Source organism: Achromobacter colocynthidis, assembly GCF_057334535.1.
Genome location: NZ_JBHFIZ010000038.1, coordinates 132,889 through 230,945 on the forward strand (window position 1 = coordinate 132,889; position 98,057 = coordinate 230,945).

Genomic DNA, 98,057 nt, shown 5'->3' on the forward strand with positions numbered 1-98,057 from the left:
CCCCCCCCCCCCCCCCCCCACCCCACCCTGCTTTGGGCGCGCGACGCCGCGCAGGCCGCCAGCATGGCCGCCTCGCACGAGAACGCGCGCTACCTGCCGGGCATTTCCCTGCCCGCTTCCCTGAATTTTTCGTCCGATCTGGACGCCACGCTGCGCAGCCTGCAGGACGAAGCCGACGATGAGAACACCCGTCGTCTGATCGTGCTGGGCGTGCCCGTGGCCGGGCTGGCCGCCATCTGCGGCGAACTGGCCCGTCGGCTGCCCGTACTGGGCCTGCAAGACACCCCCATCGTCTGGACGTGCAAGGGCTTTGAGGCCGACACGGCCAGGCTGCCCCACGAGATCGTGCAAGAGGCCCTGCCCGGCGCGATCGGCGGCGCCTTGTCCGGCCCGTCCTTCGCGCGTGAAGTGGCCCAAGGCCTGCCCGTGGCGCTGACCGTGGCCAGCACCGATACCGGGCTGCGCGATGCCACCACCTCTGCTTTCCACGGGGCGGCGCTGCGCGTCTACGCCAGTTCCGACCTGGTTGGCGTGGAGGTCGGCGGCGCCTTGAAAAACGTCATCGCGGTCGCCTGCGGCATCGGTGACGGGCTGGCGCTGGGCACCAATGCCCGCGCGGCACTGATCACGCGCGGCCTGGCCGAAATGACCCGCTTCGGCGTGGCGCTGGGCGCGCGCGGCGAGACCTTCGCCGGGCTGACCGGCCTGGGCGACCTGGTGCTGACCGCCACGGGCGAACTCTCGCGCAACCGTCGCGTAGGCCTGGAGATCGGCGCCGGCCGCAAGCTGGCCGACATCCTGGCCAGCGGCATCACCGCCGAAGGCGTGCGCTGTGCCCGCGCGGCGCGCGATCGCGCCCGCGCCATCAATGTCGAACTGCCCATTACCGAAGCCGTCTGCGCCGTGCTGTTCGACGGCGTTGCGCCCATGACCGCGGTGTCGGCGCTGCTGGCGCGCGACCCGCGCGATGAAAGTGCCGACGTCAATGCCAACCTCAGTGCCACCAGCAGCGCCAACGGCGCGCTGGACGATACGCTGGGCGGCCATCTTTGACCCCTCTCTAACAACAACACACACGCCCCACCCCGAGGAGACATCCGTCATGACGCAAACCCGCAAATTCCGGGTCGGCCCGCTTCTGCGCGGCCTGTGCCTGAGCCTGGCCGCCGTGCTGCCGGCCGCCGCCCATGCCGATTGGCCCGACCGCCCCATCCATATGGTCGTGCCGTTTCCGCCCGGCTCGTCGCCGGACATCCTGGCGCGCACGATCTCCGAGCCGCTGTCGCAGGCACTGGGCCAGCCCATCGTCATCGACAACAAGCCCGGCGCGGGCGGCAATATCGGCACGCGCGTGGTGTCGCAGGCCAAGCCGGATGGCTATACGTTGCTTTACACGATCAACGGCCCGCTGGTGACCGCGCCCACGCTGTACAAGAAAACGCTGGGCTACGACCCGCTGAAGGATCTGGCGCCGGTCACCCTGGTGGGCACCAGCCCGAACGTGCTGGTGGTGCCCGGCAGCCTGAAGGTCGACAACGTCCAGGACTTCGTCAAGCTGGTCAAGGAACGCGGCAATTCGTTGAACTACGGGTCGGTGGGGCCGGGCAGCTCGGCGCATCTGGCGATGGAGATGTTCAAGGAAAGCGCGGGCGTGGACCTGGCGCATATTCCGTATTCCGGCTTTCCGCAGGTGATTACGGCGATCATCGGCGGCGACGTGCAGGCAGGGTTTATGGTGCCGGCGATTGCAGTGCCACAGGCGCGCGACGGCAAGGTCAAGCTGTTGGCGGTGACCAGCCTGCAACCCAGCGAGGCCTTGCCGGGCGTGCCGACGATGGCGTCGCAAGGGTATCCCGACTTTGAGGCGATTTCCTGGAATGCGGTGCTGGTGCCGGCGGGGACGCCGACGCCAGTGATCGAGCGGTTGAATAGCGAGTTGGCGCGTGTGATCAATAGCGAGGCCGTGCGCAAGCAGTTGGCGTTGCAGTATTTCACCCCGGCGGCGTCGACGCCTGAGGCTTTGACGTCGCGGATCAAGAATGAGAAAGCGCGGTGGGATCAGGTGATTGAGCGGTTGAAGCTGTCGCTGGATTGATGGGTTTGCGTGGTTAAGAGCGGCGGGGGGGATGGCTTTTATTCGCCCCTGCTTTGTGGGGAGAGCGGTGTGGTTTCGCCGCTGCTTGATGGGTTTGCGCGTTGGAAGGCTGCGTTCTTGGGCAGGCTGTGGCGCGCTACACCCATCCTACGATCAACGGAAGGTGGTGGTCTTGGGCGGGCTGTGGCGCGCGGCGCCCATTCACGATCCGCCTTCGAAGCCTTGTTGGCGCCAGGCTTCGAAGACGGTGACGGCGACGGCGTTGGACAGGTTCAGGCTGCGTTGGCCCGCGCGCATCGGCAGGCGCAGGCGCTGCTGGGGCGGGAACATCGCTTGATGCTCGTCGGATAAGCCGGCCGTTTCGCGGCCGAAAACGAAGACGTCGCCGGGCTTGAAGGCGATGTCGGCCACGCTGCGCTGCGCGTGCGTGGTCAGCGCGTAGATGCTGGAGGCGTCGGCCCCCGTGTCATCCAGCGCTTCCTGCAGAGTGTCATGCACCCGCACAGGCTGCCACTCGTGATAGTCCAGCCCGGCGCGCCGCATGCGGGCGTCATCCAATTCGAATCCCAACGGACGCACCAGATGCAACTGGGCGCCCGTGTTGGCGCACAGCCGGATGGCGTTGCCGGTGTTGGGGGGAATCTCGGGGCAGACGAGGATGACGTGGAACATGGCGAATAAGGAAGCAGGACGGAAGACGAGGACGGCTTGCGGCGCCAGGGTGGCGGCGTGGCGGGATTGTCGCCGATTTGTGGCGGAGGCGGGCTGAGGGCCCGGGGCTTCACCCACTTTGTGAGGCCGCCGCGCTGACGGCTAGGAACTTTGCCCGCCTTCTGGGGCAGCCGCACGGACGGCCCGGCGCTCCACCAGCGCGGTAACGAGGCCGGTGCCTGCGCCATTACGGCGTCCGAGCAACTACCAGCACCGTTACTCCAGCCGCCCCCGCCGCCAACAGCGCGACCGCGGCGGCCTGCACGGTGCTGCCGGTGGTCATGACGTCGTCCACCACCGCCACGTGGCGGCCGCGCACCACTGTAGAGGCTTTGAACAGGCCGGCGGCCACCTGGCGCCGCGCGTGGCGGCCCAACGCCGTCTGCCTGGGCGTTTCCCGGCGCCGCCGCAGCGCTTGCCGGATCAGCGGCAGGTTCAGTTCGGCCGCCAGGCGGCGGGCGATCTCCGCCGCCGGGTTCATGCCGCGTGCGCGCAGCGACGCGCGGCTGGCGGGCACGGGCGCCAGCAAGACGCCATCGGGTAGCCTTGGTTCATGGCGGATGGCCTCAGCCAGCAAACGGGCCAGCACCGGCGCCATGCTCAGGCGCAGTTGCGTCTTCAACATCCTGATCAGCGCGTCGGCGGGTGGAACGTAGTCAAAGGCCGCGATCGTCCGCCCATAAGCCCTTGGCGCGCCGAGACAGGCGGGGCAAATTGGCGCCTGAAGTGGGGCTGGGGCCGGGGCCGGAATTGGAGCCGAGGCCGTGCTCGAAGCCATGTCCTCGCTCAACGCCGAGGCCACCACCGAAGCAATAATCGGCAACCGCAGCGCGCAGCGCGGGCATCTCGGACGCCCGCCCGGAGGCGCGGCGGTGATGTCGTCCGCGCAGCCGCCGCACAGGCGCGCACCCGCCACTCGCGCCCCGCACAGCGGGCAATCGCAGCCCACGCGGGACCAAAGCCGCCGCCCCATGGCCTGTAGGGGCAATCGAATTCGTCGGCCGGGATGCGTAATAATGGATGCCATTCCTCATGAAACCATGTTCCGCCCCGCGGCCAAGACGCGGGCGCGACCGAAATGTCCCTGCCAGAATCCGCACCGCTACCCACCCTTCCCATCGTCAGCGCCGACGTACCCCGGCAGTTCGCCCGCCGTGGCGACTTATCCGACGCCCAGTTCCTTTATGGCGAAGTGGCGCGCCGCATGCTGGGCCGCTTGCAATACATCCGCGTGCAGCCGCAAGCCATGCTGGACGCGGGCTGCGGCGCGGGAGACAACCTGCCCCTGCTGCGCGAGCGCTATCCCGACGCGGCATACACCGGCCTGGACAACTGCGAGCCACTGCTGGAACTGGCTAGAAAGCGCCATGCCCCCGCGGGCTTGGGCGCCTGGATCGGCAAGCTGGCCCGGCGCGGGCCCGCCGCACCCAGCTTCGTCAACGCCGACCTGGCGGAAACCGGGCTGGCCCCCGAATCATTGGAGCTGGTGTGGTCCAACCTGGCGATGCATTGGCACCGCGCCCCGCATGCGGTGCTGGCGGAATGGCGCCGCATCCTGAAGGTGGGCGGGCTGGCGATGTTTTCCTGTCTGGGGCCGGCCACCCTGCGCGAATTGCGGCAAGCGCTGGCCGATGCGGGCCTGGCCACCGCCACGCCGTCCTTCGTGGACATGCATGACTTTGGGGACTTGCTGGTGGAAAACGGCTTCGCTGACCCCGTCATGGACCAGGAGATTCTGACGCTGACCTACCGCAGCCCGGAAAAGCTGCTGGCCGACGTGCGAGCGCTGGGCGGCAACCCCGCCGAAGGCCGGCGCGGCGGGCTGGTCGGACGAGACTGGCGTAACCGCCTGTGCGCTGCGCTGGAAGCACAGCGCCGCCCCGACGGTCTGATCGCATTAAGCATCGAAGTGGCTTACGGCCATGCCTGGCGCGCCGCGGCGCATCGCACGGTGGCGGGCGAGACCCGCCTGTCCGTCAGCGCCATCGGCGGCCGGCATCGCGGTAACCCCTGAAACAGGGGCCACCACTACTGCTAACTACGACTGCTACTTAGTGCAAGCGTTCCGGCAACGGCACGCTGACACCGGGTTCCGACGCCGACAAGGGCTGCATCGGTTCGGAATTTGCCCGGATGCGCCGACGCAGCACGGCGGTGGGCTCAGCCGGCGGGGCTGCCACCGTTTCACCACGCCAAGCGTGCGTCATGGCGTCAACCATCAACGGCAGGTCGCGCAGGCGATGGAACTGGCTGCGCAGCCAGCGCGAATCGTTGCCGCTGCGCATGGCCTCGTCGCGCAGCGTGGCGATCATGTCGCCCGTGCCCAACTCTTCGGCCACCGGCATCAGGCGCTGGAACAGCGTGCGCAGGTGGTCCATCAGGCGCAGCCGCTGGCCGTCCGGCGTCACGTAACTGCCCTGCAAGCCAAAACGGCAGGCTTGGAAATGATTGCTGCGGTAGGACAGCCAGGCATTGTCGCTGGGGTCGTCCTCGCGCATCAGCAGCACGGCCAAGGCCTGGGCGAACGCGGCGATCTGGCAGGCGCGTTCCACGGTGAGAGGCGTGTCGCAGACCCGGATCTCGACCGTGCCGAATTCCGGCTTGGGGCGAATGTCCCAATACAGGTCCTTGATGCTCTCGGCCAGCCCGTAGGCGCGCAGTTGCGACAGATGGGCCTCGAACTGATACCAGTCCTTCACCTCGGGCGGCATGTGGCCGGCCAGGGGGAAGCTGTTGACGGCGTTCAGGCGCGAGCACGAGAACAGGGTATCCACGCCCTCGCAGTACGGCGACGAGGCCGACAGCGCGATGAAGTGGGGCACGTAGGGCGACAGGCGGCGCAACAGCTTGATGGAGTCATCGCCACTTTTCACGCCCAGATGGATGTGCTGGCCGAAGACCGTAAATTGACGCGCCAGGTAACCATACATTTCGGCCAGGTACTGGAAGCGCGGGGTGTCCGAAATGGATCGTTCCTGCCAACGCATGAAGGGGTGGGCGCCGCCGCCGGCCACCGACACGCCAACCGCGTCGGCCGCTTCGACCAAGGCATCGCGCATCTCGCGCATTTCGGCCAACAGGCCCATGGGGTGCTCGTGCACCGAGGAATTCAGTTCGATCATGGACCGCGTGATCTCGGGTTTGACGCGGTCGGCAATGGGGTGGTTGGCCATCTGGGCCAGCAATTCGTCAGAGGCGGCGGTAAGGTCAAAACTGCGAGGGTCGATCAGTTGCAACTCTAGTTCGATGCCCAGGGTGTTGGGGGCCGACGAAATGAACGGGATCGGTTCCATTCCGGACTCCTTTGAATGTTTGATATGAGGGGACGCGCCGTTCGACCTTGAAGCCCGGTAACTTCCCGGGGGGCACTAGACGGCGGCTTGTGGAATGCATGATAGCCGCAGGTTTGTGGCAATACGATTGAAAATCGTGACATTTGTGTGCAACATCGCGTAGCACACGGTTTTGCCCTCTGAAGATAAGTGAGCAAGCGCTTACAAGTCAGGAACGACGCGGGTTGCCAAGCGATGGCGGCCGGAATCGCAGCAACCAAGCGGTTTTCGGAGAGGGGTGGGATAACCCTTTATCGGGTTATTCCGGAGAGGCTTTGGGGGTCAGCGCCCCCTTATTTGCGCCAGAACATGGGGGTGAACAGCACCAGCACGGTCAGCAATTCCAGGCGGCCGATCAGCATGGCGAAGGTGCAGACCCAGATCTGGAAATCGGACAGCACCGCGAAGCTGCCCATGGGCCCAACGGGCCCGAGCCCGGGGCCGGTGTTGTTGATGGTGGCAAATATGGCCGAGAACGCCGTGATGGGGTCCAACCCAGACAACAGCAGCAGGCTGGTGAACACGGCGATGGACAGCCCGTAGATCAGCATGAAGGCCAGCACGGACGACATGGTGCGCCCTTCCACCGCCCGGTCGTTGATGCGCACCGGGCTGACGGCATGCGGGTGCAGCATCGTCACCAGTTCATTGCGGGCTTGCTTGACCAGCAAAATGGCGCGAATCATCTTGATACCGCCCCCGGTTGACCCGGCCGACGTGGCAAAGCCCGAGAGCAGCAGCATGGTCAGCGGCGCAAACAGGGGCCACTGGGCGAAGTCGGTATTCGCGTAGCCGGTGGTGGTAGCCATGGAAATGGTGTTGAACATGCCAAAGCGCAGCGCTTCCAGAGGCTCGTCGTAGACGCCCTTGATGTACAGGAACACCGAAATGACCAGGCCTGCTCCCAGCACCACGACCAGGTACGGGATGGCTTGCGGGCACTGCGCGTAGGCGCGCGCGCTGCGCTGGCGAAAGGCGTTGAAATGGGTGGCAAAGTTGATGCCCGCGATCACCATGAACACCATGGCGACCATTTCCACGGCTACCGAATCGAAGTGGGCAAAGCCGTCGTCCCAGGTCGAAAAGCCGCCCAGCCCCATGGTGGTGGCCATGTGGCACCAGGCTTCAAACCAGGACAGGCCCACCGCGCGGTACGCCAGGAAGCACAGGATGGAAAACACGAAGTACACCGCGTACAGCGCCTTGGCGGTACTGGCGATGCGGGGCGTCAGGCGTTCATCCTTCATGGGGCCGGGCGTTTCGGCCCGCACCACTTGGTGGCCGCCCACCCCCAGCAGCGGCAAAATCGCCACCGCCAGCACCAGGATGCCCATGCCGCCAATCCAGACCAGCGTGGCGCGCCACAGGTTGATGGATGCCGGCAAGGCGTCCAGGTTGGTCAGCACCGTGGCGCCCGTCGTGGTCAACCCAGACATGGCCTCGAAATAGGCGCTGGTGAATGACAGCGGCAAGCCGGCCCGGTGAAAGTAGAGCAGCAGCGGGATCGACGCCAGCAACGGCAGGCCGGCCCACACCGCGGACACCAGCACGAAACCATCGCGCGCGCGCAGCTCGCAGCGGCTGCGCCGCGTCAGGGCGGCAAGACCGCCCCCGATGCCCAGCGAAAGCAGGAAGCCGTGCAGGAAGGCGTCGCGCGCCGCGTCGCCGCCCAGGTAGGCGATCGCCAGCGGGATCAGCATGGTGAGGGCGAACATCACCATGGTCAGCCCAAGGATATAGAGGGTTCCGAGAACTCGATTCATGGAGCTTATCCGGCGACACTCGGCCCGCGGCGGAGCATGGGCAAGGTGCGCATCAGAAGAAGGACGCGGAAACTTGGAACAACTTTTCCACGCGCGGCATCTGCCGGCGCGAGGGCACGAAGACGATCACGTGGTCGTTCGTTTCAATAATGGTGTCGGCATCCGGCAGGATGATCTCGTCGTCGCGTACCAGCGCGCCAATGCTGGCGCCCTTGGGCAGGCTGATCTGGCCCACCGCCCGGCCAACCACCTTGGACGTGGAGCGGTCGCCGTGCGCAATGGCTTCCAGCGCCTCGGCCACGCCTTGGCGCAAGCGGTGCACCGCGGCCACGTCACCGCGCCGCACGTGGCGCAGCAATTCGCTCATCGTTGCCTGCGAAGGCGACACGGCGATGTCGATATGGCTGCCCTGCATCAGTTCGCCATAGGCCTGGCGGTTGATCAGCGCGATCACCTTGCGGGCGCCCAGCCGCTTGGCCAGCAGCGAAGACATGATGTTGTCCTCGTCGTCGCTGGTCAGGGCAAGCCAGGTGTCCATGTCTTCGATGTTCTCGCGCTCCAGCAAGGCTTCGTCCGTGCCGCTGCCGTGCAGCACCAGCACGCTATCGGGCAGTTGGGTCGCCAGGTATTCGCAGCGCTTCAGGTCGCGTTCGATGATGCGAACGCTGTATTTTTCTTCGGCCAACTGGCGCGCCAGGCGCAGGCCGATGTTGCCGCCGCCCGCGATCATCACGCGGCGCACGGCCCGTTCGGCATCGCGCAATTGCCGCACGGCGCGGCGCGCGTCGCGCGAATCCACCACCAGCACAACCTCGTCACCCGGCGCGATAACCGTGCCGCTGCCGGCCCGTAGCGGGCGCCCGCCGCGCAGCACGTCGATGACGCGCGCCTTCACATCGGGCCAGACGTCACGCAGCTTGTCGACGGGCGAATGCGCCATCGGGCTGCCATGCCCCACGCGCACGGTCACGACCGACACGCGCCCTTCGGCAAACTCCACCACCTGTAGCGCTTCGGGAAATTCAATCAGGCTATGCAGATAGGTCGTGACGCTGCGTTCGGGGCTGATCAGCGCGTCGATGCAAAAGCCCTCTTCGCTCATGAGTTCCGGGTGTTCCGGGAACTCGGCCGAGCGGATGCGGGCAATGCGACGGGGGATGTTGAACAGTTGGCGGGCGATCTTGCACGCCACCATGTTGGCGGCGTCAGAGGCCGCACAGGCGATGAACAGGTCGGTATCGGCCGCGCCGGCGGCTTCCAGAACCGACACTTGCGAGCCGTCGCCATGGACGACACGCAGGTCGAAGTGTTCTTGCAGGTAGCGAAGCTGCGTGGGGTCGGTATCCACCACGGTGATGTCGTTTTCTTCGGACACCAGGTTTTCGGCCACGCTGGTGCCTACGCGACCAGCGCCCATGATCAGGATTTTCATGTGCTGCGCTTGCGCGCCGACTCAATGCCCAATTGCTTGAGCTTGCGATACAGGTGGGTGCGTTCCAGGCCGGTGCGCTCGGACACGCGCGTCATGCTGTGGCTTTCGCGTACCAGGTGGTATTCGAAATAGATGCGTTCGAACTCGTCGCGCGCTTCGCGCAAGGGCTGGTCCAGCGAAATGGTGCCCAGTTGACCGTTGGACGCCACCGGGACTTCGTTGGCGGGCGCCGCCGTCAAAATGGGAGGATCCAGCTCGTCTTCAAGCGCCACAGCCGTGTTGGCGACCGCCGAATGCACGGCGACAGGCGCCGGTTGCGGTGCACGCCCGCGCGCCAGGCCCGCCGCCACGGTCTTGAGCAAGCGTTGCAGCGTAATGGGCTTTTCCAGGAAATCCATGGCGCCGATGCGCGTGGCTTCAACCGCGGTGTCGATGGTGGCATGGCCGCTCATCATGATCACCGGCATGTCGAGCAGGCCTTGCGAGCCCCATTCTTTCAGCAAACTTACGCCGTCCGTGTCCGGCATCCAGATGTCCAGCAACACCAGATCAGGACGCATGCGAAGGCGTGCCGCGCGCGCTTGCGCCGCGTTCTCGGCCAGTTCGACCGTGTGCCCTTCGTCGTAAAGGATCTCTGACAAAAGCTCGCGTATACCGACTTCGTCGTCAACCACCAGAATTCTGGCCATAAAGCATCCACCTATTGCGTAGCCGCATTATCCTTTTCTTGCGCGGTCGCGTCCATAGTATCTGCCCCGGTCGCCAACCGGGTCAGCAAGATGGAAATCCGCGCGCCCCCTTCCTTGCGGTTCGCAAGGTCGATACGTCCGCCGTGCTCTTCCACAATCTTGCGTACGATTGCCAATCCTAACCCAGTCCCGTGGGACTTTGTGGTTACGTAGGGCTCGAACGCCCGCTGCATCACCTGCGCCGGAAAGCCCGGCCCGGTGTCTGCCACGGTAAATCTCAAGGCTTGCTGGTCGGCCCGGTCGGGCTGCTCGCTGCGCATCAACTGCGTCGTCACGCTGACCCGCCCGTCACCGCCCAGTTCGGCAATCGCGTCGCGCGCGTTGGACAGCAGGTTGTGAATGACCTGGCGCAGTTGGGTCGGGTCGCCCTCGATGTCGGGCAGGCCCGGCGCCAGCGTCACATCCAGATTCATGGCCTTGCCGGTGATGCGGGACGCCCCGCCGTCGGGCTCCCAGCCATACAGCGACAGCACGTCGGCCACCAGCGCGTTGAAGTCGATGCGCTGCATCACGGCAGGCGGCGTGCGGGCGTATTCGCGGAAATCGTCCACCATCTGCTTCAGCGACGCCACCTGGTTGACGATGGTATTGGTGGACCGCTGGACGATCTGCGCCTCCGCCGGTTGCAGCTTGCCTTCCAGTTTCATGGCCAACCGTTCGGCCGACAACTGGATGGGAGTAAGCGGGTTCTTGATTTCATGCGCCAGGCGCCGCGCCACTTCGCCCCAGGCCACGGTGCGGTTGGCGGAAATCACTTCGGTAATGTCGTCGAACACCACCAGATAGCCGTTGCCGCGCCCGTCCACGCGCAAATGGGTGCCGCGCGCCAGCAAGGTGAGCGGCTGCGACGCGGTGGCGGCATCGCCCTGGCCAGGGTTGATTTCGAATTGCTGCTGCCAATGCTGGCGTTCCGATCCGACCGCCGCATGCGTGGAAAACGCCTGTCGAACAATGTTCGCAAATTCAAGCATGCCGTCCACCGTTTCCAGCGGACGGCCGATTACCGAACGCAGGTCCACCCCCAGAATGGTCTGGGCGCCCTGGTTGACAGTGGTAACGCGGAACGACTCGTCGAACACCAGCACCCCGGAGGACAGGTTCGACAGCACGCTTTCCAGATAGACGTTGGACCGCTCCAACTGCTGGCGATTGCTCTCGACCATGCGGCGCGCTTCATCAAGCTGGCGCGTCATGGCATTGAACGAGCGCGTCAACTGGCCCACTTCGTCGCGCTCCGGGGGCTCGGGCAGTGGCCGGTAATCGCCCACGCCCACCGCCTGCGTGCCGCCCGCCAGGCTGAGCAAGGGTCTCACCAGGCGCTTGGACAGCGACAGCGCCACAGCGATGGCGCCGAACGCGGCCAAGAGCAGGGCCAAGGTCAGGGTGATGCCGTAAAGCTTGCGCAAGCCCAGCCGCGACAACGCCAGCTCTTGATAATCCCGAAACCCCTGCTGCACCAGATTGGCGTTGTGCGCGATCTGCTCCGGCACCGGCTGCAGCAATTGCAGCCAGCGCGGCTCGGACGAGCCAAGCAGGTTGTCATAGCGCTCGGGCCCGGTCAGCGGAATCACCACACGCAGGTGCAGCCCGCCTTCGGCTCCCGCCGTAACGGGGTCATCTGCTTCGGCGGCGGAATAGCCGCGTGCCAGCCGAAGCTGGTTCATGACCGTGGACGGGGGCATGGCGGGCATCAACTGGCCGTACTGGCTGGTGGAAAACGCCACCATGCGGCCGCTGCCCGTGAACACCATGGCCTCTTGCACGCCATTGGCCTCGCGCAGCCGGGTCAGCGCCAGCGTCACGCCGCTGTCCGTGTTGCGGTTCAGTTCGACGGCCATGGAGCGCGCGCGGGCGTCCAGATCGGCCAGCAGCGAATCCAGCGCCGCGCGGCCCAGGTTCAGGCCGGCTTCCAGCGCCGTATCCACCCGCACGTTGAACCACGATTCAATGGACCGCGACATGAACTGCACCGACACGGTGTAGATCAGGGCGCCCGGCACCACGCCGATCAGCGCGAACGCCAGGGAAAAGCGCGCGGTCAGCCGCGCACCGAACTGCCGGCGCCGGATCTGGCGCGCCAGCCGCACCGTCAGCGCCACCACCCAGACAAACAGCGCCAGGGCAAAGATGCCGTTCAACACCAGCAGCGTGTCGTAATAGCGCGCAAAGCGCGAGGCGTTGCCCGTGGACCATGCCAGCAAGCCCAGCAACGCCAGGCCGCTTACGGCACCTACCATCAGGGCCAGCCGGAGCAACAGCCTCATGAGGGATCTTTCTCCTTGTCGCTCAGCGTGAACGAGAAGTCCATCCAGGGCGTGCTCTGCGCCCACGAACTGCTATTCAAGGCGTTGACCTGGAACGGCCGGGGCAGCAACGACGTATCCAGGCGCAGCCGGATCTGTCCGCCGTAGAGCACGTCGGCATCAAAGTCAGCGGCATCCGCCACCGACCAATTGCGTATATGCCGGATGACGCTCATCGCATCGTCCAACGAAGCGACCGGAAAGGACAGTTCGCCCACGCCCGCGCGCCATTGCCGCGTCAGCGCGTTATAGATGACGCGCCAGGTGCGCGAGGTGTCCACCAGCGACTCGTCGAACCACCACCAGCGTTCACGCGTCACGGTAAGGTCGGCCGTGAAATACAAGGGGATGCCGCGTTGGGCCGCATCCCGCAACTGCTGATTCAGTTCAAATTCGATATCCGCATCGAATTCAAGCTTGCCATTGCGCACCGCCGGCTCAACCCGCGTCACCTGCGGTTCGGCGGCATGCACCTCGCCGCCCGGCACCGTGGAAAGCAAGGTAGATACCAGCAACAACCCTAGAAATAAACGCGAAATAATGGACATACGACACCGCAACACCGTTATGCCCCTATTCTTGGTGATTCAGGACTGCTTGGCAAACAAGGCATAGAAAAAGCCGTCATGTTGCTCGACGGGTGTTGCATTGAGCGCAACTGGCAGCAACTGCCCCGGCGCGTCCAACCGTTGGGCCTCGGGATGGCGCTGCAAAAACTCAAGCGCCTGGCGCGCCCCTTCAATCGGGAAGACCGAGCACGTCACATACAACAGACGGCCACCGGGCGCGACGGTTTTCCACAGGGAGTCCAGAATCCGGGCCTGCAACGTGGCCGTGCGGCGCACATCGTTTTCCCGGCGCAACCAGCGAATGTCCGGGTGGCGGCGCACGATGCCCGAGGCCGTGCAGGGCACGTCCGCCAGCACTGCGTCAAAGGGCGTGCCGTCCCACCAGGCGTCCAGGTCAGCGGCGTCGGCCGCGTCCAGGTGCACGCGCTTGCTTGCCAGGCCCAGGCGGTCCAGGTTTTGCTCCACCCGTTCCAGCCGTTCGCCGTCGGCGTCCAGCGCCACCAGGTCGATATCGGCCAGTTCCAGCAGATGCGCCGTTTTGCCGCCGGGCGCCGAGCAGGCATCCAGCACCCGCATGCCGTCGGTGGGCGCCAGCAGCTCAGCCGCCAATTGCGCCCCCGCATCCTGCACCGACCACCAACCTTCGGCAAAGCCGGGCAACTGCGTCACGGGCTTGGGGCTGCCCAGCACCACGCCGGCCTGGCCAACCGGCTGCGCTTCCAGGCCTGCGGCTTCGAAGGCGGCCAATACCTGTTCGCGGCTGGCGCGGCGGCGGTTGACGCGCAAAGTCAGGGGTGCCGGCACATTGGCCGATTCCAGAATCCGCTGCCAGTCCTGCGGGTAGGCGATTCCCAATTGCTTGACCCACCAGCCGGGGTGATTCCATTGCGCCTCGGGGCTGTCGGCCACCGCGGCTTCCAGCGCCGCGCGCTCGCGCAGGAAGCGACGCAAGCAGGCATTCAGCATGCCCTTGAACGACGCCAGGCTGCGGGTGTTGGAGGCGGCCGTCACAGCCTGATCCACCACCGTGTGGGCCGCGTAGACCGGCATGCCGGGCAACTGCGCGGCGGCCTCGCCCTCTTCTTTCAGCAGGGTCAAAGACACCAGCAGCAGCGATTCGAACAACACGCTGGGGTAACGCTGCACCAATTCCCGGCCCACGGCGTCGGCCCAACCCAGGTAGCGCATCGCATGAAACGACACCGCCTGGGTGGCCGGGCGCAGGGCAACACTGACGTCTGTCAATGCGTCCGTCAGGGAACGGCCGTCCAGCACGCCCTCGACCACCCCCGCGCTGGAAAGAAGAACGGAGGACAGCGGAGGGGCAAGATGGGGGGAGTCGGAACGCGTGGACATGGTGGGAATTCTGAGGATAAGACCGATATGGTAGCCGGACCTGGACGATTGGCGCTGGCAGCGTCAAACTGGCCGCTGCCTAGGAGCGCTTTATGTCCACCACCACGCTGCTGCTGTTCATCCTGGCTTCGGCCGTCGCCATCATGACGCCCGGCCCCCCCCCCCTGCTTGCCATGAGCAACGGCTCGCGCCACGGCGTGCGGGCCGCTGGCTGGGGCATGGCGGGCGCGGTGCTGGCGGATTTGATCCTGGTCGGCTCGGTCGCGTCCGGCCTGGGCGTGGTGCTGGGCGCCTCTGAAGTCGCCTTTCAGATCATTAAATGGGTGGGCGCGGCGTATCTGGCGTATCTGGGTTGGAAGATGCTGCGGTCGGATTCAGCGTTGGTCTTGCCGACCGCCACTGCGGTTGACGGCCGCCCAGTTGGCTTGGCGCTGGGGGTGCGCAGCTTTCTGGTGGCGCTGACGAATCCCAAGGCGCTGTTATTCATGTCGGCGTTCTTGCCGCAGTTTATCGATCCGCAAGCGCCCCTGCTAATGCAATACGCCATCGTGGCGGGGGTGCTGGCGACGATCAATGTGCTGACGATGCTGGTTTATGCGGCATTGGGCGCGCGGTTGGTGCGGGTGTTTAGAGGGTCGGGGCTACGGTGGCTGAATCGGGTTTGTGGCGGGGTGATGATGGGGCTGGCGGGGATGTTGGCGTTGTATCGACGGGGGGTGGGGTAGGTGGTGGGGAAGGGGCCTGCTTGGGGGCTCATCTAGAGGTGTACCAGTTAGTCCAATCAGTTAAGTACTTCTTCGACACCGTTCCGAGTTGGCTATCCACTTTTCTTTCAAGATCGCTGTCTTTAGAAATCTGTGAGTTTATAGCCTCGAGCAAACCTGTTGCGACAGCGGTATTGAGGACAGCATCGGAAGAATTCATTCCTTGCTCGACCCCATCAAAAATATAAGCCCGCTCGTCAAGCGAAAAACTCTCGAGTTCATCGACGATAGCTCGTCCCAGTTGCGCAAGTAAAACGGTGATTGGGATGCCACTCCCCCACTACTGAACAGCGGCCAGCCTAGCCCGTCGGATAGCGTAAATGCGGGCTAAATTATCCACAAAGAAATGTGTGCACTTTACCGCTGATCTTGCCTCCCTCCAACTGTTGAACGGCCTAGATCTTGAGCTCTCGGCCGTGAGGCTGACGCTTGGCATCGCTCGGCTTGGCTTCGGGTTTGGATTTATCCATGGCACCCCTCCTTCAAGTATTGTCTACTTCTTAGGGGGCCCGGAACACCCGGGTTAGCTCAGTCTGACACGGTATTTTCAACAGATTCAGCTAGATATTCCATTGTGCGTTTATTTCCAGCCCGGTCGAAACTCATACCCCCTTCACTCAATGCACTTTACACACCAGCGGTTAACGCAGGCCAAGCGCATTAACCGCTCGGCAGGTTTTTGAGCGGATGAGGAATCCCGTTTGGCCTAGCGCTAATATTCCACTATCACCTCTATTGCTCTCCCCTTGATTAAGACGCGCCCCCAGTCGCCCGCCAACTCATAACCACCACCACAGCCGACAAAAATATCGATATTCCCATAATCCAATTCACCTGACGCATCTGTGAACGCCATAAACTTCCGATCAATCCACTCTATAGAGTCTACATTGATAAATCTCAGCGAAACTCTAGCGTAACTATAAAACTCTCCAACTCGAGGAGTTTCATAGTTCGGATTATCTTCCGTAAGAACGGCTTCCAATTCAAAAACAAAGACCGCCCTATGTTCGTGAATCGATAGGACATAGCTATCTTCCAAGTAAATGTTTGAAAGCGCAGGAATTTCGTAGTATTTCATTTTCATTCTTACAGATCATAATCAATTGGCATATGATTACCCGGACTTTTTCTAGCGACTGGATTACCGAAGGCGTCTGTTCTTTGACCTATTGCACTTTTAAACTCAACATGTGGATCAGAACTTCCCGGCGCTCGTGAACTGCCTTGTTTGATTGTGACCCGTGCAATGCCATTTTCGTCAACGTATTTAAGAGGCCCCCCGTCCGTCTGAGTGGGCTTCCAACCTTGCGCTTCCGCATATTGCTTCAGCTCGCTCGCTTTTGGTGTCCGACCCGGTTTAAAAATTTCATCGACACCTTTCGCCCCAACTATCTCGGCCTTCCCCCCCACCTTCCCAACATCAAGCGCCTTCTCCGCCATCGCGAACGCATGAACCGATTGGCCACCCTTTTTCAGCATCCCGCCGACCACCGGCACCAATCCGATCGCGGCGAAGTATCGGTTTGCATCGTCGCCTGTCGCAGTTTTGCCCGTCAAAAGCTCGTAAAGCGCACTCGCATTGGACACCCCCGGCGCCAGATCTAACACCGATTGCGCGAGCATGTCCGTCTTTTCTTTGCTCAGCTCTGGGTAGTGGCTTAGTGTCAGTGCAACGTCGTACGCTGCCGCCATCTTGTCTGCCCGAGCGAACTCCGCGGACAAACATGCACCGTCACCGCCGCAAGAGGCAATCGCCGAAGTGGTGATATCCGCCTTCATCCGCGCAACCTTGTCGCGGTTCTGATACTGGCTATTGTTCTCCGCCTCGATGCGCGCCGCGATTTCCGCCGGCACTGCCGCACTCGGATCAATCGACGCAGCAATCCCTGCGACGATGCTGCTAATCAGGTTGACTCGCGCTTGCGCCTCTTCAGGTGACAAATCCTTGGCGTTGGCTCCATCCATGCTCTCCAGCAGCTTGCTCAGCACAACCCCAGAAAACGCGCCCGCACCGCCGGCACCACACGATGCGCCTTGCGCAGCAGCCCCCGCGCAACCCAATACCGCATGCAGCGCTGCGTGCCCGACGGAACCCTCGCCGCCCAGCGCACCACTCAACTCCTTGATCTTCGCTGCGCCCAGGGTCTGCAGGTAATTGACGGCTGCAGCTTGGATGAACTGGCTGCTGCTCCCGGTCACGTTGCCGCTGACCGCGCCCAAAATGATCGTGGCCCATTGGCTAGACGTCCCTTGGCTGCCCCATTTACTTTCTAGATCAGCGTATTCCTGGGCGGCTTTAGCGCGGTCAGCGTACGAAAGGGACTTATCTTCCGAACGCTCCCTAGCGTCTTGAATTTCCTTGCCCCGATTCACCAAAAACTGCCCCACCTGCCGGCCAGCTTCCCCCACGATCTCGAACCCGGCCCGGATCTCCTTCTCGTTAAAAATCGGATCCAGGCTGTTCAACGTATCCTGGGTGTCGCGGTTCAGTCCGGCGATCACCTCGGCCGCCGTTTGTCCTGTCTGCGCCTTCTGCCCCGCCTCGTCGCGAATGACGACCGTGCCGCCGCTGATACCGCTGAGCGTGGTGGAGCTGGACTGGCCGCTGGCGCCCATGACGACGGGCACGCCCATGCTGATACCGTTCGCGCTGGCCAACTTCGAGTTCGGCGTCGCCTTGCTTCCGCCCGCGACGTCCCCCTTGCCGTCGGTGCCGATGTTGCTCTGGTCCTTGCCAGAGTCCTTCCCGCCGCTTTTGGCGCCATCCTTGCCGCCGCCAAAGCTCACGCCTCCGCCCAACTGGATGGACTGCCCTTCGTAGCTGGCGCGGTTTTCGACGTCGCGGCTGGTCAGGGTGCCGGTGGTCAGGACGTTCTTACCATCGGCAACCGCCTTGTCGCTGCTGGCAATGACGCCACCGACTAGGCCGGTGTTCTTCGCCACATCAATCTGGAAGCCGCCGTCGCCCGCCCACAGGCCCGTCTGCTCCGTGACGCTAGCGTACTGGCTGTTGATCTTGCTGTGGCCATAGTTGCCGCTGACCGAGCTGGCGCCGTAGCACAGGGGCGGTATGCACAGGCTTACCTGCACGCCCACGCTGCGGTCGCGCGCGGCGTAGTGGCTGATGTCCTGCAGGCTTTCGACAACAAGGTTGCCACCCACCGTCGCCATAATCCGGTCGGCGCTGGCTTGCGCGCCACGCAAGACCGTGTCGCCGCCGGAGTTCATGGTCAGGTTGCCGCCGGCCTGGACATGGGTGTTGTTCCACGTCGTATCCCGGCCATCACCTTTGTTCTTGCTGCCGCCAGCCGCCAAGTTGATGCTGACGCCGTTCTGGGCTCCACCGATCGAAAAGCCCACTCCGACACTGGCGTTGCTGCTCTTGCCGTCAGTCTTCTGGCTGGCGGTATTCTGCTGGGCGGCAAGCAGGATGTCGCCCTGTGCGTTCAGCAGGATGTTGCGGCCCGCGGCCAGGTCGGAGCCGGCCACGACGATGTTGGATTGATCGGCCTTGCCCGCTGCGATGATCGTCAGGGCGCGGCTGGCCGCGATGGCCGCGCCGCTTGCTGTGCTGCTTTGCCCGCTGCGGGTCTGGCTGGCGCTGCTGGCGCCGACATCGACGTTGATGTTGATGCCGCCGACCTTCGAAGGATCTTTGGCCACGGCATCGTAAGCATTCTTGGCAGCCAGCCCCGCCGCGACCGCAGCGATTGCCTGCAGGCGGCCATTGTTGGTCTCTTGCGCAGCCTCGCGCATGCGGTTGGTGCTTTGCACGGCGCTGACAACAGGATTGCTGGCGCTGACGGTGAGGCCGACCTGGCTGGTCTCCTGAAACTGGCGATACACGCTGGTGTCGAAGCTGCCGTCGATCGTGACCGCCTGCCCGCCCATCAGGACGTCTCGGCCCGCGCGGATGTCGCTACCGCGTACCAGCACATCTTCCTTGGCGACAATAGAAACGTCGCCCAGATGGCTGGTGACGGTGCTGCCGGCCGCGCTTGGCGTGCTGCTGCGCTCATCCAGGCTGCCGCTGCTGCTGCGGACACCAACACTGAAGCCGCTGCCTTCGCGCCCCAGATCGCCCACCGCCTTGTTGCTGTAGCTGCTGCCTTGGTCGCGCGTCGCGTTGCCCGTATCGACGGTGATCGATCCGCGATTGGCCAAGAGGCCCACGTTGTTGATGGCGTCGATAGCCGAGCCGGCGATACGGATATCGCCATCGCGGCTGTTCAGGTGGACGCTGTTGCCAGTGATAAGCGAGGCCGTCTGCCCCGTACCCGAGGACAGCTCATTGGACTTTGCCGACTCGCTGCCGTAGGGGAACATCTTGACCCCGCTGGAGTTCGGACCGCCATCGATTGCCCGTCCGATGTCGCCCAGGCTCATGCCGCCCAACTCGAAGCTGGTGCTCTTGCTCGACTCTTCACCTGTCTTGGTCTGACGATTGTCGGAGCCGACGACGGAGATATTGCGCTGGGCGTCCAACACGACACCGCCCTGGGCGCGCAGGCTGGATCCGGAAATCAGGACGTCGCCATCCCGTGCACGGCCCGAGGCATCGCGCGAGCCGTTGCCGGTGGCACGGATCACGATATCGCCCGCGGCACTAAGTGAAGAGCCACTGCTGACCTGGCTAGACGAATCGAACGAGCCGCTGCTCTTGCTGCCGCTGTACGAGAACGACATACCGGGCATCGTGGCCCCGCTGTGGGCAAGCTCTTGCGCCTTCGCTTTAGTGGTGCCGGCGGTGGCCAGATTTTTGAAGGTATTCATCAGCGTGCCGACAGCGGCCACGCCAAAGCTGCTTTCCTTCAGCGAGTATTCGCTGTGGGTGTTTTCAACGTCGCGGCCTGCCACGATGGCGACGTTCTCTGCCTGGATATCGATGTTGCCCGTGTTGCCGGCGGTATCGCCCGCGGCCTTGCCTGCGACCACATCGCTGCCCGCGACCAGTACGTTTCGTCCCGCCGTCACGATGACGTCGCCGCCCGTGGTACCCAGAAGACTACGTGCGTCGCTCTGCGTCATGCCATCGACGGCCTGCAGCGATCGAGCATCGCTGCTTTTGTACGAGATTCCCAGACCTCCGGCGGAAATGCCGCTTTTCTTCACGCGTTTGTAATGGTTTTCCGCGTAAGTGTTCGTGCCGGCCGTCACCGACAAGTCGCGACCGGCATCGACGATGAGATTTTCGCTGGCAAGGGCCTGCGACGCATTCAGCGACACGTCGCGGCCAGCCTGAAATACGACGTTATCGCCACTGAAAGTGGAACCCTTGGCCTGCTCCCAATCGGTCGAATTAATGATGTGCGTGGTCTTCGACGACAAGAAGCCGCGCTTTTTATAGTGAAGTTCGTCGTACGCCGAACCGGACTCCACCCCGGCCGTCAGATTGATGTCGCGACCAGCGCCCACGGCCAACTTTTTGTCGGCAGTGACATCAGCCGCGCGCGCGTTCACGTCTTGCCCCGCGATCAGCGTCAGGTTGGCGCCCGCGGCAATCGCCGAACCGATTTCCTTGCTGGTGCTCAGGTCGTGACGGTTTTTCTTGTTGATGACGATCGACTCGCCGTGGCGTTCGGTCAGGGTTTCCAGATTGATGTCGCGGCCGGCTTGCAACCCGGCGTTGCGCTCGGCGTTGACTTGCGCGGCAGTCAAGTTGATGTCGCGACCGGCGCGCAGGTTCAGGTCACCGGCATCCACGCGAGCCACGCCCGTGACGTGCGAACCCCAGGTGCTGCCGAAGTTCTCGGACGCCGCCGTCGAGGTCAAGGCGATGTCGCGCCCCGCCTTCAGCGTGACGGCATCGCCCTGGATCCGCGACACCAGGTTGGTCAGGTCAGTGTGCGCGGAAAGATCCACGGTGGCGCCCTGGATCAGGCCGCCGGCCTGGTTGACGATGTTGGACGCGCTCATGACGGTGGCATGGCGCGCGCCGATCGTGCCGCTGTTGTCGATATTGCCGTCCGCGACGAGCTTGACGTCGCGCCCGGCCATCAAGGTGCCGTCGCCCTTCAGGTCGTTCTTGCGGACCAGCAGGTAGACCTTGGGCACCAGCACCGTCTCGGCACTGCCGTCGGGCAGGGTGACCGTCTGCGCCACCAGCCAGACCAGATCGGTCTTGAGCTGGAGTTGTTGCGCTTCGGTCAACGCCACGCCCACCTGCACGTTGTGGTCTCGGGAAAATTGCGCGCCCGCGGCCAGCAAGGCCTTGTACTGGCTTTCGTTGTCGCCAAAGCGCTCCAGGAAGCGCTGGCCGGTGGTGGCCAGGATCTGGTCGGATACGAGCTTTTGCTCGTAGAAGCCGTCACCCAAACGCTTGGGTTGGCCCGATGGCGTCAGGAACCTGGCACCCGCGGGTACCAGGGCGTCCCAACCCGCCAGCCGCGCGCTGGACAGCGTGTTGCCGCCTTGTACATCGTGGCCGGCGATGGGGCTGCTGCTGCCCAGGGCAGCGCCATATACCGAAGACGCCGCTGGGGCGTCCAGCCGTTGCGCGTCCACGCCGGAGCCGGCACCCACAGCGGGGCCGGCCGCAGCTTGCGTCGCGACGGCGCCCGCGCCGATGGCGGCTCGGACCAGGCTGGCGTCGGCGGGCTTGTCGACGCGCGGGCCGGTGAGCCCCCCGCCCGCGCCCGCGCCGCCTGCGATGGTGGCGCCCGGCAGCGCGCCAGGCTGGCGCAGCAGCTCGAACAGATAATCGCTGGACACGGTCGGCCGTTGGCCGATGAAGCGCGGGTCGGTCGCAACGAGGTAAGGCGCATCGGGCCGCTGGTTTACCGCAAAAAGCTGGCTGTCTGGAATGCTGGCCGGATTGGAGACGGTGCGCACGACCGTGCCACCGGGCAGGTCCAGGCTGGCGACCAATACGGGGCCCGGTGTGCCGACGCCAGCGGCGCCCGGCACCGACCCGCCCAGGGCAACGTTGGAGTATCCGCCCGAAGTTCCCACGGGCAGTTCAATGCCCTGAGCCGCCAGCTTGGCGGTGTACGGAACCGAAGTTTCATAGCGGTAACTGGAACGCGGCTGCGAAAGCGTGGCTACGCCCTCGCGCACGACCGTGCGTTGGCCGCCCGCGCCGATGTTGTGGATGGCCGGGCCCGCCACATGCAGCGCGCCGCCGGCGGCGATCTGGCTCTTGTCGTTGGTGACCGTGCCCGCCAGCGTCATCGCACCGCCGGACAGGATCTTGCCCGGGTCCGACGACAGCGTGCGCGTCTCGGTGACTGTTTCGTTGACCTGGTAATAGGTCAGAGAGCCGACCAGGCGGTTGTTGAAGTCTGCGTTGAATTCGCGAATACGCGCGTCCAACTCCATGTGTGGCGCTTTGTACGCGGCATAGGCCGCTTCAAAAGCTTTGCGGCGCGCGGCTTCCGCCTGGCACTCCGGACTGTTGTTAAAGCAGGGCGCTGGCGGGGGAACCCAGACAGGCAAAGAGCCCGAGGGCGGCGTAACGCCGAAGACGGCCCATATGCGGGCGTCCGAGGCATAGAGGAATTTCTCCGGCTCATTCCAGCAAGGGCCGCCCGCATCTCCGCCGGCGCAACCGATGTTGGGCGCCGTATAAGTGAGAGCAATCGGTGAACTGACGCGCGCCTTGCGCTTGCCGCCCGGCGTGTAATCGAACGGCGGGCCATACCGCTCCTGCGGGTATTTGGCGGACGGCAGCAGGAACATGCGTTCGGGGTCGTCGTTTAGCCAAGCCGGGTCCTTGCTGCACATGGGCGTGACTTCGTCGCACAGCCAGTTTGTGTCGGCGTCGTACATGTCCGTACTGCCCGCCGGGGTGAAGTACACCTTCGACCGGGACGACACCTGCACGGTCTGGCTGGCGTAGTTGGCGTTATGGCTATGCAGCGACGCCGCCGACATGCGGGCATTGCCCGCGGCTTCGATGGTGGCGCCTGTGTTCAACAGCGACGCCGCCTGGCCCACGGCGTTGCCGCCGGCATCCAGTGCCCCGCCGATGGCGAGGTCTGCCCCGGCATAGATCAGCGCATGCGCGCGATTCACCAGAGATGCGACCCCCAGGTCCATGGTGCCCCGAGACGCTATGACGGCCCCGCCGCCCGCACCGGCACTGTTCACCAGCGTATTGGCCAGGATCGCGACCTTGTCGCCGTAGATGCGGGCCAGGTTGTCCACACTGCCCGCGTTGATGCGCGTGACTGCGCCATCGATCAGGCCGGCATTGGTCAGGCCGTGCGCGACGGTGATCGTATTGGCGCCGCCCGCCAGAAGCTGACCGGTGGCGTGGTTGGTGAGCGAGTTCGCCTTGATGTTCAGGTCGCGCGCGGCGCTGATGGTTGCGCTGTTGTCCAGCGCGCCGCCCACGGACAGCGTCATGTCGCGGCCACTGGACAGGTCGCCCGGCTGGTTCAGCGCGCCCGCATAGTGGAAGCTCAGGTCGCCCGCGGATTGCAACGTACCCAAGCCATGCAGCACTTGCGCGATGACCGTCAGGCTGTTGCCCCCCAGCAGCTTGCCCTGGCCGTTTTTCAGCGTATCAGCCACGATGTGGGCGTTGCCTTGGGCGGCCACCTCGCCGCCCTGATTGTCGAGTTCGCGGGTGGTCAGGGTCAGGTCTTGACCCGCCTGGATGGAGCCGCCCTGGTTGTTGACGCGGTCCGCCACAATGGTGACGACCTTGCCCAACACGCCCTGGGGTGCCGACTTTGCTGACCCCAGCGTGGCGCTGTTGTCCAGCGTGGCCGCTGTCAGCGTCAAGGCGTTGTCGGCCTGGATCAAGCCACGGTGGTTGTCGAGCGCGCCGCTGGCGTTGATGGCAAGATTGCCGCTCGCCATCGTGCCCGCGCGGTTGCTGACCGTTGCGGCATCGACTCGCATGTCGCCTGCCGCGGCGATCAGCCCTTCGGCGTTGTTGAGTTCGCCGCCTAGCGCCAGACGGGCGTCACCGGTCGAGGTGAGTTTGCCCGCCTGATTGCGCAGGTTGGCGGCCGAGATGTCCAGGCCGCCGCCCTGCACGACGGCATGGCGCGTGTCGAGGTCGCCTGGCGTGCCTAGCGTGATGTTGCCCACGGCCGAGAGCGTGCCGTGCGCCAGGTTCAAGCCACCAGCGGTAAGGCTCAGGTCCTTGCCAGCAAGGCTGGTGCCGGGGTGGACGATGGCGCCGGCCGCAAGCGTCAGACTGCCCGGCTGCTTAAGCGCGCCTTCACCATCCACGCCTGCCACGAGACGGCCGGCGTTGTTCAGCAACCCCGGCGTGGTGACGAGCAGGTCGCCTCCCGCCAGGACCGAACCCGCGTTCAGCAACGTGTTGCCCGCGCTCAAGCGTGCGCCTTCCTGGGCGGAAACGACGCCGGCGTTCGCCAGCGCACCGCCCGCCTGCAATTCCAGGGCTCGGCTTGATTGAAGACGGCCCTCTGCCGTGACGGCCAAGTCACCCGCCGCGCGAGCCGTCAGGTCGCCTGCCAGTGTGGCGGCGATGCCGCCGAGCGTGGCGTCCGTGCCCGCACGCAACGCCATGCCCTGACCCGCCGCCAGCGAACCCTGCGTGCGCAATGCCGCGCCGGCTTCGGCCGTCAGCGCGCCGCTGGCCTGCACGGTCGATGCCGCGCCCAATGCCAGGTCGCCCCGCTGCGAGGTCAACGTCAGGTCGCCGTTCAGCGCGGCAAGCGTGCCGTTCACCGTCAAATCGTTGCCTGCGATCAGCGTTTGCGACTGCCCGGACAACAGGCGACCTGCTGCAAGCAAGGCGCCTTGCGCGGTGGCGGCAAGCGTGCCGCCTGCTTGCGCAAGACCGTTTGCCGCAACCGTCACGTCGCGTGCTGTCAACGTCAAGTTGGCGTCGGATGCGGCGGTGCCGTCTATGCGCAAGTCGTGCGCGGCGGCCAATGCCATATTGGCCACCGAACTCAGCGCGCCCGCGGCGTTCAGGTCGCGACCGGCACGCGCGGTCAGCGCGCCCGCGGCCTGGACCTGTGCGCCTTGCTTGACGGTCAAGTCGTGTTGCGCCGAGATCAGCGCATCGCCTGCCGCGCGCTCGCCCAACGCCGCTACAACGCCGCCCAATCGGGCGTTTTCGCCCGAGGTTAGCGTGAGGCCGCCGCCCGCAGCAATGACGCCGTCGGTATCCAGGTCCGCACCCGCGCTTGCCGCAAGGTTGTCGGATGCTTGCATCCGACCTGCCGCGCCCACTTGCAGATTGGCGCCGGCGTCGGCTTGCAGGCCGCCGCCCAAGGCCGTCGCGATACCGTCGATGTTGATGTCGCGAGCCGCCTTCAAGGCGATGGGTGAGCCGGCGGTGACGATGCCCGTGTCCGTGATGGACAGATCGCGACCGGCCTGCGCGAGTAGCGCGCCGCCCGAGGCGGCACGGGCGCTTCTTACGCCCGGGGTGCCCGCGCCCCGGGTGTCCGCTCCTTCATTGCCCGCGACCGCTGCGGTGCCGGCCGTGCCGGCGATGCGCAGGTCTTGGCCCGCAGCCAACGACAGCTTGCCGCTGCCTTGCGCCAGGGCCTGCTTTGCTACCGTCAGATTCTCGCCGGCATCGATTGCGAGCGCGCCGTTGGCGACTGTCTTGCCAGACAGTTCAGCGTCCTTGCCCGCAGCCAGCACGATGTCCATTTCGCTGGAAACGGTGCCCGCCGCAAGCAGCTTGCCGCCCGCCCGTGCATCCAGTTGTCCGCCGGCTTGCAGCGCGCTTGCGCCGCCCAGCGTCATGTCGCCGCCACTGCTGGCGACAAGTGCGCCCTTGTCGGCCAGCACGGTGCCCTCGACCGCCAGGTCTTTTTGCACCTGCACGTGCGCCGACTGTCCGGCAACAAGCATGCCGGCAAGCGTCGCGGCGTCCGCGTGGACAGCAATCGCGCCGTCGGCCTGCAGGCGCGAGCCCGCCAAGGTGGTCAATACGCCGCCCACGTTTGCGCTGAGTGCTCCCGTCGCCAGCGTCTGCCCGGCCACTGTCATGTTGGAGCCCGCATCCAGGACCATATCGGCAAGGGACGACATGGCGCCCGCCGCCATCAGCGATGCGCCCGCCCGCGCCAGCAAGGCGCCGCCCGCCAAGGCCTGGCTGCCAGACGACAGCGTCAGACCTTGCCCGGCAATCAACTGCAACGGCCCCTTGGCCGATGCTGCCGTGCCCATCATGGCCAGCTCGCCGCCGGCCAGGATGGATGCGCCTTGGTCGCCGCGCACGGCGCCCGCGATCGTTGCGTCGCCCTCCGCCTCGACACGTGCCTTGCCAGTCGATTCCAACTGCGCCGACCCGCCGACACGCACATCGTTCTTCGCAAGCAGATCCAGCGAGCCATCCACGCCAACCTTGCCGTTGACACTGGCATCCCGCTCGGCGCGCAACTGTGCATGGCCCTTGGACACCAGCACGCCATTGCCCGCAAGATCGCGCCCCGACTGGGCGTGGACGCCCTGCCCTTGCAACTGGCTGCCCGCGCCCAGCAGCAGATCATTGCCGCTCTTCAGGTCCAGCGTGCCACCGTCGGCCAGCGCATTGCCCTCCACGCGCAGGTCGCGCGCGGCCGCCAGCGCCATGCCGCGCTGGGACAAGGCCGTGCCTGCAAGGGTCAGATCCCGGCCCGCGTTCAGCGCCATCGCGCCGTCGGACTGCAGATGCGAGCCGCTTGTGGTGCTCAAGGACTGACCCGCTTGCACCTCCAGCGCGCCTGCGGCGTAAAGCTGGTTGCTGATGCTGGCATTGCGCGCGGCCTGCAACGTCAATGCCTTCAATGAGCTGACCGTACCCGCCACGAGCAGGTCGCCATCCGTCTTGGCGCGCAGGGGTCCTGCCGCCGCCATGCGCGCCAAGGCGCCCACGGACAAGTCACCGCCCGCGCTCAGGTCCAGGCCGCCCACGCTGGCGGTCAGTGCCCCGTCCACCGTCAACGCGCCCAACGCGGCCAGCGTCATATCGCCATTGCCGCGCCAAGCGCCGGACAAGCGCATAGCGTTACCGGCTTCTGCCCGCGATGCGCCCTCTGCTTCCCACTGCGCCGCCTTGCCCATGCTGAGATCGCGCGCGGCAACGAGGGACGCGTCGCCGCTTGCCTGCGCGGAGCTGTCCACTTGAATGTCGCGACCCGCGGTCAGTTCGATACCGCCGCGCGACCCCATCGTGCCTGCCGCGTAGAGATCGCTGCCCGCCGTTGCCGATATACCCTCGCCTTGCGTACGGCTGGCCTCACCCAGCCGCAGCGCCTTGCCCGCGTTCAGCGCCAGTGCGCCGTCATAGGCTCGCGCAACGCCATCGATGCGCAGGTCGACGCCGGCATCCAGCGTGATGCTTGCGTTGGCTTGCGCCTCGCCCGCCAAGAGCAAGTCTTGACCGGCTTGTAGTGTCATCGCGGCTTCTGATTGCAGGTGCGCCTCGGCGCTCGCCACGATTTTTCCGAACGCCTTGAGCGACAGTGGGCCACCCGCTAGCAGCTTGCCGTCTACCGTGGCGTCACGCGCGGCCTGCGCCGTCAGCCCCGCCGCCGACGACGCCGTTCCCGCCGCGTTCAGCGCGCCGCCGGCACGCAACGCCAGCGGCCCGGCCGCCTGCACACGGCCGCTGGCGCCGATGGACAGGTCACTGCCCGAGCTCAGGTTCAAGGCCCCCCGCACCGCTTCCGCCGCACCGGTGATGTCCAGCTTGCCGGCCGCGTTCACCTGCGTGCCCAGATTGCTGCGCAAGCTGCCGGCCAGCGTGATATCGCTGTCGCTCGACAAGGCCGCGCTGCCGGTCGCCTCGAAGGTGCCGGTGACGGAGGCCAAGTCCGTGGCCCGCAGGGTCAGATCGCCGTCTGCGCCTAGCGCGCCACCGAGCGTCGCGTGCCTGCCCGCCGTCAATACCGCCGGACCCACGGCCGATATCTCACCGCTGGTGTGGATATCGCGCGCCGCTTCCATGGCAACGCCTACGCCTTGAGTCTGGCTGCTTTTACCCAAGCGCAGATCATTCCCGCTCTTCAGGCCAAGCTTGCCGCCGTATGCCAGCACGGCGCCGTCCGCGTTCAGATCCCGCGCTGCCTCGATCGAAATGGCGCCATCACTCACGGCCGAACCCGCCAGATGGGCGTCCTGCCCTGCGCTCAGCGTCATGTTCTTGGCCGATTGCAGTTGCGCGGCCCCGCTCGTGCCCAAGCCCAGGCCTGCGCGCAAGGACAGCGTGTCGCCGGACAGCAGTTGGCCACTTACGTTGATGTCGCGCGCCGCCGTCAGCGCCTGGGCGCCTTGGCTGGACAGTGCGCCGTCTACCGTCAACGCGCCGCCGCTCTTGCCCTGTAATGCGCCGCCCGCCACTGCCTTGCCCGGCTTGTCGACCGACAGGTCTCCGCCCGCCAGCATCTCCAACCCGCCTTGCGCGACAGAGATTTCGCCGTCCAAGCGCAATGCGCCCTTGGCTTGAATGCGGTTGCCTTCGTTGCTGCGCAGCGCGCCGGCAATCAGGATGTCTTGTCCCGCCTTGATGTCCGCACTGCGTTCCGCGTCCACGCGCGCGCCCTGGGCCACCGTGACGTTGCCCCGGCTTTGCAGATTCAGTTGTCCTGTCGCTTGCGCTTGACCGCCGACAAGGGTGTCGCGTCCTGCCTTCAAGGCCATATCGCCACGCGAAGCCATCGCGCCGTCAGCGATAAGATCGCCGCCTGCCTGCGCGGACACGCCGTCGCCTTGGGTGCGGCTGGACTTGCCCAACTGCAAGGTATTGCCCGCGTTCAACGCCAACGCGCCGGCGTAAGCGTGCGCCGCGCCATCGATGCGCAGGTCGCGCCCGGCATCCAGCGTCAGGCCCGTATTGGTTTGCGCCTCGCCCGCCAGGGACAAGTCGTTGCCGGCAAGCAGCGTCATGGCGCCTTCTGATTGCAGCCGCGCATTCGCGCCTGCTGCCATATCGCCCGCAGCGTCAAGCCGCAGAGATCCACCCGCCAACAACTTGCCGTCGACCTTGGCGTCACGCGCGGCCTGTGCCGTCAGCGCCGCCATGGATGACACCGTGCCGGCCGCGTTCAGCGCGCCTTGCGTGCGCAGCACTACCGGGCCACCCGCCTGCACGCTGCCGCTGGTGCCGATCGACAGGTCGCCGCCAGAAGCCAGCGTCAAAGCGCCTTCCGCAGCATCCGCCGCACCGGCAACACCCAGCGTGCCCGCCGCCCGCACGTCCACGCCTTGATTGCCGTTCAGCGTGCCCGCCAACAGGGCATTGCCGCCTGCCTTCAGGTCGACGCTAGTCTCGGACACCATGTCGCCGCCCGTGCGCACATCGCCCCCGGCATTCAGCACGATGCGCTTGCCCTGCGCCTTGCTGGCCTGGCCTAACCGCAGATCGCTTCCGCTGTTCAGGTCAAGCCCGCCGCCGTAGGCCAGCGCGCTGCCATCCATGCGCAGATGACGCGCCGCATCGATCGACAGCGCCCCGTCCGTCAATGCCACGCCGGCCAGATTGGCGCTACCGCCCGCGCGTATCGTCAAGCCCTGGGCCGCCTGCAGATGCGCGCCAGCGTCGGAAGCCAGGTCCGCGCCCGCCTGCGTCAGCAAATTGCCGGACGTGTATATCTGGCGCGGCAGCACCAGGTCGCGTCCCGCTTCCAGCGTGGCGCCTGCCTTGGCGGAGACAACACCGGGCGACATCGACGCGCCGCCTGCATGGGTTCCGGCAGCCGTGCTTGCTGCCGATGCGCCGGGTCCAGCGCCGCCGGCATTGCCGCTGCTTCCACTGTTTCCGCTGCCGTCTCCCGCGCTGCCGCCATTGCCGGCGACGTTTCCGTTACCAGCCAAGCTCCCGTTGCCCGCACCCGCACCGGGCTGCGTCACCAAAGCCGGCACGCCAGCCACCTTCAGATTGCGGGCGGCAAGCGCATTGATGTTCTGATCAGCCGTCAGCAAATGCCCCGACAGCACCAGGTCCTGGCCGGCCGCAACGCGCAGCGCGTCCGGGGTACGCAAGCTGCCTTGCGCGCCGACGGTCACATCCTTGCCGCCCCGCACGCTTAACGGCCCGCCGGCCCCCACCGCGCCCTGAATGCTGGCATCGCGGCCCGCGATCAATGTCGTTGCGCCCGCGGCCTGCGCCGTGCCCTGCACGGATAGATCCCGACCGCTTGTCATGCGCAGCGCGCCCGCTGCCTGCGCGGTGCCGCTGGGCGTAATGCGCAGGTCTCCCGCGGCGTCAACGTGCAAGTCGCCCGTCAGCGCCACCAGGTTGCCGCCGATGTTCACGCCCACGCCGGCCTCGGTACCGATCAGCCTGATGCTGTTTGCATACATGCCGCCGAGTGCGGCCGTGTCCAGCGCCACGTCGGGCTTGGGGCCTTGCCCGGCTTGGGCGGATACCGCGCCCGTGCCGTAGTCGACGCGCGCGGCGCCGGCCGTGACGTTAAGCCTGTCGGCCCAGACGCCCGCATTGATTTCCAGCGTGCGGGCCAGCAGATCCACCTGGCTCAGGTTGGCGCCGTACAAGCCGTCGCCCTCAATGCGCAGCTTGCCCGACGCAATGTCAAAGCCGATACGGCCATCGGAACCGACTTGCGGCCGGCCGGTCGTCAGCGTGGCGCGGTCGGCGTTCAAGAAGCCGCAGCCATTGCAGGTGATGCCGGCGGGGTTGGCGACGATGATGTTTGCCCGGTTGCCGGCCACCTCCAGGGTGCCCAGCAATTGCGACGGGTTCGGCGCGGTGACCTGGTTGAGGATGGTGGTGGCGCGCTGGTTGCCCAGCATGATGTTGCCCGCGACCTGGCCGGCCAACTGCGTCTGGCTGGCGCCGCCGCTGTTGTTGAGCACTACCCCGGACGGGCCCACGTTGAATTGCGTGTAGCGGTTGTTCGAGACCCCGCCCGCCGAGGGCGGCGCGATGTTGATGACAGGCACCCCGTTGGTGACGCCCACGGCAGGCTTGGCGCCGGCAACGCTCTTGTCCACCGTGATCGGCAAGGTCTGCGCCAGCACCGGCGACCAGACCTGCAAGAAAACAACGGACCAGACAATCATCGAACGAAGCTTGGACATCACGCGTACCCGGTAACGTAAGGGTCGACTGCGGCGCAAGCCGTGGCGCCCGGGGCGAACTCCGAGCCATGTCGACCAGATCTATCAAGAAGGCTGGCGGCGCAAGACCGCCGGGTCAGAACTCGAACATCAGTGCGGCCGCGAAAACGGTGGATGCGGTTTTCAAGGGCTCGGGCTTTTTCAGCGGCCAGCCGGCGGATAGGTCGTAACTGGCATCCACGTAAGGGATGGCGAGCCTGCCGCGCAGTCCGGCCACCGCCCCCACCAAGGTGCGCCCGGTCAGCCATTGCGCCGATTCGCCCCCCACGCGGCCCGCGTCCACGCCCGCATACAGTTGATGGCCCGGCACGCCCAGCATGTTTTCCAGCCCCAGCGACAGGTCATTGCGCAGGGTCCAGCCGTCTTCCGCGGCCAGCGTCATCTGGCCGTCGAAACCACGTACCGCGTAACGATTGCCGATGGTGAAGTAGTCCGATGGCACGACTGCCGTTTTTGCGTGTTGGATCTGCCAGTTCACTTGGTAGGCCCAAGGCTGGTCCGCCAGTTGGAATGGCAGGTAAAGGCCGGCATTGGCCGCCACAATCGTGCTGCGGCCATCCCAATCGGGTTTGCCGTACACGTAGCCAGGCTGGTCGGACATTCCTGTCAGCGTGCCACGCACGCCTGCTCCGATGTCCAGCACGGCGCGCCCCAGGTAATGGCGGTGCCCGAAGCTGAAGTCGTAACCCGTGACGTCGCGCCGCTGGACTTCAATAGGGACGTCGTTCAAGGTGCTGCCGACACGCTTGCGCAGCATCGCCAGGGTTGCCGTGCCCTTGTAGTCGGTGCCGCGATAGGGCACCACCGACACGCCCGCCTGCAACTGCTTGGTGGTGCCGCCATAGACGATGGGCTCGTCAAACCCGGCCACGGCTTGACGATAGGTGGATTTGCTTGCGCCCGCGAACAGCGCCCAGTAGCCGAAGGGAATGCTGTAGTTGATGGATGCCGCCCGCGTGTTCGAGTCCGCGTCGCGCCAGCGCGCATTGCTGTTCCACGACACCGACAACTGGTCGTAAAGGAACAATGGGGAATCCAGCGTCAGCCCGGCGTTGACTTGATATTTGCCGATGGCGTCCAGGCCGCCGTTATCGCCGCCCACATAGCCATGCCAGCGTTTGCCCGTGCCGGGGCGAAGAACGATGTCGGAGTCGCCAAGTTCCGGGCCGGGTCCCACGTCGATGGCCGCGTCAGCCTGGCCGCGAAGCCGCCGAATGTTCTCCAGCGCCTGGTCCAGATCGCGCTGGTTCAACGCACCGCCGGGGCCGGTCGGCAACGCGGTACGCCACCAACCGACCGCACCATCGTCCTGCACGCCGGAGATGCGGCCTGGCAGGTAGCGCAAGGTCAGGATGCCCGCGGCCAGGGACTGCTCGGGTACGACAACGCGCGCGGTCACCTGGCCGCCGCTGATCAGTCGTTCAATCAAGTGATCCTGCAAGACGCGCAGGCCTTGCCCGCCAACGCAATGGCCGATGACGGCGCTGGCTGCGTCCGCCAGTACCGCGGGCGGCGTCGCGCCCTCCCAAGCCAGTTCGCGCATCACGAAGCAAGGCGTTTCGACGGGCAGATCCAGCTTGGTCCTGCCCGACTCCGCGCCAGAAGACATGACGTCGGGGCGCTCAGCCGAACGGGCGCGCTGAACGTCCAGCTCTTGCTCAAGCCTGCGTTCAATTTCGGAGGGAAGCACAGCCGCCTCGGGCAGGCTTTGTGCGACGGATACGGTGGGTAAGGCTCCTGCCACCAACAGGCTTGCGATGACACGCCAGCGCCAAAAGGAATTCATAACGGGTCGGCGCCCGCAGCGTGTGCGCGGAGCGATCTATCTCACAGAACTGAATGAGGCGGCAGTCTGTCGTGAAAGATCGTTAACAACAATACTAATTTGGCATCGGCAAGCAAAATCTGATTTTTACTAATATTTGAACGCTGTTTGGAAGGACTTAACGAAATAAGGCGAGTTTTGCCAAATCAGCCACTCGGTCTGAGTGGCGAAATGGGTCGAGGGTATCGGCCTTTTATGCCGCGTTCGTCTGGCACCGGCACTTCATTCAGAACCGGCCGGCGCAGCCCGTTTGCCCCTAAAATAACGGCCCCCGCTCTGCCGCGCTAAAATTGCGCAGATTTTGATCATTGGCGCCGGCTCGCGCCCACCGAGGTATTCCATGTCTTCCCCCAAAGTCGGCTTCGTCAGCCTGGGCTGTCCTAAAGCCCTGGTCGACTCCGAACGCATCCTGACCCAACTGCGCACCGAAGGGTACGAAGTCACGCCCGAGTACAACGATGCGGACGTCGTCGTCGTCAACACCTGTGGATTCATCGACAGCGCCAAGGCCGAATCGCTTGAAGCCATTGGCGAGGCGTTGGCCGAGAACGGCAAGGTCATCGTCACCGGCTGTATGGGCGTTGAGGAATCGGTGATTCGCAAGGTGCACCCCAGCGTGCTCGCGGTGACCGGTCCCCAGCAGTATGAAGAGGTGGTGCGCGCCGTGCATGACGCCGCGCCGCCCAAGAAGGACCACAACCCCTATCTGGATCTGGTGCCGCCGCAAGGCATCAAGCTGACGCCGCGCCACTACGCCTATCTGAAGATCTCGGAAGGCTGTAATCACCGTTGCAGCTTCTGCATCATCCCGTCGATGCGCGGCGACCTGGTCAGCCGCCCCGTGGGCGATGTGCTGAGCGAGGCCGAACGCCTGGTCAAGGCTGGCGTGAAGGAACTGCTGGTGATCTCGCAGGACACCAGTGCGTATGGCGTGGATGTGAAGTACCGCAGTGGCTTCTGGAACGGTCGCCCGGTCAAGACGCGCATGACGGAGCTCTGTCTGGCCTTGTCCGAAATGGGCGTCTGGACGCGCCTGCACTATGTGTACCCGTACCCGCACGTGGACGAAGTGATTCCGCTGATGGCCGAGGGCAAGATCCTGCCGTACCTGGACATTCCGTTCCAGCACGCCAGCCCGCGCATTCTTAAAGCCATGAAGCGCCCGGCGTTCGAAGACAAGACGCTGGCGCGCATCAAGCGTTGGCGCGAGATCTGCCCCGACCTGACCATCCGCTCCACCTTCATCGTGGGCTTTCCCGGCGAGACCGAGGAAGACTTCCAGTACCTGTTGGACTGGATGCAGGAAGCGCAGCTGGATCGCGTGGGCTGTTTCCAGTATTCGCCGGTGGAAGGCGCGCCCGCGAACCTGCTGGACAACCCCGTGCCCGACGAGGTCAAGCAAGACCGCTGGGAACGCTTCATGGAATTGCAGCAGGGCATTTCGACCGCGCGCCTGGCCCGCAAGGTGGGCCGCGAGATCGACGTGCTGATCGATGAAGTGGACGAAGACGGCGCCATTGGCCGCAGCAGCGCCGACGCGCCTGAGATCGACGGCTGTGTGTACGTCAGTTCGGAAAAAACGCTGAAAGCGGGCGACCTGGTGCGTGTGCGCGTCACCGAATCAGACGAATACGACCTCTGGGGCGAGGCGATCTGAATCTGATAAAGCAGGGGCGCGCCGCCAGCCTTGGCGGTGCGCCCCTCTTGGTTTGATCGCGCCCGCCAGGCAGACGCCATCGCCGCGCGATGCGGCTGCTTGTTTACAGGAAATCCGCCAGATCGTCGGCGTGTTCCTCTTCCACCGCCAGGATCTCTTCCAGCATCCGGCGCGTGGTGGAATCCTGATCACCGATGTATTCGATCATCTGACGATAGCTGTCGATGGCGATACGTTCGGCGATCAAGTTTTCCTTGATCATGTCTTGCAGGCTTTTGCCTTCGACATATTCCGAATGGCTGCGCTCCAGGATGCCCTTGGGCGACAGGTTCGGCTCGCCACCCAACTGCACGATGCGCTCGGCCAGACGGTCGGCGTGTTCCTGTTCCTGCGTGGCGTGTTCGGCGAATTCCGCGGCCACCGGTTCGGCGTTCAAGCCACGGGCCATGAAGTAGTGGCGCTTGTAGCGCAGCACACAGACGATTTCCGTGGCCAACGCTTCGTTCAGCAGTTTCAGCACGGTTTCGCGGTCTGCGCGATAGGTGTCCGTGACGGCGCCGGACTCGATGTCTTGGCGTGCCTTGGCGCGGATCGCCTTCACGTCCATGTCGAATGGGCGGCTGGCCTTCTGGGGGGTTCGGGTTGCTTGTTCCATATCGTTCGCTCCTCTAGTTAGTGAAAGCCCTACGACGCTGGATTTCCAGTCGTACCGAACGACTCAGTCTACCGATCACAGCGGAACTTGCTGTGTCCAAACATTGCTCCTGCCACCAATTTGCACTGGCTGGAGCCCCCCAAACGCGCCCGCTGACCTTCTCGTAAACTATCGACTTCCCGGAACGCCCGTGACGCAATCTGTAACGGGCCCGGCCATCTTGAACCTGTTATGAACCTGAAGAACATCTGCGTGTATTGCGGCTCGAATCCCGGCTCGCGCCCGGACTACATCGAGCAGGCCCGCGTGCTGGCCCGCGAATTGGTCAAGCGCGACCTGGGGCTGGTGTACGGCGGATCTGTCGTCGGCATCATGGGCGTGGTGGCCAACGAGGTGCTCGCCGCCGGCGGCCGCGTCATCGGCGTGATCCCCGAACTGCTGCAGAAAAAGGAACAGGCGCACCGTGGCCTGACCGAATTGCACCTGGTGCAGAACATGCACGAGCGCAAGGCGATGATGATCGAGAAGTCAGACGGCTTCATCGCCCTGCCTGGCGGCGCCGGCACGCTTGAAGAGTTTTTTGAAGTCTGGACCTGGGCGCAATTGAACATGCACCAGAAGCCCTGCGGCCTGTTGAATATCGCGGGGTATTACGATGCGCTGGTGCAGTTCGTGGACCACGCCGTCGAAGAAGCCTTCATCCGCCCCCAGCATCGCGACATGCTGGTCGTGGAAGAAGACCCCGCCCTGCTGCTGGATCGCTACGCCATCTACGAGCCGCCCAACGTCTCGAAGTGGTTCGATCCCATCACGGCCTGATGTCCCACACCCACACACTTGAGACCATGACGGAAGCCCTAGCAATGTCCTCCGATTCGTTGTCCCCCTCCAGCACGGAGTCCGTGTTGCGTGCGTATTTTCACGCCAAGGACGAGAACCGCCCCCACCACATGGCGCGCGCATTCGCCCCCGACGCCGTGCTGAAAATGGCCCTGCGCACGCAGGCCATCGCGTTTCCGCCCGAATCCCACGGCTTGGCGGCAATAGCCGACACGCTGGTCCGCAAGTTCGGGCAAACCTACGAAAACGTCTACACGTTCTACCTGTCGCGACCCGCGGCCGACGCGCGGCTGCCCGACTACCAGTGCGACTGGATCGTCGGCATGACCGAAAAGGCCACAGGCAATGTGCGCGTGGGCTGTGGCCGGTACGACTGGAAGTTTCAGCCGGAGCCCTATCGCGCGACCGACCTCACCATCACCATCGAAACCATGGTCACGCTGCCGGCGGCTGACATGCCCGCCGTGTTCGGCTGGCTGCTGGGCCTGGATTACCCCTGGACCAACGCCGCCCGTGTCGTAGCCAGCGCGCCGCCGCTTGAAGCCCTGGCGCCGGTGGTGCACTATTTGCTTCACCCCAACGGCTTGTAGCGCCGCCGCAAGCCGGCAAACGGATTGATTACTTGAAATACGACATCGCTGCATTCGACTTCGACGGAACCTTGGCGGACACCATGCCTTGGTTCAATTCCATTCTGAACACGGTGGCCGACAAATACGGCTTTCGCAAGATCGACTTGTCCGAACGCGAAAACCTGCGCCATCGCGAAGCCTCTGAAATCCTGAAGTACCTGGGCATTCCGCTGTGGAAGTTGCCGGCCATCATGACGCACGTGCGCACGCTGATGCAGGACATCGACCCCAGCGTGCACCTGTTCGACGGCATCCCCGATATGCTCGCGCAATTGAAGGCCGGTGGGATGCGCCTGGCGGTGATCAGTTCGAACTCCATTGAAAACGTGCAGCGCGTGCTGGGCGCCGACACCGCCGCGCTGTTTGACGACTATGAATGCGGCACCGACCTGTTCGGCAAGGCCGCCAAGATCGACCGCTTGATGCGGCGCCATGAAGTGGCCCCCGAACGCTTCCTGCTGGTGGGCGACGAAATGCGCGACATCGACGCCGCCCGCAAGGCCGGCGTGCGCGTCGGGTCGGTCGCCTGGGGCTATAACCACATGGACGCCCTCCGCGAACGCAAGCCCGACGAACTCTTTACAGCCGTTGCCGACCTGCCCGCCATCCTGGCCTGACCCCGCCCACCGGAACCCGCCATGCACACCGACCCCGCTCATCTCGTCACCGACCCCGCCGCGCTGCAAGCGCTGTACGGGGAGCCTGGCGAGGCTTCGTTGAAGAAGGAAGTGGACCATGTGCATCCGCACTACCGCGCCTTCATCGAAGCGGCGCCTTTCGCGATGCTGGCGACCTGCGGGCCGGATGGCTTGGATGCATCGCCGCGCGGCGACCCCGCCGGCTTCGTGGTGGTTGAAGACGAAAAGACGCTGTTGCTGCCTGACCGCCGTGGCAACAACCGCATGGACAGCCTGCTGAACGTGCTGGCCGATCCCCGCGTGGCGCTGCTGTTCCTGGTGCCGGGCGTGGGCGAAACGTTGCGGGTGAACGGCACGGCGCGCATCAGCGTCGACCCGGCCCTGCTGGAACGCTTTGCCATGGACGGCAAGCTGCCGCGCTCGGTGCTGATCATCGATGTGCAAACCGTGTACTTCCAATGCTCGCGCGCCCTGCTGCGCTCGCGCCTGTGGGACCCGGCCACGCAAGTGCCGCGCAGCGCGCTGCCCAGCACCGGCCGCATCCTGTCGGACCTGACGGCCGGCACCTTCGACGGCGTGGCTTACGACCGCGACCTGCCCGCGCGCGTTGCGGGCACCTTGTACTGATATCGGCCCCGGGGGTCCGCACACATGGCACGCAACGTCGAAATCAAGGCCCGTGTCGATAGCATCGCCGCGCTGGAACCCCTGGCCGCCGCGCTATCAGGGCAAGAGCCCGCGTCCCTGGAACAAGACGACACCTTCTTCACCTGCACCCATGGCCGCCTGAAGCTGCGCGCGTTTGCCGACGGCACGGGCGAACTGATTTTCTACCGCCGTGCCGACGACACCGGCCCCAAAGAAAGCTTCTACTCAATCTCCCCCACGGAATCACCCGACACCCTGCGCGAGACCCTGACGCTGGCCTATGGCGCCATCGGCCGCGTGAAAAAACACCGTGTGGTGTTCATGGCCGGACGCACCCGCATCCATCTGGACCGGGTCGAGGGCCTGGGGGAATTCCTGGAACTGGAAGTGGTGCTGCGCGACGGCGAAAGCACCGACGCCGGCATGGAAGAAGCCCGCACCTTGATGGCCGGGCTGGGGGTAGCGCCCACGCAATTGGTGGCGGGCGCCTACCTGGACTTGCTGGCCGGCAGCCGCCAGCCCTGAGGGTTCAGGCCGGCTGCCAGCCGCGCATGAACACATCCACCGGCTGGCGCTTGCCGCCCGCCTTCTGCAATTCCAGCAAGCGCAGCACGCCCGCGCCGGTGGCGATGTCGATACCGTTCGCGTCAGCGCGCAACACGCTGCCGGGCTCGGCCGTCACGGCCATATCCAGCGCCTGCGCGCGCCACACCTTGACCGGATCGGGCAGGCCGGCCAGGCGGATGCTGGCACCGGGCACGGGGTTGAAGGCGCGCACGCGGCGCGCCAGCAATTCGGCGGGCTGGGTGCAGTCCAGCGCGGCTTCGGCCTTGTCCAGCTTGGCGGCGTAGGTCACGCCGTCTTCGGGTTGCTTGCGCGGGGTCAGGCCGCCTTGAGCCAAGGCGTTCAGCGCATCCACAATGGCTTCGCCCCCTGCCAGCGCTAAGGCGTCGTGCAATTGCGCGGCGTTGGTATCGGCGGAAATGGGCACCACGCGCTCAAGCAGCATGTCGCCGGTATCCAGGCCTTGATCCATCTGCATGATGGTCACGCCCGTTTGTGTGTCGCCTGCTTCAATGGCGCGCTGGAGCGGCGCCGCGCCGCGCCAGCGCGGCAGCAGGCTGGCGTGGATGTTCAGGCAGCCCAGGCGCGGCAGGTCCAGCACCCATTGCGGCAGGATCAGGCCATAGGCGGCCACCACCATCACGTCGGGCGCCACCTGCTCCAGCAGCGCGCGCGCCTCGGCGGCCTCGTCGGGGTAGCGGCCATCCAGGCGCAGGCTGCGCGGCTGGGCAACGGGAATACCGGCATCCAGCGCGGCCTGCTTGACCGGGCTGGGCGTCAGCTTCAGGCCACGCCCGGCGGGACGATCGGGTTGGGTCATCACCAGGGCAATCTCGTGACCCGCGGCCCGCAAGGCGTCGAAAGCGATACGGGCGAATTCCGGCGTGCCGGCAAAAACTAGGCGCATGGGGATGTCAGACCAAAGAGTGGAAAACGGGAATCAGTCGCGCAGCGCTTCGCGCTCGGCCTTCTTCAGCTTGGTCTTGATGCGGTTCTGCTTGAGGTTGGACAGGTATTCAACGAAGACCTTGCCTTCCAGGTGGTCCAGCTCGTGCTGCACGCACACGGCCAGCAGGCCGTCGGCGTCGAACTCGAAGGGTTTGCCGTTGATATCCAGCGCCTTGCAGCGGATACGCGAGGCGCGTTCGACCTCGTCGTAGACGCCCGGCACGGACAGGCAGCCTTCTTCGTAGACCTTGTGGTCATCGCTGCGCCAGGTGATCTCGGGGTTGATCAGCGTGAGCAGTTCATTGCTGTCCTCGGACACGTCGATCACGACCACGCGCTCATGCACGTCGACCTGGGTTGCGGCCAGGCCGACACCCGGCGCGTCGTACATGGTTTCGGCCATGTCGCGCACCAGTTGACGAATGCGGTCGTCGACTTCGGCTACCGGCTTGGCCTTTTTATGCAAGCGCGGGTCCGGGTAGCGAAGGATAGGAAGTAAAGCCATTGAAAGGGGATCGCCAGTAATTGATGCTTGGGCAAGAGTTTAATTCATTAGAGTCTTGATTTCTAATAGTTTTCGGCTAAGTCCGGCATTGCAGGATTGCTGCGTCCCCGCTTGTTGATGAGGCGGGTCCGCCCCCTTTTCAACGGCGATCCAGGATCCTGGCCAGACCCACCACCGTTGCATCACACGGCCCCTGCCTGGACGCTTTCATCCCTGCCCCGCCGACGCGCATCGCGCCTTGCATGCGACACTTGCCCACCCTGGTTGCCCACCTACCTGCCCGCCTCATGCCGCTTACGCATACTGTTGACGAACTGTCCGCCTGGTTGCGGCTGTCCCTGGAGCCCAATGTGGGTTCCGCCACCGCCTGTACGCTGCTGAGCGCGCTCGGCCTGCCCGAGCAGATTTACGCGCAGCGCGCCACCGCCCTGGCCCGGCACTTGCCCGACGCGCTGGCGCGCCAACTGGCCGCGCCCATGCCGGCCGACATGGCGGCCCTGGTGGAAGGGGCGCTGCAATGGGTGCAAGGCCCTGACCGCTACATCCTGACGCTGGCCGACCCGGCTTATCCGCAGAATCTCTTGACCATCGCCGACCCGCCCATCCTGCTGTACGTGGTGGGTAATCCGCAGTTCCTGCAAGGGCCCTCCCTGGCGGTCGTGGGCGCGCGTAACGCCACGCCGGGCGGCCAGGAGAACGCACGCGCATTTGCCCGACATCTGGCCGGACATGGCTGGCGGGTGGTCAGCGGCCTGGCGCTGGGCATCGACGCCGCGGCGCACGAAGGCGCGCTGGACGCGGGGGCCGATGGCGCGGGCACCGTCGCCGTCATGGGTACCGGCATCGACCGCATCTACCCCGCGCGTCACCGTGATCTGGCGCACCGCATCGCCGCACGCGGCGCGCTGGTGTCTGAATTTCCCTTGGGCACGGGCGCCCTGCCGCCGCACTTTCCCAAGCGCAACCGCATCGTGGCGGGCCTGGCGCGCGGCGTGCTGGTGGTGGAAGCCGCCAAGCAAAGCGGGTCGCTCATCACCGCGCGGCTGGCCGGCGAAAGCGGGCGCGAGGTCTTCGCCATTCCCGGCTCGATCCATTCGCCCTTGTCGCGCGGCTGCCATGCTCTGATCCGCCAAGGCGCCAAGCTGGTGGAAACAGCCGCCGACATTACCGACGAACTCGGCGGCGGCCCCCCGCCCCCCGCGCGCCGTGTGACGCCGCCCGCCCCCGCATTGCCCAGCCACCCCGTGCTGGAGGCGCTGGGCTTTGATCCGCTGCACCTGGACGCCATCCAGGTCCGCTCGGGGCTGGCCGTTGGCGACCTGCAGGCGCAATTGGTGGAACTGGAATTGCAGGGCCGCATCGCTCGCCTGGATGATGGGCGGTACCACCGGCTGACCTAGGAGCCGGTGCGCGGGCTCTCAACCCACGTACCTTGCGCGCGGCTCATAGACACATCACCCGCTTGGGCAGCGCGCGTTCCGATGGCGCTAATATTGACGATGGCGCCGCAGCCTTGCGCGCCGCGTCACCCAAATCGAACCAGGAAGAGACATGGCTTTGCCCTCCCGCGTGAAGATCGTCGAAGTGTCGCCCCGCGACGGTCTGCAGAATGAAAAGGAATTCGTGCCGACCGAGATCAAGGTCGAGCTGATCAACCGCCTGTCGGCCGCGGGCTTCCCCAATGTGGAAGCCGCGTCGTTCGTGTCACCCAAGTGGGTGCCGCAGATGGCCGATGGCGCCGACGTCATGGCGCGCATCGAGCGCCGTCCGGGCACCATCTATTCGGTGCTGACGCCCAACATGAAGGGCTTTGAAGGCGCGCTGGCCGCCGGCGCGGACGAAATCGTCATCTTCGGCGCCGCCAGCGAAGCGTTCTCGCAAAAGAACATCAACTGCTCCATCGCCGAATCCATCGCCCGCTTCGAACCCGTGGTGCAAGCCGCGCGCGAAGCCGGCATCCGCGTGCGCGGCAGCATCAGTTGCGCGCTGGGCTGTCCGTATCAGGGCGAGGTCCCGGTCGAGGCCGTGGTGGACGTGGCGCAGCGCTACCTGGCCATGCAGGTCGATGAGATCGACGTGGCCGACACCATCGGCGTGGGCACGCCGCAGCGTGTGCGCGACGTGATGGCGGCAGTCACCCGCGTGGTTGACCCGGCGCGCGTGTCCGGCCATTTCCACGACACCTACGGCCAGGCGCTGGCCAACATTCTGGCGGCGCTGGAAACCGACATTTCCATCTTCCATACGTCGGTCGCAGGCCTGGGCGGCTGCCCCTACGCCAAGGGCGCCACCGGCAACGTCGCCACCGAAGACGTGCTGTACATGCTGCGCGGCCTGAACATCGACACGGGCGTGGACTTCGACGCCGTGGTCGATATCGGCCAATGGATGTCGGCCCACCTGAACCGCAAGGGTTCCAGCCGCGCGGGCAATGCCATCGCGGCCAAACGGGCCGCATGAACCAGCCCGGCCCTGCCCCGTCTTTGGAAGACCGCGCGGCATTGCTGCGCGAGATCGGGCCGTTGCCCTTGTCGGGGCAGGCGTGGCCGGATTGGGTAAGGATTTTGGCCTGGGTCATCCTGGCCGTGCTGGGCGTGCAGGTGGTCACCACCGCCATCCGCGCCCCCGCGCAGCCCTTCGACACCCTGCTGGCCGTCGTGGTGGTGCTGTGCTTTGTGGGGCTGCTGTTCGTGTCCTGGCACATGCAGGTGTCGATCACCACGATCGACGAGCGCGGGCTGCGCCAGTCGTGGTTCACCCGCCGGGAAGTCGCGTGGGAAGACGTGCGCTACGCCCGCTTCGTCCCGATGCTGTTTTCAAAACGGCTGGTGATCTTCACGCACCGGGGCCGGCCTGTGATTCTTCAGGGCGGCACCCGGGAACTGCGCACCGCTTTCGTGAAGATCGCGCAGTTGTACCGACAGGGGTGACGGGCGGCGCTGCGCTAGCGGCAGCGCCATCGGACGATCAACGGATCGGCAGCGCGTACATCAAACCACCCTGCGTCCACTGCGCATTCAGGCCACGCTTGATCTTCAACGGGCTGCCTTCTCCCACGTTGCGCTCAAAGCTTTCGCCGTAATTGCCCACTTGCTTGACGATGTTGTAGGCCCACTTTTCGTCCAGACCCAGATTGGCGCCGCTGCCCGGCGTCACACCCAGAATGCGCTTGATGTTGGGGTTGGCGCTTTTGGCCTGCTCGTCCACGTTCTTGGACGTCACGCCGTATTCCTCGGCTTCGATCATGGCCGACAGCGACCAACGCACGATGTTCAGCCACTTATCGTCGCCCTGGCGCACGAAGGGCCCCAGCGGTTCTTTGGAGATGATCTCGGGCAACACCAGGTAATCGTCGGGATTTTGCAGCTTGGAAATGCGGATCGATGCCAGGCCCGACGCATCGGTCGAAAACACATCGCAACGGCCCGTGGCAAAAGCGTTGACCACTTCGTTGAACGTTTCGATCACAACCGGCTTGTAGGTGACGTTGTTGGCGCGCGCCCAATCGGCCAGCGTGTTTTCGTTGGACGTGCCCGTTTGCAGGCAGATGGTGGCGCCGCTGATTTCCTTGGCGCTTTTCACGCCCAGCGACTTCGGCACCAGAAAACCCTGGCCGTCGTAGAAGTTGATGCCGGCGTGGATGATGCCCAGCGCGGTATCGCGCTGCTGCGTCACGGTGGTGTTGCGCGTCAGCACGTCCACTTCGCCCGATTGCAGCGCGGTGAAACGCTGCTGCGAATTCAAGGGCACGATTTTGATCTTGTTGGCGTCGCCGAAGACCGCCGCAGCAATCGCGCGGCATACGTCTACGTCCAGCCCCTGCCATTTGCCTTGCGCATCGGGCGCCGAAAAGCCGGCAAAGCCCGTGGTGGTGCCGCAGGCCACGGCGCCGCGCTCGCGCACGACGTCCAACGTTGCCGCCTGCGCACCTTGCGCCGCTGCCATCAAGAGCGCCGCGCCCACCAACCCTTTTGCAATGTTCATGACCTGGTTCCTGTTTTTACCGGGCGCGGGGACGCGCCGAGGCAAGAAGCTTATAGACATGAAGCGCCTGCGCCAAATAACAAGCGCTTATTAAGGTATGTGCGCGGCGGCTCGCAAGCGAGCGCAGCTTTGCCGCGACGCGGTTATGCCGTCACGCCGCCAGCGAAATCGACACGGGCTCGTTGGCTTGGCAGGCATCCAACGCGCGGCCCAGGCGCACCATGCCCTGGGCGATCTGGCCTTCGTTCATGGTGGCGAACGACATGCGCATGGCGAACAGGTCGGCCTGTTCGGCGTTGGCATAGAACGCCTTGCCCGGCACATAGACCACTTCGTGCTCGATGGCGTAGGGCAACAGGCGGGTCGCGTCCACATCGCCCGTCAAGCGCGCCCAGAAGAACATGCCGCCTTCGGGCTTGCTGAAGCTGACACGGCCGTCCAGCTCGCGGGCCAAGGCCTCGGCCATGGCGTCGCAGCGCAAGCCATAGGCGGCGCGTATGCGCGGTACGTGTTCGTCGTAGCGGCCGTTGGCCAGGTACTGCGCCACCACTTCCTGGATCCATGCGGATGACGCCATGTCGTCGGCAGCCTTGGCACTGACGCAGCGGCGGCGGATTTCGGGCGGCGCAATCAGCCAGCCGATACGCAGCGCCGGCGCCATGGTCTTGGACATGCTGGCCAGGTACACGGCCCAGTGACGGGCTTCGCCCTCTGCCAGGGCCGCGATGGGCGGCACCGCTTCGCCGGCAAAGCGCAGTTCGCTGTAGGGGTCGTCTTCCACGATCAGGAAGCGGTGCTTGACGGCCAGTTCCAGCAAACGCAGGCGGCGCTGGCGCGAGATCGTTGCGCCGCAGGGGTTCGAGAACGACGCCACCACGCAGACCATCTTGGGTTTGACGCGCGCGGCCAGTTCGTCCAGCGCATCCACGTCGATGCCATCCGGGCCCGAGGCAACGGTATGCACCGTGGCGCCGGTGTAGCGCAAGGCCTGCACGGAATTGGGGAACGCGGGCGATTCGATGATGGCGTGGTCGCCGGGTTGCAGCATCACGCGGGTCAGCAGCGCCAGGGCCTGCTGCGAGCCGCCCGTCACGACAAGTTCGGTGTCGGCGTTGCATTGCAGGCCGCGCGCGGCCGTCAAACGGGCCAATTCGTTGCGCAGGCTGACCTGGCCGTCAATGTTGGAATACTGCAAGCAGGCGCCCAGCCGCGACATGACCTGGGTGGACGCGATGGATAGACCCTCGACGTCGAACAGTTCTTGCGCGGGGTAGCCGCCCGCCAGCGAAATCGTGCCCGGCCGCAAGGCATACGGCATGAGCGATCGGATGGGGGATGCGGGGGGATTCAGGAACGGCGTGGCAAAGGCGTATTCAGGCGCTGCGCTGGACATGGCGGGGAGACTGGGAAGGGGAAGAACCGTGTCGCCTGCTGGGGCGGCGCCGGAGGGCATAGAACATTGAAATATAAACAAATCTCTGCAAATTCTAAGCCTGCGGATTACGCAGGGTCAACGACGGTCGCAGGCGGTGTGGCGAAACCGTCCTGCACAGTCCTACACTATGGGACATCCTGTTCCTGCAAGAGAGCTGCATGACCGTCGTAGACACCATGGCCGGGCGCATCGCCCACATCCGCCAACGCATTGCCGACGCGTGCGCGCGCGCCGGGCGCAGCCCGGACAGCGTGGTGCTGCTGCCCGTCAGCAAGACCTTCGAGGTGGACGCAATTCGCGAAGCCATGGCGCTGGGCCTGACCCGTTTCGGTGAAAACAAGACCCAGGAAATCCGGCAGAAGGCGGCCGCGTTGGCCGGGCAAGGCCTGCAATGGGTGCTGATCGGGCATTTGCAGACCAACAAGGCCAAGGACGCCGCGCGCGACGCCACTGAAGTGCAATCGCTGGACCGTGCCGATCTGGCCGAGGCCCTGCACCGCCGCCTGCTCAATGAGGGCCGGACCCTGGACGTGCTGGTCCAGGTGAAGACGTCGACCGAACCCAGCAAGTTCGGCATGGCGCCCGAGGACGTATCCGCGTTCTTGCGCCGCATTGCGGCGGAATTTCCCACCTTGCGCGTGCAAGGCCTGATGACGCTGGCGGTGAACTCGCCCGACCCCGAGCAAGTAAGGGCCTGCTTTCGCGCCCTGCGCGAGCTGCGCGACAGCCTGCGCGCCGAAAATATCGATGGCGTCTCGCTGGAGCGCCTGTCGATGGGTATGAGCGGCGACTTTGAACTGGCTATTGAGGAAGGCTCGACCGAAGTGCGCATCGGCACGGCGATCTTCGGCGCCCGCACATACCCGGATCCGCAGTAGACAGGCACGCGCATGCGGGAAAACAGGGGGCCGGCTGGCCCCCTTTTCGCTCCGAACGCGAGCATAATAGCGGCGCAAAAAATAGCAGCGCGGACTGACGGCGCAGAACAAGAAGCGCCCGCGTCGCGCTCAATCTTTGATCCCGCACGAGGAGACACCCCATGCACCATCCCGCACGGCGCCTGTTGGCGCTGGCCGCCCTGTCGCTGGCCGCCGCCACGGCTTCCGCCCAATCCTGGCCCACCCAGCCGATCCGCTGGATCGTGCCGTACCCGGCAGGCGGCGGCACCGACGTGGTCGCCCGCACGGTTGCCAGCGGCCTGGAAAAGCCGCTGGGCCAGACCATCGTGGTGGAAAACCGCCCGGGCGCGGCCACCATCATCGGCGCCACCGCCATCGCGCAAGCCGACCCCACCGGCTACATGGTCGGCACGGCGGATTCGGGCACGCTGGCATTCAATTCGTCGCTGTACGCAAAGCTGTCCTACGATCCGGCCAAGTTCACCTACATCGGCGGCATCGCCAAGTTCCCGCTGCTGCTGGCCGTGAACGTCAATTCGCCGTACAAGACCGTGGCCGACGTGCTGGCCGCCGCCAAGAAAGAGCCGGGCAAGCTGAGCGCGGCCTCGGCCGGCGCGGGTTCGCCGCACCATCTGGCGCTTGAACTCTTCAAGCAGCGTACCGGCGCGGACCTGCTGCACGTGCCTTACAAGGGCGCGGCCCCCGCCATCCAGGATCTTCTGGGCGGACAGGTGGACGTGATGTTCATCGACCTGGCATCCGGCTTGCCGAACGTCAAGGCCGGCAAGCTGCGCGTCCTGGCCGCCGCCACGCCGGAACGCCTGTCGGTGCTGCCCGACGCCCCGACGATGGCCGAACAAGGCGTGGCCAATTTCACGGCCTACGCCTGGCAAGGCCTGGTCGGCCCCGCCGGCCTGCCGGAAGCGGTGGTGAAGAAGCTGTCGGCCGACCTGGACGCCACGCTGAAAAGCGATGCCGTGTCGAAGAAGATGCTGGACATGGGCGTGATCCCGATGCCGATGTCCGCGCAAGACTTCAAGGCCTACGCCGAACAAGAGCGCAGCGCGTGGGCAGACGTGATCAAGAAGGCGAACATCAAGCTCGAGTAATCCGGCCAGCCGTTAAAAAACCCGCGTTCAGCTTGGGCTGCACGCGGGTTTTTTATTTGTGACGGGAAAGCGCCTGGTACCGCGAAGATGGGTTCCGCGCGACTCGCGATCTGGTCCTTCTGACCAAGCTCTCGCGCTACACCCATCCTACAAACGACGACCATCCGTAGGATGGGTGAAGCGCGCACAACCCCCAAGAAAATCCCCGATCAATTTCGCGCGCAACCCATCAAACCATCCGCCCGTAGGATGGGTGAAGCGCGCACCGTCGCCGAGAAAATCCCCAGTCAATTTCGCGCGCAACCCATCAAACCAACCGCCCGTAGGATGGGTGAAGCGCGCACAACCGCCAAGAAACACCCCAGTCAATTTCGCGCGCAACCCATCACACCAGCACCCGCTCAATCCCCCCAGCATTCGCGCGCTTCACGTAATCTTCCATCCACCCTTCACCGAGAATGTGCCGGGCCATCTCGACAACGATGTAATCCGCTTCCATCTTGACGTCGCCCTCATAGCGCGACAGCCCCTGCAAGCACGATGGGCATGACGTCAGCACCTTCACGTCGCCGGCAAAGCCATCACCGCGCAGCGCCGCGTCGCCCTTCAGCAATTCTTCCTGCTTGCGGAAACGCACCTGCGTCGAAATATCCGGCCGGCTGACCGCCAGCGTGCCCGATTCCCCGCAGCAGCGGTCGCTCTTGATGGCTTCATCGCCCACCAGCGCCCGCACCGTCTTCATCGGCTCTTGCAGCTTCATCGGCGTGTGGCAGGGGTCGTGGTACATGTAGCGCACGCCCTTGGCGCCTTCCAGCTTGATGCCCTTTTCCAGCAGGTACTCGTGGATGTCGATCAAACGGCAGCCTGGGAAGATCTTGTCGAACTCATAGCCCGACAACTGGTCGTAGCAGGTGCCGCAACTGACCACCACCGTCTTGATGTCCAGGTAGTTCAGCGTATTGGCAACCCGGTGGAACAGCACCCGGTTATCGGTGATGATCTGCTCGGCCTTGTCCGTCATGCCGTTGCCGCGCTGCGGATAGCCGCAGCACAGATAGCCCGGCGGCAACACCGTTTGCACGCCCGCGTGCCACAGCATGGCTTGCGTGGCCAGGCCCACCTGCGAGAACAGGCGCTCTGAACCGCAGCCCGGGAAATAGAACACGGCTTCCGTATCGGCGGTTGTGGCCTTGGGGTCGCGGATGATCGGCACGTAGTTCGCGTCTTCGATATCCAGCAACTTGCGCGCGGCCTGTTTCGGCAGCCCGCCCGGCATCTTCTTGTTCACGAAGTGAATGATCTGCTCGCGCAGCGGCGGCTTGCCCACGGTGGCCGGCGGCTTGGCCGTCTGCTTCTTCACCAATCCCGAAAACAAGTCATGCGCGGCGCGCTGGACCTTGTAGCCCACCCCCACCATCGCCTTGCGCGTGGCGTTGATGGTGGCCGGGTCCTTCGCGTTCAAGAAGAACATGGCGCTGGCCGTACCCGGGTTGAAAGACTTGCGACCCATGCGGCGCAGCACGGCGCGCATGTTCATCGACACATCGCCGAAGTCGATATCCACCGGACAGGGGTTGTAGCACTTGTGGCAAACCGTGCAGTGGTCCGCCACGTCTTCGAATTCTTCCCAGTGCTTCAGGCTGACGCCGCGCCGGGTCTGCTCTTCGTACAAAAAGGCTTCAACCAGCAGCGAGGTCGCCAAAATCTTGTTGCGCGGCGAATACAGCAGGTTCGCGCGCGGCACGTGCGTGGCGCACACCGGCTTGCACTTGCCGCAGCGCAGGCAGTCCTTGATGGATTCCGAGATGGCGCCGATGTCGCTTTGCTGCATGATCAGCGACTCGTGGCCCATCAGGTTGAAGCTTGGCGTCCAGGCGTGGCGCAAATCAGCGCCGGGCATCAGCTTGCCGGCGTTGAAGTGGCCGTTGGGGTCGACGCGGCGCTTGTAGTCCTGGAACGGCGCCAGCTCGGCGTCGGTCAGGAATTCGTACTTGGTCAGCCCGATGCCGTGTTCGCCGGAAATCACGCCGTCCAGGTCGCGGGCAATCTGCATGATGCGGTCGACGGCCTGATGGGCCTCGCCCAGCATCTCGTAGTCGTCCGAGTTGACCGGGATATTGGTGTGCACGTTGCCGTCGCCGGCGTGCATGTGCAGCGCCACGAACACGCGGCTCTTCAACACCCGACCATGGATGGCGATCAGCTCATCGACGATCTTCTTGTACGCCGCGCCCGAAAACGCACGCTGCAAGCCGGGCAGTACTTCAGTCTTCCACGACACACGAATCGTGCGGTCCTGCACCACGTCGAACAGGCGCGCCGTGGGTTGCGCGGCCAGGCGGTCGGTCAACGTGGCTTGCACGTCGCCCAGGCCCAGCGCTTGCAGTTCAGGCAGCGCCTGCGCCAGCGGCAGGTCCAGGTTGTCCAGCAGCCATTGCCAGCGCTGGCGCACGCTGCCCAGCAGCTCAAGCGCCTGGCGCGTGCGTTCGGCCAGCACTTCGGCACGGGTGCTGTCGATGTCCGCATCGTCGGCCTTGCCGATGGGCAGCGGCGTGCACAGGTAGGCGTCCAGCGCACCCAGCAGCTTCAGCTTGTTGCTGGTCGACAGTTCGATGTTGATGCGTTCGATGTGATCCGTGTATTCGCCCATGCGGGGCAGCGGAATCACAACGTCTTCGTTGATCTTGAAGGCGTTGGTGTGGCGCGCGATCGCGGCGGTGCGCGAGCGGTCCAGCCAGAACTTCTTGCGCGCCTCGGGGCTGACGGCCACAAAGCCTTCGCCATGGCGCGTGTTGGCCAGGCGCACGACTTCGCTGGCGGCGGCGGCCACCGCGTCATCATCGTCGCCAACGATGTCGCCAATCAAGACCATCTTGGGCAGCACACCGCGCTTGCTCTTGGTGGCGTAGCCCACCGCGCGCAGATAGCGTTCGTCCAGGTGTTCCAGGCCGGCCAGGATGGCGCCGCGCGCCTTGCCTTCGCCGTCCAGGTAGCCCTTGACCTCGACAATCGACGGGATGGCGTCGCGCGCCTGCCCGAAGAATTCCATACAGACGGTGCGCGTGTGGCGCGGCATGCGGTGCAGCACCCAGCGTGCCGACGTGATCAGGCCGTCGCAACCTTCCTTCTGGATGCCGGGCAGGCCGGCCAGGAATTTGTCGGTAACGTCCTTGCCCAGGCCTTCCTTGCGGAACACGCGGCCTTTGATTTCCAGCAGCTCGGTCTTCAAGAGACGCTCGCCGGGCTTGCCCTTGCCATCGAACCACTTGAGTTCGAAGCGGGCCGTGTCCACGTCATGGATCTTGCCCATGTTGTGTTCCAGGCGGGTGACTTCCAGCCAGTTGCCGTCCGGATCCACCATGCGCCACCAGGCCAGGTTGTCCAGCGCGGTGCCCCACAGCACGGCCTTCTTGCCGCCCGCGTTCATGGCGATGTTGCCGCCCACGCACGACGCTTCGGCCGAGGTCGGGTCCACCGCGAAGACAAAGCCCGCGGCTTCGGCCGCTTCGGACACACGCTTGGTCACCACGCCGGCGCCGGCGGGGATGACGGCCACGGGCTCGGTCAGCCCGGGCAAGATACAGGACTCGACCTTGCCCAGCTTGTCGAACTTTTCGGTGTTGATGACGGCCGACTTCCAGGTCAGCGGAATGGCGCCGCCGGTATAGCCCGTGCCGCCGCCACGCGGAACAATGGTCAGGCCCAGCTCAATACAGGCGGTGACCAGCGCGGCGATCTCATCTTCGGAATCGGGCGTCAGCACCACGAACGGATATTCCACGCGCCAGTCGGTGGCGTCCGTCACGTGGGACACGCGCGACAGGCCGTCGAACTTGATGTTGTCGCGCGCGGTGATGCGGCCCAGCACCTTCTGCGCCTGCTTGCGCATCATGGTGGTCTGGTCGAATTCCCCTTCGAAGGCGGCAATCGCGGAACGGGCGCGGGCCAGCAGGCCGACCACCTTTTCGTCGCGATGCGGATCATGGCCTGCTTCGGTGGGGATGCCCGGTTCGCGGCGGCGGTCGATTTCGCCCAGGCGATGGTGCAGGGCATCGATCAGCTGCTTGCGCCGCTTGGGATTGTCCAGCAGGTCGTCCTGCAGGTACGGGTTGCGCCGCACCACCCAGATATCGCCCAGCACTTCGTACAGCATCCGCGCGGAACGGCCCGTGCGGCGCTCGCCGCGCAGGTCGGTCAGCAAGCTCCAGGCGTCATCGCCCAGCAGCCGGCCGACAATCTCGCGGTCGGAAAACGACGTGTAGTTGTAGGGGATTTCGCGCAGTCGCGCGGGTGTCGCGGGCGGCATCGCCCCGTTCAAAATGTGGCTAGCGAGTGGGGCGTTCATGGCGGCAAGAGGGGCCCATAAAAAATTATTTTATGCCATTGGCCGGACTTGACCCCAAATACCCCTGGGAAGCCGGCCAATGGCACGGGGAAACTGGCGTTAACCGTCCCCATTTAAGTTCGACGTCAGTGCTTAGATCTGGCCCGGGAAGAACCACAGCAGGCTGGCCGTCATGACCAGATAGCGCAGGAATTTGCCGATGGCCATATAAAGCATGCAGGGCCAGAACGACAAACGTAGCCAGCCCGCCACGGCGCACAGCGGGTCGCCCACGGCGGGCAACCAGGACAGCAGCAAGGCCGGCGGGCCCATGCGGTGCAGCCAATCGTGGGCGCGCTCATTCCAGCGGCCCCGCATCCGCCCGCTTTCGGTGGCGTCGGGATGAGGGTGCGGGTGTTTTTCCTTCCAGCGATGCACGGCTTTTTCGGCGCCCACGCCCATCCAGTAGCTGATCGCCCCGCCCACGGTGTTGCCGGCCGTCGCCACCAGGATGGCCGGCCAGAACATGTCGGGCGACAGCTTGATGTAGCCAAACACCGCCGGCTCGGAGCCCAGCGGCAGCAAGGTGGCGGAAACGAGCGATACCGTGAAAATGGCGGACAAGCCCACCGAGGGCAGCGCCAACATTCCCAGCAACCACTGAACAGCGGATAAAAGGCTTTCTTCCATGAGGAGCGAGTGTAGCCGCGCCCGGTCCAATGCCGATCAGGAATCGAATCGGCCACGCTGGGCGACACCGCGCCATCGCCACGACAAACCTTTTCAGGCGGCGCGGCATTCCCTGCAATAATCTGGCCCAGTCCTCACTCTTGCTCTTGCGCGGTCCATGTCCACTGATTATCTGAAACGCATTCTGACTTCGAAGGTTTACGACGTAGCGGTCGAGTCACCGCTGGAAGCCGCGCCCCAGCTATCCGCGCGGATTTCCAACACGGTGCTGCTCAAGCGCGAAGATACTCAGGCGGTGTTCAGTTTCAAGCTGCGTGGCGCCTACAACAAGATGGCCAACCTGCCGCCGGCCGCGCTGAACCGGGGCGTGATCGCGGCCTCGGCCGGTAACCACGCGCAAGGCGTGGCGCTGGCCGCCAGCCGCCTCGGCTGCCGCGCCGTCATCGTCATGCCCACCACCAGCCCGCAAGTGAAGATCGACGCGGTGCGCCGCCTGGGTGGCGAAGTGGTCCTGGCGGGCGAAAGCTTCACCGACGCCTTCGCGCATGCGCAGATCCTTGAGAAAAAAGAGAAGCTGACGTTCGTCCATCCCTTTGACGACCCCGATGTGATCGCCGGCCAGGGCACGGTGGGCATGGAGATCCTGCGCCAGCATCCGGGGCCGATCGACGCCATCTTCGTGGCCATCGGCGGAGGCGGGTTGATTTCCGGTGTCGCCGCCTACATCAAGCAATTGCGGCCCGAGATCAAGATCATTGGCGTGCAGACCGAAGACTCCGACGCCATGCTGCGCAGCGTGCGCGCCGGTCGCCGCGTGCAATTGAATGACGTCGGCCTGTTTTCGGACGGCACTGCCGTCAAGATGGTGGGCGCCGAAACCTTCAAGCTCACGCGCCAGTACGTGGACGACTTCGTGGTGGTCAATACGGATTCAATCTGCGCCGCCATCAAGGACGTGTTCCAGGACACGCGCAGCGTCCTGGAACCGGCGGGCGCCATGGCAGTGGCCGGCGCCAAGCAGTACGCGGCCGAGCACCATATGAAAGGCAAGACGCTGGTGACGATCGCCTGCGGGGCCAACATGAACTTCGATCGCCTGCGCTTCGTGGCCGAACGCGCCGAAGTCGGCGAAATGCGCGAAGCCGTGTTTGCGGTGACCATGCCTGAGCAACGCGGCAGCTTCCGCCGCTTCTGCGAACTGGTCGGCGAACGCAGTGTCACCGAATTCAACTACCGCATTTCCGACGCCGACCGTGCTCACGTGTTCGTCGGTATCCAGGTATCGTCCGCGACCGAGCCCGACAAGATCGCCGCCAACTTCCGCCGCCATGGCTTCGACACGCTGGACCTGACCCACGACGAGATGGCCAAGACGCACCTGCGCCACATGGTGGGCGGGCGTTCAGCGCTGGCGCGCAACGAACTGCTGTATCGCTTTGAATTTCCCGAGCGCCCCGGCGCACTGATGCGTTTCTTGAACGCGATGAACCCGGACTGGAACATCAGCCTCTTTCACTACCGGAATCAGGGCGCGGACTACGGGCGCATCCTGATCGGCATCCAGGTGCCGCCCACGGACAAGAAGCAGTTCCGCACGTTTGTGGCCGAATTGGGCTACCCGCATTGGAACGAGACCGAGAACCCGGCCTACAAGCTGTTCCTGTAGACAACACGACGCCAGAATGCGAGAGGGCCTCCAGATGGAGGCCCTTCCCTTCTGCGCGTCGAATGCGCCCGGCCGGACCCAGGCGGGGGGGTTGCTGTCACTCGGCGGCCTACGGAGATAAGCCGCGCATTCAGCAGGGTCCGGTCAGGCGCCCCGTCGCTTAGAAACGGTGGCGCATGCCGACGGCAACGGCGGTGTCGCGCGCGTCGTGCTGGAACGCATAGTTGTCGCCGTAGGAGGCGTAGGCGTACAGGTTGGTGCGCTTGGTGAAGTCGTAGGTGTAGCCCAGGCTGTAGACGTTGAACGTGGCGTCATCGCCCGTCAGCTTGTCGTTGCCGGCGGTCGCGCGCTGCCAGGAACCGAACACGGCGTGGCGGCCCAAGGGCACGGTGGCGCCGATCATGTACGAGTTGGCACGGAAGCCGTCGGCCAGCTTGAACGAGCCCAGCGTGTTCATGCCTTCCGGCGTGGTGCCCATGTTCTGGCCCACGAACCAGCCGTCGCGGGTCTGACCAAAAGCGGCTGCCAGCTTCACGACTTCAAAGTCGTACGAACCGCCGATGATGTATTCCTGGATGCGAGCCGCGCTCTTGCCGCCGACGCGATCGTTGGTCGGATCGAAGCGGTCATAGGCCGCAGCCAGGTTCAAGGGGCCGTTCACGTACTGCATGCCAACGGTCAGCACGCGGTTGTTGTCGCCGGTGGCGAAGCCGGTCTGCGTGGTGTCGCTGACGGTGTCATCGGCGCTGAACGAATAGCCGATGCCGGCCTTGAAGCCGCCCAGGCTGGGGGTTTGATACAGCACCATGTTGTCCAGGCGCATCGTGTTGGCGCTGCCGAACGTCGTGCCCATGTTGGCGGTGTTGTAGCTGATCGAGAACGGGTCGATCGAACCGAAGTACTTCGACGCCAGGTTCGTTTGACGACCGAATTCCAAACGACCCCAGGAATCGCTGTCCAGGCCCACGGTGGCTTGACGACCGAACAGGCGGCCGTTTTGCAACGACTTGCCGTTCATGGGACCGAAGCCGCCTTCCAGGGTGAACACGGCGCGCAGGCCGTCGCCCAGATCTTCCGTGCCGCGCAGGCCGAAACGCGAACCGCTGCTGACACCTTGAACGCCGCCAAAACGGCTTTGCTTGGCCCCATTGAACTTCACTTGCTCGTAGCCGATACCCGCGTCGATCAAGCCGTACAGCGTTACGGAGTCAGCGGCTTGCGCGGCGCCGGCAGAGCCTGCCAGCAACGCAACGGCCAATAGCGTCTTCTTCATATAAGTCCCCAAAATGGCGAGATAAAAGGCATGCGCAGTCGCGCCGTCCAAGCGACGGGCTTCTGCGTGCCGCTGCAATCCGCAAGCGGCGTCTGCACTACATCTAGTGTCCGGCCTGGTGCAACTTGAAGTAACACCGGTTTTGACGAACTACTTTCCACGGTTGGGATAATGACAGCCGGCTGAAACGTCAGAACGCCTGGGGATGCGCCTTAACGCCTTGAAAACAAATACGAATGTTTGCTCGCTATTGAGGCTGGCAGGCGGTGCGGTGGCGTCATGGCGCAGGATTTTTCGACAGCAGTTGTTGGCGGCGGCGTACAGTGTTGCGGCATAAACACCACAGCGTCGCCCCACAATCACCACGCCATCACGACCGCCAACGTTCGGCGAGGATAAAAAAACCCCTTGGCGTCTCAAGGGGTTTCGTGACCATCCGGGTGCCCGCGCAAGCCGGGCTTGCAGCCTTACTTGCCCTTGGGCGGGTAGTCCAATTCACCGAAGGTATATTCGCCGCGGGCCTTGGCTTCAGCCAATTCCTGGCGAACTTGTTCGCGCGACTTGCCGGCCGATTGCGACACGGCGGCCTTGGGCGGGTAATCCAGTTCGGCGGAGGTGACCTGGCCGGCGGCCTTGGCGGCTAGCAGTTCTTGTTGGACTTGATCGCGCGTCAGGCTGGTTTGCTGCACGGTGGCGGGCGGGTAATCCAGTTCGCCAAACGTGACCTGGCCGGCGGCCTTGGCGGCTTGCAGTTCTTGTTGAACCTGTTCACGCGTCTTGCCATCAGCGTGAGCGGCGGACATGCCGACTAGGGTTGCGGTGACCATGAGTGCGGTTGCTAGGGCTTTCATTATGATGACTCCATCCTAAACCTTGCACAGCGTCTGCTGCCAGAATGGCAGCGGCTATGTGACTGTTTGATTGCTGGGACGAAGTATCTGGGGTTTCGAGCCTAGTAAAAACCCTTATTTTGGTGAACATATTTTCACGGATGGGACAATTGCACGTTGTATCCGGCGAATGCCGTGGGAATTTGCGCGATTTCTGCGCATTTCCTTGTGTCGCGAAGCGCCGTAAGCCTTACAGGTATTCAGCTTGATGCAAGCCGACAGGGGAAGTTCGGCTTGGTGGCCCCGGCCAGAATATGTTCGTCGCGCGGGAATAGACATTTTCGCTGGCGGGACAATAAATCCATTTATCATACAAACCTGCCAGAAATGGAATTTATAGACTCGAGGCCCCATGGATATCCAGCTTAACGACATCGCGCTCTTTGTCGAAGTCGCCAAGCGCAAGAACTTCAGCCACGCTGCCGAAGCCTTGAATATTCCGACATCCACGCTCTCGCGCCGCGTCAGTGAACTGGAACGCAGCGTCGGGATGCGGCTGCTGAATCGCAGCACGCGCAAAATCGATCTGACCGAAGCCGGCGCCATTTACTTTGAGCGCTGCCGGCACATCGTCGAAGAGGCGCGCATCGCGCATGACCAATTGCTGGACATGGCGGTGCAGCCCAAAGGGCGTTTGCGCATTTCGCTGCCCACCAGCCTGGCGCAATTGTTCTTGCCCGCGGTCATACGCGAATTCCGCGAGCAACACCCCGACATCGAATGCGATTTCGATCTGAGCATGCGTCCGATCGACCCCATCAGCAACCCGTTCGACCTGATCCTGCGCTTCGGGCAGCAGCCCGATTCCAGCCTGATTTCACGCAAGATCGTGCTGATGGCCCACCAGTTGTATGCGTCGCCGGACTATCTGGCCCGCTATGGCGAGCCGCGCGTACCGGCCGACCTGACCCACCACGAATGCCTGCGCCCCACGATGCGCGAGGAATCGTCGTTCTGGATGCTGCATTCGGGCGACAAGGTAGAGCGCGTGCAGGTGTCGGGCAGGCTGTCAGCGAACAATGTGGGCATGTTGGGGCGTCTGGCCGGCCAGGGCTTGGGCATTACGCCGCTGCTGGTGTTTGACGCGATGGAACGCGCCATCAATCAAGCGGGCCTGGTGCGCGTGCTACCCGACTGGAGCCTCACGCCCCTGCCGCTATTCGCATTGCTACCCTCGCGCATGCTGCCCGCCAAAACCAAGGCGTTCCTGGATTTCATCCAACCAAGGCTGTCCGATTCGTAGGATGGGTGCAGCGCGAGAAACCGGCGCCAACAACCCCACCTCAATCCGCGCGAAACCCATCAACCAGCCGTAACCAGCACCCTAAGGCGTATCCGCCCCATACTGGCAAACCGTAAACAGCGGCGTACCCGTCGCGGCGACTTTCGCTGACCCGCCCAGATCGGGCAGATCAATAATCGCGGCAGCCTCCACCACATTCGCGCCCAGGCGTTGCAGCAGCTTGATCGCGGCCAGCATCGTGCCGCCCGTGGCGATCAAATCATCGACCAGCAGTACGCGCTGGCCGGTGCGCACGGAATCCGTGTGCATCTCAACCGCCGCATTGCCGTATTCCAGCGAATATTCCTCGGCCACGGTGCGGAAAGGCAGCTTGCCCTTTTTGCGCACCGGCACGAAACCCAGGTTGAGTTCATAGGCCAGCACGCTGCCCACGATGAAACCGCGCGCGTCCACACCCGCCACGAGGTCAAGGCGTTGGCGCATATAGCGGTAAACGAACAGATCGATCAGAACCCGGAACGCCCGCGGGTCCTGCAGGACGGGCGTGATGTCGCGGAAGGTGACACCAGGTTGGGGCCAGTCCGGAACGCTGCGGATGGTGCGCCGGATGGTCTCGGCGTTGTCGGTCTGCATGAAAGGCGGGCCTGAAGAATTGAAGCAAGGCGAACTATAACCTTGCCACCGCGCTTAAGCCAGGATTGCCGCCGGCGATGACACGTCATGTAATCGTCCATTGCGCAATTGCAGGCAACGGTCCACCGCGCCCGGGGGCAATGCCGCGTGCGTGGCCAGCACCACGGTGCGTCCCTGCACCGCGCGTTCCAGGTCATTGAAGAAGTCAGCTTCCGCCACGGCGTCCAAGCCGGCGGTGGGTTCGTCCAGCACGATCACGGCGGCCGGCGACAGCAATGCGCGCGCCAGACACAGGCGGCGCGACTGCCCGGCCGACAATTGCGACCCCGTTTCTCCCGCCCAGGTGTCCAGCCCTTCCGGCAACGTGCGCACAAAGTCACCCAGCCGTGCCGCATCCAGGGCGCGCCACAGCGCCGCGTCGTCAGCCGTGGCGTCACCGATCAGCAGATTGGTGCGCAAGGTGCCCAGAAACACGGGCGCATCCTGCGACAGCAAGGCAATGCGTCGATGCCAGTCGCTTTGCATGGCGTCACGCGCGTCGCAGCCGCCAAAGCGCACCTGCCCCGCCTGCGGATCTTCCAAGCGCAGAATCAAGTGCAACAAGGTGGACTTGCCCTCGCCGCTGGCGCCCAGAATGGCCACGCGCTCGCCCGGTTCCACCCGCAGATCGATACCATCCAGCACCGTCGGGCTGGCGCCCGCCGACCGGGCGGGATAGCAAAAGCTGACGCCGTCCAGTTCCAGCGCGCCCCTCACAGGCAAGCTTCGCGGCGTGGCCGGGTCGTGCATGTCGGGCTGCGCCTGCGTAACGTCGCGGATGCGCGCCGCCGCCGTCATGGCCGAACCCATGCGCGAAGCTCCTCGCATGATCGGCCCCGCCACTTCAAAAATGCCGATGACGGCCAGCAGCAGCCCGGCCAGCACCGGCCCTTTGATGCCGCCCGCTTCGTGCGTGCCCAAGCCGAACCACAGCAATGCCAGCACCGACACGCCAGCGGCCACCTGCAAGAACCACTGCCCCCTTGCGGCAACGCGCGCCTGACTGCGGCGAGCCCGCGCACTGGCCTCGCACAAGCGTTCGAAATGCTCGGCCGTCTGCGCTTGCGCGTGCAACGCCACCATGTCCGCATGGCCATCCACTGCATCCAGGGTTGCCGCGCGCAACCCTGCCGCGCTTTCTTGCGCGGCCGCGCCCGGCTTGCGCGCGGCGCGCAGCAGCCACAGGGGCACCAGCACGCAGGCAGTAAACAAAGCCAACGCGAAAGCCAGCGCGGCGGCAGGCACCCACATGCCCAACACCGCGGTCAGCACCGCACCGGCCAGCACGGCCGTCGCCAAGGGCGCCAACACAAACAGGAACACCGTGTCCAAGGCATCGACGTCACCCGTCATGCGCGCGACCAGATCGCCGTTGCGATAGCGCGCCAGTTGGCGAGGCGTCAAGCGGATCAAGGCGCCGAACACTGTGGCGCGCAAGTCCGCCAGCAGACGCAAGGTAGCCGAATGGCCCACCACGCGATCCGCATAACGGGACACGATGCGCAGAAAGGACAGCCCGCGCACCAGCGCGGACGGCGCAAACAGATTGAAGACACCGCCTGCGCCCGCGATCGCGGCGCCGGTCAGGAACCAGCCGGAAACGCCCAGCAGGCCAACACCGGCGGCAACGGTTGCCAGCGCACAGAACAATGCGAGTAAAAGCCCGCTTTTACGGCGCGCATACAAGGGCAACAGCAACAACAGATTCTTCATGCGTCTTCCACTTTCCCGTCCGCCACGCGCACGACACGGCCCAGGCGCGCCGCGACCGCCGCAGAGTGCGTGGCCAGCAGCAAGGTGCGGCCGACGGAGAACTTCAGGATTTCATCCAGCAGCCGCGCCTGAGTCGCTTCATCCAGATGCGCCGTGGGTTCGTCCAGCAGGATCAGGCCAGGGTCACGCAGGAACAGTCGCGCCAGCGCCACGCGCTGCGCCTGCCCGCCCGACAAACCCTGGCCCCGGCTACCCAGCGACGTGTCCAGGCCTTGCGGCAGCGCGGCCGTGAATTCCAGCACGCAGGCACGGCGCGCGGCTTCCTGTACATCAATGTCGGACGCGCCAGGGCAACCCAGCCGGATGTTGTCGGCGATGGTGCCGGCCAGCAGTTGCGGCGTCTGCCCAATCAAGGCGACCCGCCCGCGCAATGCGGCTTCGTCCCAGTCGGCCAAGGGTAGGCCGTCGATACGGATATCACCCTGGCTGGGGCGCAGCCGCGCAATCGCTTCGATCAATGTGGACTTGCCAATGCCGCTAGGCCCCATCAACGCCACGTGCTCGCCGGGCGCCAGCGTCAGCGAGGCCTCGGACAACACGGCGTGCGCCCGGCCCGGCGCCAAGATGGTCAAGCCTGACACCGCCATACCCGCCGCGCCTAACGACGTCGCCGCCGTGCCAGGGGTGCCATGCATCGGCTTGGACTCGGCATCCTCTTGCGGCAGGCCATCGAACAAGACGGCGATCTGCGTGACGGCGGCCAGCGCCGTGGCGCGGTCGTGATAATGCGCCGCGAATTGACGCAGCGGCGCGTAGACCTCCGGCGCCATCAACAGGCAGAACAAGCCCGCCTGCAACGTCAGCGGCGACCAGCGCACATCCAGAAAGCCCAGGTACGTCAAGCCGATATACACGGCCACGCCCGCCACGCCCAAGGCCGCAAAGAACTCCAGCACGGCCGACGACAGGAACGCAATGCGCAGCACCGACATCGTGCGTTGGCGCAACGCATCGCTGGCCGCCACGACCGAGGCCGCTTCGGCGTCGGCACGACCATAGAGCTTCAGCGTGGACAAGCCACGCAGACGGTCCGCGAAGAAGCCGGACAAGCGGGCGAAGGCGCGCAGATGACGGCGGCTGGCGCCTTGCGCGCCCCACCCAACCAGGGCCATGAACAGGGGAATCAAGGGCGCGGTGATCAGCAGCACCAGCCCGGCAATGACATCCACCGGCAGCAACAACACCGAAAACGCCACCGGCAACATGGCAGCTGCCGCCATGGCGGGCAGGTACTTGGCAAAGAAGCCATCCAGCGCTTCAACCTGATCCACCACCGCGCTGGCCAATTCGCCAGACGCCTTGCCACGGCTCCAGTACGGCCCCTTGGCGACCATCCGCGCAAACAGCGACTGGCGCACGTGGCGCTTGATGCGTTCGGCCGCGTCCGCGCCCGCGCGCTCGCCCGCCCAGGTGATGGTGGCGCGCACCAGCATCAAGGCGGCGATGCCGACAATGCTGGCCAACAATTCCTGGCGCGGCACGTCTTGCATGATCGCCGCGTCCAACACGCTGGCCAGCAACCATGCCTGAACCACCAGCAAGGCGCCGCTGACAAGCGGCGCGGCGCCTGCCAGCATCAACGGAAGCCTGGCCGACTTGGCAAGCGTCATCAACCACCGCGACTGCTCGCGCGGCGGTTTCTGCAAACTGGCCGAAGGATCGTGCTCGAGGCTGCTAGCGCCGCCGCTCACTCGTCGTTACGGCTGGCGCGCGGGTCATGCGTATGACCTTCGCGCAGCTCGAACCACATTGCATTCAGGATGGCGAAGGCACACGCCAAACCCAGACCGAGTATCCACGAGAAATACCACATGGAGTGGACTCCTTTTAGTATGAGTTGGGCGTGTCGCCCACGGATTCATGGGTGACCTTGCCGCGCATCACGCGATACACCCAGGCGGTGTAAAGCGTGACGATCGGCAGGAACACGGCAACCGCGATCACCATGATCCACAGCGTCAGTTGGCTGGACGATCCGTCCCAGATGGTCAGGCCGGCCTGCGGCTTGGTCGACGACGGCATGACGAACGGGAACAGCGCAAAACCCACCGTCAGGATCACGCCGGTGATCGACAGCGACGACGCCAGGAACGCCAGCATGTTGGCGCGCACGCTCAAGAGCAGCACCACCAGCAGCGCGCCGGCCACGCCCAGCGCGGGCGCAATCCACATCAAGGGCCAGGTGGCGTAGTTGGCCATCCAGGCGCCGGTCTGCACCGCCACGGTCTTGAGCATGGGGTCCGACGGCCCATTCGCGTTGACCGCGCTGGTGATGGGGTGGCCGCCAATGCCGCCGGCAACCCAGAACCCGCCCGCGACGAACAGCGCCGCGGTCAGCAAGCCCGCCAGCCGCCCCCAGTTGCGCGCGCGGGACGACACGGGGTCGTCAGTGCGCCAGGCCAGCAGCACCGCGCCGTGCATGGCCAGCATCACCACGCTGAGCACGCCGGCCAGCAAGGCGAACGGCGCAAAGAGCTGATAGAAATGCCCTTCGTAGATGGGCCGCAGCGTCACCGGGTCGAACGTGAACGGCACGCCCAGGATGATGTTGCCCATGGCCACGCCAAACACCAGCGAAGCCACCACGCCCGAGAAACACAGCACGCCGTCCCAGCTATTGCGCCAGCGCGTGCCTTCCATCTTGCTGCGGTACTTGAAGCCAACGGGGCGCAGGATCAGCGCAATCAGCACCAGCATCATCGCCAGGTAGAAGCCGGAGAATGATGCGGCATACAGCAAGGGCCAGGCGGCAAAGATGGCGCCGCCCGCCGTGATCAGCCAGACCTGGTTGCCTTCCCAGACCGGGCCGACAACGTTGATGACAATGCGGCGTTCGGCGTCGGTCTTGGCCACCACGGGCAGCAAGGCGGCCACGCCCAGGTCAAAGCCGTCCATCACGGCAAAGCCGATGAGCAAGGCGCCCAGCAGCACCCACCAGATCACCCGCAAGGTGCCATAGTCGAAAGGAATAAGGGTATCCATCTGCTTCTCTCCCCTTAGGCGCGCACGGCGGCGCGCACAGGATCGGCGGCGGCGTTGCCCGCCACCGGCCCATCGGATTTCGGACCCGCCTTGATGGCGTGCAACATGACCTTCACGCCGATGATCAGCAAGACGGTGTAGAGCACCAGGAAGATGGCCAGGCTGATTGCCAGGTCGGCAATGGTCAGGCCGGATGCCGCGTAATACGTGGGCAGCACCCCTTCGATCACCCAGGGCTGGCGGCCGTACTCGGCCACGAACCAGCCGCTTTCAATGGCGACCCAGGGCAACGGCAGGCTCCACAGCGCCACCTTCAGCAGGCCCCGGCGGCTGTCCAGACGCCCGCGCGAGGCCAGCCAGAAGGCCACGCCGAAGAACAGGATCAGGTACATGCCCACCGCCACCATGATGCGGAACGCCCAGAACAGCGGCGCCACGTTCGGCACGGTGTCAATCGCGGCCTGCTTGATGTCGGCCTCGGTGACCTTCGTCATGTCTTCCTGGTAGCGCTTGACCAGCAGGGCGTAGCCCAGGTCCGGCCAGGTCTTGTCGAAGACCATGCGCGCGTCCACATCCTTGGGATTGGCGCGGATCTTCTGCAAGGCGTCATACGCCACCATGCCGTCACGGATGCGGTTTTCGGCGCGCAGGATCAGGTCGTTGATACCCAAGAGCGGCGTGGTCAGCGAACGGGTGCCGATGATGCCCATGACGTACGGGATCTCGATGGCGAAGTCGTTCTTGCGCTCGGCCTGGTTGGGAATGGCGAACAGGTTGAAGGACGCGGGCGCGGGCTCGGTCTCCCACATGGACTCCATGGCCGCGATCTTCATCTTCTGATGCTCGGTGGTGAGGTAACCGCTTTCGTCACCCAGCACCACCACCGACAACGCACCGGCCAAGCCGAAGCTGGCAGCCACCGCCATCGAGCGCTTGGCCAGGTCGGTATGGCGGCCCTTCAGCAGATACCAGGCGCTGATCGACATCACGAACATGGCCCCAGCTACGTAGCCGGCGCTGACCGTGTGCACGAACTTCGCCTGCGCCACGGGGTTGAAGATCACCGAAGCGAAGTCGGTCATCTCCATGCGCATGGTGTCGGGGTTGAAGATGGCGCCCACCGGGTTCTGCATCCAGCCGTTGGCGATCAGGATCCACAGCGCCGAGAAGTTGGTGCCGAACGCCACCAGCCAGGTCACCACCAGGTGGCTGACCTTGGACATGCGGTTCCAGCCGAAGAAGAACAGGCCGACGAAGGTGGCTTCCAGGAAGAAGGCCATCAGCCCTTCCAGCGCAAGCGGCGCGCCGAAAATATCGCCAACGTAGTGACTGTAGTAGGACCAGTTCATACCGAACTGGAATTCCATCACCACGCCGGTGGCCACACCCAGCGCGAAATTGATGCCGAACAGCGTGCCCCAGAACATGGTCATCCGTTTCCAGATGGGGCGGCCGGTCATGACGTACACGCTTTCCATGATGGCCAGGATGAACGACAGGCCAAGCGTGAGAGGGACGAACAGGAAATGGTAAAGCGCGGTCGCGGCAAACTGGAATCGCGACAGGTTGACGACATCAAGATCAATCATTGGGGCGCTCCCAAGCAGTCGAGACACCGCGGCAACCGGCATGGTTCCCAGGCCGACTCTGGCGCCATGTTAAGGGCGATGGATACAACTTCATAGCGGTTTCCTGAAAAGTTCGGGCGCATGGCAGCTCAGTCCTTGCCCCGCAGTTTGCCGGCGAAGCCAAGCACCTTTTGCACTTGCGAACCCAGTCGCATGAGCTTTTGCAAGGTCTCCGGGGGCAGGCGTTGAACCTCATCGAACCATCCGGAAGACAGTTCGATGAGCTCCAGCATTTCGGTCATGCGTTGTTGCGCGTAGGCGTCATTGGGCCCTGATGGTGTTTCAAGCAAGGTGTCGCGCAGCAGGGTCAGGGTGGGATTGATTTCGCGCTTGCGCTTTTCTTCCATCAGGATGCGGAAGATTTCCCAGACGTCTTTGGGCGTCTCGAAGTAGTCGCGGCGGTCGCCCACCTGGTGCACCAGCTTGACCAGGCGCCACGACTGCAACTCTTTCAACCCCAGGCTGACGTTTGAGCGTGAGAAGCCCAGCGTCTCGGCGATCTCGTCGGCATTCAGCGGTTCGGGGTGCAGGAACAGCAGGGCGTAGATCTGGCCGACGGTGCGGTTCACGCCCCAACGGCTACCCATTTCGCCAAAGTGCAGGACGAAACGTTCGTTTTGAGGGGTAAGAACCATGAATTCGACGCCAAAGAATCAACATAGCGGCGTCTCTGATAAATCCAGTTACGCCACTTTCAGAAATTTCTGAAATTATCGAACAAACTGTGTGATAGCGCAAACCGTGGTTGCAGAAAGCCAAACAGCCACCGGCCCTGGGGCGCGGTGGCTGTCATCAGGGCCGAGGCCCTACAGGATTCAATCGGGCAGGTCAGCCGGCCTTGACGGCGACGGCGGCGGAAACGCGCTTGGCCTTGGCGCGCGCGGCGGCCACGTCCTCGGCCACGGCCAGGCCCACGCCCATGCGGCGCTTGACGAAGGATTCCGGCTTGCCGAACAGGCGGATGTCTGTGCCCGGCTCGGCCAGCGCTTCGGCCACGTTGTGGAACGACACGGCGGCGGCGTCCACGCCACCATAGATAACGCTGCTGGCGCCGGGCTGGCGCAGGCTGGTGTCCACCGGCAGGCCGAGCAACGCGCGCGCGTGCAGTTCAAATTCGTTCTGGGTCTGGGTGATCATGGTGACCATGCCGGTGTCGTGCGGACGCGGGCTGACTTCCGAGAACCAAACCTGGTCCCCCGCAACAAACAGCTCAACGCCGAAGATGCCCAGGCCGCCCAAATCGGACGTGACGGCCAGGGCGATTTCCCGGGCGCGTTCCAGCGCGGCGGGCGACATGGGGTGCGGTTGCCAGCTTTCCACGTAGTCGCCGTCAACCTGTTTGTGGCCGATGGGTTCGCAATACCGGGTTTCGACCGTGCCGTCGGCGCCACGGGCGCGCACCGTCAGCAGCGTGATTTCGTAGTCGAAGCGGATGAAGCCTTCAACAATGGCCCGGCCACCGCCCACCCGGCCGCCTTCCTGAGCGTAGCGCCACGATTGCGCCACGTCATCGGCGCTTTTGATCACCGACTGGCCCTTGCCGGACGACGACATCACCGGTTTGATGACGCAGGGGTAGCCGATGCCGCCGTCGATGGCGGCCCGCAATTCTTCCTCGGTGTCGACAAAACGGTAGGGGGACGTGGGCAGGCCCAGCGTCTCGGCCGCCAGGCGCCGGATGCCCTCGCGGTTCATGGTCAATTGGGCGGCGCGGGCGGTCGGCGTCACGCGGGCCACGCCCGCCGCTTCCAGTTCCACCAGCAAACTGGTGGCAATAGCCTCGATTTCGGGGACAATAACGTGCGGCCGCTCTTGCTCGATGATCTTCTTCAGGGCGTCCGCGTCGGTCATGGAGACCACATGCGCGCGGTGCGCCACCTGATGGCCCGGCGCATCGGCATACCGATCCACCGCAATGACTTCCACGCCCAGCCTTTGCAGGGCAATGATGACCTCTTTGCCCAACTCGCCGGATCCGAGCAACATGACTCGGGTGGCCAGGGGGGACAGGGGCGTGCCAAGAACGGGGCTGGAGATGCTGGACATGGAATGGGCCGGGATAGAAGGATTTGAAAGCCGTTGAAAAAAGTTCCGCCAGGATGCCATACGCCCCTGCCGGGGGCAAACCCGCACACTGATATTAAAATCCCTGAATGACTGATCATCCCATCACATCGTCCGATGCCGCGCTGGCATCTGCACGCAGAACGTTGCAAGTCGAAAGCCAGGGTCTGCTGGACCTGTCCGCGCGGCTGGACGACTCATTCACCCAGGTCGTCGCCATGCTGCTGGCCTGCCGGGGCCGCGTCGTGGTCACCGGCATCGGCAAGACCGGGCACATCGCCCGCAAGATCGCCGCGACGTTCGCCTCGACCGGCACGCCCGCTTTCTTCGTACACGCCGCGGAAGCCGTGCATGGCGACCTGGGCATGATCACGCAGGATGATGTGGTGATTGCCGTGTCGTATTCCGGCGCAGGCCAGGAATTGCTGACCATCCTGCCCGTGGCCCGGCGCATGGGCGCCAAGCTGGTGGCGATTACCGGCAACCCGCAATCTGAGCTGGCCCTGTTGGCCGATGTGCACCTGGACGGCAGCGTGGCGCAGGAAGCCTGCCCGCTCAACCTGGCGCCCACGGCCAGCACCACGGCCGCGCTGGCTTTGGGCGACGCCCTGGCGGTTGCCTGCCTGGAGGCGCGCGGCTTCGGCCCGCAGGATTTCGCGCGATCCCACCCCGGCGGCGCGTTGGGCCGCCGCCTGCTGACCCACGTGCGCGATGTCATGCGCCAGGGCAACGCCCTGCCCATCGTGCTGGCGGGCACCCCCGTGTCGCAAGCGCTTGAAGTGATGTCCGCCAAGGGCATGGGCATGACGGTCGTGACCGACGCCCAACACCGGCCGCTGGGCATCTTCACCGACGGCGACTTGCGCCGCCTGATCGCCCGCCATGGCGATATCCGAAGCTTGACCGTGGAGGCCGGCATGACCCGGTCGCCACGCAGCATCCCCCCCGACGCGCTGGCCGCCGAGGCCGCCCAGCACATGGACGAGCTGCGGCTCAGCCAGATGCTGGTACTGGACGCCGACGGCGCGCTGCTGGGCGCATTGCATATGCATGATCTGATGGCCGCTAAAGTGGTATGACTATGACTCTTCCTGCTTCCGTGACTCACCCGGCCGAAGCGCTGGTCCTGGCCCGCATCCCCGCCACCGTGCGCGATCGCGCCGCCGCCGTACGCCTGATGGTGTTCGACGTGGACGGCGTGCTGACCGACGGCAGCCTTTATTACGGCGAAGGCGGCGAATTGCAAAAGCGGTTCCACGCCCTGGACGGCCATGGCTTGCGCCTCTTGATGGAAGGTGGGCTGGGCGTGGCGCTGATGACGGGCCGTTCTGGCCCCATCGTGGCGCGTCGCGCCGCGGAACTCGGCATCTCTGAAGTCATTCAGGGTGTGCGCGACAAAGGTTCGGCACTGACCGAACTTGCGCAGCGCGCCGGTGTCCAACTGAATCAAACCGGCTACATGGGCGATGACATCATCGACCTGCCGGCCATGCAGCGCGCCGGTTTTGCGGCCAGCGTGCCCAACGCACCCGGCTACGTCAGCCAGGCGGCGCATTGGGTCTCCACGCAGCACGGCGGCAGCGGCGCGGTGCGCGAATGCTGCGACCTGCTCCTGGCATCCCAAGGACGCCTGGGCGCGTTCCTGGCGGCGCCGGGCCTGTTAGGCCCGGGCGCCATCCAATGACGGCCCCGAACCCCGACACGCCCTTGCGGCGACACCGATGAAAGAACGTTTTCCTTCCCTGATCGCGCTGTTCCTGCTGCTGGTGCTGGTCACCAGTTCATGGTGGGCCGCCGATTACGCGCAGCGGGCCATCCAGGTCGACCCGCCCCGCCGCGTCACCCACGAGATGGACGCCTGGTCGCGCGATTTCGTCATGTTGCGCACGGACCCCACCGGCCGCCCGATCAACCGGCTGGAAGGCGAATATGCAGAACATTTCCCCGACGACGATTCGTATCACATCACCGCGCCGCGCGCGGTGGGCCAGCGCGAGGCCAACCCGGTAACGGTAGGCGTGGCGAAAACCGCCGTGATGGAGCAAGGCGGCAAGCGCATCGTCATGAATGGCGACGCCCATGTGCACCGCCAGCCCGACGCCAACAACGACATGCTCGACGTGCGCAGCCAGCAGTTGATCATCCTGCCCGATGAAGACGTGGTCTTCACCGACCTGCCCGCCGAGGTCATCAAGGGCCGTTCGCGTATGAATGGCAAGGGCATGCACTACAACAACAAGACACGCCAATTGCAGGTGTCCGCGTCGACGGATGTTGAGATTGCCGGTTCCGAAGGCAAGCAACAGCGCCGCACCGAGATTCCCGCCAACAACACTGACCAAAAGAAACCATGACCGACCTTCGGACTCTCTTTGCCCCGACGACCCGCCTGCTGGGCGCCGTCCTGCTGTCGGCCTCGGTGCTTGCGCCCGCCTACGCGGCGGAACCCGCGGCCAAGCCGGCCGAAGAGCCCAGCACGCTGATCCTGTCGGACACGCTGCACTACGACGACGTCAAGAAGCAAAGCGTTTTCACCGGCAACGTCAACATGACGCGCGGCCTGATGACGCTGACCTCCGACACGCTGGAAATGCACGAGGACGCCCAAGGCGGCCAGTACGGCACGGCCACCGCCAACAAGGGCAAGGTCGTGACCATCCGTCAGGAACGCCCGGATACCTTTGAACTCATCGAAGGCAAAGGCTTGCGCGCCGAATACGATGGCACGAAGAGCACGTTTGATCTGATCGGACAGGCTGTCGTGGTCCGTTACGTCTGTGGCAAACCGTTCGACACGATTCGCGGCGAACGGATACGCTACAACGAAAAAACCGGCACCTACGAAGCCCAGGGCGGCCCCAACTCGGCTGCGGCGGGCGGCCGCGTGCGTTCGGTTGCCGAACCCCGCGCCAAGTCCGATGCCGCCGTCGCGGAATGCCGCAAGCAGCAAGCCGCCAAGAAAGGGCGCTAAAAGCGCCCCCCACGCAACACACTCGCACCCACGATGAATCAACCTTCTGTGCCCACCCCCGTGACCTCCGCCCCTTCCGGGGTCAAGCAGGGCAGCCTGCGCGCAACCGGTTTGCGCAAGACCTATAACGGCCGGACCGTGGTGCAGGATGTGTCCCTGTCCGTGGTAAGTGGCGAAGTCGTGGGGCTGCTTGGCCCCAACGGCGCCGGCAAGACCACCAGCTTCTACATGATCGTGGGCCTGGTGCCCGCGGATGCGGGTCGCATTGAAATCGATGGCGCCGTCATTACCGCGATGCCGATCCACAAGCGCGCGCGCATGGGCCTGTCATACCTGCCCCAGGATGCGTCCGTCTTCCGCCGCCTGACGGTCGAACAGAACATCCGCGCCGTGCTTGAACTGCAAGTGGGCGCTGATGGCCGTCCGCTTTCCACGCCCAAGATCAATGAGCAGATGGAAGCCCTGCTGGAAGAACTGCAGATTGGCCATATCCGCAGCAATGCCGCGATTTCGTTGTCCGGTGGCGAACGGCGCCGCGTGGAAATCGCGCGTGCCCTGGCCACCAGCCCGCGCTTCATCCTGCTGGACGAACCCTTCGCCGGCGTGGACCCCATTGCCGTCATTGAAATCCAGCGCATCGTGCGGTTCTTGAAGGGCCGCGGCATCGGCGTGCTGATCACCGACCACAACGTGCGCGAAACGCTGGGCATCTGCGACCGCGCTTACATCATCAGCGAAGGCAAGGTGCTGACTGACGGCCACCCCGACGAAATCGTGGGCGATCCGGCCGTGCGCCGCGTGTATCTGGGCGAGCACTTCCGCATGTAACCGGCACCTGGGGAAGACCCCTAGTTCCCCTACGGGAACGGGTCAATACACCCTAGGGCGTCCGCCATAAAAATGCCATGTTCTTGCGCTAGGTCAGCTTGTTTTATCGGCCCGAGTCTATACACTAGTACTAAACGTAGCCACCCAATCAAGGAGAACGCCTAACGACCTCACCGCGCATTTCGCGCAACCATTTTTTCTCTTTTAGAAGGAGAGCACACTATGAACCTGAGCATCTGCGGTCGTCACCTCGACGTCACCCCGGCAATCCGGGAATATGTCATGAACAAACTGGCGCGAGTGCTGCGGCATTTCGATCACGTCATCGATACCCAGGTCATGCTCTCGGTAGAGCCCCTGCGGCATAGAGCCGAAATCACCATGCGTCTAAGCGGTAAGGACATTCATTGTGAAGCAACCGATGAAAATCTCTATGCAGCCATAGACCTTCTTGCTGACAAAGTCGACCGTCAGGTCATCAAGCACAAGGACAAGGTACGAAGTCACTCAGCGGAGTCCGTGAAGCGGCAAGCGGCGAACCTTTCGCCACCCCAGCAGTAACGCGCTTCATGATCACTCGCTCTGAGCGATACGCTAAACAGCGATTGTAAAAATCCTGCCTAAGTCCCGGTGTCCCGCTAGACGTCAGTCCAGCCGGGGCATCGGCAAAGCTCCCCCGCAGTACCCTCCGCAGTATCCCCCCAAGATTTGTCCCCGAAATCCTCGGCCCCCATTGGTGCCCTAGGTCTTTGCATCGCGCATTCCTGCGTGTTTTGCAGCCGAGTCCCGCGCCCCTCGGGTTGGCCCGCATGCCGTAACGCCCACAATGCGCCGCGATCAGACTATGCTGTCGCTCTTGCCGTACCGTTCGCCGCCCAGTGCATGGGCGCGACGCAAGGCCAATTTATTGCACTGCGTCATATAACCATATAATGATCCGATGAATCATTTGTCGCGCATCCTACCCGCCGGCAACGTCGTGCTCGATATGCTCGCAACGAGCAAGAAACGGGCGTTCGAACAAGCTGGCCTTCTTTTTGAAAACAATCATGGCTTGGCACGCGCGCTCGTGTTCGACAGCCTGTTTGCCCGGGAACGTCTTGGCTCCACTGCCCTTGGGCAGGGCGTGGCCGTTCCGCATGGCCGCGTGAAAGGACTGGAGCAGGCGCTGGCGGCATTCATCCGCCTGGCCCAGCCCATTTCGTTCGACGCGCCCGACGGGCAACCGGTGTCGATGCTGCTTTGCCTGCTAGTGCCGGAAACGGCCACGCAACAGCACTTGGACATCCTGGCCGAACTGGCGCAACTGATGTCGAACAAGGCATTGCGTGAAGCGCTGGCCACCGAGCCCGATCCGGCCATCGTCCACAAAATGCTCACGACCGGCAAACTCTGACCCTCGCGGACACGCAGCCATGCTAACGGTGCAGGAACTCGTCGACGACAACGCCGACAAAATCCCCTTTAACTGGATATCCGGCCAAGGCGCCGCGGACCGCGCCATTCCCGATGACGGCATGGCGGCCGCCGACCTGGTTGGCCACCTGAACCTGATCCACCCGTCCCGCATCCAGGTGTTCGGGCAGGAAGAGCTGGCGTACTACACCCGCTTCGACCTGCGCCGCCGCATGCACCACATGGACGAGCTGTTGATTGGCGGCGTGCCCGCCATTCTGCTGGCCGACGGCCTGACGCCCCCGCAAGATCTCGTGGACCAATGCGACCAGCACCAGGTGCCGCTGCTGTCCACTCCGGTGGCGGCCGCGCAACTGATCGACCTGCTGCGCATCTACCTGGGCAAGAAGCTGGCACCCACCACCACCGTTCATGGCGTGTTCCTGGACGTGCTGGGCCTGGGCGTGTTGATCACTGGCGAATCGGGCCTGGGCAAGAGCGAACTGGCGCTGGAACTGATTTCGCGCGGACACGGCCTGGTGGCCGACGACGCCGTGGAATTCTCCCGCACCGCGCCCAACATGATCGAAGGCCACTGCCCGCAACTGCTGCAGAACCTGCTGGAAGTTCGCGGCCTGGGGCTGCTTGATATCCGCACCATCTTCGGCGAGACCTCCGTGCGCCGGAAGATGCGCCTGAAGCTCATCGTGCATCTGGTGCGCGCCACCGCGCAAGACAAGTTCGAACGCCTGCCGCTGCAAGACATCACGCAAGACATGCTGGGCCTGCCCGTGCGCAAGGTGATGCTGCAAGTGGCAGCCGGCCGCAATCTGGCCGTGTTGGTGGAAGCCGCTGTGCGCAACACCATACTGAAGCTGCGCGGCATCGATACGCTGGGCGAGTTCATGGAACGCCAGGCCATGGCTATCCTCCAAAGCAGCAAGTGAACGCGCGTCGCCTTGCGGCACCGTGAGCCTGTACGAAACCCTGGCCGGCGAGATCGCCAAGTCGATCCGCGACGGCGTCTTGCGCGTCGGCGACAAGCTGCCTTCCGTGCGGCATGCTTGCGCCACGCGGGGCGTCAGCCCGTCGACGGTATTCCAGGCCTATTACCTACTTGAAGCGCGCGGCCTGATCCGCGCCCAGCCGCGTTCGGGCTATTACGTGCACGCCCCCGCCGAATCGCTGCCACCCGAACCCGGCGCATCCAGCCCAGACGGCGAATCAACCGAACTCGCCATCAGCGAGCGCATCTTCGACATCCTGGACTCCGTGCGCAACCGCGACGTGACGCCACTGGGATCCGCCTTTCCTTCCCCGCTGCTGTTCCCGCTGCCGCGCCTGGCGCACGCCATGGCCGCGCACCTGAAACGCCAGGATCCGCTGGATACGGTCGAAGACCTGAGCCCCGGCAACCCGGCGCTGCGTCGCCAGATTGCGCTGCGCTACCTGATCGGCGGCATGAACGTGCCCGCCAGCGACATCGTCATCACCAACGGCGCGCTGGAAGCACTGAACCTGTGCCTGCAGGCCGTCACCGCACCCGGCGACATCGTGATGGTCGAGGCGCCCACGTTCTATGGCGCCTTACAGGCGCTGGAGCGCCTGGGCCTCAAGGCGTTGGAAGTGCCGACTCATCCGCGTACCGGCGTGGACCTGGACGCCATGGAGTCCGCCATCAAACGGCACGCGCCGAAGGCTTGCTGGCTGATGACGCAGTTCCAGAACCCGCTGGGCAGCCTGATGCCGGAAGACAGGAAGCGGCAACTAGTTGAGCTATTACTCCGCCACGACATCCCGCTGATCGAAGACGACGTGTACGGCGAACTGTATTACGGCGCCGTGCGGCCGGTGCCGGCCAAGGCCTACGACAAAGATGGGCTGGTGCTGCATTGCTCGTCGTTCTCCAAATGCCTGGCGCCTGGCTACCGCATCGGCTGGGCCTCGGCGGGCCGATACTCTCGGCGCGTAGAGCGCTTGAAATTGTCATCGACGCTGTCCGCTTCGGGCCCGGCGCAAGGCGCCATCGCCGAATACCTGGAACAAGGTGGCTACGACCGCCATCTGCGCCGCTTGCGTCAGACCTTGCACGCGCAGCAAGCACGCATGGCTGATGCCATCGCCCATGCATTTCCCGCTGGCACGCGCGTGACTCGCCCGCAAGGCGGCTTCTTCCTGTGGGTGGAACTGCCCGCGGCGGTGGACGCGCTGGCGTTGCATCGCGAGGCCTTGGCGCACGGCGTAAGCGTGGCGCCAGGGCCGATTTTTTCGGCCAGCAGCCAGTTCACAAGCGCCCTGCGCCTGAACTACGGCCATCCCTGGGACGCAGCCCATGAAGAGGCGATCCGCGTGCTGGGTGACCTGGCGCATCAGCATCAGGCCCGCGCGCGGTCTACCGCGCGGCGCTAGCCGGCCTTAGTTCAAGGTGGACGACGCGCGCGCCCGCTTGACCTCAAGCGCGGTGACGCCGCCCGCTTCGTTGCCCCAGCTATTGCGGATGTAGGACACCAGCATGGCGATGTCGCTGTCGTTCAGCATCTGGCCAAACGGCGGCATGCCATGGGGCCGGGGATTGGCGGCCGTGGCGGGGGCATAGCCGCCATCCAGCACCATGCGTATGGCGTTGACCGGCGACGGCGCCGTCACCGTCGGGTTACCCGCCAACGCCGGCCACGCGGTGCCGCTGCCCTGCCCTTGCGGCTGATGACATTGCGCGCAATGCTGGCGATAGATCTTGCTGCCCAATTCCATTGCCGCGGGCGCAGCCGCCGCCGTTGAGCGCGGTGTGGAAGCCGGCGTGGCCGGCAGAGACTTGATGTAGACGCCGATCGCCAGCGCGTCGTCGTACGTCAGGTGCTGCGTGCTGCCCAGCACCACTTCGGCCATCGGACCGCTGGCGCTCGAATGGGCCGAGATGCCGGTCTTGAGCAAGGCGGCGATGTCGGCCGCCGTCCAGCGGCCCATGCCGGTCTGCCTATCGTTGGTGAGCGGCGGCGCATACCAATCCAGCACGGGAATGATGCCGCCGGTGAACGCATCGGACGATCGGGTGGCCCCCAGACTGTTGCGGGGCGTATGGCAGGCGGCGCAGTGCCCCAAGCCTTCGACCAGATAGCGGCCCCGGTTCCATTGCACCGATTGCCCCGCGTCGGCCTCTTGAACGCCCGGCTTGAAGTACAGCGCACGCCACGCGACCAGCAAGGCGCGCTGGTCGTAGGGGAACGCCATGTCGGGCGGGCGATTGGGCTGGCTGACCGGCGGCACGCTGCGCAGATAGGCGTACAGGGCGTCGGCATCGGCCCGCGTGACACGGGTGTATTCGGTGTAGGGGAAGGCCGGATACAGCAGCGTGCCGTCCTTGGATTTACCGTTGTGCAGCGCTTGCCAGAAGTCGTCGGCGGTCCAGGTGCCAATGCCCGTTTTTTCATCAGGCGTGATGTTCGGACCGTACACCGTGCCGAATGGCGTGGGGATCGGCGTGCCGCCCGCCAGCGCCTTGCCGCCCCGGCTGGTGTGGCAGGCCATGCAGTTGCCGGCCAGCGCCAGATAGCGGCCGCGCTCGACCAGCGTGCCCGCGTCCGCCGTGGCGGCGGGGCCCGTGCTGGTGTCGTCGCGGGTGCCCAGCCAAACCATGCCGCCTACCGTCACGACACACGCCAGCAACACCAGAGTCAGGATTTTCTTCAGCAGTTTCATCATGGCCCCCGGATCAGCGTTGCGCCTGGCTGCCGCATTCCGCGGGCAAGCGTAGCGACCCCGCGCTTTCAGGCGCATAGGGCTCGGTGATGGGCTGTGACGACAGCCACGCCGCCAGGGCGCCGATGTCGACAGGGGTGAGCTTGTTGGCGATGTCGGCCATGCAGTCCGGCGCGGCGGCGCGGCGCAGCCCGGTCTTCCAACTGCCGATCTGCGAACCAATGTAGTCGCGCGGCAAACCCAGCAAGCCAGGGATGGCGGGCATCAGGCCGCTGAGCGCGGCGCCGTGACAGGACGCACAGGCAGGCAGGCCACGAGCCGCGTCGCCCTGCAAGGCCAGCTTGCGGCCGGCCTCCAGCGTGGCACTGGAAACTTCCGCGCGCGGCGGCGGCGGATAGGGCACATGCTGCTCGGAAAAATACGCGGCCATCTCGCGCAGATAGTCGTCGGGTAGACCCGCCAGCAGATGCGACATGGGCCGGTACTGACGGCGGTCGTCGCGGAAATTCAGCAACTGGTGGTACAGGTATTCCTGCGGCTTGCCGGCCAGGCGTGGGTAGTAGCCGTCGGCGCCGGCCCGGCCCTGCGCACCATGGCAGGCGGTACAGGCCGCGACGCGGGCCGCCATGGTGTCGGGCTGCAAGGTATCAAGCGTCGATGCATCGGGATTCGCGCTGGCGGCGGCGGAAGCCGACGTGGCGGGCGCCGCTGGCTGCGCGTTCAGGGGGCTTGTCGTAAAGACAACAGCAGCCGCCGCCAACACGCGGAAAATCGCCCCAAACCGCGGCAGTGAAACACTACGAAAGGAAATGAGCGCTAACATCTAGGTCGAATTCCTATCCCCCGAAAGCATGACGGCGGGGCTGGTCAGTGAGTCGATCAAGTATCCGGCCCGTAAGCTTAAGCGATGGGGCAAGAAAGGGTACAGGCGCAGATTCCCGATTTACGGCCATATCAGATGTCATCCCGCCTGCATCGTCCTGGAAAAGCGTGCCACAATCATGTCCATGTTGAAAGTCGTCCTAGTCACCGGTATCTCAGGTTCGGGAAAATCAGTTGCCTTGCGCATGCTTGAGGACGCCAGCTACACCTGCGTCGACAACTTGCCGGTGCGCTTCCTGACCGAATTCATCGCCAACGCACGCGACGAAGGCTTGGAGCGCGTGGCCGTGGCCATCGACGTCCGCTCGCCCGGCGAACTTGCCGAACTGCCCGACGTGGTCACCGCGTTGCGCGCCATGGGCACCAGCCTGCGCGTGGTCTTCCTGGACGCCAATACCTCGACGCTGGTGCAGCGCTACTCGGAATCGCGCCGCCGCCATCCTCTTACCGATCGCCTGCAACGCGGGGGCACGCCGCCTTCGCTTGCCGACTGCATTGCGCTGGAACGTGAACTGCTGGCGCCGCTGCGCGAGCAGGAACATGTGATCGACACCTCGGACCTGACCCCGGGCCAGTTGCGCGCCTGGATCCGCGACCTGATCCAGGCCGACCGCGCGCCGCTGGTGCTGACCTTCGAATCCTTCGCCTACAAGCGCGGCGTTCCCGGCGACGCCGATCTGGTGTTCGACGTGCGCTGCCTGCCCAACCCGCATTACGACCGCAACCTGCGGCCGCTGACCGGCCGCGACGAACCCGTTGCCACCTGGCTGGCCGGTTACGAGCAAGTGGGGCAGATGGTCGACGACATCGCCGGCTTCCTGAACCGCTGGCTGCCGCAATACACGCAGGACACCCGCAACTACCTGACCGTGGCAATCGGCTGCACGGGCGGCCAGCACCGCTCGGTCTATGTGGTGGAGCAGTTGGCGCTGCGCTTCGCCGACCACGACCCCTTGCTGGTGCGCCACCGAAACCAATTGCCCACCGAATCCGCATGACCCTGTCTCGCCCGCTACGCCTGATCCTGATGCTGTTGCTGGCCATTGCCGTGGCCGGTTGCTCTTCCACCGGGGGACGCAAAAAGGGCGGCGGGTACTACAAAGACGACGGCCCGGACGCCAACCCGCCGTCGAACCTGGATCAGGTGCCGGACGCGGTGCCCCGCATCGAACCCTATGCCAGCGGCGCCAACCGGCCCTATGTGGTTTTCGGCAAGCGCTACGTGCCGGACACCAGCGGCCAAGCGTATAAGCAACGCGGCCTGGCATCCTGGTACGGCAAGAAGTTCCACGGCAATTCCACGTCTATCGGCGAGTCCTACGACATGTACGCCATGACGGCGGCCCACACGACGCTGCCGCTTCCCAGCTATGCGCGCGTCACCAGCCTGGTCAACGGCAAGACGATCATCGTGCGCGTGAATGACCGTGGGCCGTTCCATAGCGACCGCATCATGGATTTGTCCTACGTGGCCGCCTACAAGCTGGGCATCATCGGACCGGGTAGCGGGCAGGTTGTGGTCGAGAGCATTCCGCAGGAAGAGATTCGACGCCTGGCCTCGCAAGGAACGCCCGCGGCGCCGGAACCCGATTCCGCCACGGGCTCCTTGCCCGTCCAGGCGCCGTTGAGCGCCGCGCCGGTGGCGTTGACGGCAGAACCCTTGCCCGGCCCCGCCGCGGGTTCGGCCCCGGTACGCCAGGCGCCGGCAGCCGGCATCGGCAATGTCTATCTGCAAGTGGGCGCATTCAGCCAGGCCGGCAATGCGCAATCGCTGGTTGCCCGCATCAATCCGCAACTGAGCGCGGCGGGCGCACCGCCGGCCCAGGTGGATCAATCCAACAACCTGTACCGGGTCAGAATCGGCCCGTACCCCGACCGCCAGAGCGCGTTGAACGCAGTGCCGGTCGTATCCGACCGCATCGGCATCCTGCCCAGCATCGCCACGCAGTAAACGCGGGCGGCTTTCGGGCTTACCAAGGCAGCTTTACCAAGGCAGATTCACCAGGGCAGCTCGGCTTGCCCGTCGCAGACGCGGCGCGCGCGCGGGTTGCGGCTGACATAGCGGTTGCCTTCGTGGGCCAGCAGCGCCTGCTTGCGCGGGAGCCCGCCGCCAAACCCCGTCAGCGAGGTATCGGCGCCAATCACGCGGTGACAGGGAATGATGATGATGATGGGGTTGCGGCCGACCGCGCCGCCGACCGCCTGCGCGCCCTTGGGCCGCCCCACGCTGCGGGCCAGATCGCCATAGCTGGCAAGCTTGCCAAAATCCAGCGCGCACAATGACTGCCAGACCTTGTGTTGGAACGCGGTGCCGACCGGGTCCAGCGCCACATCGAAAGCGCGGCGCTTGCCCGCGAACCATTCGTCCAGTTCGCGCCGCGCCTGCTCCAGGATGGGATCGGCATCGGTGTGCGTCCAGCCTTCAGGCGACGGCAGCGATTCCTGGTCCGTGAACCAGGCGCCCCGCAGGCCTTTCGGGCTGGCGACCAGACGCAGCTCCCCCAAGGGGGTAGGCATGTCGCGGTAGGCCAAGGGTTCCAGCGGATCGGCGGGTTTTTTCGACACGATTGTTGGGTACGCCATGGCTTACTCCGCCGACTTCTTGCGCGACAGCGCCCGGTTGTACAACACGTCACGCGGCTGGCCCGTGACTTTGGCGGCGACCCGCGCGGCGTCGCGCACGGACAGCGATTCCAACAGCGCGTCCAGCAACACGTCGGTGCGCGGATCGGCGTCCACGTCGATTTCCTGCTCGACGGCGGCATGCGCGATCAGCACGAATTCACCCTGTTCGCGGTGAGCGTCGGCAGCCAACCAGGCCGCCGCTTCGCCCATCGTGATGGTGGCGATTTCTTCAAAGCGCTTGGTGAGCTCGCGCGCCACGGTCAGTTGCCGATCGGGGCCGCAGACTTCCAGCAGGTCCGCCAGCGTGGCGGCCAGCCGGTGGGGGGATTCAAACATCACCACGGGTGCGGGCAAGGCGCACCACGAACGTAGCCAGCGCTGGCGGGCCACGGCCTTGGGCGGTGGGAAACCGGCAAAGGCGTAGGCGGGATTTTCGTCGGTGGTAACGCCGCTGCCCATCAGCGCCGCAATGACGGCGCTGGGTCCGGGCACGGGCACGATCGCGAAACCGGCCTCGCGCACGGCGCGCACCACGCGCGCGCCGGGGTCGCTGACGGCGGGCGCGCCCGCGTCCGACACCAGCGCCACGCGCTGGCCTTGGGCCAGGCGTTCACAGATGGCTTGTGCGGCGGTGGCTTCATTGTGGCGGTGCGCGGCCATGAGCGGCGTGCTGACGCCCCAGGCGTCCAGCAAGGTGCGGCTGGCGCGCGTGTCTTCGGCGGCGATCACGTCGGCGCGTTGCAGGGCATGCCAGGCCCGCAGCCCCAAGTCGCCCAGGTTACCGATCGGCGTGGCCACGACGTACAGCGTCGACGCGGGCCAATGCTGCCCCGCCACGCGGTCGGCTACGCGGCTCCAGGCATCGCCACCGGGCGGGGGTGAGACATTTTGATTCATTGCAGCCTACTGACACGGAAAACCATGTCAGTGTAGCCGCCAATCCCCGCCATCTTCGGAGCCTGCATGACGGACGATACCTTGCGCCTGGCCTGCGAACTGGCGCTGGCCGCCCGGCGTCGCGCGGACAAACGGCGGCGTCGCAGCCGGCCGCCGCCCGCCCCTGGCGACACGCCGGTGCGGCGCTCGCCCATGCAGCGCCGGGGAGACCACCACGAAGACGCCGCGTTGCGGCTGCTGCAAGCCCGCGGCCTGGTCTTGCTGGCGCGCAATCTATGGACACGGGCCGGTGAGATCGATCTGGTCATGCGCGACGGCAACACGCTGGTCTTCGTTGAAGTGCGCGCCCGCGCACACACCCGCTACGGCGGCGCGGCGGCAAGCATCGGCCGCGACAAACAGGCTCGGCTGGCCCGCGCGGCCGCGCACTGGCTGCCGGAACTGGCGCGGAGGCATTGGCAGGGGGTGGCCCCCCCCGCCCGCTTTGACGCGGTGGTGTTCGACGCCGGCCATCCGCAGTGGCTGCGCGGCGCGTTTGTGCTGCCGTAGCCCGATGCGCAGGCAGGGTCCGGACACGCCGGTAACGATGTGCCGCACAGTCGTTACGCATGGACAGAACGGCACGACGGCCCCGTGAGATAATCGCGCCCATGGATATGACCTCTCGTATGACGTCGCACTTTCGCGACGCCATGGCTGCGTGCGAACAAAGTATGAACGTCCTGGCGGAACCGCTGGCAGTGGCGGTCGACGTTCTATTCGGCGCCCTGGCGAACAACGGCAAGATTCTGGCTTGCGGCAACGGTGGCTCGGCCGCCGATGCGCAGCATTTCATCGCCGAACTGGTGGGCCGCTTCGAACGCGAGCGCCTGCCCCTGGCGGGCATCGCGCTCAATACCGACACCTCGATTCTCACCGCCGTCGGCAACGACTACGGCTTTGATGAAATCTATGAACGCCAGGTCAACGCCTTCGGGCAGGCCGGCGACGTGCTGGTGGCCATCTCGACCAGCGGCAATTCCCCCAACGTGGTGCGCGCCATGGAAGCCGCCAGCGCCCGCGAAATGCACGTGTTGGCCCTGACGGGCAAGGGCGGCGGCGTCATGGGGGAACTCATCACGCCCATGGACGTCCATCTATGTGTTCCCAGCGACCGCACCATGCGGATCCAGGAAGTCCATATTCTGCTGCTGCACGCGCTGTGCGACGGCATCGACGCTCTTCTGCTTGGAGACACCGAATGATTTCTGACGTCAGAACCGCAGTTCGCCCCCTGATGCTCGCGGCGGCACTGTCCACCGCCGCGCTGTCGCTGTCGGCCTGCGCGCCACTGATCGTGGGCGGCGCGGCCGCCACCACGGCGGTCGTGGTTACCGACCGCCGCACCTCCGGTGTCCAGCTTGAAGACCAGAACATTGCCTTCAAGGCGCAAAGCCAGATCTCGCAAAAGCTGGGCGACACCGCCCGCGTCAACGCCATGGCCTATGGCGGGCACCTGCTGCTGACGGGCGACGTGCCCTCCGAGCAGGCCAAAGCCGAAGCGACCACCATTGCGCAAGGCATCGAAAACGTCAAACAGGTGATCAACCAGTTGAATGTCGGCCCCATCGCCTCGTTCGGCACGCGCTCGAACGACACGTGGCTGACGTCCAAGGTCAAGACCGCGCTGATCAACACCAAGTACGTGCCGTCCGGCACCATTGCACTGACGACCGACAATAGCGTCGTCTACCTGATGGGCAAGCTGACCCAGGCCGAAGGCGACTACGCGGCCAACGCCACGGCGGATGTCGGTGGCGTGGTCAAGGTGGTTAAACTGTTCGAGACCATCAGCCGCGAAGAAGCGATCCGGCTGTCCAACAGCAGCACCCGGGACGCCTCCACAGAAACCAAAGCGCCTATTCAAAGCGGCGCCGGCGCAGCACCCAGCGACAACAACGCGGCCGGCACGAGCAATGGCGTTGAAGCAATGCCCATCAAATGAAAAAAGCCATCGTAGCCCTGGCCGTCCTGGTGGCGGTAGGTATCGGCGCCTGGTTCGTCTGGCGCCCTGCCCAGACCGCGCCCGACGTCACCTTCACCACGCTGGAAGGCAAAACCTTTTCGATGCAGGACCTGCGCGGCAAGGTCGTGCTGGTCAAATTCTGGGCAACCAGCTGCGTGACTTGCGTGAAGCAGATGCCGGAAGCCATCGCCGCCTATAAGGAATACGCCGCGAAGGGCTATGAAGCCGTGGCGGTCGCCATGAACTACGACCCGCCCAACTTCGTGCTGAACTTCGCTGAACAGCGCAAGCTGCCGTTCCCGGTGGCGCTGGACACCAAGGGCGATATCGCCCGCGCGTTCGGCGACATCCGGCTGACCCCCACCGCCTTCCTGATCGACAAGCAGGGTCACATCATCAAACGCTATCTGGGTGAATACGACGTGGCCGAATTCCACGCCACCGTGGAAAAGGCGCTGGCGGCAGGCTGATCGCGCTGGGTTTGCGCGTGTGGTTGCCTGCGCGTTTCTCCGGTTGCTCCGTTTCCCGCTCCCAAAACAAAACCGCCCAAAGGGCGGTTTTATTTTTGCCCGACCGAATCAGCCGGATCAAGCGGGATCTGCCAGGCTCAAAACGCCGGAATCACCGCGCCCTTGTACTTTTCCTGGATGAATTTCTTCACGTCCGGCGAATGCAGCGCATCCACCAGCTTCTTGATGCCGGGTGCGTCCTTGTTGTCCGAACGGGTGACCAGGATGTTGGCGTAGGGCGAATCGGCGCCCTCGATGAACAGCGCGTCTTTCGTGGGGACCAGGCCGGCTTCCAGCGCGTAGTTGGTGTTGATCAAGGCCAGGTCCACATCGTCCAGCGCGCGCGGCAGCATCGCGGCTTCGAGTTCGCGGAATTTCAGCTTCTTGGGGTTCTCGACCACATCGGCCGCGGTGGCCAGGATGTTGGACGGGTCCTTCAGCTTGATCACGCCCTGCTTTTGCAGCAGTACCAGTGCGCGGCCGCCGTTGGACGGATCGTTCGGGATGGCGACCGTGGCGCCGTCCTTGAGCTCGGTCAGGCTCTTGATCTTCTTGGAATACCCGCCAAAGGGCTCAACGTGAACCAGCGCTACCGGCACCAGCGTGGCCTTGCGGTCTTTGTTGAACGAATCCAGATACGGCTTGTGCTGGAAGAAGTTGGCGTCCAACTGCTTGTCCGTCAATTGCAGGTTGGGCTGCACGTAATCGCTGAACACCTTGATGTCGAGCTCGACGCCCTGCTTGGCCAACTGCGGTTTCACCACTTCCAGGATTTCGGCGTGGGGAACCTGGGTCGCGCCCACCACCACTTTTTCTGCATGGGCGGCATGGGCCGCCACCAGGAAGGCCGATGCCACCAGGGCAGACCGGACGAAGTTCAAACGCATGTGTTGCCTCTTTTATAGGATGAAAATAGGGGACTGATTCTCAGCGAGCCGGATTCACCCCCTTGTGCGGGGCTCCGCTGTCTGGAAAACGCACCCAATTTACCTGAATGCCGGTTATTTGTCGGGCATATGAACATGGGTTTTAGGCATATGAAACGCGGGGGTACTACAATCCGTCGTATGCTTGCGCTACCGCGTTCCGAACGCGATGTTGTGCAGGCATTTTTTCTAACCACTCATATCTATTTGCCGACTTAGCTGCCATGACCGACACCCCCGCCCCTGCTGCCGGTTCGTCCCCCGCTGTCAAAGCCGCTGTGCTGTCTGAAGCACTGCCGTATATCCGACGATTCCACGGCAAGACCATCGTGGTCAAGTACGGCGGCAACGCCATGACGGAAGAGCGCTTGCAGCGCAGCTTCGCGCACGACGTCGTGCTGCTCAAGCTGGTGGGTCTGAACCCGGTGGTGGTGCACGGCGGCGGTCCGCAGATCGACGACGCGCTGCGCCGCATCGGCAAGCAAGGCACCTTCATCCAGGGCATGCGCGTGACCGATGCCGAAACCATGGAAGTGGTTGAATGGGTGCTGGGCGGCCAGGTCCAGCAAGACATCGTCATGATGATCAACGAGGTCGGCGGCAAGGCCGTGGGCCTGACCGGCAAGGACGGCGGCTTGATCCAGGCCCAGAAAAAACTGATGGCCAACAAGGACAACCCCGCCGAACCGATCGACATCGGCTTCGTGGGCGACATCACGCTGGTTGAGCCTGCCGTGGTCAAGGCCCTGCAAGACGACCAGTTCATTCCCGTGATCTCGCCCATCGGCTATGGCGAAGACGGCACCGCCTACAACATCAACGCCGACGTCGTCGCCGGCAAGATGGCCGAGGTGCTGGGCGCCGAAAAGCTCTTGATGCTGACCAACACCCCGGGCGTGCTGGACAAGGCGGGCAAGCTGTTGCGCAGCCTGTCGGCCCAGACCATCGACGAGCTCTTCGCCGACGGCACCATCTCGGGCGGCATGCTGCCCAAGATCTCGTCGGCGCTGGACGCCGCCAAGAACGGCGTGAATTCCGTGCACATCGTCGACGGCCGCGTGCCGCACTGCCTGCTGCTGGAAATCCTGACCGACCAAGGCGTGGGCACGATGATCAGCTCGCATTGATGCGAGCACAGCGCCTCTTGTTACGGCCGGCGGTGCGCCTGCGCCGCTCGCGCCGCGTGGCCACGGGCGTTTCCGAACGCCTGTGGCTGTTCGATCTGGACAACACGCTGCACGATACCTCGCATGCCATCTTTCCGAAGATAGACCTGGGCATGACCATGGCGGTGGCCGAGGCGCTGAATGTAGATATCGACACCGCCAACGATCTGCGCAGGCAATACTGGCACCGCTACGGCGCCACGATGATCGGCATGGTGCGTCACCACGGCGTCAACCCGCACGACTTCCTGCACCGCAGCCACGACTTCGACGTCAACCCGCTGGTGCGCAGCGAAAAGGCGCTGGCCTACAAGCTGCGCCGCCTGCCCGGCCGCAAGGTGCTGCTGACCAACGCGCCGCTGCGCTATGCGCGTTCCGTGCTGGAACGCCTGGGCATCCTGAACCAGTTTGACAGCCTGTGGGCCATCGAGCACATGCAACTGCACGGTGAATTCCGGCCCAAGCCGTCGCCCGCGCTGCTGCGCTACGTGCTGGCCCGCGAAGGCGTGCCCGCCCACCGTGCCGTGCTGGTCGAAGACACGCTGGCCAACCTGCGCGGCGCGCGCCGCGTGGGCGTGCGCACGGTGCACGTGTATCACCCCGGCACGCCCTTTTCGCGCGGCCAATCACATCGTCCGCCCTATGTCGACTTGCGGGTAAACTCCGTCAGTGATTTGTTGTTACGTCGGCGTCCCCTGCGGGGATAGCGGCGCGCTCCTCCCCCTCCCTTCACCGTCCAAGCCTGCGCGAGAGCAGTCCCTTCCATGGCGAGCAAACCCGGCGAGCGCAAGACCCAGATTCTGCAGACCCTGGCCGAGATGCTGGAGCAACCGCACGCATCCCGCATCACCACGGCCGCGCTGGCCGCGCGCCTGCAAGTGTCGGAAGCCGCGCTGTACCGGCATTTCGCCAGCAAGGCGCAGATGTTCGAAGGGCTGATCGAGTTCATCGAAACCAGCATCTTCACGCTGGTCAATCAGATTGCCACCATGGAACCCTACGGCGTGCCGCAAGCGCACAAGACCGTGGCCATGCTGCTGACGTTTTCCGAGCGCAACAAGGGCATGACGCGGGTGCTGACCGGCGACGCGCTAGTCACGGAAGACAACCGGCTGCAAGAGCGCATCAACCATATCAACGACCGGATCGAAACGTCGTTGAAGCAGTCGCTGCGCATCGCCATCACGGATGGCGGCCTGCCGGCGGACGCCAATGTGGCCGCGCACGCCAGCCTGCTGACGCATCTGGTGTTGGGCCGCTGGCTGCGCTATGCGCAAAGCGGCGGGCGCGTGGCGCCGACGCTGCACCTGGATGAGCAGCTGCGCCTGGCGCTGGGTTGAGCGACGCCGCTCATTAGCGGCATAACACGAACGAATTCAAGTAAAAATCAGGAGCCAACGCCGCAGGGCGCTGGCACAATTCGTGTGCATTCATGCAACAGTCCTTGCTTGCGACCCACAAGGGCGGTCGAGCATAATGCCCCGGATGGGTTTGCTCAAGCCCAGATTTCCATCAGCTTGATCCACATCAATGCGGGTTTTCCTCAATGCCGTCACGATCGTCCTGTAGCGTCGACACATCGAATTGAATAAACCCGTGCTCGCGGGAAGTGTGTCGGCGGTTTGACCTCAACCGGAGATGGATATGACCGCGCCAGCCGCTGTCCCTGCCTCGCAAGCCCCCAAGAAAGTAAAAATACCCATCGGACTCATCGCCGGCGTTCTGGTGATGATCGGCGTGCTGATGATGCCCCTGCCCGCCGACCTGCCGGTTGCGGGCCACCGCATGCTGGCTATCCTGGCGTTCGCCGTGGTGGTCTGGATTACCGAAGCCGTGTCTTACGAAGCCAGCGCGATCATGATCACGACGCTGATGGCTTTCCTGCTGGGCACGGCTCCGACAATCAAAGACCCCAACGTGCTGTACGGGACGTCGGCCGCCATCAGCATGGCACTGACGGGCTTTGCCAACTCGGCGCTGGCGCTGGTCACCGGCGCCTTGTTCATTGCCGCCGCCATGACCTTCACCGGGCTGGACCGGCGCATTGCGCTGGTCACGCTGTCGCGGGTGGGCACCAGCACGCGCCGCATCCTGATCGGATGTATCGCCGTGACGATCGTGCTGAGCCTGGTCGTGCCCAGCGCCACCGCGCGCAGCGCGGCCGTTGTGCCGATCATGATGGGTGTCATCGCCGCCTTCGGCGTGGACAAGCGCTCGAACATCGCGGCCGGCATCATGATCATCGTGGCGCAAGCCACCAGCATCTGGAACGTGGGTATCCAGACCGCCGCCGCGCAAAACCTGCTGACCGTCGGCTTCATGGAAAAGATGCTGGGCGAGCGCGTGGCGTGGTCGGACTGGCTGATCGCCGGCGCCCCGTGGTCGCTGATCATGTCGGCAGTGCTGATCGTCGTGGTGCTGAAGCTGCTGCCGCCGGAAAGCGACAGCATCGCCGGGGGCAAGGAAGCGGTCGAAAAGTCGCTGATTGAACTGGGCCCGATGACGGGCGCGCAAAAGCGCCTGATGGGTGTGTCGCTGATGCTGCTGCTGTTCTGGGCAACCGAAGGCAAGCTGCACAAGTTCGACACGACGTCGACCACCTACTTCGGCCTGGTCTTGCTGCTGTTGCCGCGCTTTGGCGTGATGACGTGGAAAGACGTGCAGTCGCGCATTCCATGGGGCACCGTGATCGTGTTCGGCGTGGGCATCAGCCTGGGCACCGCCCTGCTGACCACACAAGCCGGCCAATGGCTGGGCAACCAGGTGGTTGCGCACACCGGGCTGGACCATCTTGGGCCGCTCGCTATCTTCGCCGTGCTTGCCGCGTTCCTGATCGTCATCCACCTGGGTTTTGCCAGCGCCACCGCGCTGACCTCGGCCATGCTGCCCATCCTGATCTCGGTGCTGGCCACGCTGCCCGGCGATTTCAGCCGCCTGGGCATGACGATGCTGCTGGGCTTTGTCGTCAGCTACGGCTTCATCCTGCCGATCAACGCGCCGCAGAACATGGTGTGCCTGGGTACGGAAACCTTCAACGCCAAGCAGTTCGCGAAAGTCGGCATCATCGTCACCATCGTCGGCTACCTGCTGATGCTGCTGATGGGCATGACCTACTGGCGCTGGCTCGGCTGGCTGTAAGGAGTACGCATCATGAAACTCTCTTTAGCCCAAGCCAATGAATACGGCCGCCGCGTGCTGATGGCGCAAGGCGTGCCGGAAGACATCGCGCGCGACGTGGCCGAACACCTGGTGGAGTCCGACCGGGTCGGCTACACCAGCCACGGCCTGTCGATCCTGACGAACTATCGCCGCGTGCTGTCCCAGGGGCTGGCGCAGGCGGACGGCCGCCCAGAGCTGGTCAATGACCGCGGCGCCATGCTGGCCTACGACGGCCACCACGGCCTGGGCCAATATGTGGGCAAGGTCGTTATCGAAAAGGCCATCGAGCGCACGCAGGAACACGGGCAGTGCATCGTGACCCTGCGCCACAGCCATCACCTGGGCCGCATGGGCCACTTTGGTGAAATGGTGGCGGCCAAGGGTCTGATCCTGCTGGCGTTCACCAACGTGATCAATCGCGCGCCCACCGTGGCGCCGTTTGGTGGCGCGCAGGCCTGCCTGACCACCAATCCGCTGTGCTTTGCGGGCCCGCTGCCCGGCGGACGCCCGCCCTTCATCGTGGACATGGCGACAAGCTCCATCGCCGTGAACAAGGCGCGGGTGCTGGCGGCCAAGGGCGAACAGGCGCCGCCCGGCTCGCTGATCGACGCGGACGGCAACCCCACGACGGACCCCAACGCGCTGTTCGCCGATCCGCCGGGCGCCCTGCTGCCCTTTGGCGGCCACAAGGGCTACGCGCTGGGCCTGGTGGCCGAACTGCTGGCGGGAGTGTTGTCGGGCGGGGGCACGATTCAGCCCGAACACCCGCGCAACGGCGTAGCCACGAACAATATGTTCGCGCTGCTGCTGGATCCGCAGGTGGACTTCAATACGGACTGGCGGTCGATGGAAGTGGGTGCGTTCATCGATTATTTGCACGCCTGCAAGCCGCAACCGGGTGTGGAGGCCGTGCAGTATCCGGGGGAATATGAAGCCCGGAATCGCGCGGTGAATGCGGATTCGGTCGAGTTCGACAGCCGGATCTGGGACGGGTTGACGAAGCTGGCGACGGATTTGGGGGTGCCGGAGGCGTTGCCTTGAGGGAGGGGCGCGCGGTGTCAGGTTTTGGTGGATCTGTGTCGGCTGATGCTCATCATGATGCCGAACGCGATGCCCATTGTGAATAGCGCGGTCCCGCCGTAACTCATGAAGGGCAAGGGTACGCCTACAACCGGCAGGATGCCCGTCACCATCCCGACGTTTACGAACACGTAGATGAACAGCATCATCGTCAGCGCGCCGGCCAGCAGCCGGCCGAACTGCGATGATGCGCGGGACGCAATCGTCAGGCCGCGCGCCATCATCAGGCCGTACAGCACCAGGATCGCAATGCCGCCATACAGGCCGAATTCCTCGGCGTAGACGGCGAAGATGAAGTCGGTGGTGCGTTCGGGAATAAAGTCCAGATGGGTCTGCGTGCCCTTCATGTAGCCCTTGCCGTACACGCCCCCCGAGCCCACCGCGATCATCGATTGAATGGTGTGGAACCCCTTGCCCAAGGGGTCGGAGCTGGGATTCAGCAGCGTGCAGACGCGATGTTTCTGGTAGTCGTGCAGCACGACCCAGTTCACGTCCGGTTCGCAAAGCTGGTCTTCGTAGTACACCAGCGTGCCGATGCCGATGATGCCGGCCAGCATGACCGGCACCAGCAGCTTGAAGGACAGGCCCGCGAAATAGATCACGAAAAAGCCGGCGCCGAACACCAACAGCGCCGTGCCCAGGTCAGGCTGCAACACGATCAGCCCAAAAGGCGCGGCCAGCATCGCGGCGGCGGCCAGGAAGTCGCGGATGCGCACGGCGCCTTCGTGGCGCTGGAAATACCAAGCCAGCATCATCGGCACGGCAATCTTCATCATCTCGGACGGTTGGATCCGGGTGACGCCCAAATCCAGCCACCGCGTCGCGCCCTTGCTGGTTTCGCCAAAGAACTCCACGCCCAGCAGCAACACCACACCCACCACGTAAAACGGCAAGGCCAGCTTCATCAGCCACTTGGGTGGAATCAGCGCCATGGTCCACATCGCGAAGAACGCGATGATGAAGTTGCGCGATTGCTCGGCGAAACGCCAGTCGGTGCCACCTACCGCCGAATGCATGACGGTCAGGCCCAGCGCCGCGAACATCATCAGGATGGCCAGCAGCGGCCAGTCGAACGCCGTGAAAATGCGTAGCAGGATGAGGCCAAGGCGTTTCATTGTTGGCGCACCACTTCGTCGGTAATGGTTTCGACGGATGCCAGGGGGGCGCCGCGATCGGGCCGCACGATGTGGTCCTGGCGGTCTTTGGCGAGCCAATAGTCGAAGACCTTGCGCGCGACCGGCGCGGCCACGCTGGCGCCCCAGCCGGCGTTCTCGACAATCAGGGACACGGCAATGCGGGGATGCTCCAGCGGCGCGAAGCCCATGAACAGCGCGTGGTCGCGCAGGCGTTCGTCGATGGCGCTGGCGCGGTAATGGCCGCCGCGCAGGCTGAACACCTGGGCGGTGCCGGTTTTGCCGGCCGCCTGGTAAGGCGTGTTGGCGAACGCGCGGCGTGCCGTGCCGGAGCGCACCACGTCAGCCATGGCGTTCTTGATCACATCCACGTTGGCCTGCTTGAGCGGGATGCGGTAGTCGGGCACGGACACGGTGGGCTTGGCGACGCCCGTGCGCGAGTCGCGCACCGCGTGCACCAGGTGCGGGCGGCGGAACAGGCCATTGTTGGCCAAGGTCGACGTGCCCTGCGCCAGTTGCAGCAGGGTAAAGGAGTTGTAGCCCTGGCCCACGGCCACCGAAATGGTTTCGCCCGCGTACCAGCGCTGGCGGTCCTTGTCTTTGTAGGCGGCGCGCTTCCAGTCGGTGGACGGCAACACGCCGCGCTTTTCGCCTTCCAGGTCGATGCCGGTGATCTGGCCAAAGCCGAACTGCTTGGTGAAATCATGCAAGGCGTTGACGCCGATCTCGGGGCCAAGCGAATAAAAGTACGTGTCGGACGACACGACGATGGCCTTGTGCATGTCCGTCATGCCGTAGGCCGCGCCGCCCGCGTTGCGAAACTTCTGTCCGCCGAATTCGTAGTAGCCGGGGTCCGAGATACGGTCCGTTGCGCGGCGCTTGCCGAGTTCCAGGGCGGCCAGGCCCACGAACGGCTTGTAGGTGGAGCCGATGGGGTAGGTGCCGTAAAGCGGGCGGTTGATCAGCGGATGGTCCGGCGATTCGTTAAGCATGCGCCAGTTATCGACATCAATGCCGTCCACGAACAGGTTGGGGTCGAATGAGGGCTGCGACACAAAGGCCAGCACCTCGCCCGTGTCCGGGTCAATGGCGACCAACGCGCCGCGCTGCGTCCCGAAGGCTTCTTCGGCCACCTTCTGCAGGCCCAGGTCGATGGACAGCATGATGTCCGACCCCGGCACCGGATCAATCCGCCGCAGCGTGCGCATGGGACGGCCGCCGGCGGTGACTTCGACCTCTTCCAGGCCGGTGCGGCCATGCAGTTGCTCTTCCCAGGTCTTTTCGATGCCTTTCTTGCCGATGACGTCGGTGCCGCGGTAGTTGCCCAACTGGCCGGTACGCTCCAGCTCTTCGTTGTCGCCTTCGGCGATGCGGCCGATATAGCCGACCACGTGCGCGGCCGACACGCCTTGCGGGTATTCGCGCACCCAGCGCGCCCGCAATTCCACACCCGGGAACTGGAAAGCGTGCGCGGCGAACCACGCCGCCTCGGTGTCATTCAGGTTGTTGCGCAAGAGCAGGCTGGCGTAGCGGCTGGATTCCGCCGCGCGACGCTTGAAGCGCCGTTGATCCGCCGGGCTGATGTAGACGACTTCGGTCAGGCGCTCGAACAGCTCGTTCATGTTGCCGGCATGGGCCGGCACCACTTCCAACGTATAGGTGCGGTAGTTGCGCGCCAGGACTTCGCCGTTACGGTCCAGGATCTCGCCGCGCCGCGGCGGAATCGGCACCACTGCGATGCGGTTGCGGTCCGCGCGTTCGGACAGGCCTTCGTAACGGTCAACCTGCAAATACCAGAACCGGCCGATCAGCACGCCGAAGCACACCAGGGCGAACACGCCGCCCACCCAGGCACGCAGGCGGAAGCGCTGCTTTTGCTGCTGGCCGGTTTTCTTGAATTCAAACATCAGGCATCGCCGCCATCAGGCGGAGGAGGATTCAGCGTCGTCGGCGCCACGCTGCGGCAGGTGCAGGACCCAGCCCGCCAACGGCCACAAGGCGGCCGTGATGGCCACGCTGATGCACCAGTCCCAGCCCGGCCACTTTCCCGCCAGCCAGGCGTGGATGATCTGCGTCAGGAAACGGGCGACGAAGAACACAGGCAGCATGTGCATCGCCTGGCTCCAGAGATCGAACCGTTGCAGCCGACGATGCAGCACCACGGCGCCGTAGGCGACCAGGGTGTAGGACAAGGCATGTTCGCCCAGCAGGCCGGCGTCGTGCACGTCCATCAGCAAGCCGAAGAAGAACGCCGTGAAGAGACCCACGCGGCGCGGTTCGTGCACGCACCAGAAGGCGATGATCAGCAGCAGCACGTCGGGCGCGCCCTGCCACAGCCGCCAAGGCAGCAACGACACCAGCCACACCAGCAGCACTGTCCCCCAGACAAACACGCCGTGTGCCGGCCCGGAAAGGCGGTCGGGGTGTACGTTGCTGGGCGTACCCAGGCGGCGCCTGGGTTGCGATTGGTTAGTCCGATCCACCGGAATCGACCTCCTGACGGTTGGACTCGGCGCGGGCCACATCCACCTGCAAGACCAGGAAGTGGCGATAGCGTTCGGGGTGGGCCAGTGGTTCACATACGGCGCGGGCGAAACCGGAAGCGGTGTCGCGTTCAACCGAAGTCACTTTGGCCACGGGCAGGCCAGCGGGAAACAGGCCGCCGACGCCACTGGTGACGATAGTATCGCCTTCCTTGATGTCGGCATTGGCGGCAAGGTAACGAACTTCCATCTTGCCAGGGGAGTTACCGCCGAACGCAATCAGGCGCAGGCCGTTGCGCAGCAATTGCACGGGAATGGACACTTGCTCGTCGGTAACCAGGGCGGCTTCGGCCGTCATCGGCGTCACGCGCACGATCTGGCCGACCACGCCGCCTTCGTCGATAACCGGCATGCCCGGCGCCAAGCCCGCCTTGCTGCCTTTGTTGAACACCAGCCGTTGCGTGAAGGCGTTGGTGGGTTCGTACATGACTTCGACCACCACGGCCGATTGCGCCACGGTATCGGTCACACCCAGCAGGCGGCGCAATTGCGCGTTTTCGGCTGCTAGTTGCGCGGCGTGCGACGCCACTTGCGCCAGCTCGATGCGCTGGCGCTGCAAGGCTTCGTTTTCACTGCGGATGAGGTTGGCCGCGTTGACCCACTCGTTGACCTGCTGGACCAGATCGCGCGGCGCCATGACGGCGCGCTGGAACGGGTACAGCGCCACGGCAATCGTACGGCGCGCCGGTTCCAGCATGCGCCATTGCGAATCCATGATGATCAAAACCAAAGCAAGGACGACCAGAACGACCAGCCGCACCTCCGCAGGTGGGCCGCGCCTGAATAGGGGGGGGGTCCCTTGTCGTTGCATGAATCTCAGCCCGGACGCCCGCGTCCGTAGCCCCCGCAGCGGCCGGAGCCGGAAAAAAGCGGGGCTCCGGGCTGGCGGGCGGTATTAGTCGTTGATGAAGATGGCGCCCAGTTTCTCAAGGTGTTCCAGCGCCTCGCCGCAACCACGCACGACGCAGGTCAGGGGATCGTCGGCCACCACGACGGGCAGGCCGGTTTCTTCCTGCAGCAGGCGATCAAGATCGCGCAGCAGCGCGCCGCCACCGGTCAGGGCAATGCCCTTGTCGGTAATGTCGGCGCCGAGTTCCGGCGGGGTTTGTTCAAGTGCGATCTTCACGGCGGAAACGATCTGGTTCAGCGGATCGGTCAGCGATTCCAGGATCTCGTTGGACGAGACCGTGAAGCTGCGCGGCACGCCTTCGGCCAGATTGCGGCCCTTGACTTCGATCTCGCGGACTTCGGAACCCGGGAATGCGGAACCGATTTCCTTCTTGATCAATTCAGCCGTGGGTTCACCGATCAGCATGCCGTAGTTGCGACGGATGTAGTTGACGATGGCCTCGTCGAACTTGTCGCCGCCGACGCGCACGGAACCCTTGTAGACCATGCCGCCCAACGAGATGACCGCCACTTCCGTGGTGCCACCGCCGATGTCGACGACCATGGAGCCGCTGGCGTCGGACACGGCCAGGCCGGCGCCGATGGCCGCGGCCATGGGTTCTTCGATCAGGAAGACGTGGGACGCGCCCGCGCCCAAGGCCGATTCGCGGATGGCGCGGCGTTCAACCTGGGTGGAACCGCAAGGCACGCAGACGATGATCCGCGGGCTGGGCGCCAGCATGTTGCGGGGGTGCACCATGCGAATAAACTGCTTGAGCATCTGTTCGGTGACCGTGAAGTCGGCGATAACGCCGTCCTTCATGGGCCGGATGGCCTCGATGTTGCCGGGAACTCGGCCCAGCATCTGCTTGGCTTCGTGGCCGACGGCCTGGATGATCTTTTTGCCGTGAGGCCCGCCTTCATGACGGATTGCGACCACGGAGGGCTCATCGAGCACGATGCCCTTGCCGCGGACGTAAATCAGCGTATTGGCGGTACCGAGGTCGATCGCCATATCGCTGGAAAAATAACTGCGCAGGAATCCGAACATGGGAGCTCAGCTAAATTCTGGGGGGAATTGGGTTCATGCCGGGGGGCGTATGGCCCGAAAAAGGTCGGGTCCGCCTGTCATCACGGCGATTAAACCGTGAATCATAACTTATAATTTCACCGGAAATAGCGCATAAATGCAGGCTATTCAAGCTTTGTAACGGGTTTGGCGCATGCATACTGCCCAGTCCCGCCCTTCGGCCTTCGCTTATCGATTTTGCAATCCCTATGGCGCTTAATGACACAGATGTGGCCCGCATTGCCCGGCTGGCCAGGATCGAATTGACCCCCGACCAGCGCACACTTGCGCAGGCGGAGCTTAACGGCATTCTCCACTTGATAGAACGGCTTCAGTCCGTCGACACCCAAGGCGTCGAACCGCTGGCCCACCCCCTGTCCGCCCATGAGGACATTGTGCTGCGCTTGCGTGAAGACGCCGTGACCGAGGCCAGCTCGGAAGCGCGCCGCGAAGCGCTGCTGGCCAATGCCCCCGACGCCCAGGAAGGCTTGTTCCTGGTTCCTAAAGTCCTCGACTAAGCCATGACAAAACCTGCCTTGCATACCCAATTCGAGGGGATCGCCGCCTTGCGCGCGGCCCTCGCCCAACGCCAGGTCAGCGCCGTCGAACTGGCGCAAAGCGCCTTGGCGGCCGCCGATGCGGCCAGCGGCCTGAATTGCTTTTTACATATTGACGCTGAATTGACGCTGGCCCAGGCCCGCGCCGCCGACGCCGCCCTGGCCGACGGTTCGGCCGGGCCGCTGGCCGGCGTGCCCATCGCCCACAAAGACGCTTTCGTGACCCGCGGCTGGCGCACCACCGCCGGCAGCAAGATGCTGGACGGCTACGTCAGCCCGTTCGACGCCACCGTGGTCGAGCGCCTGGGCGCCGCCGGCGCCGTGTCCATCGGCAAGCTCAACTGCGATGAATTCGCCATGGGCTCCGGCAACGAGAATTCCGCCTACGGCGTCGTGAAGAACCCCTGGGACCACGCCGCCGTTCCGGGCGGGTCGTCGGGTGGCTCGGCCGCCGCCGTAGCCGCGCGCCTGGTGGCCGCCGCCACCGGCACCGACACCGGCGGCTCGGTCCGTCAGCCCGCCGCGCTGTGCGGCGTCAGCGGCATCAAGCCCACCTACGGCACCGTGTCGCGCTATGGCATGGTGGCTTTCGGATCCAGCCTGGACCAGGCCGGCCCGTTGGCGCAAAGCAGCCGCGACCTGCTTGAACTGCTGGACGTCATCAGCGGCTTTGATCCGCGCGACGCCACCAGCCTGGAAAAGTGCGATGCCGCCGTGAACGAGCCCGGCCGCGTCCGCCGCGACTTCGACGCCGCGCAAGGAAAGTTTGATGCCGCCGGCAGCCAGCCCCTGAAGGGCCTGCGCATCGGCGTGCCCGAAGAATATTTCGGCGCGGGTCTCGCGGCCGATGTGGCCGCCGCCGTGGAAGCCGCGCTGGCCCAGTTCGAAGCGCTGGGCGCCGTTCGCGTGCCGGTCTCCCTGCCCCGCACGGAACTGGCCATCCCGGCTTATTACGTCATTGCCCCGGCGGAAGCGTCCAGCAATCTGGCCCGCTACGACGGCGTGCGCTACGGCCACCGCACCGAGCAATACGGCGATTTGAACGAGATGATCAGCCGCTCGCGCGCCGAAGGCTTCGGCGACGAGGTCAAGCGCCGCATCCTGATCGGCACGTACGTGCTGTCCCACGGTTACTACGACGCCTATTATTTACAGGCACAACGCCTGCGCCGCCTGATCGCGCAGGATTTCCAGCGCGCCTACGCCGGCCAATGCGACGTCATCATGGGCCCGGTCACGCCGTCGGTCGCCAAGAACATCGGCGACAACCGCGACGACCCCACCGCCGACTGGCTGGCCGACGTCTACACGCTGGGCGTGAGCCTGGCCGGTTTGCCGGCAATGTCGATCCCCTGCGGCTTTGGCGGCGACAACGGCAAGCGCCCGGTCGGCCTGCAGATCATCGGCAACTACTTCGATGAAGGCAGGCTCCTGGCCATCGCCGACCGCTACCAACAAGTGACCGACTGGCACAAGCGGTCCCCGCTGTGATGATGCCCCCACGCCCCTTGCGCTCGCGGTCCCTGCTGGAGACTACCGGCGTTTCGGGCGGCCCGGCGCCGCTGGCCCCGCAGCCGCGGCACTACTGATTGGAACTACAGATAATGAACTGGGAAATCGTCATCGGCCTGGAAACGCACACCCAGCTTTCCACCGACTCCAAGATTTTTTCGGGCAGCAGCACGCAATTCGGCGCGGCGCCCAACACGCATGCCAATGAAGTGGACCTGGCCTTGCCGGGCAGCCTGCCCGTCATGAACCGGGGCGCGGCTGAACGCGCCATCCGCTTCGGCCTGGCCGTCGGCGCGACCATCGCGCCGCGCTCGGTCTTTGCGCGCAAGAACTACTTCTACCCCGACCTGCCCAAGGGCTACCAGATCAGCCAGTACGAACTGCCCGTCGTGGTGGGCGGAACGCTGTCGTTCTTTGTCGGCGAAGAAGAAAAAACCGTCAACCTGACGCGTGCCCACCTGGAAGAAGACGCCGGCAAATCGCTGCACGACGACTTCACGCTGGCCAACGGCTCGCCCGCCAGCGGCATCGACCTGAACCGCGCCGGCACCCCGCTGCTGGAAATCGTGACCGAGCCCGAAATGCGCTCGGCCGCCGAAGCCGTGGCCTATGCACGCGCGCTGCACAGCCTGGTCGTGTGGCTGGGCATTTGCGACGGCAACATGCAGGAAGGCTCGTTCCGCTGCGACGCCAACGTGTCCGTGCGCCCGGTCGGCCAAAAAGAATTCGGCACCCGCACCGAGATCAAGAACGTCAACTCGTTCCGCTTCCTGGAACGCGCCATCGTCTACGAAGCGCGCCGCCAGATCGAACTGATCGAAGACGGCGGCACGGTTGTGCAGGAAACGCGCCTGTACGACGCAGACCGCGACGAAACGCGCAGCATGCGCAGCAAGGAAGACGCGCACGACTACCGCTACTTCCCCGACCCCGACTTGCCCACGCTGGTGATCTCCAGCGCCTGGGTCGATGAAGTGCGCGCCGCCATGCCCGAACTGCCGGCCGCGCAACGCGCCCGCTTTGAATCGGAATACGGCCTGCCCGCCTACGATGCCGCCCAACTGACGGTCAGCCGCGATCTGGCCGCCTACTTCCAGGCGGTGGCCAACGCGCTGCCGGCGGGCCAGGCCAAGCTGGCCGCGAACTGGGTCATGGGCGAAGTCGCCGCCGCCTTGAACAAGGACGAAAAGAGCATCGCCGATTCGCCCGTGCAAGCACCCGCGCTCGCCGCCCTGATCAGCCGCATCATCGACGGCACGATCTCCAACAAGATCGCGCGCGAAGTCTTCGGCGCCATGTGGGCCGGTGAAAACGGCGGCGACGCCGACGCCATCATCGACGCACGCGGCCTGAAGCAGATCAGCGACACGGGCGCCATCGGCGCCATGATCGACGAGGTGCTGGCCGCCAACCCCGCCATCGTGGAAGAGTACCGGGCCGGCAAGCAAAAGGCGTTCAATTCGCTGGTAGGCCAGATCATGAAGGCCGCACGCGGCAAGGCCAACCCGCAACAAGTGAATGACCTGCTCAAGGAAAAGCTGGGCGGCTGATAGCCACGCCAGGGATCAGTCCGACCAAAGGCCGCGGCCCCAT

Annotated in this window: 79 protein-coding genes; 40 read left to right on the forward strand and 39 right to left on the reverse strand. The window is 64.8% G+C overall.

Annotation, left to right across the window (positions count from 1 at the left end):
* Together ACE04A_RS24785 and ACE04A_RS24790 are read left to right on the forward strand one after the other, a co-directional pair.
* Window positions 1-1,053 (forward strand): NAD(P)H-dependent glycerol-3-phosphate dehydrogenase (locus tag ACE04A_RS24785; protein WP_485820632.1); only part of this gene is annotated, 1,053 nt, incomplete at its 5' end.
* Window positions 1,054-1,102: 49 nt separating this feature from the next.
* Window positions 1,103-2,095, forward strand: coding sequence for a Bug family tripartite tricarboxylate transporter substrate binding protein (locus tag ACE04A_RS24790; protein WP_448718349.1), 993 nt, complete (start codon window positions 1,103-1,105; stop codon window positions 2,093-2,095).
* 201 nt (window positions 2,096-2,296) lie between these two features.
* On the opposite strand, the gene ACE04A_RS24795 is transcribed toward ACE04A_RS24790, so the two are convergent.
* The gene (locus ACE04A_RS24795; RefSeq protein ID WP_100853978.1) at window positions 2,297-2,767 is read right to left on the reverse strand and encodes a tRNA (cytidine(34)-2'-O)-methyltransferase; all 471 of its coding nucleotides are present in this window, start codon (window positions 2,765-2,767) and stop codon (window positions 2,297-2,299) included.
* Between the two features lie 226 nt (window positions 2,768-2,993).
* Complete coding sequence (locus ACE04A_RS24800; RefSeq protein WP_485820633.1) at window positions 2,994-3,431, reverse strand: ComF family protein; 438 nt, start codon at window positions 3,429-3,431, stop codon at window positions 2,994-2,996.
* A gap of 453 nt (window positions 3,432-3,884) precedes the next feature.
* On the opposite strand from ACE04A_RS24800, the gene ACE04A_RS24805 reads away from it, so the two are divergent.
* A complete protein-coding gene (locus ACE04A_RS24805; RefSeq protein WP_448718348.1) occupies window positions 3,885-4,820 on the forward strand; it encodes a methyltransferase domain-containing protein in 936 nt (311 codons plus the stop codon).
* A 37-nt stretch (window positions 4,821-4,857) separates the two neighbouring features.
* On the opposite strand, the gene ACE04A_RS24810 is transcribed toward ACE04A_RS24805, so the two are convergent.
* From ACE04A_RS24810 to rsmB, 7 genes are all read right to left on the reverse strand, one after another.
* Window positions 4,858-6,099: a YbdK family carboxylate-amine ligase gene (locus ACE04A_RS24810; protein WP_259250920.1), complete on the reverse strand. Its 1,242-nt coding sequence runs from the start codon at window positions 6,097-6,099 to the stop codon at window positions 4,858-4,860.
* A 332-nt stretch (window positions 6,100-6,431) separates the two neighbouring features.
* A complete protein-coding gene (locus ACE04A_RS24815; RefSeq protein ID WP_279994343.1) occupies window positions 6,432-7,901 on the reverse strand; it encodes a TrkH family potassium uptake protein in 1,470 nt (489 codons plus the stop codon).
* Between the two features lie 52 nt (window positions 7,902-7,953).
* A complete protein-coding gene (gene trkA / locus ACE04A_RS24820; RefSeq protein WP_448718347.1) occupies window positions 7,954-9,333 on the reverse strand; it encodes a Trk system potassium transporter TrkA in 1,380 nt (459 codons plus the stop codon).
* Window positions 9,330-10,022 (reverse strand): response regulator, encoded by a 693-nt coding sequence (locus tag ACE04A_RS24825; RefSeq protein WP_259250923.1) that lies wholly within the window; start codon window positions 10,020-10,022, stop codon window positions 9,330-9,332. The genes trkA and ACE04A_RS24825 overlap by 4 nt, the downstream gene beginning before the upstream one ends.
* Window positions 10,023-10,033: 11 nt before the next feature.
* Window positions 10,034-12,346 (reverse strand): sensor histidine kinase, encoded by a 2,313-nt coding sequence (locus ACE04A_RS24830; protein WP_259250924.1) that lies wholly within the window; start codon window positions 12,344-12,346, stop codon window positions 10,034-10,036.
* A complete protein-coding gene (locus ACE04A_RS24835; RefSeq protein ID WP_259250925.1) occupies window positions 12,343-12,933 on the reverse strand; it encodes a DUF4390 domain-containing protein in 591 nt (196 codons plus the stop codon). The genes ACE04A_RS24830 and ACE04A_RS24835 overlap by 4 nt, the downstream gene beginning before the upstream one ends.
* 39 nt (window positions 12,934-12,972) lie before the next feature.
* Window positions 12,973-14,310 carry a 16S rRNA (cytosine(967)-C(5))-methyltransferase RsmB gene (gene rsmB / locus ACE04A_RS24840; RefSeq protein ID WP_485820634.1) on the reverse strand — a complete coding sequence of 446 codons (1,338 nt, stop codon included), beginning with the start codon at window positions 14,308-14,310 and terminating at the stop codon, window positions 12,973-12,975.
* Window positions 14,311-14,402: 92 nt separating this feature from the next.
* Between rsmB and ACE04A_RS24845 the strand changes: the two genes are divergently transcribed.
* Window positions 14,403-15,035 carry a LysE family translocator gene (locus tag ACE04A_RS24845; protein ID WP_485820635.1) on the forward strand — a complete coding sequence of 211 codons (633 nt, stop codon included), beginning with the start codon at window positions 14,403-14,405 and terminating at the stop codon, window positions 15,033-15,035.
* 751 nt (window positions 15,036-15,786) lie between these two features.
* Here the strand turns inward: ACE04A_RS24845 and ACE04A_RS24850 are convergent.
* The 3 genes from ACE04A_RS24850 to ACE04A_RS24860 form a co-directional block, all read right to left on the reverse strand.
* A complete protein-coding gene (locus tag ACE04A_RS24850; RefSeq protein WP_448718344.1) occupies window positions 15,787-16,155 on the reverse strand; it encodes a hypothetical protein in 369 nt (122 codons plus the stop codon).
* A gap of 8 nt (window positions 16,156-16,163) precedes the next feature.
* Complete coding sequence (locus ACE04A_RS24855; protein WP_485820636.1) at window positions 16,164-31,040, reverse strand: hemagglutinin repeat-containing protein; 14,877 nt, start codon at window positions 31,038-31,040, stop codon at window positions 16,164-16,166.
* A 115-nt stretch (window positions 31,041-31,155) separates the two neighbouring features.
* Window positions 31,156-32,865, reverse strand: coding sequence for a ShlB/FhaC/HecB family hemolysin secretion/activation protein (locus ACE04A_RS24860; RefSeq protein ID WP_448718342.1), 1,710 nt, complete (start codon window positions 32,863-32,865; stop codon window positions 31,156-31,158).
* A gap of 379 nt (window positions 32,866-33,244) precedes the next feature.
* Here ACE04A_RS24860 and rimO point away from each other — a divergent pair, with 379 nt between their 5' ends.
* Window positions 33,245-34,561 carry a 30S ribosomal protein S12 methylthiotransferase RimO gene (gene rimO, locus ACE04A_RS24865; protein ID WP_100853968.1) on the forward strand — a complete coding sequence of 439 codons (1,317 nt, stop codon included), beginning with the start codon at window positions 33,245-33,247 and terminating at the stop codon, window positions 34,559-34,561.
* A gap of 103 nt (window positions 34,562-34,664) precedes the next feature.
* On the opposite strand, the gene ACE04A_RS24870 is transcribed toward rimO, so the two are convergent.
* A complete protein-coding gene (locus ACE04A_RS24870; RefSeq protein ID WP_259250936.1) occupies window positions 34,665-35,216 on the reverse strand; it encodes a ferritin-like domain-containing protein in 552 nt (183 codons plus the stop codon).
* A 231-nt stretch (window positions 35,217-35,447) separates the two neighbouring features.
* Between ACE04A_RS24870 and ACE04A_RS24875 the strand changes: the two genes are divergently transcribed.
* From ACE04A_RS24875 to ACE04A_RS24895, 5 genes are read left to right on the forward strand one after another with little or no spacing between them, the layout of a single operon-like run.
* The gene (locus tag ACE04A_RS24875) at window positions 35,448-36,035 is read left to right on the forward strand and encodes an LOG family protein (protein WP_259250937.1); all 588 of its coding nucleotides are present in this window, start codon (window positions 35,448-35,450) and stop codon (window positions 36,033-36,035) included.
* Window positions 36,036-36,061: 26 nt separating this feature from the next.
* A complete protein-coding gene (locus ACE04A_RS24880) occupies window positions 36,062-36,646 on the forward strand; it encodes a hypothetical protein (RefSeq protein WP_404976386.1) in 585 nt (194 codons plus the stop codon).
* Between the two features lie 32 nt (window positions 36,647-36,678).
* Window positions 36,679-37,305, forward strand: a complete 627-nt coding sequence (locus ACE04A_RS24885; protein WP_259250939.1) for an HAD hydrolase-like protein — start codon at window positions 36,679-36,681, stop codon at window positions 37,303-37,305.
* 21 nt (window positions 37,306-37,326) lie between these two features.
* Entirely contained in the window at window positions 37,327-37,953 is a 627-nt protein-coding gene (locus ACE04A_RS24890; RefSeq protein ID WP_268080676.1) for a pyridoxamine 5'-phosphate oxidase family protein, read from the forward strand.
* Between the two features lie 24 nt (window positions 37,954-37,977).
* Complete coding sequence (locus ACE04A_RS24895; RefSeq protein ID WP_100853963.1) at window positions 37,978-38,499, forward strand: class IV adenylate cyclase; 522 nt, start codon at window positions 37,978-37,980, stop codon at window positions 38,497-38,499.
* Window positions 38,500-38,503: 4 nt separating this feature from the next.
* Here the strand turns inward: ACE04A_RS24895 and fmt are convergent, their stop codons facing one another.
* Window positions 38,504-39,445 carry a methionyl-tRNA formyltransferase gene (gene fmt / locus ACE04A_RS24900; protein ID WP_485820637.1) on the reverse strand — a complete coding sequence of 314 codons (942 nt, stop codon included), beginning with the start codon at window positions 39,443-39,445 and terminating at the stop codon, window positions 38,504-38,506.
* Between the two features lie 33 nt (window positions 39,446-39,478).
* Window positions 39,479-39,991 (reverse strand): peptide deformylase, encoded by a 513-nt coding sequence (def, locus tag ACE04A_RS24905; protein ID WP_448718341.1) that lies wholly within the window; start codon window positions 39,989-39,991, stop codon window positions 39,479-39,481.
* Window positions 39,992-40,278: 287 nt separating this feature from the next.
* Here def and dprA point away from each other — a divergent pair, with 287 nt between their 5' ends.
* The 3 genes from dprA (at window position 40,279) to ACE04A_RS24920 (ending at window position 42,921) form a co-directional block, all read left to right on the forward strand.
* The gene (dprA, locus tag ACE04A_RS24910) at window positions 40,279-41,391 is read left to right on the forward strand and encodes a DNA-processing protein DprA (protein ID WP_485820638.1); all 1,113 of its coding nucleotides are present in this window, start codon (window positions 40,279-40,281) and stop codon (window positions 41,389-41,391) included.
* Window positions 41,392-41,542: 151 nt separating this feature from the next.
* Window positions 41,543-42,451, forward strand: a complete 909-nt coding sequence (locus tag ACE04A_RS24915; RefSeq protein WP_259250945.1) for a hydroxymethylglutaryl-CoA lyase — start codon at window positions 41,543-41,545, stop codon at window positions 42,449-42,451.
* Window positions 42,448-42,921 (forward strand): hypothetical protein, encoded by a 474-nt coding sequence (locus ACE04A_RS24920; protein ID WP_259250946.1) that lies wholly within the window; start codon window positions 42,448-42,450, stop codon window positions 42,919-42,921. Before ACE04A_RS24915 ends, ACE04A_RS24920 begins: the two co-directional genes overlap by 4 nt.
* Before the next feature lie 37 nt (window positions 42,922-42,958).
* Here the strand turns inward: ACE04A_RS24920 and ACE04A_RS24925 are convergent, their stop codons facing one another.
* Window positions 42,959-43,975, reverse strand: a complete 1,017-nt coding sequence (locus ACE04A_RS24925; RefSeq protein WP_100853957.1) for an amino acid ABC transporter substrate-binding protein — start codon at window positions 43,973-43,975, stop codon at window positions 42,959-42,961.
* A gap of 151 nt (window positions 43,976-44,126) precedes the next feature.
* Window positions 44,127-45,368 (reverse strand): aminotransferase-like domain-containing protein, encoded by a 1,242-nt coding sequence (locus tag ACE04A_RS24930; RefSeq protein ID WP_448718339.1) that lies wholly within the window; start codon window positions 45,366-45,368, stop codon window positions 44,127-44,129.
* Between the two features lie 200 nt (window positions 45,369-45,568).
* On the opposite strand from ACE04A_RS24930, the gene ACE04A_RS24935 reads away from it, so the two are divergent.
* Window positions 45,569-46,288 (forward strand): YggS family pyridoxal phosphate-dependent enzyme, encoded by a 720-nt coding sequence (locus ACE04A_RS24935; RefSeq protein ID WP_485820639.1) that lies wholly within the window; start codon window positions 45,569-45,571, stop codon window positions 46,286-46,288.
* Window positions 46,289-46,449: 161 nt separating this feature from the next.
* A complete protein-coding gene (locus ACE04A_RS24940; protein ID WP_448718337.1) occupies window positions 46,450-47,418 on the forward strand; it encodes a Bug family tripartite tricarboxylate transporter substrate binding protein in 969 nt (322 codons plus the stop codon).
* 385 nt (window positions 47,419-47,803) lie between these two features.
* Here the strand turns inward: ACE04A_RS24940 and ACE04A_RS24945 are convergent, their stop codons facing one another.
* Together ACE04A_RS24945 and ACE04A_RS24950 are read right to left on the reverse strand one after the other, a co-directional pair.
* Window positions 47,804-51,763, reverse strand: coding sequence for a DUF3683 domain-containing protein (locus ACE04A_RS24945; protein WP_485820640.1), 3,960 nt, complete (start codon window positions 51,761-51,763; stop codon window positions 47,804-47,806).
* A gap of 132 nt (window positions 51,764-51,895) precedes the next feature.
* Window positions 51,896-52,432: a YqaA family protein gene (locus ACE04A_RS24950; RefSeq protein ID WP_100853952.1), complete on the reverse strand. Its 537-nt coding sequence runs from the start codon at window positions 52,430-52,432 to the stop codon at window positions 51,896-51,898.
* 157 nt (window positions 52,433-52,589) lie between these two features.
* Here ACE04A_RS24950 and ilvA point away from each other — a divergent pair, with 157 nt between their 5' ends.
* Window positions 52,590-54,098, forward strand: coding sequence for a threonine ammonia-lyase, biosynthetic (ilvA, locus tag ACE04A_RS24955; protein ID WP_448718336.1), 1,509 nt, complete (start codon window positions 52,590-52,592; stop codon window positions 54,096-54,098).
* Window positions 54,099-54,258: 160 nt separating this feature from the next.
* Here ilvA and ACE04A_RS24960 read toward each other — a convergent pair whose 3' ends face one another.
* Both ACE04A_RS24960 and ACE04A_RS24965 read right to left on the reverse strand, forming a co-directional pair.
* Complete coding sequence (locus ACE04A_RS24960; protein WP_448718335.1) at window positions 54,259-55,371, reverse strand: porin; 1,113 nt, start codon at window positions 55,369-55,371, stop codon at window positions 54,259-54,261.
* A gap of 467 nt (window positions 55,372-55,838) precedes the next feature.
* A complete protein-coding gene (locus ACE04A_RS24965; RefSeq protein ID WP_448718334.1) occupies window positions 55,839-56,222 on the reverse strand; it encodes a DUF4148 domain-containing protein in 384 nt (127 codons plus the stop codon).
* A gap of 391 nt (window positions 56,223-56,613) precedes the next feature.
* Here ACE04A_RS24965 and ACE04A_RS24970 point away from each other — a divergent pair, with 391 nt between their 5' ends.
* Window positions 56,614-57,504, forward strand: coding sequence for a LysR family transcriptional regulator (locus tag ACE04A_RS24970; RefSeq protein ID WP_100853948.1), 891 nt, complete (start codon window positions 56,614-56,616; stop codon window positions 57,502-57,504).
* Window positions 57,505-57,585: 81 nt separating this feature from the next.
* Here the strand turns inward: ACE04A_RS24970 and ACE04A_RS24975 are convergent, their stop codons facing one another.
* The 8 genes from ACE04A_RS24975 to purT all read right to left on the reverse strand — a co-directional run bounded on the left by ACE04A_RS24975 (window position 57,586) and on the right by purT (window position 66,605).
* Window positions 57,586-58,137 (reverse strand): adenine phosphoribosyltransferase, encoded by a 552-nt coding sequence (locus ACE04A_RS24975; RefSeq protein WP_259250956.1) that lies wholly within the window; start codon window positions 58,135-58,137, stop codon window positions 57,586-57,588.
* A 54-nt stretch (window positions 58,138-58,191) separates the two neighbouring features.
* Window positions 58,192-59,889, reverse strand: coding sequence for a thiol reductant ABC exporter subunit CydC (cydC, locus tag ACE04A_RS24980; RefSeq protein ID WP_485820641.1), 1,698 nt, complete (start codon window positions 59,887-59,889; stop codon window positions 58,192-58,194).
* The gene (gene cydD, locus ACE04A_RS24985; protein ID WP_448718332.1) at window positions 59,886-61,559 is read right to left on the reverse strand and encodes a thiol reductant ABC exporter subunit CydD; all 1,674 of its coding nucleotides are present in this window, start codon (window positions 61,557-61,559) and stop codon (window positions 59,886-59,888) included. The genes cydC and cydD overlap by 4 nt, the downstream gene beginning before the upstream one ends.
* Window positions 61,560-61,636: 77 nt before the next feature.
* On the reverse strand, window positions 61,637-61,762 hold the full coding sequence (gene cydX, locus ACE04A_RS24990; protein ID WP_042796116.1) for a cytochrome bd-I oxidase subunit CydX: 126 nt from the start codon (window positions 61,760-61,762) through the stop codon (window positions 61,637-61,639).
* A 14-nt stretch (window positions 61,763-61,776) separates the two neighbouring features.
* Window positions 61,777-62,931, reverse strand: a complete 1,155-nt coding sequence (cydB, locus tag ACE04A_RS24995; RefSeq protein WP_485820642.1) for a cytochrome d ubiquinol oxidase subunit II — start codon at window positions 62,929-62,931, stop codon at window positions 61,777-61,779.
* Window positions 62,932-62,945: 14 nt separating this feature from the next.
* Window positions 62,946-64,520, reverse strand: a complete 1,575-nt coding sequence (locus ACE04A_RS25000; RefSeq protein WP_259250960.1) for a cytochrome ubiquinol oxidase subunit I — start codon at window positions 64,518-64,520, stop codon at window positions 62,946-62,948.
* Between the two features lie 128 nt (window positions 64,521-64,648).
* Window positions 64,649-65,194: a GbsR/MarR family transcriptional regulator gene (locus ACE04A_RS25005; RefSeq protein WP_279994319.1), complete on the reverse strand. Its 546-nt coding sequence runs from the start codon at window positions 65,192-65,194 to the stop codon at window positions 64,649-64,651.
* Window positions 65,195-65,387: 193 nt separating this feature from the next.
* Window positions 65,388-66,605 carry a formate-dependent phosphoribosylglycinamide formyltransferase gene (purT, locus tag ACE04A_RS25010; RefSeq protein WP_448718331.1) on the reverse strand — a complete coding sequence of 406 codons (1,218 nt, stop codon included), beginning with the start codon at window positions 66,603-66,605 and terminating at the stop codon, window positions 65,388-65,390.
* Between the two features lie 107 nt (window positions 66,606-66,712).
* Here purT and ACE04A_RS25015 point away from each other — a divergent pair, with 107 nt between their 5' ends.
* The 9 genes from ACE04A_RS25015 (at window position 66,713) to ACE04A_RS25055 (ending at window position 74,226) form a co-directional block, all read left to right on the forward strand.
* Entirely contained in the window at window positions 66,713-67,702 is a 990-nt protein-coding gene (locus ACE04A_RS25015) for a KpsF/GutQ family sugar-phosphate isomerase (RefSeq protein WP_259250964.1), read from the forward strand.
* Window positions 67,699-68,307, forward strand: coding sequence for a KdsC family phosphatase (locus tag ACE04A_RS25020; RefSeq protein ID WP_404976388.1), 609 nt, complete (start codon window positions 67,699-67,701; stop codon window positions 68,305-68,307). The genes ACE04A_RS25015 and ACE04A_RS25020 overlap by 4 nt, the downstream gene beginning before the upstream one ends.
* A 37-nt stretch (window positions 68,308-68,344) precedes the next feature.
* The gene (gene lptC / locus ACE04A_RS25025) at window positions 68,345-68,977 is read left to right on the forward strand and encodes an LPS export ABC transporter periplasmic protein LptC (RefSeq protein ID WP_259250967.1); all 633 of its coding nucleotides are present in this window, start codon (window positions 68,345-68,347) and stop codon (window positions 68,975-68,977) included.
* A complete protein-coding gene (gene lptA, locus ACE04A_RS25030) occupies window positions 68,974-69,594 on the forward strand; it encodes a lipopolysaccharide transport periplasmic protein LptA (protein ID WP_259250968.1) in 621 nt (206 codons plus the stop codon). The genes lptC and lptA overlap by 4 nt, the downstream gene beginning before the upstream one ends.
* A 33-nt stretch (window positions 69,595-69,627) precedes the next feature.
* On the forward strand, window positions 69,628-70,422 hold the full coding sequence (gene lptB, locus ACE04A_RS25035) for an LPS export ABC transporter ATP-binding protein (protein WP_050446226.1): 795 nt from the start codon (window positions 69,628-69,630) through the stop codon (window positions 70,420-70,422).
* Window positions 70,423-70,644: 222 nt separating this feature from the next.
* Complete coding sequence (gene hpf / locus ACE04A_RS25040) at window positions 70,645-70,983, forward strand: ribosome hibernation-promoting factor, HPF/YfiA family (RefSeq protein ID WP_050446225.1); 339 nt, start codon at window positions 70,645-70,647, stop codon at window positions 70,981-70,983.
* 379 nt (window positions 70,984-71,362) lie between these two features.
* A complete protein-coding gene (locus ACE04A_RS25045; protein WP_259250969.1) occupies window positions 71,363-71,818 on the forward strand; it encodes a PTS sugar transporter subunit IIA in 456 nt (151 codons plus the stop codon).
* A gap of 19 nt (window positions 71,819-71,837) precedes the next feature.
* A complete protein-coding gene (hprK, locus tag ACE04A_RS25050) occupies window positions 71,838-72,764 on the forward strand; it encodes an HPr(Ser) kinase/phosphatase (RefSeq protein ID WP_006216298.1) in 927 nt (308 codons plus the stop codon).
* A gap of 22 nt (window positions 72,765-72,786) precedes the next feature.
* On the forward strand, window positions 72,787-74,226 hold the full coding sequence (locus ACE04A_RS25055) for an aminotransferase-like domain-containing protein (RefSeq protein ID WP_448718328.1): 1,440 nt from the start codon (window positions 72,787-72,789) through the stop codon (window positions 74,224-74,226).
* A 6-nt stretch (window positions 74,227-74,232) separates the two neighbouring features.
* Here the strand turns inward: ACE04A_RS25055 and ACE04A_RS25060 are convergent, their stop codons facing one another.
* Window positions 74,233-75,513, reverse strand: coding sequence for a cytochrome c (locus ACE04A_RS25060; protein ID WP_448718425.1), 1,281 nt, complete (start codon window positions 75,511-75,513; stop codon window positions 74,233-74,235).
* Window positions 75,514-75,526: 13 nt separating this feature from the next.
* Window positions 75,527-76,336, reverse strand: a complete 810-nt coding sequence (locus tag ACE04A_RS25065; protein ID WP_448718327.1) for a c-type cytochrome — start codon at window positions 76,334-76,336, stop codon at window positions 75,527-75,529.
* A gap of 184 nt (window positions 76,337-76,520) precedes the next feature.
* Between ACE04A_RS25065 and rapZ the strand changes: the two genes are divergently transcribed.
* Both rapZ and ACE04A_RS25075 read left to right on the forward strand, forming a co-directional pair.
* A complete protein-coding gene (gene rapZ, locus ACE04A_RS25070) occupies window positions 76,521-77,393 on the forward strand; it encodes an RNase adapter RapZ (protein WP_100857552.1) in 873 nt (290 codons plus the stop codon).
* Complete coding sequence (locus ACE04A_RS25075; RefSeq protein ID WP_448718326.1) at window positions 77,390-78,346, forward strand: septal ring lytic transglycosylase RlpA family protein; 957 nt, start codon at window positions 77,390-77,392, stop codon at window positions 78,344-78,346. Before rapZ ends, ACE04A_RS25075 begins: the two co-directional genes overlap by 4 nt.
* 47 nt (window positions 78,347-78,393) lie before the next feature.
* Here ACE04A_RS25075 and ACE04A_RS25080 read toward each other — a convergent pair whose 3' ends face one another.
* Together ACE04A_RS25080 and rsmI are read right to left on the reverse strand one after the other, a co-directional pair.
* Window positions 78,394-78,978 (reverse strand): methylated-DNA--[protein]-cysteine S-methyltransferase, encoded by a 585-nt coding sequence (locus ACE04A_RS25080; protein WP_448718325.1) that lies wholly within the window; start codon window positions 78,976-78,978, stop codon window positions 78,394-78,396.
* Between the two features lie 3 nt (window positions 78,979-78,981).
* On the reverse strand, window positions 78,982-79,917 hold the full coding sequence (gene rsmI / locus ACE04A_RS25085) for a 16S rRNA (cytidine(1402)-2'-O)-methyltransferase (protein ID WP_485820643.1): 936 nt from the start codon (window positions 79,915-79,917) through the stop codon (window positions 78,982-78,984).
* A gap of 66 nt (window positions 79,918-79,983) precedes the next feature.
* Between rsmI and ACE04A_RS25090 the strand changes: the two genes are divergently transcribed.
* The 4 genes from ACE04A_RS25090 to ACE04A_RS25105 all read left to right on the forward strand — a co-directional run bounded on the left by ACE04A_RS25090 (window position 79,984) and on the right by ACE04A_RS25105 (window position 82,392).
* Window positions 79,984-80,466, forward strand: a complete 483-nt coding sequence (locus tag ACE04A_RS25090; protein ID WP_259250979.1) for a YraN family protein — start codon at window positions 79,984-79,986, stop codon at window positions 80,464-80,466.
* Window positions 80,467-80,567: 101 nt separating this feature from the next.
* Window positions 80,568-81,161, forward strand: coding sequence for a phosphoheptose isomerase (locus ACE04A_RS25095; RefSeq protein WP_013396736.1), 594 nt, complete (start codon window positions 80,568-80,570; stop codon window positions 81,159-81,161).
* On the forward strand, window positions 81,158-81,901 hold the full coding sequence (locus tag ACE04A_RS25100) for a BON domain-containing protein (protein ID WP_100853929.1): 744 nt from the start codon (window positions 81,158-81,160) through the stop codon (window positions 81,899-81,901). Before ACE04A_RS25095 ends, ACE04A_RS25100 begins: the two co-directional genes overlap by 4 nt.
* Window positions 81,898-82,392: a peroxiredoxin family protein gene (locus ACE04A_RS25105; protein ID WP_100853928.1), complete on the forward strand. Its 495-nt coding sequence runs from the start codon at window positions 81,898-81,900 to the stop codon at window positions 82,390-82,392. The genes ACE04A_RS25100 and ACE04A_RS25105 overlap by 4 nt, the downstream gene beginning before the upstream one ends.
* 137 nt (window positions 82,393-82,529) lie before the next feature.
* On the opposite strand, the gene ACE04A_RS25110 is transcribed toward ACE04A_RS25105, so the two are convergent.
* The gene (locus ACE04A_RS25110) at window positions 82,530-83,318 is read right to left on the reverse strand and encodes a MetQ/NlpA family ABC transporter substrate-binding protein (protein WP_279994310.1); all 789 of its coding nucleotides are present in this window, start codon (window positions 83,316-83,318) and stop codon (window positions 82,530-82,532) included.
* Between the two features lie 263 nt (window positions 83,319-83,581).
* Between ACE04A_RS25110 and argB the strand changes: the two genes are divergently transcribed.
* From argB to ACE04A_RS25135, 5 genes are all read left to right on the forward strand, one after another.
* Window positions 83,582-84,484 carry an acetylglutamate kinase gene (gene argB / locus ACE04A_RS25115; protein ID WP_485820644.1) on the forward strand — a complete coding sequence of 301 codons (903 nt, stop codon included), beginning with the start codon at window positions 83,582-83,584 and terminating at the stop codon, window positions 84,482-84,484.
* Window positions 84,484-85,230 carry a pyrimidine 5'-nucleotidase gene (locus ACE04A_RS25120; protein ID WP_259250985.1) on the forward strand — a complete coding sequence of 249 codons (747 nt, stop codon included), beginning with the start codon at window positions 84,484-84,486 and terminating at the stop codon, window positions 85,228-85,230. The genes argB and ACE04A_RS25120 overlap by 1 nt, the downstream gene beginning before the upstream one ends.
* 57 nt (window positions 85,231-85,287) lie before the next feature.
* Window positions 85,288-85,863, forward strand: coding sequence for a nucleoid occlusion factor SlmA (slmA, locus tag ACE04A_RS25125; RefSeq protein WP_485820645.1), 576 nt, complete (start codon window positions 85,288-85,290; stop codon window positions 85,861-85,863).
* Between the two features lie 304 nt (window positions 85,864-86,167).
* Entirely contained in the window at window positions 86,168-87,661 is a 1,494-nt protein-coding gene (locus tag ACE04A_RS25130; protein WP_279994309.1) for a DASS family sodium-coupled anion symporter, read from the forward strand.
* Between the two features lie 12 nt (window positions 87,662-87,673).
* Window positions 87,674-88,723 (forward strand): Ldh family oxidoreductase, encoded by a 1,050-nt coding sequence (locus tag ACE04A_RS25135; RefSeq protein WP_259250988.1) that lies wholly within the window; start codon window positions 87,674-87,676, stop codon window positions 88,721-88,723.
* 17 nt (window positions 88,724-88,740) lie between these two features.
* Here the strand turns inward: ACE04A_RS25135 and rodA are convergent, their stop codons facing one another.
* The 5 genes from rodA to ACE04A_RS25160 all read right to left on the reverse strand — a co-directional run bounded on the left by rodA (window position 88,741) and on the right by ACE04A_RS25160 (window position 94,377).
* Window positions 88,741-89,877 carry a rod shape-determining protein RodA gene (gene rodA, locus ACE04A_RS25140; RefSeq protein ID WP_259250990.1) on the reverse strand — a complete coding sequence of 379 codons (1,137 nt, stop codon included), beginning with the start codon at window positions 89,875-89,877 and terminating at the stop codon, window positions 88,741-88,743.
* Window positions 89,874-91,802: a penicillin-binding protein 2 gene (gene mrdA, locus ACE04A_RS25145; RefSeq protein ID WP_485820646.1), complete on the reverse strand. Its 1,929-nt coding sequence runs from the start codon at window positions 91,800-91,802 to the stop codon at window positions 89,874-89,876. The genes rodA and mrdA overlap by 4 nt, the downstream gene beginning before the upstream one ends.
* A 15-nt stretch (window positions 91,803-91,817) precedes the next feature.
* The gene (gene mreD, locus ACE04A_RS25150; RefSeq protein WP_100853922.1) at window positions 91,818-92,378 is read right to left on the reverse strand and encodes a rod shape-determining protein MreD; all 561 of its coding nucleotides are present in this window, start codon (window positions 92,376-92,378) and stop codon (window positions 91,818-91,820) included.
* Complete coding sequence (gene mreC / locus ACE04A_RS25155) at window positions 92,365-93,249, reverse strand: rod shape-determining protein MreC (RefSeq protein WP_100853921.1); 885 nt, start codon at window positions 93,247-93,249, stop codon at window positions 92,365-92,367. The genes mreD and mreC overlap by 14 nt, the downstream gene beginning before the upstream one ends.
* Window positions 93,250-93,333: 84 nt before the next feature.
* Window positions 93,334-94,377 (reverse strand): rod shape-determining protein, encoded by a 1,044-nt coding sequence (locus ACE04A_RS25160; RefSeq protein ID WP_006216320.1) that lies wholly within the window; start codon window positions 94,375-94,377, stop codon window positions 93,334-93,336.
* A 227-nt stretch (window positions 94,378-94,604) separates the two neighbouring features.
* On the opposite strand from ACE04A_RS25160, the gene gatC reads away from it, so the two are divergent.
* The 3 genes from gatC to gatB all read left to right on the forward strand — a co-directional run bounded on the left by gatC (window position 94,605) and on the right by gatB (window position 98,014).
* Window positions 94,605-94,913 carry an Asp-tRNA(Asn)/Glu-tRNA(Gln) amidotransferase subunit GatC gene (gene gatC / locus ACE04A_RS25165; protein ID WP_259250993.1) on the forward strand — a complete coding sequence of 103 codons (309 nt, stop codon included), beginning with the start codon at window positions 94,605-94,607 and terminating at the stop codon, window positions 94,911-94,913.
* Between the two features lie 3 nt (window positions 94,914-94,916).
* Window positions 94,917-96,443 carry an Asp-tRNA(Asn)/Glu-tRNA(Gln) amidotransferase subunit GatA gene (gene gatA / locus ACE04A_RS25170; protein WP_485820647.1) on the forward strand — a complete coding sequence of 509 codons (1,527 nt, stop codon included), beginning with the start codon at window positions 94,917-94,919 and terminating at the stop codon, window positions 96,441-96,443.
* A gap of 113 nt (window positions 96,444-96,556) precedes the next feature.
* Window positions 96,557-98,014: an Asp-tRNA(Asn)/Glu-tRNA(Gln) amidotransferase subunit GatB gene (gene gatB / locus ACE04A_RS25175; protein ID WP_259250995.1), complete on the forward strand. Its 1,458-nt coding sequence runs from the start codon at window positions 96,557-96,559 to the stop codon at window positions 98,012-98,014.
* Window positions 98,015-98,057 lie beyond the last annotated feature (43 nt).

Bases quoted from the DNA above. Each gene is read 5' to 3' on its own strand.
- ACE04A_RS24940 (WP_448718337.1), top strand. From the start codon at position 46,450: ATGCACCATCCCGCACGGCGCCTGTTGGCGCTGGCCGCCCTGTCGCTG.
- def (WP_448718341.1), bottom strand. From the start codon at position 39,991: ATGGCTTTACTTCCTATCCTTCGCTACCCGGACCCGCGCTTGCATAAA.
- ACE04A_RS24810 (WP_259250920.1), bottom strand. From the start codon at position 6,099: ATGGAACCGATCCCGTTCATTTCGTCGGCCCCCAACACCCTGGGCATC.
- rsmI (WP_485820643.1), bottom strand. From the start codon at position 79,917: ATGAATCAAAATGTCTCACCCCCGCCCGGTGGCGATGCCTGGAGCCGC.
- ACE04A_RS24830 (WP_259250924.1), bottom strand. From the start codon at position 12,346: ATGAGGCTGTTGCTCCGGCTGGCCCTGATGGTAGGTGCCGTAAGCGGC.
- ACE04A_RS24805 (WP_448718348.1), top strand. From the start codon at position 3,885: ATGTCCCTGCCAGAATCCGCACCGCTACCCACCCTTCCCATCGTCAGC.
- lptC (WP_259250967.1), top strand. From the start codon at position 68,345: ATGAAAGAACGTTTTCCTTCCCTGATCGCGCTGTTCCTGCTGCTGGTG.
- ACE04A_RS24855 (WP_485820636.1), bottom strand. From the start codon at position 31,040: ATGTCCAAGCTTCGTTCGATGATTGTCTGGTCCGTTGTTTTCTTGCAG.
- ACE04A_RS25045 (WP_259250969.1), top strand. From the start codon at position 71,363: ATGAATCATTTGTCGCGCATCCTACCCGCCGGCAACGTCGTGCTCGAT.
- ACE04A_RS25000 (WP_259250960.1), bottom strand. From the start codon at position 64,520: ATGATTGATCTTGATGTCGTCAACCTGTCGCGATTCCAGTTTGCCGCG.
- ACE04A_RS24965 (WP_448718334.1), bottom strand. From the start codon at position 56,222: ATGAAAGCCCTAGCAACCGCACTCATGGTCACCGCAACCCTAGTCGGC.
- ACE04A_RS24925 (WP_100853957.1), bottom strand. From the start codon at position 43,975: ATGAACATTGCAAAAGGGTTGGTGGGCGCGGCGCTCTTGATGGCAGCG.
- ACE04A_RS25065 (WP_448718327.1), bottom strand. From the start codon at position 76,336: ATGTTAGCGCTCATTTCCTTTCGTAGTGTTTCACTGCCGCGGTTTGGG.
- ilvA (WP_448718336.1), top strand. From the start codon at position 52,590: ATGTCCACTGATTATCTGAAACGCATTCTGACTTCGAAGGTTTACGAC.
- fmt (WP_485820637.1), bottom strand. From the start codon at position 39,445: ATGCGCCTAGTTTTTGCCGGCACGCCGGAATTCGCCCGTATCGCTTTC.
- ACE04A_RS25080 (WP_448718325.1), bottom strand. From the start codon at position 78,978: ATGGCGTACCCAACAATCGTGTCGAAAAAACCCGCCGATCCGCTGGAA.
- rapZ (WP_100857552.1), top strand. From the start codon at position 76,521: ATGTTGAAAGTCGTCCTAGTCACCGGTATCTCAGGTTCGGGAAAATCA.
- cydB (WP_485820642.1), bottom strand. From the start codon at position 62,931: ATGGATACCCTTATTCCTTTCGACTATGGCACCTTGCGGGTGATCTGG.
- ACE04A_RS25005 (WP_279994319.1), bottom strand. From the start codon at position 65,194: ATGGTTCTTACCCCTCAAAACGAACGTTTCGTCCTGCACTTTGGCGAA.
- ACE04A_RS24875 (WP_259250937.1), top strand. From the start codon at position 35,448: ATGAACCTGAAGAACATCTGCGTGTATTGCGGCTCGAATCCCGGCTCG.
- ACE04A_RS24880 (WP_404976386.1), top strand. From the start codon at position 36,062: ATGACGGAAGCCCTAGCAATGTCCTCCGATTCGTTGTCCCCCTCCAGC.
- ACE04A_RS25135 (WP_259250988.1), top strand. From the start codon at position 87,674: ATGAAACTCTCTTTAGCCCAAGCCAATGAATACGGCCGCCGCGTGCTG.
- mreC (WP_100853921.1), bottom strand. From the start codon at position 93,249: ATGCAACGACAAGGGACCCCCCCCCTATTCAGGCGCGGCCCACCTGCG.
- ACE04A_RS25095 (WP_013396736.1), top strand. From the start codon at position 80,568: ATGGATATGACCTCTCGTATGACGTCGCACTTTCGCGACGCCATGGCT.
- ACE04A_RS24915 (WP_259250945.1), top strand. From the start codon at position 41,543: ATGGCTTTGCCCTCCCGCGTGAAGATCGTCGAAGTGTCGCCCCGCGAC.
- ACE04A_RS24850 (WP_448718344.1), bottom strand. From the start codon at position 16,155: ATGAAATACTACGAAATTCCTGCGCTTTCAAACATTTACTTGGAAGAT.
- ACE04A_RS25015 (WP_259250964.1), top strand. From the start codon at position 66,713: ATGACTGATCATCCCATCACATCGTCCGATGCCGCGCTGGCATCTGCA.
- gatB (WP_259250995.1), top strand. From the start codon at position 96,557: ATGAACTGGGAAATCGTCATCGGCCTGGAAACGCACACCCAGCTTTCC.
- ACE04A_RS25120 (WP_259250985.1), top strand. From the start codon at position 84,484: ATGCGAGCACAGCGCCTCTTGTTACGGCCGGCGGTGCGCCTGCGCCGC.
- lptB (WP_050446226.1), top strand. From the start codon at position 69,628: ATGAATCAACCTTCTGTGCCCACCCCCGTGACCTCCGCCCCTTCCGGG.
- ACE04A_RS24920 (WP_259250946.1), top strand. From the start codon at position 42,448: ATGAACCAGCCCGGCCCTGCCCCGTCTTTGGAAGACCGCGCGGCATTG.
- lptA (WP_259250968.1), top strand. From the start codon at position 68,974: ATGACCGACCTTCGGACTCTCTTTGCCCCGACGACCCGCCTGCTGGGC.
- slmA (WP_485820645.1), top strand. From the start codon at position 85,288: ATGGCGAGCAAACCCGGCGAGCGCAAGACCCAGATTCTGCAGACCCTG.
- cydX (WP_042796116.1), bottom strand. From the start codon at position 61,762: ATGTGGTATTTCTCGTGGATACTCGGTCTGGGTTTGGCGTGTGCCTTC.
- ACE04A_RS25110 (WP_279994310.1), bottom strand. From the start codon at position 83,318: ATGCGTTTGAACTTCGTCCGGTCTGCCCTGGTGGCATCGGCCTTCCTG.
- ACE04A_RS24960 (WP_448718335.1), bottom strand. From the start codon at position 55,371: ATGAAGAAGACGCTATTGGCCGTTGCGTTGCTGGCAGGCTCTGCCGGC.
- ACE04A_RS24890 (WP_268080676.1), top strand. From the start codon at position 37,327: ATGCACACCGACCCCGCTCATCTCGTCACCGACCCCGCCGCGCTGCAA.
- ACE04A_RS24790 (WP_448718349.1), top strand. From the start codon at position 1,103: ATGACGCAAACCCGCAAATTCCGGGTCGGCCCGCTTCTGCGCGGCCTG.
- ACE04A_RS24970 (WP_100853948.1), top strand. From the start codon at position 56,614: ATGGATATCCAGCTTAACGACATCGCGCTCTTTGTCGAAGTCGCCAAG.
- ACE04A_RS24945 (WP_485820640.1), bottom strand. From the start codon at position 51,763: ATGAACGCCCCACTCGCTAGCCACATTTTGAACGGGGCGATGCCGCCC.
- ACE04A_RS24800 (WP_485820633.1), bottom strand. From the start codon at position 3,431: ATGTTGAAGACGCAACTGCGCCTGAGCATGGCGCCGGTGCTGGCCCGT.
- ACE04A_RS25130 (WP_279994309.1), top strand. From the start codon at position 86,168: ATGACCGCGCCAGCCGCTGTCCCTGCCTCGCAAGCCCCCAAGAAAGTA.
- ACE04A_RS25075 (WP_448718326.1), top strand. From the start codon at position 77,390: ATGACCCTGTCTCGCCCGCTACGCCTGATCCTGATGCTGTTGCTGGCC.
- ACE04A_RS25060 (WP_448718425.1), bottom strand. From the start codon at position 75,513: ATGAAACTGCTGAAGAAAATCCTGACTCTGGTGTTGCTGGCGTGTGTC.
- ACE04A_RS25020 (WP_404976388.1), top strand. From the start codon at position 67,699: ATGACTATGACTCTTCCTGCTTCCGTGACTCACCCGGCCGAAGCGCTG.
- rsmB (WP_485820634.1), bottom strand. From the start codon at position 14,310: ATGTCCACGCGTTCCGACTCCCCCCATCTTGCCCCTCCGCTGTCCTCC.
- purT (WP_448718331.1), bottom strand. From the start codon at position 66,605: ATGTCCAGCATCTCCAGCCCCGTTCTTGGCACGCCCCTGTCCCCCCTG.
- ACE04A_RS24930 (WP_448718339.1), bottom strand. From the start codon at position 45,368: ATGTCCAGCGCAGCGCCTGAATACGCCTTTGCCACGCCGTTCCTGAAT.
- ACE04A_RS25160 (WP_006216320.1), bottom strand. From the start codon at position 94,377: ATGTTCGGATTCCTGCGCAGTTATTTTTCCAGCGATATGGCGATCGAC.
- argB (WP_485820644.1), top strand. From the start codon at position 83,582: ATGACCGACACCCCCGCCCCTGCTGCCGGTTCGTCCCCCGCTGTCAAA.
- rodA (WP_259250990.1), bottom strand. From the start codon at position 89,877: ATGAAACGCCTTGGCCTCATCCTGCTACGCATTTTCACGGCGTTCGAC.
- trkA (WP_448718347.1), bottom strand. From the start codon at position 9,333: ATGAAAATCCTGATCATGGGCGCTGGTCGCGTAGGCACCAGCGTGGCC.
- ACE04A_RS24950 (WP_100853952.1), bottom strand. From the start codon at position 52,432: ATGGAAGAAAGCCTTTTATCCGCTGTTCAGTGGTTGCTGGGAATGTTG.
- ACE04A_RS24795 (WP_100853978.1), bottom strand. From the start codon at position 2,767: ATGTTCCACGTCATCCTCGTCTGCCCCGAGATTCCCCCCAACACCGGC.
- gatA (WP_485820647.1), top strand. From the start codon at position 94,917: ATGACAAAACCTGCCTTGCATACCCAATTCGAGGGGATCGCCGCCTTG.
- ACE04A_RS25090 (WP_259250979.1), top strand. From the start codon at position 79,984: ATGACGGACGATACCTTGCGCCTGGCCTGCGAACTGGCGCTGGCCGCC.
- ACE04A_RS24870 (WP_259250936.1), bottom strand. From the start codon at position 35,216: ATGGAACAAGCAACCCGAACCCCCCAGAAGGCCAGCCGCCCATTCGAC.
- ACE04A_RS24835 (WP_259250925.1), bottom strand. From the start codon at position 12,933: ATGTCCATTATTTCGCGTTTATTTCTAGGGTTGTTGCTGGTATCTACC.
- ACE04A_RS24975 (WP_259250956.1), bottom strand. From the start codon at position 58,137: ATGCAGACCGACAACGCCGAGACCATCCGGCGCACCATCCGCAGCGTT.
- cydD (WP_448718332.1), bottom strand. From the start codon at position 61,559: ATGACGCTTGCCAAGTCGGCCAGGCTTCCGTTGATGCTGGCAGGCGCC.
- hprK (WP_006216298.1), top strand. From the start codon at position 71,838: ATGCTAACGGTGCAGGAACTCGTCGACGACAACGCCGACAAAATCCCC.
- dprA (WP_485820638.1), top strand. From the start codon at position 40,279: ATGCCGCTTACGCATACTGTTGACGAACTGTCCGCCTGGTTGCGGCTG.
- mrdA (WP_485820646.1), bottom strand. From the start codon at position 91,802: ATGTTTGAATTCAAGAAAACCGGCCAGCAGCAAAAGCAGCGCTTCCGC.
- ACE04A_RS24845 (WP_485820635.1), top strand. From the start codon at position 14,403: ATGTCCACCACCACGCTGCTGCTGTTCATCCTGGCTTCGGCCGTCGCC.
- ACE04A_RS25105 (WP_100853928.1), top strand. From the start codon at position 81,898: ATGAAAAAAGCCATCGTAGCCCTGGCCGTCCTGGTGGCGGTAGGTATC.
- ACE04A_RS24895 (WP_100853963.1), top strand. From the start codon at position 37,978: ATGGCACGCAACGTCGAAATCAAGGCCCGTGTCGATAGCATCGCCGCG.
- ACE04A_RS25100 (WP_100853929.1), top strand. From the start codon at position 81,158: ATGATTTCTGACGTCAGAACCGCAGTTCGCCCCCTGATGCTCGCGGCG.
- cydC (WP_485820641.1), bottom strand. From the start codon at position 59,889: ATGAAGAATCTGTTGTTGCTGTTGCCCTTGTATGCGCGCCGTAAAAGC.
- ACE04A_RS24825 (WP_259250923.1), bottom strand. From the start codon at position 10,022: ATGGCCAGAATTCTGGTGGTTGACGACGAAGTCGGTATACGCGAGCTT.
- gatC (WP_259250993.1), top strand. From the start codon at position 94,605: ATGGCGCTTAATGACACAGATGTGGCCCGCATTGCCCGGCTGGCCAGG.
- ACE04A_RS24860 (WP_448718342.1), bottom strand. From the start codon at position 32,865: ATGAATTCCTTTTGGCGCTGGCGTGTCATCGCAAGCCTGTTGGTGGCA.
- hpf (WP_050446225.1), top strand. From the start codon at position 70,645: ATGAACCTGAGCATCTGCGGTCGTCACCTCGACGTCACCCCGGCAATC.
- ACE04A_RS24815 (WP_279994343.1), bottom strand. From the start codon at position 7,901: ATGAATCGAGTTCTCGGAACCCTCTATATCCTTGGGCTGACCATGGTG.
- ACE04A_RS24935 (WP_485820639.1), top strand. From the start codon at position 45,569: ATGACCGTCGTAGACACCATGGCCGGGCGCATCGCCCACATCCGCCAA.
- rimO (WP_100853968.1), top strand. From the start codon at position 33,245: ATGTCTTCCCCCAAAGTCGGCTTCGTCAGCCTGGGCTGTCCTAAAGCC.